Origin of the sequence: Micromonospora sp. DT228 (assembly GCF_049841595.1) — a bacterium.
Taxonomy (GTDB): Bacteria; Actinomycetota; Actinomycetes; order Mycobacteriales; family Micromonosporaceae; genus Micromonospora.
Map to the genome: position 1 here is coordinate 1 of NZ_JBNCKO010000005.1, position 111,431 is coordinate 111,431.

The 111,431-nt window shown below is 71.4% G+C and carries 105 protein-coding genes, 3 tRNA genes, 1 rRNA gene and 1 other RNA gene (1 of these 110 running past the window's edge); 60 read left to right on the plus strand and 50 right to left on the minus strand.

What is annotated here, in order from left to right:
• A 5S ribosomal RNA gene (rrf, locus tag ACLQ29_RS11755) occupies nt 1-71 on the plus strand; the annotation flags it as partial.
• 587 nt (nt 72-658) lie between these two features.
• A complete protein-coding gene (locus ACLQ29_RS11760) occupies nt 659-1,279 on the plus strand; it encodes a hypothetical protein (RefSeq protein WP_425771657.1) in 621 nt (206 codons plus the stop codon).
• Here ACLQ29_RS11760 and ACLQ29_RS11765 read toward each other — a convergent pair.
• Nucleotides 1,252-3,066: a VanW family protein gene (locus ACLQ29_RS11765; RefSeq protein ID WP_425771658.1), complete on the minus strand. Its 1,815-nt coding sequence runs from the start codon at nt 3,064-3,066 to the stop codon at nt 1,252-1,254. The two genes, ACLQ29_RS11760 and ACLQ29_RS11765, sit on opposite strands and share 28 nt — an antisense overlap.
• Nucleotides 3,067-3,235: 169 nt before the next feature.
• Here ACLQ29_RS11765 and nudC point away from each other — a divergent pair, with 169 nt between their 5' ends.
• From nudC to ACLQ29_RS11780, 3 genes are all read left to right on the plus strand, one after another.
• Nucleotides 3,236-4,153: an NAD(+) diphosphatase gene (gene nudC, locus ACLQ29_RS11770; RefSeq protein WP_425771659.1), complete on the plus strand. Its 918-nt coding sequence runs from the start codon at nt 3,236-3,238 to the stop codon at nt 4,151-4,153.
• A 333-nt stretch (nt 4,154-4,486) separates the two neighbouring features.
• Nucleotides 4,487-5,110: a DUF6230 family protein gene (locus ACLQ29_RS11775; RefSeq protein WP_425771660.1), complete on the plus strand. Its 624-nt coding sequence runs from the start codon at nt 4,487-4,489 to the stop codon at nt 5,108-5,110.
• Between the two features lie 77 nt (nt 5,111-5,187).
• Nucleotides 5,188-6,645: a DUF6114 domain-containing protein gene (locus ACLQ29_RS11780; protein WP_425771661.1), complete on the plus strand. Its 1,458-nt coding sequence runs from the start codon at nt 5,188-5,190 to the stop codon at nt 6,643-6,645.
• Nucleotides 6,646-6,764: 119 nt separating this feature from the next.
• On the opposite strand, the gene ACLQ29_RS11785 is transcribed toward ACLQ29_RS11780, so the two are convergent.
• On the minus strand, nt 6,765-8,435 hold the full coding sequence (locus tag ACLQ29_RS11785; protein ID WP_425759505.1) for a DUF885 domain-containing protein: 1,671 nt from the start codon (nt 8,433-8,435) through the stop codon (nt 6,765-6,767).
• Nucleotides 8,436-8,566: 131 nt separating this feature from the next.
• Between ACLQ29_RS11785 and ACLQ29_RS11790 the strand changes: the two genes are divergently transcribed.
• Entirely contained in the window at nt 8,567-9,571 is a 1,005-nt protein-coding gene (locus ACLQ29_RS11790) for a DMT family transporter (protein WP_425771662.1), read from the plus strand.
• 195 nt (nt 9,572-9,766) lie between these two features.
• Here the strand turns inward: ACLQ29_RS11790 and ACLQ29_RS11795 are convergent, their stop codons facing one another.
• Together ACLQ29_RS11795 and ACLQ29_RS11800 are read right to left on the minus strand one after the other, a co-directional pair.
• Entirely contained in the window at nt 9,767-10,837 is a 1,071-nt protein-coding gene (locus ACLQ29_RS11795; protein WP_425771663.1) for a PHP domain-containing protein, read from the minus strand.
• Between the two features lie 29 nt (nt 10,838-10,866).
• Nucleotides 10,867-11,631 carry a M23 family metallopeptidase gene (locus tag ACLQ29_RS11800; RefSeq protein ID WP_425771664.1) on the minus strand — a complete coding sequence of 255 codons (765 nt, stop codon included), beginning with the start codon at nt 11,629-11,631 and terminating at the stop codon, nt 10,867-10,869.
• A 70-nt stretch (nt 11,632-11,701) separates the two neighbouring features.
• Between ACLQ29_RS11800 and ACLQ29_RS11805 the strand changes: the two genes are divergently transcribed.
• The 4 genes from ACLQ29_RS11805 (at nt 11,702) to ACLQ29_RS11820 (ending at nt 13,587) form a co-directional block, all read left to right on the plus strand.
• Nucleotides 11,702-12,088 (plus strand): hypothetical protein, encoded by a 387-nt coding sequence (locus tag ACLQ29_RS11805; RefSeq protein ID WP_425772027.1) that lies wholly within the window; start codon nt 11,702-11,704, stop codon nt 12,086-12,088.
• A gap of 94 nt (nt 12,089-12,182) precedes the next feature.
• The gene (locus ACLQ29_RS11810; protein ID WP_393369162.1) at nt 12,183-12,350 is read left to right on the plus strand and encodes a hypothetical protein; all 168 of its coding nucleotides are present in this window, start codon (nt 12,183-12,185) and stop codon (nt 12,348-12,350) included.
• Between the two features lie 117 nt (nt 12,351-12,467).
• Entirely contained in the window at nt 12,468-12,995 is a 528-nt protein-coding gene (locus tag ACLQ29_RS11815) for a tRNA adenosine deaminase-associated protein (RefSeq protein WP_425771665.1), read from the plus strand.
• A 145-nt stretch (nt 12,996-13,140) separates the two neighbouring features.
• Complete coding sequence (locus tag ACLQ29_RS11820) at nt 13,141-13,587, plus strand: nucleoside deaminase (protein ID WP_425772028.1); 447 nt, start codon at nt 13,141-13,143, stop codon at nt 13,585-13,587.
• Nucleotides 13,588-13,602: 15 nt separating this feature from the next.
• Here ACLQ29_RS11820 and ACLQ29_RS11825 read toward each other — a convergent pair whose 3' ends face one another.
• Nucleotides 13,603-14,769: a sensor histidine kinase gene (locus tag ACLQ29_RS11825; protein WP_425771666.1), complete on the minus strand. Its 1,167-nt coding sequence runs from the start codon at nt 14,767-14,769 to the stop codon at nt 13,603-13,605.
• The gene (locus tag ACLQ29_RS11830) at nt 14,766-15,422 is read right to left on the minus strand and encodes a response regulator transcription factor (protein WP_425771667.1); all 657 of its coding nucleotides are present in this window, start codon (nt 15,420-15,422) and stop codon (nt 14,766-14,768) included. Before ACLQ29_RS11830 ends, ACLQ29_RS11825 begins: the two co-directional genes overlap by 4 nt.
• 131 nt (nt 15,423-15,553) lie before the next feature.
• On the opposite strand from ACLQ29_RS11830, the gene ACLQ29_RS11835 reads away from it, so the two are divergent.
• Genes ACLQ29_RS11835 through ACLQ29_RS11850 form a run of 4 tightly spaced genes read left to right on the plus strand, consistent with a single transcriptional unit; the run spans nt 15,554 to nt 19,051 of the window.
• Nucleotides 15,554-16,078 carry a hypothetical protein gene (locus ACLQ29_RS11835; RefSeq protein ID WP_425771668.1) on the plus strand — a complete coding sequence of 175 codons (525 nt, stop codon included), beginning with the start codon at nt 15,554-15,556 and terminating at the stop codon, nt 16,076-16,078.
• The gene (locus ACLQ29_RS11840) at nt 16,075-17,160 is read left to right on the plus strand and encodes a peptidoglycan-binding protein (protein ID WP_425771669.1); all 1,086 of its coding nucleotides are present in this window, start codon (nt 16,075-16,077) and stop codon (nt 17,158-17,160) included. Before ACLQ29_RS11835 ends, ACLQ29_RS11840 begins: the two co-directional genes overlap by 4 nt.
• Nucleotides 17,157-17,852: an ABC transporter ATP-binding protein gene (locus ACLQ29_RS11845; protein ID WP_425771670.1), complete on the plus strand. Its 696-nt coding sequence runs from the start codon at nt 17,157-17,159 to the stop codon at nt 17,850-17,852. The genes ACLQ29_RS11840 and ACLQ29_RS11845 overlap by 4 nt, the downstream gene beginning before the upstream one ends.
• The gene (locus ACLQ29_RS11850; RefSeq protein ID WP_425771671.1) at nt 17,852-19,051 is read left to right on the plus strand and encodes an ABC transporter permease; all 1,200 of its coding nucleotides are present in this window, start codon (nt 17,852-17,854) and stop codon (nt 19,049-19,051) included. The genes ACLQ29_RS11845 and ACLQ29_RS11850 overlap by 1 nt, the downstream gene beginning before the upstream one ends.
• Before the next feature lie 80 nt (nt 19,052-19,131).
• Here the strand turns inward: ACLQ29_RS11850 and deoD are convergent, their stop codons facing one another.
• A complete protein-coding gene (gene deoD / locus ACLQ29_RS11855; RefSeq protein ID WP_030328147.1) occupies nt 19,132-19,839 on the minus strand; it encodes a purine-nucleoside phosphorylase in 708 nt (235 codons plus the stop codon).
• Nucleotides 19,840-19,914: 75 nt separating this feature from the next.
• Here deoD and ACLQ29_RS11860 point away from each other — a divergent pair.
• Nucleotides 19,915-20,001: transfer RNA gene (locus tag ACLQ29_RS11860), tRNA-Ser, on the plus strand.
• 230 nt (nt 20,002-20,231) lie between these two features.
• The gene (locus ACLQ29_RS11865) at nt 20,232-20,855 is read left to right on the plus strand and encodes a hypothetical protein (RefSeq protein WP_425771672.1); all 624 of its coding nucleotides are present in this window, start codon (nt 20,232-20,234) and stop codon (nt 20,853-20,855) included.
• Here ACLQ29_RS11865 and ACLQ29_RS11870 read toward each other — a convergent pair.
• From ACLQ29_RS11870 to ACLQ29_RS11880, 3 genes are all read right to left on the minus strand, one after another.
• The gene (locus ACLQ29_RS11870; protein WP_425771673.1) at nt 20,822-21,949 is read right to left on the minus strand and encodes an ice-binding family protein; all 1,128 of its coding nucleotides are present in this window, start codon (nt 21,947-21,949) and stop codon (nt 20,822-20,824) included. The two genes, ACLQ29_RS11865 and ACLQ29_RS11870, sit on opposite strands and share 34 nt — an antisense overlap.
• A 134-nt stretch (nt 21,950-22,083) precedes the next feature.
• Complete coding sequence (locus tag ACLQ29_RS11875) at nt 22,084-22,662, minus strand: TetR/AcrR family transcriptional regulator C-terminal domain-containing protein (protein ID WP_425771674.1); 579 nt, start codon at nt 22,660-22,662, stop codon at nt 22,084-22,086.
• A gap of 33 nt (nt 22,663-22,695) precedes the next feature.
• A complete protein-coding gene (locus ACLQ29_RS11880) occupies nt 22,696-23,019 on the minus strand; it encodes a GntR family transcriptional regulator (protein ID WP_425771675.1) in 324 nt (107 codons plus the stop codon).
• A gap of 181 nt (nt 23,020-23,200) precedes the next feature.
• Here ACLQ29_RS11880 and ACLQ29_RS11885 point away from each other — a divergent pair, with 181 nt between their 5' ends.
• Nucleotides 23,201-24,805 (plus strand): carboxylesterase/lipase family protein, encoded by a 1,605-nt coding sequence (locus tag ACLQ29_RS11885; RefSeq protein WP_425771676.1) that lies wholly within the window; start codon nt 23,201-23,203, stop codon nt 24,803-24,805.
• 217 nt (nt 24,806-25,022) lie between these two features.
• On the opposite strand, the gene ACLQ29_RS11890 is transcribed toward ACLQ29_RS11885, so the two are convergent.
• Together ACLQ29_RS11890 and ACLQ29_RS11895 are read right to left on the minus strand one after the other, a co-directional pair.
• Nucleotides 25,023-25,670, minus strand: coding sequence for a response regulator (locus ACLQ29_RS11890; protein WP_425771677.1), 648 nt, complete (start codon nt 25,668-25,670; stop codon nt 25,023-25,025).
• Nucleotides 25,658-26,878, minus strand: a complete 1,221-nt coding sequence (locus ACLQ29_RS11895) for a sensor domain-containing protein (RefSeq protein WP_425771678.1) — start codon at nt 26,876-26,878, stop codon at nt 25,658-25,660. The genes ACLQ29_RS11890 and ACLQ29_RS11895 overlap by 13 nt, the downstream gene beginning before the upstream one ends.
• A 109-nt stretch (nt 26,879-26,987) precedes the next feature.
• Between ACLQ29_RS11895 and ACLQ29_RS11900 the strand changes: the two genes are divergently transcribed.
• Both ACLQ29_RS11900 and ACLQ29_RS11905 read left to right on the plus strand, forming a co-directional pair.
• Nucleotides 26,988-28,136, plus strand: coding sequence for a serine hydrolase domain-containing protein (locus ACLQ29_RS11900; protein ID WP_425771679.1), 1,149 nt, complete (start codon nt 26,988-26,990; stop codon nt 28,134-28,136).
• Nucleotides 28,137-28,204: 68 nt separating this feature from the next.
• On the plus strand, nt 28,205-29,761 hold the full coding sequence (locus ACLQ29_RS11905) for an alpha/beta hydrolase (protein WP_425771680.1): 1,557 nt from the start codon (nt 28,205-28,207) through the stop codon (nt 29,759-29,761).
• 14 nt (nt 29,762-29,775) lie between these two features.
• Here the strand turns inward: ACLQ29_RS11905 and ACLQ29_RS11910 are convergent, their stop codons facing one another.
• The 4 genes from ACLQ29_RS11910 to ACLQ29_RS11925 all read right to left on the minus strand — a co-directional run bounded on the left by ACLQ29_RS11910 (nt 29,776) and on the right by ACLQ29_RS11925 (nt 32,077).
• Complete coding sequence (locus ACLQ29_RS11910) at nt 29,776-30,270, minus strand: hypothetical protein (RefSeq protein ID WP_425772029.1); 495 nt, start codon at nt 30,268-30,270, stop codon at nt 29,776-29,778.
• Nucleotides 30,271-30,362: 92 nt separating this feature from the next.
• Nucleotides 30,363-30,917, minus strand: a complete 555-nt coding sequence (locus ACLQ29_RS11915; RefSeq protein WP_425771681.1) for a hypothetical protein — start codon at nt 30,915-30,917, stop codon at nt 30,363-30,365.
• Nucleotides 30,918-31,127: 210 nt separating this feature from the next.
• Nucleotides 31,128-31,319: a DUF397 domain-containing protein gene (locus ACLQ29_RS11920; protein WP_425771682.1), complete on the minus strand. Its 192-nt coding sequence runs from the start codon at nt 31,317-31,319 to the stop codon at nt 31,128-31,130.
• Nucleotides 31,310-32,077, minus strand: coding sequence for a Scr1 family TA system antitoxin-like transcriptional regulator (locus tag ACLQ29_RS11925; RefSeq protein ID WP_425771683.1), 768 nt, complete (start codon nt 32,075-32,077; stop codon nt 31,310-31,312). The genes ACLQ29_RS11920 and ACLQ29_RS11925 overlap by 10 nt, the downstream gene beginning before the upstream one ends.
• Before the next feature lie 200 nt (nt 32,078-32,277).
• Here ACLQ29_RS11925 and ACLQ29_RS11930 point away from each other — a divergent pair, with 200 nt between their 5' ends.
• A complete protein-coding gene (locus ACLQ29_RS11930; protein ID WP_425759548.1) occupies nt 32,278-32,538 on the plus strand; it encodes a flavin reductase in 261 nt (86 codons plus the stop codon).
• A 420-nt stretch (nt 32,539-32,958) separates the two neighbouring features.
• Here ACLQ29_RS11930 and ACLQ29_RS11935 read toward each other — a convergent pair whose 3' ends face one another.
• Both ACLQ29_RS11935 and ACLQ29_RS11940 read right to left on the minus strand, forming a co-directional pair.
• A complete protein-coding gene (locus ACLQ29_RS11935) occupies nt 32,959-33,795 on the minus strand; it encodes a class I SAM-dependent methyltransferase (protein WP_425771684.1) in 837 nt (278 codons plus the stop codon).
• 304 nt (nt 33,796-34,099) lie between these two features.
• A tRNA-Ser gene (locus ACLQ29_RS11940) sits at nt 34,100-34,184 on the minus strand.
• Between the two features lie 82 nt (nt 34,185-34,266).
• Between ACLQ29_RS11940 and ffs the strand changes: the two genes are divergently transcribed.
• Together ffs and ACLQ29_RS11950 are read left to right on the plus strand one after the other, a co-directional pair.
• Nucleotides 34,267-34,356: signal recognition particle sRNA small type (gene ffs, locus ACLQ29_RS11945), an RNA gene on the plus strand.
• A gap of 203 nt (nt 34,357-34,559) precedes the next feature.
• Nucleotides 34,560-37,598: a DNA polymerase III subunit gamma and tau gene (locus tag ACLQ29_RS11950; protein WP_425771685.1), complete on the plus strand. Its 3,039-nt coding sequence runs from the start codon at nt 34,560-34,562 to the stop codon at nt 37,596-37,598.
• Between the two features lie 58 nt (nt 37,599-37,656).
• Here ACLQ29_RS11950 and ACLQ29_RS11955 read toward each other — a convergent pair whose 3' ends face one another.
• A complete protein-coding gene (locus tag ACLQ29_RS11955) occupies nt 37,657-38,328 on the minus strand; it encodes a DUF998 domain-containing protein (RefSeq protein WP_425771686.1) in 672 nt (223 codons plus the stop codon).
• Between the two features lie 202 nt (nt 38,329-38,530).
• On the opposite strand from ACLQ29_RS11955, the gene ACLQ29_RS11960 reads away from it, so the two are divergent.
• From ACLQ29_RS11960 to ACLQ29_RS11990, 7 genes are all read left to right on the plus strand, one after another.
• Nucleotides 38,531-38,839, plus strand: coding sequence for a YbaB/EbfC family nucleoid-associated protein (locus ACLQ29_RS11960; protein ID WP_007466279.1), 309 nt, complete (start codon nt 38,531-38,533; stop codon nt 38,837-38,839).
• Nucleotides 38,840-38,847: 8 nt separating this feature from the next.
• The gene (gene recR, locus ACLQ29_RS11965; protein ID WP_393369223.1) at nt 38,848-39,441 is read left to right on the plus strand and encodes a recombination mediator RecR; all 594 of its coding nucleotides are present in this window, start codon (nt 38,848-38,850) and stop codon (nt 39,439-39,441) included.
• Between the two features lie 244 nt (nt 39,442-39,685).
• Nucleotides 39,686-41,356, plus strand: a complete 1,671-nt coding sequence (locus ACLQ29_RS11970; protein WP_425771687.1) for an ABC transporter substrate-binding protein — start codon at nt 39,686-39,688, stop codon at nt 41,354-41,356.
• A gap of 97 nt (nt 41,357-41,453) precedes the next feature.
• Nucleotides 41,454-42,461, plus strand: coding sequence for an ABC transporter permease (locus tag ACLQ29_RS11975; RefSeq protein ID WP_425771688.1), 1,008 nt, complete (start codon nt 41,454-41,456; stop codon nt 42,459-42,461).
• A 107-nt stretch (nt 42,462-42,568) separates the two neighbouring features.
• Entirely contained in the window at nt 42,569-43,528 is a 960-nt protein-coding gene (locus tag ACLQ29_RS11980) for an ABC transporter permease (RefSeq protein WP_425772030.1), read from the plus strand.
• Nucleotides 43,529-43,640: 112 nt separating this feature from the next.
• Nucleotides 43,641-44,627, plus strand: coding sequence for an ABC transporter ATP-binding protein (locus ACLQ29_RS11985; protein ID WP_425771689.1), 987 nt, complete (start codon nt 43,641-43,643; stop codon nt 44,625-44,627).
• Nucleotides 44,624-45,724 (plus strand): ABC transporter ATP-binding protein, encoded by a 1,101-nt coding sequence (locus ACLQ29_RS11990; protein ID WP_425771690.1) that lies wholly within the window; start codon nt 44,624-44,626, stop codon nt 45,722-45,724. The genes ACLQ29_RS11985 and ACLQ29_RS11990 overlap by 4 nt, the downstream gene beginning before the upstream one ends.
• Nucleotides 45,725-45,839: 115 nt before the next feature.
• On the opposite strand, the gene ACLQ29_RS11995 is transcribed toward ACLQ29_RS11990, so the two are convergent.
• Together ACLQ29_RS11995 and ACLQ29_RS12000 are read right to left on the minus strand one after the other, a co-directional pair.
• Nucleotides 45,840-46,229, minus strand: coding sequence for a hypothetical protein (locus tag ACLQ29_RS11995; RefSeq protein WP_425772031.1), 390 nt, complete (start codon nt 46,227-46,229; stop codon nt 45,840-45,842).
• The gene (locus ACLQ29_RS12000) at nt 46,223-46,864 is read right to left on the minus strand and encodes an HNH endonuclease family protein (protein ID WP_425771691.1); all 642 of its coding nucleotides are present in this window, start codon (nt 46,862-46,864) and stop codon (nt 46,223-46,225) included. The genes ACLQ29_RS11995 and ACLQ29_RS12000 overlap by 7 nt, the downstream gene beginning before the upstream one ends.
• A gap of 107 nt (nt 46,865-46,971) precedes the next feature.
• Here ACLQ29_RS12000 and ACLQ29_RS12005 point away from each other — a divergent pair, with 107 nt between their 5' ends.
• Nucleotides 46,972-48,465, plus strand: a complete 1,494-nt coding sequence (locus ACLQ29_RS12005; protein ID WP_425771692.1) for an MFS transporter — start codon at nt 46,972-46,974, stop codon at nt 48,463-48,465.
• 31 nt (nt 48,466-48,496) lie between these two features.
• Here the strand turns inward: ACLQ29_RS12005 and leuA are convergent, their stop codons facing one another.
• Nucleotides 48,497-50,248 carry a 2-isopropylmalate synthase gene (gene leuA / locus ACLQ29_RS12010; RefSeq protein WP_425771693.1) on the minus strand — a complete coding sequence of 584 codons (1,752 nt, stop codon included), beginning with the start codon at nt 50,246-50,248 and terminating at the stop codon, nt 48,497-48,499.
• 237 nt (nt 50,249-50,485) lie between these two features.
• Nucleotides 50,486-51,757, minus strand: coding sequence for an MFS transporter (locus ACLQ29_RS12015; protein WP_425771694.1), 1,272 nt, complete (start codon nt 51,755-51,757; stop codon nt 50,486-50,488).
• Between the two features lie 76 nt (nt 51,758-51,833).
• Here ACLQ29_RS12015 and ACLQ29_RS12020 point away from each other — a divergent pair, with 76 nt between their 5' ends.
• Nucleotides 51,834-52,823 carry a DUF5937 family protein gene (locus tag ACLQ29_RS12020; protein WP_425771695.1) on the plus strand — a complete coding sequence of 330 codons (990 nt, stop codon included), beginning with the start codon at nt 51,834-51,836 and terminating at the stop codon, nt 52,821-52,823.
• A 12-nt stretch (nt 52,824-52,835) separates the two neighbouring features.
• Here ACLQ29_RS12020 and ACLQ29_RS12025 read toward each other — a convergent pair whose 3' ends face one another.
• On the minus strand, nt 52,836-53,366 hold the full coding sequence (locus tag ACLQ29_RS12025; protein WP_425771696.1) for a nitroreductase family protein: 531 nt from the start codon (nt 53,364-53,366) through the stop codon (nt 52,836-52,838).
• Between the two features lie 84 nt (nt 53,367-53,450).
• Nucleotides 53,451-54,239: a hypothetical protein gene (locus ACLQ29_RS12030; RefSeq protein WP_425771697.1), complete on the minus strand. Its 789-nt coding sequence runs from the start codon at nt 54,237-54,239 to the stop codon at nt 53,451-53,453.
• A 255-nt stretch (nt 54,240-54,494) separates the two neighbouring features.
• On the opposite strand from ACLQ29_RS12030, the gene ACLQ29_RS12035 reads away from it, so the two are divergent.
• Nucleotides 54,495-55,760, plus strand: a complete 1,266-nt coding sequence (locus ACLQ29_RS12035; RefSeq protein ID WP_425771698.1) for an aspartate kinase — start codon at nt 54,495-54,497, stop codon at nt 55,758-55,760.
• A 5-nt stretch (nt 55,761-55,765) separates the two neighbouring features.
• Entirely contained in the window at nt 55,766-56,827 is a 1,062-nt protein-coding gene (locus tag ACLQ29_RS12040; RefSeq protein ID WP_425771699.1) for an aspartate-semialdehyde dehydrogenase, read from the plus strand.
• Between the two features lie 237 nt (nt 56,828-57,064).
• Here ACLQ29_RS12040 and ACLQ29_RS12045 read toward each other — a convergent pair whose 3' ends face one another.
• Entirely contained in the window at nt 57,065-58,429 is a 1,365-nt protein-coding gene (locus tag ACLQ29_RS12045) for a diguanylate cyclase (RefSeq protein ID WP_425772032.1), read from the minus strand.
• 250 nt (nt 58,430-58,679) lie between these two features.
• Here ACLQ29_RS12045 and ACLQ29_RS12050 point away from each other — a divergent pair, with 250 nt between their 5' ends.
• From ACLQ29_RS12050 to ACLQ29_RS12075, 6 genes are all read left to right on the plus strand, one after another.
• Complete coding sequence (locus ACLQ29_RS12050; RefSeq protein WP_425771700.1) at nt 58,680-59,021, plus strand: ArsR/SmtB family transcription factor; 342 nt, start codon at nt 58,680-58,682, stop codon at nt 59,019-59,021.
• A complete protein-coding gene (locus ACLQ29_RS12055) occupies nt 59,022-59,249 on the plus strand; it encodes a hypothetical protein (RefSeq protein ID WP_393369257.1) in 228 nt (75 codons plus the stop codon). It abuts the gene before it with no gap.
• Entirely contained in the window at nt 59,246-59,836 is a 591-nt protein-coding gene (locus ACLQ29_RS12060) for a CDP-alcohol phosphatidyltransferase family protein (protein WP_425771701.1), read from the plus strand. Before ACLQ29_RS12055 ends, ACLQ29_RS12060 begins: the two co-directional genes overlap by 4 nt.
• Nucleotides 59,836-60,333, plus strand: a complete 498-nt coding sequence (locus ACLQ29_RS12065; protein ID WP_425771702.1) for a hypothetical protein — start codon at nt 59,836-59,838, stop codon at nt 60,331-60,333. Before ACLQ29_RS12060 ends, ACLQ29_RS12065 begins: the two co-directional genes overlap by 1 nt.
• Before the next feature lie 102 nt (nt 60,334-60,435).
• Nucleotides 60,436-61,215, plus strand: a complete 780-nt coding sequence (locus ACLQ29_RS12070; protein WP_425771703.1) for a phosphodiesterase — start codon at nt 60,436-60,438, stop codon at nt 61,213-61,215.
• A gap of 11 nt (nt 61,216-61,226) precedes the next feature.
• Nucleotides 61,227-61,877: a histone deacetylase gene (locus ACLQ29_RS12075; RefSeq protein WP_425771704.1), complete on the plus strand. Its 651-nt coding sequence runs from the start codon at nt 61,227-61,229 to the stop codon at nt 61,875-61,877.
• Between the two features lie 18 nt (nt 61,878-61,895).
• On the opposite strand, the gene ACLQ29_RS12080 is transcribed toward ACLQ29_RS12075, so the two are convergent.
• Nucleotides 61,896-62,693 carry an alpha/beta fold hydrolase gene (locus tag ACLQ29_RS12080; RefSeq protein WP_425771705.1) on the minus strand — a complete coding sequence of 266 codons (798 nt, stop codon included), beginning with the start codon at nt 62,691-62,693 and terminating at the stop codon, nt 61,896-61,898.
• A 253-nt stretch (nt 62,694-62,946) separates the two neighbouring features.
• Here ACLQ29_RS12080 and ACLQ29_RS12085 point away from each other — a divergent pair, with 253 nt between their 5' ends.
• Complete coding sequence (locus ACLQ29_RS12085) at nt 62,947-64,653, plus strand: bifunctional metallophosphatase/5'-nucleotidase (RefSeq protein WP_425771706.1); 1,707 nt, start codon at nt 62,947-62,949, stop codon at nt 64,651-64,653.
• 517 nt (nt 64,654-65,170) lie between these two features.
• Here the strand turns inward: ACLQ29_RS12085 and ACLQ29_RS12090 are convergent.
• Nucleotides 65,171-66,454: an MFS transporter gene (locus ACLQ29_RS12090; protein ID WP_425771707.1), complete on the minus strand. Its 1,284-nt coding sequence runs from the start codon at nt 66,452-66,454 to the stop codon at nt 65,171-65,173.
• A gap of 151 nt (nt 66,455-66,605) precedes the next feature.
• Here ACLQ29_RS12090 and ACLQ29_RS12095 point away from each other — a divergent pair, with 151 nt between their 5' ends.
• Nucleotides 66,606-67,079 carry a hypothetical protein gene (locus tag ACLQ29_RS12095; RefSeq protein ID WP_425759567.1) on the plus strand — a complete coding sequence of 158 codons (474 nt, stop codon included), beginning with the start codon at nt 66,606-66,608 and terminating at the stop codon, nt 67,077-67,079.
• 48 nt (nt 67,080-67,127) lie between these two features.
• Here ACLQ29_RS12095 and ACLQ29_RS12100 read toward each other — a convergent pair whose 3' ends face one another.
• From ACLQ29_RS12100 to ACLQ29_RS12110, 3 genes are all read right to left on the minus strand, one after another.
• Nucleotides 67,128-69,044 carry a hypothetical protein gene (locus tag ACLQ29_RS12100; protein ID WP_425771708.1) on the minus strand — a complete coding sequence of 639 codons (1,917 nt, stop codon included), beginning with the start codon at nt 69,042-69,044 and terminating at the stop codon, nt 67,128-67,130.
• A 174-nt stretch (nt 69,045-69,218) separates the two neighbouring features.
• Entirely contained in the window at nt 69,219-70,685 is a 1,467-nt protein-coding gene (locus ACLQ29_RS12105; RefSeq protein ID WP_425771709.1) for a hypothetical protein, read from the minus strand.
• Nucleotides 70,682-71,236, minus strand: a complete 555-nt coding sequence (locus tag ACLQ29_RS12110) for a SigE family RNA polymerase sigma factor (RefSeq protein ID WP_425771710.1) — start codon at nt 71,234-71,236, stop codon at nt 70,682-70,684. Before ACLQ29_RS12110 ends, ACLQ29_RS12105 begins: the two co-directional genes overlap by 4 nt.
• Nucleotides 71,237-71,372: 136 nt before the next feature.
• Here ACLQ29_RS12110 and ACLQ29_RS12115 point away from each other — a divergent pair, with 136 nt between their 5' ends.
• Nucleotides 71,373-72,026: a class I SAM-dependent DNA methyltransferase gene (locus ACLQ29_RS12115; RefSeq protein WP_425771711.1), complete on the plus strand. Its 654-nt coding sequence runs from the start codon at nt 71,373-71,375 to the stop codon at nt 72,024-72,026.
• Nucleotides 72,023-72,454 (plus strand): hypothetical protein, encoded by a 432-nt coding sequence (locus tag ACLQ29_RS12120; RefSeq protein WP_425771712.1) that lies wholly within the window; start codon nt 72,023-72,025, stop codon nt 72,452-72,454. Before ACLQ29_RS12115 ends, ACLQ29_RS12120 begins: the two co-directional genes overlap by 4 nt.
• 84 nt (nt 72,455-72,538) lie before the next feature.
• Here the strand turns inward: ACLQ29_RS12120 and ACLQ29_RS12125 are convergent, their stop codons facing one another.
• The 4 genes from ACLQ29_RS12125 to ACLQ29_RS12140 all read right to left on the minus strand — a co-directional run bounded on the left by ACLQ29_RS12125 (nt 72,539) and on the right by ACLQ29_RS12140 (nt 75,217).
• Entirely contained in the window at nt 72,539-72,889 is a 351-nt protein-coding gene (locus ACLQ29_RS12125) for a hypothetical protein (protein WP_425771713.1), read from the minus strand.
• Nucleotides 72,890-73,253: 364 nt separating this feature from the next.
• On the minus strand, nt 73,254-73,598 hold the full coding sequence (locus tag ACLQ29_RS12130; protein ID WP_425771714.1) for a hypothetical protein: 345 nt from the start codon (nt 73,596-73,598) through the stop codon (nt 73,254-73,256).
• Between the two features lie 563 nt (nt 73,599-74,161).
• A tRNA-Pro gene (locus ACLQ29_RS12135) sits at nt 74,162-74,238 on the minus strand.
• 85 nt (nt 74,239-74,323) lie between these two features.
• Nucleotides 74,324-75,217 carry a metallophosphoesterase gene (locus ACLQ29_RS12140; protein ID WP_357075460.1) on the minus strand — a complete coding sequence of 298 codons (894 nt, stop codon included), beginning with the start codon at nt 75,215-75,217 and terminating at the stop codon, nt 74,324-74,326.
• Nucleotides 75,218-75,242: 25 nt separating this feature from the next.
• Here ACLQ29_RS12140 and ACLQ29_RS12145 point away from each other — a divergent pair, with 25 nt between their 5' ends.
• Complete coding sequence (locus tag ACLQ29_RS12145) at nt 75,243-75,698, plus strand: GatB/YqeY domain-containing protein (RefSeq protein WP_425771715.1); 456 nt, start codon at nt 75,243-75,245, stop codon at nt 75,696-75,698.
• A gap of 115 nt (nt 75,699-75,813) precedes the next feature.
• On the opposite strand, the gene ACLQ29_RS12150 is transcribed toward ACLQ29_RS12145, so the two are convergent.
• Nucleotides 75,814-78,234 (minus strand): transglycosylase domain-containing protein, encoded by a 2,421-nt coding sequence (locus tag ACLQ29_RS12150; protein WP_425771716.1) that lies wholly within the window; start codon nt 78,232-78,234, stop codon nt 75,814-75,816.
• A 407-nt stretch (nt 78,235-78,641) separates the two neighbouring features.
• On the opposite strand from ACLQ29_RS12150, the gene ACLQ29_RS12155 reads away from it, so the two are divergent.
• Nucleotides 78,642-78,962, plus strand: a complete 321-nt coding sequence (locus tag ACLQ29_RS12155; protein WP_393369305.1) for a WhiB family transcriptional regulator — start codon at nt 78,642-78,644, stop codon at nt 78,960-78,962.
• A 6-nt stretch (nt 78,963-78,968) separates the two neighbouring features.
• On the opposite strand, the gene ACLQ29_RS12160 is transcribed toward ACLQ29_RS12155, so the two are convergent.
• Genes ACLQ29_RS12160 through ACLQ29_RS12170 form a run of 3 tightly spaced genes read right to left on the minus strand, consistent with a single transcriptional unit; the run spans nt 78,969 to nt 81,768 of the window.
• Entirely contained in the window at nt 78,969-80,120 is a 1,152-nt protein-coding gene (locus ACLQ29_RS12160) for an ArsA family ATPase (protein ID WP_425771717.1), read from the minus strand.
• Between the two features lie 53 nt (nt 80,121-80,173).
• On the minus strand, nt 80,174-81,151 hold the full coding sequence (locus ACLQ29_RS12165; RefSeq protein ID WP_393369311.1) for an ArsA-related P-loop ATPase: 978 nt from the start codon (nt 81,149-81,151) through the stop codon (nt 80,174-80,176).
• 26 nt (nt 81,152-81,177) lie between these two features.
• Nucleotides 81,178-81,768 carry a hypothetical protein gene (locus ACLQ29_RS12170; RefSeq protein WP_425772033.1) on the minus strand — a complete coding sequence of 197 codons (591 nt, stop codon included), beginning with the start codon at nt 81,766-81,768 and terminating at the stop codon, nt 81,178-81,180.
• Nucleotides 81,769-82,302: 534 nt separating this feature from the next.
• Here ACLQ29_RS12170 and ACLQ29_RS12175 point away from each other — a divergent pair.
• From ACLQ29_RS12175 to ACLQ29_RS12205, 7 genes are all read left to right on the plus strand, one after another.
• Entirely contained in the window at nt 82,303-82,785 is a 483-nt protein-coding gene (locus tag ACLQ29_RS12175) for a hypothetical protein (RefSeq protein WP_425771718.1), read from the plus strand.
• Nucleotides 82,786-82,830: 45 nt separating this feature from the next.
• The gene (locus ACLQ29_RS12180; protein ID WP_007466198.1) at nt 82,831-82,986 is read left to right on the plus strand and encodes a DUF4177 domain-containing protein; all 156 of its coding nucleotides are present in this window, start codon (nt 82,831-82,833) and stop codon (nt 82,984-82,986) included.
• Entirely contained in the window at nt 82,983-83,444 is a 462-nt protein-coding gene (locus tag ACLQ29_RS12185) for a RidA family protein (protein ID WP_425771719.1), read from the plus strand. Before ACLQ29_RS12180 ends, ACLQ29_RS12185 begins: the two co-directional genes overlap by 4 nt.
• 118 nt (nt 83,445-83,562) lie before the next feature.
• A complete protein-coding gene (locus tag ACLQ29_RS12190; RefSeq protein WP_425771720.1) occupies nt 83,563-84,399 on the plus strand; it encodes an MBL fold metallo-hydrolase in 837 nt (278 codons plus the stop codon).
• Entirely contained in the window at nt 84,396-88,022 is a 3,627-nt protein-coding gene (locus ACLQ29_RS12195; RefSeq protein ID WP_425771721.1) for an adenylate/guanylate cyclase domain-containing protein, read from the plus strand. The genes ACLQ29_RS12190 and ACLQ29_RS12195 overlap by 4 nt, the downstream gene beginning before the upstream one ends.
• A gap of 206 nt (nt 88,023-88,228) precedes the next feature.
• Nucleotides 88,229-88,732 (plus strand): hypothetical protein, encoded by a 504-nt coding sequence (locus tag ACLQ29_RS12200; RefSeq protein WP_425771722.1) that lies wholly within the window; start codon nt 88,229-88,231, stop codon nt 88,730-88,732.
• A gap of 30 nt (nt 88,733-88,762) precedes the next feature.
• On the plus strand, nt 88,763-90,259 hold the full coding sequence (locus tag ACLQ29_RS12205; RefSeq protein WP_425771723.1) for a serine/threonine-protein kinase: 1,497 nt from the start codon (nt 88,763-88,765) through the stop codon (nt 90,257-90,259).
• Here the strand turns inward: ACLQ29_RS12205 and ACLQ29_RS12210 are convergent.
• On the minus strand, nt 90,246-90,587 hold the full coding sequence (locus ACLQ29_RS12210) for a hypothetical protein (RefSeq protein ID WP_425771724.1): 342 nt from the start codon (nt 90,585-90,587) through the stop codon (nt 90,246-90,248). The genes ACLQ29_RS12205 and ACLQ29_RS12210 overlap by 14 nt on opposite strands.
• Before the next feature lie 168 nt (nt 90,588-90,755).
• Here ACLQ29_RS12210 and ACLQ29_RS12215 point away from each other — a divergent pair, with 168 nt between their 5' ends.
• From ACLQ29_RS12215 to ACLQ29_RS12230, 4 genes are read left to right on the plus strand one after another with little or no spacing between them, the layout of a single operon-like run.
• Nucleotides 90,756-91,697, plus strand: a complete 942-nt coding sequence (locus ACLQ29_RS12215) for a transporter substrate-binding domain-containing protein (protein WP_425771725.1) — start codon at nt 90,756-90,758, stop codon at nt 91,695-91,697.
• A complete protein-coding gene (locus tag ACLQ29_RS12220) occupies nt 91,694-92,887 on the plus strand; it encodes a hypothetical protein (RefSeq protein WP_425771726.1) in 1,194 nt (397 codons plus the stop codon). The genes ACLQ29_RS12215 and ACLQ29_RS12220 overlap by 4 nt, the downstream gene beginning before the upstream one ends.
• Nucleotides 92,888-92,936: 49 nt before the next feature.
• A complete protein-coding gene (locus ACLQ29_RS12225) occupies nt 92,937-93,284 on the plus strand; it encodes a PadR family transcriptional regulator (protein WP_425771727.1) in 348 nt (115 codons plus the stop codon).
• Entirely contained in the window at nt 93,281-94,294 is a 1,014-nt protein-coding gene (locus tag ACLQ29_RS12230; protein WP_425771728.1) for a hypothetical protein, read from the plus strand. The genes ACLQ29_RS12225 and ACLQ29_RS12230 overlap by 4 nt, the downstream gene beginning before the upstream one ends.
• Nucleotides 94,295-94,412: 118 nt before the next feature.
• On the opposite strand, the gene ACLQ29_RS12235 is transcribed toward ACLQ29_RS12230, so the two are convergent.
• Genes ACLQ29_RS12235 through ACLQ29_RS12265 form a run of 7 tightly spaced genes read right to left on the minus strand, consistent with a single transcriptional unit; the run spans nt 94,413 to nt 103,502 of the window.
• A complete protein-coding gene (locus ACLQ29_RS12235; protein WP_425771729.1) occupies nt 94,413-95,576 on the minus strand; it encodes an acyl-CoA dehydrogenase family protein in 1,164 nt (387 codons plus the stop codon).
• A 15-nt stretch (nt 95,577-95,591) separates the two neighbouring features.
• Entirely contained in the window at nt 95,592-97,553 is a 1,962-nt protein-coding gene (locus tag ACLQ29_RS12240) for a biotin carboxylase N-terminal domain-containing protein (RefSeq protein WP_425771730.1), read from the minus strand.
• Between the two features lie 13 nt (nt 97,554-97,566).
• The gene (locus ACLQ29_RS12245; protein WP_425771731.1) at nt 97,567-99,168 is read right to left on the minus strand and encodes an acyl-CoA carboxylase subunit beta; all 1,602 of its coding nucleotides are present in this window, start codon (nt 99,166-99,168) and stop codon (nt 97,567-97,569) included.
• The gene (locus ACLQ29_RS12250; RefSeq protein WP_425771732.1) at nt 99,165-100,361 is read right to left on the minus strand and encodes an acyl-CoA dehydrogenase family protein; all 1,197 of its coding nucleotides are present in this window, start codon (nt 100,359-100,361) and stop codon (nt 99,165-99,167) included. Before ACLQ29_RS12250 ends, ACLQ29_RS12245 begins: the two co-directional genes overlap by 4 nt.
• A 37-nt stretch (nt 100,362-100,398) precedes the next feature.
• The gene (locus ACLQ29_RS12255; protein ID WP_425771733.1) at nt 100,399-102,063 is read right to left on the minus strand and encodes an acyclic terpene utilization AtuA family protein; all 1,665 of its coding nucleotides are present in this window, start codon (nt 102,061-102,063) and stop codon (nt 100,399-100,401) included.
• Nucleotides 102,060-102,857, minus strand: coding sequence for a TIGR03084 family metal-binding protein (locus tag ACLQ29_RS12260; protein ID WP_425771734.1), 798 nt, complete (start codon nt 102,855-102,857; stop codon nt 102,060-102,062). The genes ACLQ29_RS12255 and ACLQ29_RS12260 overlap by 4 nt, the downstream gene beginning before the upstream one ends.
• Nucleotides 102,858-102,896: 39 nt before the next feature.
• On the minus strand, nt 102,897-103,502 hold the full coding sequence (locus ACLQ29_RS12265; RefSeq protein ID WP_393369356.1) for a TetR/AcrR family transcriptional regulator: 606 nt from the start codon (nt 103,500-103,502) through the stop codon (nt 102,897-102,899).
• Nucleotides 103,503-103,704: 202 nt separating this feature from the next.
• On the opposite strand from ACLQ29_RS12265, the gene ACLQ29_RS12270 reads away from it, so the two are divergent.
• Nucleotides 103,705-105,417, plus strand: a complete 1,713-nt coding sequence (locus ACLQ29_RS12270; protein WP_425771735.1) for a helix-turn-helix domain-containing protein — start codon at nt 103,705-103,707, stop codon at nt 105,415-105,417.
• Between the two features lie 107 nt (nt 105,418-105,524).
• Here ACLQ29_RS12270 and ACLQ29_RS12275 read toward each other — a convergent pair whose 3' ends face one another.
• The 3 genes from ACLQ29_RS12275 to ACLQ29_RS12285 all read right to left on the minus strand — a co-directional run bounded on the left by ACLQ29_RS12275 (nt 105,525) and on the right by ACLQ29_RS12285 (nt 109,341).
• Nucleotides 105,525-107,576 (minus strand): hypothetical protein, encoded by a 2,052-nt coding sequence (locus tag ACLQ29_RS12275; protein WP_425771736.1) that lies wholly within the window; start codon nt 107,574-107,576, stop codon nt 105,525-105,527.
• A gap of 231 nt (nt 107,577-107,807) precedes the next feature.
• Complete coding sequence (locus ACLQ29_RS12280; protein WP_425771737.1) at nt 107,808-108,551, minus strand: metallophosphoesterase family protein; 744 nt, start codon at nt 108,549-108,551, stop codon at nt 107,808-107,810.
• Between the two features lie 112 nt (nt 108,552-108,663).
• Nucleotides 108,664-109,341 (minus strand): Crp/Fnr family transcriptional regulator, encoded by a 678-nt coding sequence (locus tag ACLQ29_RS12285; RefSeq protein WP_110563686.1) that lies wholly within the window; start codon nt 109,339-109,341, stop codon nt 108,664-108,666.
• A 143-nt stretch (nt 109,342-109,484) separates the two neighbouring features.
• On the opposite strand from ACLQ29_RS12285, the gene ACLQ29_RS12290 reads away from it, so the two are divergent.
• The 3 genes in view from ACLQ29_RS12290 to nth are tightly spaced (at most 56 nt apart) and all read left to right on the plus strand, a layout consistent with a single transcriptional unit that may run on beyond the window.
• Nucleotides 109,485-110,147, plus strand: a complete 663-nt coding sequence (locus ACLQ29_RS12290) for an adenosylcobinamide amidohydrolase (protein WP_425771738.1) — start codon at nt 109,485-109,487, stop codon at nt 110,145-110,147.
• 56 nt (nt 110,148-110,203) lie between these two features.
• Complete coding sequence (locus ACLQ29_RS12295) at nt 110,204-111,382, plus strand: CapA family protein (RefSeq protein WP_425771739.1); 1,179 nt, start codon at nt 110,204-110,206, stop codon at nt 111,380-111,382.
• 41 nt (nt 111,383-111,423) lie between these two features.
• Nucleotides 111,424-111,431, plus strand: partial view of an endonuclease III gene (nth, locus tag ACLQ29_RS12300; protein WP_425771740.1) — the beginning only. 781 nt of this gene lie beyond the right edge of the window; 8 of the gene's 789 nt are visible here — the first part of the coding sequence; its start codon is at nt 111,424-111,426; its stop codon lies off the right edge, out of view.

Below are 111,431 nucleotides of genomic sequence, written 5' to 3' on the forward strand. Positions count from 1 at the left end.
CGGAAGCTAAGCCCTCCAGCGCCGATGGTACTGCACTCGTGAGGGTGTGGGAGAGTAGGACGCCGCCGGACAATCTTTCAGATAGGGCCACCCCCAACGGGGTGGCCCTATCTGCGTTCCCCTCTTCTGGTTGATCGACCCGGATTCCTGACCCCGGGGCTACCCCGATGACGGTGGGCCGGGAACGGCGTGTCCAAGACGCCCAGGACCGGCAAGGTCACGCTCGATCCTGGTTGTAGTGGCCTCACCGCCGAGCGGAGACCCCTACAACCAGGATGTTGCACGGTCTGCGGATCGGCGACGCGGGGCTCGTAATCGACACGGAGCTCGTATCGGTTGCGTGTTGCGTGGCCGCACGTATCGGTTGATCGACTCGGGGTCACCGAACCGGCGGTATCCGCAGGCGCCAGACACCCCGATATCCAAGAACCCGAGTCGACCAAAAGACCCGCTGCGTTCGACCCGCGCTGTGCAGACCCGGACGATCCGGCCCGCGCCGCACGACCCGGGCAAGGCGCCAGGTCTGGGCTGGCTCGCGCCGGCACCGGGTCAGGTCTGGGCTGGCTCGCGCCGGCACCGGGTCAGGTCTGGACGGGGTCGCGCTGGCACCGGGTCAGGTCGATACTTCCGTGGTGACCTTCGGGACGTGGGAGCGCTCATGAGGCCGCCTGCCGGCGAGCCGGACGTTGCGTCGCGTACGTCGAATCAGCCCCGGCGTGGGCTGCAGGGCACGGCGCGGCTGGCAGCGGTCGCGCTGACCGTGTGGGCGGTCGTCGATGTGGTCCGCACCATCCTCATGGTGGGGCACTACGAGTCCCGCATCGAGATCGCCACCCATGGCAACGTCGACGTGGCGCCTGCCTTCTACGCGTACATGATCCTGAGCGAACCGTTCCCGTACGGATTCGTGCCGGCCGCGGCGGACTGGCTGTGGATACTCACCGCACTCGTCGCGGCGGCTGCCCTCGTCACCTGGCGGTACTACGCGCGGCGCACGGCGGAGTGGTTGGGAGATGCGGTGCGGTGGCCACCGGCCGGGACGATGTGGTCGTGGTTCGTGGCCGTTCTCGGCACCACCGTCCTCTACCTGCTCAGCTGGCTGTACCGCTGGGCAACCGCGGGTGACGGCAGGTTCCACGAGACGTCGTTGGACACCCGAACGGCGGCCTATCCGCTCTGGACCGCCGGGACGGTGCTTGTCGTGGTCACGGCGGTCCTGAGTGTTCGAGTCGTGCGGCGGACGGTCGAGGCTCAGGAGGGCTTCGGCCCGCAGACGTAGCGGGGCTCGGCGTCGTAGCGCCAGGTGAACTTCTCCCGCTTGACCACCGCGCCGCTCTTCTTGATGACCCGGAAGGCGTCCTGGGTGAAGCCGTTGATGCCGTTTGTCGCGATGCACGAGGGGCCGGGCTCCAGGTGGATCAGCTTCGGTGTGGTGATGTTGCGCCGCGGCCCGTACTCCGTCTTCACGCTGTCGTAGATCTTGGTGCTCCAGATCGACACGGTGATCGTGCTGGACGTGTACGACGTGTCGATGAGGACGCCGTACTCGGTGTTGTTGCGGAATTTGAAGTCCAGGTCCGGCCAGAAGATCGTCGACTCGATGACCGCCGGGTAGCGGTCGAACCAGTACGAGTGGGGCTTGTGCTCGACGTCCTCGAGTCCGGCGTAGTAGGTCGCGTTGAACAGCGTGGTCGTGAACTGTGAGGTGCCGCCGCCGACGCCCGGCACGAGCTTGCCGCCGAGGATGACCGGCGCGTCCCGGTAGCCCTGTGCGTAGCCGCGCTCGCCGGTGTGACCGTTCAACGAGAACGTCTTGCCGGGCAGGACGAGAGTGCCGTCCACCTCCTTCGCGATTGTCGCGATGTTCTGGCTGCGCGACGAGGCCATGCCGCCGGTGAAACGGGTGGTGAAGGTGGACACCCGCTCCTTGATGCCCAGCCCGGCCAGCTTCTCCGCGGTCAGCTCCGGTGGCGTCGGCTTCAGCTCGCCGGTCACCTCGCGGCCGTCCGCCTTCGGGAGGACCGCCAGCAGGCTCTGACCCAGGGCCGTGGTGTCCAGTTGTTGCCCGGGTCGCCCGTCCTTGGTGGTGGGTCGGCCACCGGCGATGGTCATCGTGGCGTCCTTCGGCGGCACCTCGACGGCGGCCAGGCTGTCGCCCAGCGCCGATCGCAGTCGCTTGACGTCCACCGACGGGGTCAGCTTGCCGGCCTTGTCGGCGGTGAACCGCAGGCTCTTCGCGATGGCGGCTGGCGGGACCTGCACCGACCCCTTGTCGGTGCGCAGGGTGACCGGTGCGGCGACCGCCGGCTTGGCCAGCTCGCTGACCAGCCGGTCCAGCTCCTCCGGGGTGGTCGCCGGGTGGCTCTCCACGAGTGGCACGGTGACCGGGGTGCCGGCCAGCCAGCCCGCGCGCACCACCTCGGCCGAGCGCTGCGGTTGCAGGGTCAACCCCGGCTTGGGCTGTACGACCTTCGGCGTGGTGCCCTGGTAGGTGATCGCCGGCATCGTCATTCCCTGGGCCTGGTCGCCGAGCACCTTACGGAGCGCGTCGTCCAACCGGTCCACGTCGACGGTGACCACCGGGTCGACCGTGCGGGAGCCGACCAGACGGCTGACCGGGTGCGCGTCGGCCGCAGCCGCTGCCGCGACTGTCGCCGGCACGTCGACGGCCAACCCCACCTCGGCCGGGTCGATCTCGGCGGTCCGTCCGTCGACAGTGATCTTCAACGGGCCGGCGAGAGCCGCCGCCCGCCGGCCCAGCTCTGCCCGCAACTCGCGGTCGGCGTCCGCGCGGCTCCGGCCGCCCAGCTCGGTGCCGAGCACGCTCGTGCCGCGGGGAACGTCACCGGCGTACGCCCAGGCGCCGGCACCCGCCACCGCGGCGAGGACGCCACCGCTGACGCCTGCGGCGAGCAGCATCCGTACGCGGCGGGGTCGGCTCGGGGCGCCCTCCGGCTCGCCTGGGGCGGGAGTCGTCACCGGTCCGTCGTCCGGCCAGGTGACCGCGGTGACCTGCACGGTGGGCCGGTCGTCGGCGGGGGGACTCTTTTCGCCGTACAGCGTCACTGCAACCTCGATCGCCAGGGTGCCGCGGGAGATTACGCCCTCCCGGAGGCACCTACGGTAACGAATGCCCGGCTCTGCCCATCCGGTGCTGCTACCGCGTGTCGCTCGCGTGTCGCCGGAGCACGGGGGCGGTGCCGGCGGCGGACCGGAGGCGTGGCACGGTGACCGGGTGGACACTGCGGAGCGGGTGTTGGCGTACGGCGGCGATTGGTTGGACCGGGCGGGTCTCCTGCGTACCGATCCGGCCCGGTTGAGCGCGCTGCTCGCCGAGTCGAGCACCATGGTGTTGGCGTTGTGGCGGGACCGCTGTCTCGTCGACGCGGACGGGCCGGTCCGGCTCACCGCGGAGCGGGCGTCGCTCGTCCGGTCCGCCGCGGGTGAGACGGTCTTCCTGGGGCTCGACGGTGACGTCGCCGTGTTCGCCGTGGACCTGTCCGCACTCCCCGAACGGGCCGCCGTCGAGATGGCCGGTGCGGCACGTTCGGTCGACGTGCGGGCCCTGGTCGGGCGACTCGAACCGGGTGAGGCGGCCGTCCAGGCGTACGCCCGGGGTCTGCTGCACTGGCATCGGCAGCAGCGGTACTGCGGGACGTGCGGGGCGCCGGCCGTCGCGGACGGTGGCGGGCACATGCGCACCTGCACCGGCGGTGAGTGCGGGCGTCTCCTCTTCCCCCGGATCGAACCGGCGATCATCGTGCTGGTCGAGGCACCCGGCACGCCGGATCGGTGCCTGTTGGCCCGGCACGCCGGTGCGGCCGAGGACGCGTTCTCGACGCTTGCCGGCTTCGTGGAGATCGGCGAGAGCCTGGAGGACGCGGTCCGTCGGGAGATGGCCGAGGAGGCGGGCGTGACCGTCACCGACGTGACCTACCAGGGGTCGCAGGCCTGGCCGTTCCCCGCCGGCCTCATGGTGGGCTTCCGGGCCACCGCCACGTCCGACGAGGTACGCGTCGACGGTGAGGAGTTGCTGGAGGCGCGCTGGTTCACCCGGGAGGAGTTGCGGGATCGGGTGGCTTCCGGCCGTACGCTCGGGCGCGTCGACGCGATCGACCACCGCCTTCTCGAGGACTGGCTGGCCGCGTCCTGACCGGTGGGCTGCGCGGGAAACCGCCCGCTTTACAGTCGTTACATTATTGTAATCCGACTATATGTCGTCACGCTCCGCAGTAGTTCTGGCGTATCGCGCCGACCTCCGTCGTTTTTGCCACCTTTTGCCGGTGGTTGCCGCGACCCATCGTGACCCCGCGCTGGCGCTGGCCCGAGCTCCTGTTACTGCCGAGTAAGCCGGGGGTTGTGACCTACGCCCCAACGGGTGCACCATCAACCCCGATCGTTACCCGTCGGTAACAGATGTCGGGCCCGCGCAGGGCCGCCAGACCGTCACCGGCGAGCCGCGCGCACCCACCTCGAGGAGGAACCCGTGCAGGATCGGTTGAACAATCAGGGTCGTACCCGGTGGCGGCGGTTCGCCGCCATGGCGGTGCCCGCCACCGCCGCCGCGGGCGCCATCCTGTTCGGAATGTCGACAGGCGCGATCGCGTCCGACATCACGGTCTCCGGTCAGACCTTCAAGATCGGTGCCGATCGCCTTGAGGGCGACGGCTTCAAGCAGTACGGCGGCATCGTCCGGGAAAAGGGCAAGGACGGAAAGGCCGGTCAGGTCCACCCGATCGCGCTCTCCGAGATCAGCAGCGCCGAGCTGTACAGCCTCTGCCAGTCCGTCCGCGCGGATCTACCGGGCCTGCCGGTGGTGCTCACCATCAACGCCGGTGAGGGCAAGGAGCCCGCACGGGCCAAGGACCTGCTGATCGCCATGGACTCGCTGAACGGCAACGCGACCTTCACCAACATCAAGATCGGTCGGGACGCCACCGACCTGAACCCGACGGCGCAGGCCGGCTCGTTCGGCCAGAACTCCGACCACGTGACCATCACCAACCTGCAGCAGGTGTCCCGCTACACCACGGCGGCCACGTTCAACCTGGTCGGGCTTCGGCTGAAGGTGAACGTGGGCGAGGACGCCAAGGGCAAGGAGTGCTTCTGAGGTGAGCCGAGGCCCGCGGCGCGCCACCGCCGCGGGTCCGGCCCGTGTCCCTTCCCCCGCGTGGCCAGGAGGAGTACGTGACAACCGCGAACCCGTCCCACGCCCGGCCCGGTGGTCCGGCTCAGGCGTGGCGGCTCTTCCGCCGCTGGCGGCGCAGTCGGCCGTTCGCCGGCGGCCTGCTCACCGCCCTGGCCGGGCTGGAGATGTTTGCGTCCACCCGGATGACCCTCAACGGCCTCAGCTTCCACAGTGGGGCGAGCGGCCTACTCTCGCTGCTGATCCCGGTCATCCTGGTCACCTGCGGTCTGCTGCTGTGGTTCACCCCGGCGCAGCGCCTGTTCTACTCGATCGTCGCGGCGGTCACCGCGGTCTACTCGCTGATCGGGCTCAACCTCGGCGGCTTCTTCGTCGGTCTGCTGCTCGGCATCGTCGGCAGTGCGCTCGCCTTCGCCTGGACGCCGACCACGCCGCAGGCAGGCGGTGATCCTGCTGGCGTCGAGCCGGCTGGCGGTGAGCGGTCGGGGGTCGAGTTGGCTGGTGTTGAGGGGTCGTTCGTCGAGCGGACTGGCGTCGACGGGGCCGCCTCCCCGACGGCGGCCCCGGCGGCCGACGACGGCGAGCCGCCCGCGCGGCCGGGGCGAGCCGCCGATCCGCGCCGAGCGTTCGGCATCGTTCTGCTGGTCCTCGGCCTGGCCGCCGGTGTGCTTGCCATCCAACCCCGAGTGGTGCGGGCCGCCCCGAGCCGGCTCGCCCCGACCGCCTGCCCCACCCCGTCCCGGGATGCCAGCCCGTCGCCCAGCCACAGCCCGGCCACGCCGGCCGCGAGCCCGGACCCGGACGGCAACGTGGTCACCGACATCCTGGACGGAGTCGGCGATCTGCTCAGTGGCGGACGCCGTGCGGAGACCCCGACGCCGTCGGCGAGCCCGGCCGGCACGCCCACCGCGGGACCGACCGGCACGCCGACGGACGGCAACTGCCCGCCGTCGGCCCCGGGTGGGCCGGGCACGGCGACCCCCGGCGGGCCGGGCGCACCAACCCCGGCGCGGCCGGGTACGCCGACCCCCGCCGGGCCGGGCAAGCCGCTGCCGCGCATCGCCGCCGATCCCACCCTGCCGACGGTGGCACAGACGCCGTCCAAGCTCACCGGATCATCGGTCCGGATGACCGGGCTGCGGTTCGAAGGCGTCACCGATCTGCGTACCGTGACTGGTGACCTCAAGGTGCTGAAGTTCAGCATGCGCGAGGCGGTGACCGACGACTTCCTGCTCAGCGCCGACGGCCCCGCCGGCCGCAACCAGCGGTACGCGACGGACCGGCTGACCGTCAGCGGAAACGTGGCCTTCTATGCCACCAGGTTCGTCGGCCGGCTACTCGGCATCAAGATCACCCTGACGCCGGATCTGCCACTTCCCGACGGTGTGCCGATCACCTCGCCCATCCCGATCACGTTCACCGACCCGGCCATCGACCTGGCGTACGTCACGAGTGACACGCTGACCGCCCGACCGGCGTTGGCGCTGACTCTCGGCTGAACCGCACCGCCGTACGGTCGGGAGCGCCGGCGGTTGTCGTACCGCCGGCGCTCGAAACCGTCGCTGACTCAGAGCGGTCGCTGACTCAGGGCCGTCGGTGGCTCAGGGCCGTCGGTGGCTCAGAGCCGAGCCAGCGCCTGACGCAGCGGGTCGAGGCCCAGGCTGCCCAGGTCCAGCGCCTGCCGGTGGAACTCCCGCAGGTTGAAATCCGCGCCCTTGCGGGCCTTGGCGTCCTCGCGGGCCTGGAGCCAGATCCGCTCACCCACCTTGTACGACGGCGCCTGCCCCGGCCAGCCGAGGTAGCGGTTCAGCTCGAAGCGCAGATTCTCGTCCGGCACCCGGCAGTGCGCCCGCATGAACTCCCAGCCCAGCTCGGGCGTCCACCGCTCGCCCGGGTGGAAGCCGAACGGATTGTCCTTGGGGATCTCCAGCTCCAGGTGCATCCCGATGTCGACGATCACCCGTGCGGCACGCATCGCCTGGCCGTCGAGCATGCCCAGTTTGTCGCCCGGATCATCCAGGTAGCCCAGCTCGTCCATCAGCCGCTCCGAGTAGAGCGCCCAGCCCTCGCCGTGCCCGGAGACCCAGCACAGCAGTCGCTGCCAGCGGTTGAGCAGGTCGGCCCGGACAGCGGTCTGCGCCACCTGGAGGTGATGACCGGGCACACCCTCGTGGAAGACGGTTGTCACCTCCCGCCAGGTGGAGAAGTCGGTGATGCTCTGCGGCACCGCCCACCACATCCGGCCCGGACGGGAGAAATCCTCACTGGGGCCGGTGTAGTAGATGGCGCCGTCGCTGGTCGGGGCGAGGCAGCACTCGATGCGGCGTACCTGCTCCGGGATGTCGAAGTGGGTGCCGTGCAGCTCGGCGATCGCCTTGTCGGCGAGGGCCTGCATCCAGTCCCGGAACGCCTCCTTGCCCTGGATGGTCCGGGCCGGGTCGGCGTCCAACCTGGCCACGGCCTCGTCGACGGTGGCACCGGAGCCGGCGATGCGCCCCGCGACGACGCGCATCTCCGCCTCCAGGCGGGCCAACTCCGCGAAGCCCCAGGCGTACGTCTCGTCCAGATCGATCTTGGCACCGAGGAAGTACTGCGAGGCGAGCTCGTAGCGCTCCCGGCCGGCGGCCTGCTTGTCCCGCCCGTGCGGGGCCAACTCGGTACGCAGGAACTGGCCGAACTCGGCGGTCGCCGCGGTCGCCGCCGCCGCGCCCCGCCGCAGCTCCGCGCCGAGCGAGCCCTCCGCGCCCAGCCGCTCGACCAGCCCGTGGAAGAAGTTGTCCTGGGTCGGGTCGACCCAGATGTCGCACTGCTTGGCCACCTCGACCAGCTGCACCTTCGAGCTGACCTGACCGGCGGCGAGGGCCTCCCGGAGGGTGACCTTGTAGTTCTCCAGCGCGCCGGCGAAGCCGTTGAGGCGGGCCGCGATGTTCGCCTGCTCGTCGCTGGTCGCGGTCGGCATCAGGTCGAACACCATGCGGATCTCGTGCAGCCCGCTCTCGATCACGCTGATGCCGCTCGTCGTCTCGCCAGCGTCGTACCGGGCAAGGTCCAGGCCGAGGCGTTCCTGCATGGACTCCTTGGCGATCCGCTCGGACTCGGTCTGCGGCTCGGTCACCTCAAGCTCGGCGAGCGTCCGGCGGGTGAGGTCGGCGCGCGCCTGGTAACCCTCCGGTGAGAGGTCGTCGAGCTGGTCTTCATGGCCGGCAATGCCGACGAAGGTCGCGCCGGTGGGGCTCAACGGCGCCCACTCGGCCACGTAACGGTTGGCGATTTCATCGATTCGTCCCACGCTGCGACCCTACGTGACCGCCCCGCCTCCGTGTCGACGACGTTTGTCGTGTTCAGGCCACTGACGTGACGAGCGGCGCAAGGTCCGAAAGCCGCGCGACTTTGTCGGTGGGTTCCGGCAGAGTGTCAGGGGTGACTGCCGATACCACTCCTGACAAGGCGCCGGTTCGCGCCTGGTTGCCAGGCTTCGTCGCCCTCGCCGCGATCTGGGGTTCCAGCTTCCTGTTCATCAAGGTCGGGGTGGCCGAGCTGCACCCGGTCCAGCTCACCCTCTACCGGGTCGTAGCCGGCGCGTTGACCCTGCTCGTCGTCCTCGCCGTGCTGCGCGACCGGCTGCCCCGCGAGCCCCGGATCTGGGCGCACCTGACCGTCGTCGCCGCGTTCGGCGTGGCCGTGCCGTTCACGCTGTTCGGCTACGGCGAGCAGCGGGTCGAGTCGATGCTCGCCGGCATCTGGAACGCCACCACGCCCCTGATCGTGCTGCCGCTGGCGGTGCTGGTCTTCCGCACCGAGCGACTGACCGTGCGGCGCGCGATCGGGCTCGGGCTGGGCTTCCTCGGGGTGCTTGTGGTGCTGGGGGTCTGGGAGGGCATCGGCGGAGCGCACTTCACCGGGCAGTTGATGTGCTTCGGCGCGGCCGCCTGCTACGGCGTCGCCATCCCGTACCAGAAGCGGTTCATCGCCGGTAGCACGCACTCCGGCCTGTCGCTCTCCGCCGCCCAACTGCTGCTCGCCGCCGCGCAACTGGCAGTCGTCACCCCGTTCGTCGCCGGCCTGCCGCCGCTGCCCACCGAGTTGTCGGCGGGGGTGGTCGCCAGCGTGCTGACCCTCGGCGCGCTCGGCACGGGGCTCGCCTTCGTCATCAACATGCGAAACATCCGGGTGGCCGGCGCGAGCACCGCGTCCACAGTCACGTACCTGATCCCGATCTTCGCGGTGCTGATCGGTGCCGTCGCGCTCGACGAGCGGCTCAACTGGCACCAGCCGGTCGGCGCGCTCATCGTGCTGCTGGGGGTCGCGGTAGCGCAGGGTGTGTTCGGGCGCCGGAAGGCCCGCCCGGCGGTCGGCGTCGCCGCCCCCGCCGCCCCCGCCGCTCCCGCTCCCGCCGCTCCCGTCGCCGAGCCCGCCCACCACTGAGGGGCGCCGGCCCGGCCTGGTCCGGTCCGTGATCGACTCGGCTTCATTGAAGTCGGGGTGTCCAGGGCAGCAGGACAGACCGAATTCCTTGAAATCGAGTTGATCAAGGCTGAGCGGCCGGATCGTCGGTCGATCAAGGGCGAACGGCCCGCGGCGCCGGCTCGATCAGCGCTGAGTGGTCGGGAGCGACGCCGGTCAGGACTTTTCGCGCGTCCAGGCGACCAACTGGTCCGCCGGCCAGGTGTTGACCACCGAGTCGACGGGGACGCCGCAGAGGGCGGCCCGCTCGCAGCCGAACCGCTGCCAGTCGAGTTGGCCGGGCGCGTGCGCGTCGGTGTTGATGGCGAACCGGCAGCCAGCCTCCAGCGCACGACGGATCAGGCGCTTCGGCGGATCCTGCCGCTCCGGCCGCGAGTTGATCTCGACGGCGGTGTCGTGCTCGGCGCAGGCGGCGAAGACGGCATCCGCGTCGAAGTCACTCTCCGCCCTGGTCCGGGCGCGGTGCCCCCGGTCGCCCGGACCGGTCACCCCGGCCGGGCGGGACGACACCATCCGGCCGGTGACGTGACCGAGGATGTCCAGGTGCGGGTTGGCGACCGCGGCCAGCATGCGCCGGGTCATCTTCGACCGCTCGTCCCTGAGGCCGCTGTGCACCGAGCCGACCACCACGTCCAGCCGCGCCAGCAGCTCGTCGTCCTGGTCGAGGGAGCCGTCGGCGAGGATGTCCACCTCGATACCGGTGAGGATCCGGAACCCCTCCGGCAGTGCCGCGTTGACCTGCGCCACGTGGTCGAGTTGCCGACGCAGGCGCTCGGCGGTCAGCCCCCGGGCCACCGTCAGCCGCGGCGAGTGGTCGGTCAGCACCAGATATTCGTGGCCCAACTCGACCGCGGCCAGCGCCATCTCCTCGATCGGCGAGCCGCCGTCGGACCAGTCCGAATGGGTGTGGCAGTCGCCCTTCAGGGCGGCGCGCAGCGCCGTGGCCTCGGCATCCAGGTCGCTGCCCTCGGTCGCCACCAGCCGGCGCAGGTAGACCGGCTCCTCCCCGGCCAGCGACTCCGCCACGCAGCGGGCCGTCACGTCGCCGACACCTGCCAACTCGGTGAGCGTGCCGTTGCCGGCCCGCGCGGCCACCTCGGTCGCCGGCAGGCCCGCCAACGCCGTCGCCGCCGACCGGAACGCCCGTACCCGGTAGGTCGCCTCGTTGGCCCGCTCCAGCAGGAACGCGATGCGGCGCAGGTCGGCGATGGGGTCCCGGGCCTTCATCCCACCGAACCTAGTCGCTGCGGAACCGGTCAGGGAGCCTTCGGGCAGCCGTTTTTGCGCTGCCACGCGACGACCTCGGCGGCGGGGTCCCGATTGCCGCCACCGCGCCAGGAATCCAGGTACCGCGCCGGCCAGAGCACGCCGCGTCGGATCCACCAGCCGTCCTTGCCTTTACACGGTGGCGAGATGCCGAAGTGCACGTGGCAGACGTTGTTGGCGTTGCCGGTGCGCCCCACCTTGCCGAGCTGCTGCCCGGCGCGGACCCGCACTCCGGCGTCGACGCCGCTGGACACGACGCTCAGGTGCGAGCCGTAGTAGCGCACCCCGTCGTCGCCGAGCAGGGAGACCGACAGGCCGCCGTTGTCCGGGCCCTGCGGTCCACCCTTGGTGTACCTGTCGACGCGGCTGACCTCGAGCACCGTCCCGTCGGTCACCGCGACGAACGGTTCGCCGCAGTCGGCGAAGAGATCCGTGGCGGGGTACGCGCCGTGGGTCGGGTGGTAGTCCACGTTGCCGGCGCGTACCGGAAAGACATGCCGCACCCCGGCGCGCGGTGCCGTCGCCGACGGGCTGGCCGGCGACGGCTTCGGGCGGGCCGGGACGGTCGCCGACGGCGCGGCCGACGGCGACGCCTGCTGGTCGCCGGTCTCCCACACCGCCGACGGCGTCTGCGGGGCGCCGTCCGACGGCACCCCCGGCCGGGTGGTCGCGCAGCCGGCGGCCAGCACCGGGGCGAGAAGCAGCAGGATCGGGTACGCCGAACGCGCGCGGCGGCTGATCGTCGGCGAGGGCATCCGGTCATCCTGGCAGAACCGGTACCGTGAGCACGAGCGGCGCACGTGAGGGAGGGCAGCGACGGTGACCATCGCCCGACCCGATCCTGGCCCGGACCCCGGTGTCGCCGCACCGCAGGTGGCGCGTATCCCGTCGGGGCTCTTCCCCGCCGGGCCCCCGTCCCGCCCCACCTACCGCGAACCGCACCCGGTCACCGGTGGCGGCGTCGCGGCCGGCGGTGGTGCGGCGGCCACCTGGCTGCTGCTGTTCGGCCTGCTCGGCACCGATGTCACGAGCTACGCGTGGTGGACGGTGCTGGCGGGCCTGCTGGCGTGGCTGACCGCGTTGGTGCTGGTCCGCTTCGGCGACCGCGGGGTCGCCACCGGGGTGGCCATCGTCACGGCGGGTGGCTGGAGCATCGCCGCCGCCGTGGTGGCGGTCCGCTGGGCCACCAGTGGTGACTGGCCGCTGTGGTGATCGAACGGTTGTCGACGACTGCGGCGTGTGCCCGGTTGGCTGCGTAGCGAACGCCGTCTTGACGTAGCCGCCGAGACTCGGCACGCTCGGGACCATGGCCTGGACCACCCCGCGACAGGACCCCGATCGCAGTCGACGCCGCCTGCAGTTGCTTGCCGAGTTGGCGGGCGCCCGCGCGGTCCGTCAGCGCAGCCGACCCCAGCGGCAGCGCACCGAGCATCTGCGCCAGCTCATCGCTACCCGCCGTCGAGTAACCGGCTGATCCGACTTTGTCACGAATGACCGGCCCTTCGGGGCGTTGACGAGTCGCCTGCCGACCCGACCGGCTAACGTGCACGCGTAACGAGTCGACGCTGTGTCGAGGGCTATTGGGGGGACCGTGTCGTACTTCGCTGCGGCCGTGGTGCGCGACGACAGTGGCTGGACCGCCGCCGAGGTCAGCCTGCGTGGCGCCACCGACATCGACGAGGTCGCCGAGCGGCTTCGTGACGTCGACCAGGAGGCCGACGTGTCGCTGCTCTTCGTCGAGGCCGATGACGCGTACCTGGTGATCCTGCGTCTCGACGAGGGCGAGGACCTGCGGGTGTTCGGTTCGGATTCCGCGTACGCCGAGGAGTCCCCGCTGGGCGCGCTGCTGGTCGGCGACCTGAAGACGTCGGTGACCGGGCTCGACGGCGACGAGGAGCCACGCCCGGTGACCACCGGTGACGAGGAGAGCGAGCAGCCCGCCGTCGATCCGGAGGCCGATCCGGTGGGTGAGGCCGATCTGCTGGCCAACCTGGGCATCTCCGCGCAGAAGCTGCTGACCCTGTGCACGCACGAGGGGATGCTGCCGGCGGATGTCACCGCCGAGATCTGCCAGGTGCTCGGCTGTGTCGACGAGGTCGAGGAGCTGCGTGAGGTCTGAGCCGGCCGACGCCACGGACCCGGCACTGGAAACGATCCGGCCGGGGCAGCCGACTCCCGGTGCGGTGGTGCGTGCCGGACCGGGCGCGCACGAGGGCCTGGCCGACCCGGGTGAGGTCGGCCGTCGGCAGCGACACGAGCTGTGGATGCGTCGTGCCCTGGAGGTCGCCGTCACCGGCGTCGCCGACGCTGCCACAGGTGCCACGGATGTCGACGACGTGCCGGTGGGCGCGGTGCTCTACGCACCGGACGGGACCGAGCTGGCCATCGGGCGCAACGAGCGGGAGCTGACCGGCGACCCCACCGCGCACGCCGAGGTGCTGGCCCTGCGCCGGGGCGCCGAGCGGGCCGGCCAGTGGCGGCTGGACGGCTGCACCCTGGTGGTCACCCTGGAACCGTGCACCATGTGCGCGGGGGCGTTGGTGCTGGCCCGGGTCTCCACAGTCGTCTTCGGCGCGTGGGAGCCCAAGACCGGCGCGGCCGGTTCGCTCTGGGACGTGCTCCGCGACCGCCGGCTCAACCATCGACCCGAGGTCTACGGCGGCGTCCTGGAGGTCGAGACCGCCGCCGTCCTACGCGCCTTCTTCCGCTGAGGACTCCCCGCCCGATCACTCCGGCGGTCCGGCCACGGGCAGCGTGACCGTGACGATCAGACCGCCCGCCGGGCGAGGTTGCGCGTCGGCTGTGCCACCGTGTGCGCGGGCCACCGCGCGGACGATGGACAACCCCAACCCGAAGCCCCGCGTACCGGCGACCCGCTCCCGCGACAGCCGGCGAAACGGCTGGAACATCGTCTCGATGTCGTAGCCGGCGATCGCGGGACCGGTGTTCGTCACCGTCAGGGTGGCCTGGCCGTCGATCAGGGCGGTACGCACCTCGACCCAACCGTCGGTGGGCAGGTTGTGCCGCACCGCGTTCTCCACCAGGTTGACGGTGAGCCGTTCCACGAGCACCGGGTCACCGCTGACCGGGGCCGGTGCCAGCGACCGGCGCACCGGGACGTCCGGCGCCTGCCTCCCCACCTGATCGATGACGTGCGCGCAGACCTCGGCCAGGTCGACAGGCGTACGCTCGGTCAGCTCGTTCTCCGAGTCGGCCAGGGTCAGCAGGCCGTCGATGAGCCGCTCGTGCCGCTCGTTGATCGCCAGCAACGACTCACCCAACCGGCGCGTCTCCGCCGACGCCTCCGGCCGGCTGACCGCCAGCTCCACCAGGGCACGGTTGAGCGCCAGCGGGGTACGCAGCTCGTGCGAGGCGTTCGCCACGAACCGGCGCTGCCCGTCGAAGGAGCGGTCCAACCGTTCCAGCATCTCGTCGAACGTGTCGGCGAGTTCGCGTACCTCGTCGGGCGGGCCGGTGAGCGCGATCCGCTCGTGCAGGCCCCGGCCGGCGGTGTCCGCGCCGGCGATCCGCCGGGCCGTCCCGGTGATCTGATGCAGTGGCTGCAACGCCCGGCCGGCGAGCAACCAGCCGAAGGCGATCGCCACCGCCGACACCACGATCAACGCGATGCCGCCCTGGGTGAGCAGCGACTCCAACGCGTTGCGCTTCGCCTCGTCCTGCACCTCCTGCAACAGGGCGCGCACACGGTCGATGTCCTGCCCGCTGGGCGTCGTGGTGGTGGTCTTCGGCAGGTCGCTCAGTTTCACCCCGAACGGCTGCGGCATCCGCTGATCCACGAGCACGTACGTGACGGCCAGCAGGACCACGCCGGCCAGCAGGAAGAGGCCGCCGTAGATCAGGGTGAGTCGGGCGCGGATGGTCAGGCGCTTCATCGGATCTGGTACCCCGCTCCGGGCACCGTCTCGATCACCGGCGGGTCGCCGAGCTTGCGGCGCAGCTTCATCACGGTGACCCGGACGACATTCGTGAACGGGTCGATGTTCTCGTCCCAGGCACGTTCCAGCAGATCCTCGGCGGAGACCACCGCGCCGTCGGCGCGCAGCAACTCGACGAGCACCGCGAACTCCTTGCGGGACAGCGCCACGTGCCGGTCGTCCCGGCGTACCTCGTGCCGGGCCGGGTCGAGCTGGATACCGGCGCGGCGCAGCGTCGGCGGGGCCGCCGGGCGGGCTCGCCGGGTCAGCGCGTGCACCCGCGCGGACAGCTCGACCAGGGCGAACGGCTTGGTCAGATAGTCGTCGGCGCCGAGCGCCAACCCCGCCACCCGCTCCCGGACCGCTGCCGCCGCGGTCAGCATCAGGACCCGGGTCTCCCCGCCCGCGTCCACGATCGCCCGGCACACGTCGTCGCCGTGCACCACCGGCAGGTCCCGGTCCAGGACCACCACGGCGTAGTCGTTGACGCCGAGCCGCTCCAGCGCGGCGTCACCGTCGTACACCACGTCGACCGCGAACGACTCCCGACGCAGCCACTCCGCGATGGCGTCCGCCAGCACGGTCTCGTCCTCGACAACCAGCACTCTCACCCCTCCATGGTCCTCGGGGTGCGGTAACGGCGGCATAACCGCCGACGGTAACGCCGGGGATACGCCCGCTGCCGTGCACTGGGTGCCGACGTCCGACGAGTCGCGTCGGACCCACAGCGGAGGTGGACACCGTGCGGCGACAGATGCTCGCGATACCCGTCCTGCTCGCCCTGGCGTTGGCCGGGTGCGGCGGGGGAGGCGACGACGGCGGCGGGGTGGCGACCGCCGGTGGGGCGACGACAAGCGCCACGGCGACCGGCGCGCCGGTCAGCGATTCGGACAAACAGCTCGCCTTTGCCAGGTGCATGCGGGAGAACGGGGTGGACATGCCCGACCCGGAGGCGGGCGGCCGTCCCGGCTTCCGGTTCGGCGCGGACGTGGATCGGCAGAAGGTCCAGGCGGCCATGGAGAAGTGCCAGGACAAGCTGCCCAACGGTGGGCAGGGACCGCAGCTCAACCCCGAGCAGGCCGAGCAGATGCGCGCGCTTGCCAAGTGCATGCGGGAGAACGGGGTGCCGGACTTTCCGGACCCGGACGCCGACGGCAGGGTCCGCATCGGGCAGGGGGGCAACGCGATCGACATCGGCGACCCGGCCATGAAGGCCGCGATGGAGAAGTGCCGGCAGAACGCGCCACAGTTCGGGGGCGGCCGGTGACCGGCGTTTCCCGACGTGTACGGCTGCGCGCCGCCGTCATCGGCGGCATCGTCCTGCTGGTCGCCGCCGTGGGCGTGAGCGCCGCGGTGGGCTTCGGCGGCGGCGGAGACCGTGCCGAGGCCGGCGGCGCACCACCGGCCACCGCGACCGTCACCCGGCAGACCCTCGCCGACTCGGAGACCGCCGAGGGCGAGTTGGGGTACGGGGCGACGCGTACCGCCACGGCGAGGCTCAGCGGCACCATCACCGCGTTGCCGCCGACCGGGTCGACGGTACGGCGGGGCGGGGCGCTCTACTCGGTCGACAACGAGGAGGTGGTGCTCCTCTACGGCGGGTTGCCCGCGTACCGGACCCTCGCCCCCGGGGTGGAGGGTGCCGACGTCGCGCAGTTCGAGCGGAACCTCAGGGCGTTGGGTCACACCGGCTTCACTGTCGACGACGAGTACACCGGCGCCACCGCCGACGCCGTCCGCGAGTGGCAGGAGGACCTTGGTCTGGCCGAGACCGGTCGGGTCGAGCCGGGGCGGATCGTGTACGCCGACCGGGAGGTGCGGGTGGAGAGCCACCAGGCGGACGTCGGCGATCTCACCCAACCCGGCCAGGCGGTGCTCGCCTACACCGGCACCAGCCGGGTGGTGAGCGTCGAGTTGGACGTGGACGACAAGCGGTTGGCCAAGCGCGACGCGACTGTCGGCGTGCGGCTGCCGGACGGCCGGACGGTGGCGGGCACGGTCAGCACTGTCGAAACCGTCATCCAGGCCGGCGCCGCCGGCGCGGACGGGCAGTCCGGCGACGCCGAGACGAAGATCGAGGTGACGGTCGCGGTCACCGACCCGAAGGCCCTCGCCGGCTTCGACCAGGCCAGCGCCGACGTCGTGTTCACCGCGGCCGAGCGTCCGGGCGTCCTCACCGTGCCGGTGTCGGCGCTGCTCGCGCTCGCCGAGGGCGGGTACGGCGTCCAGCTCGCCGAAGGGGAGGCGAGCCGCGTCGTCGCCGTGACCACGGGGCTGTTCGCCGACGGCCGGGTGGAGGTCACCGGCGCGGACCTCACCGAGGGGACGACTGTGGTGGTGCCGAGATGACCGGCGAGGTGATCGTGCTCGACCGGGTCAGCAAACGGTACGCGGGAGACGTCGTCGCGTTGGACGACGTGTCGCTGCGGATCGGCCATGGCGAGCTGGTGGCGATCGTCGGCCCGTCCGGGTCGGGCAAGTCGACGATGCTGCACCTGATCGGCACCCTGGACCGGCCGTCGTCGGGAAGCGTGCTCATCGACGGGTACGACGCGGCGAAACTGACCGACCGGGAGTTGTCCGCCCTGCGGGCCACCCGGATCGGCTTCGTCTTCCAGCAGTTCCACCTGGCCCCCGGCGTCCCGATCGTGGACAACGTGGCCGACGGGTTGCTCTACTCCGGCGTACCCCTGCGTCGGCGGCGCGCACGCGCGGAGGCCGCGCTGGTCCGGGTTGGCCTGGGCCACCGACTCGGGCACCGGCCGCACGAGCTTTCCGGCGGGGAACGGCAGCGGGTGGCCGTGGCGCGGGCGGTGGTCGGCGAGCCGACGGTGCTGCTCGCCGACGAGCCGACCGGCAACCTGGACTCCGCGTCCGGCGCCGGGGTGCTGGAGTTGCTGCACGAGCTGCACCGGTCCGGCACCACAGTCGTGGTGATCACCCACGACCGGGAGATCGCGGAGGGGCTGCCCCGGCAGGTGCGAATGCGCGACGGCGCGGTGCGGCACGACTCGGCCGGTACGCCCGGAGGGGTCCGCTGATGGCGACGTTGACCCCGGCCCGGCTGGGACCGGCGGACATCCTGCGGGTCGGCGGGGTGGGGCTGCGAACCCGTCCGCTGCGGGCGTTCCTCTCCGCGCTGGGCATCGCCATCGGGATCGCCGCGATGATCGCGGTCGTCGGGATCTCGTCGTCGTCCCGGGCGGAGCTGGACCGCGCGCTCGACGCGCTCGGCACCAACCTGCTCACCGTCGAACCGGGCAACACCCTGTTCGGGGCGGACGCCCAACTGCCCGACGAGTCGATCGCCATGATCGGACGGATCGGCCCGGTGACCGAGGTGTCCGCGACCGGGCAGGTCTCCGACGCCAAGGTCTACCGGTCGGATCGGATCCCGGCCGCGGAGACCGGTGGCATCGCCACCCGGGCCGCCCGGCTGGACCTGCTCGGCACCGTCGGGGCCGAGCTGACGAGCGGCACCTGGCTCAACGAGGCGACCGCCCACTATCCGGCGGTGGTGCTCGGCGCCACCGCGGCGCAACGGCTCGGGATCATCGCGGCCGACCCGCAGGTGCAGGTGTGGCTTGGTGGGCGGGCGTTCACGGTGGTCGGCATCCTCGCCGCCGCGCCACTCGCTCCGGAGCTGGACACCACGGCGTTGGTCGGCTGGCCGGCGGCGACCGACTACCTGGGCTTCGACGGGCACCCCACGACGATCTACACCCGGGCGCGGGAGGCGCAGGTCGAGGCGGTCCGCTCGGTGCTCGGCGCGACAGCCAACCCGGAGGCGCCGAACGAGGTCGAGGTGTCCCGTCCCTCGGACGCGCTCGCCGCCGCCGAGGCGACCGACGACGCGTTCACCGGGCTGCTGCTGGGCCTGGGCGCGGTCGCCCTGCTGGTCGGCGGGGTCGGCGTGGCGAACACCATGGTGATCTCGGTGCTGGAACGGCGGGCCGAGATCGGCCTGCGCCGCTCGCTCGGCGCGACCCGTGGCCAGGTACGGACCCAGTTCCTCGCCGAATCGCTGCTGCTCTCCGCGCTCGGCGGGGTCGGCGGGGTGTTGCTGGGAATCCTGGTCACCTCGGGGTACGCGTTCTCCCAGGGCTGGCCGACGGTGGTGCCAGCCTGGGCGATGCTCGGCGGAGTGGGCGCGACAGTGGTGATCGGCGGGTTCGCGGGCCTCTACCCGGCGGTACGCGCCGCCCGCCTCGCGCCGACGGAGGCGCTGGCCGCCGTCTGACCGGCGCGCCTCGATGCGAAAGAGCGGGATGACGGGTCGCGCCCGTCATCCCGCTCTTCGGGGTCCTGCCGTTCGAGCGGTCAGGCGATGATGGTGTCGAGGGCGATCTCGACCATCTGGCTGAAGGTCTGCTCCCGCTCCTCGGAGGTGGTCTTCTCGCCGGTCTTGATGTGGTCGCTGACGGTCAGCACGGTCAGCGCGCGGGCCTTGAACCGCGCGGCGATCGTGTAGAGCGCCGCCGACTCCATCTCCACCGCCAGCACGCCGTAGTCGGCGAGGGTGTCGTAGAGGTCCGGCCGGTCCGTGTAGAAGGCGTCCGCCGCCAGGATCGGCCCGACGTGCATGCTGATGCCGCGCCGCTCGGCCACCTCGACCGAGGTACGCAGCAGCCCGAAATCGGCCACCGGCGCGTAGTCGATCAAGCCGTCGAAGCGCATCCGGTTCATGTTCGAGTCGGTGGACGACCCGATCGCGGCCACCACGTCGCGCAACTGGAGGTCGGTGCTGAGAGCACCGCAGGAGCCGACCCGGATCAGCGTCTTCACGCCGTACTCGTTGATCAACTCGTGGGCGTAGATGGAGGCCGACGGCATGCCCATGCCGGAGCCCTGGACGGAAACCTCGACGCCGTTCCAGCGGCCGGTGAAGCCCAGCATGCCCCGAACCGTCGAATAGCAGGTCGCGCCCTCGAGGTAGGTCTCCGCGATCCACTTGGCCCGCAGGGGGTCGCCCGGCATCAGGACCCGCTCGGCGATCTCGCCCGGCTTCGCGCCGATGTGCGTACTCATGACAAAGATCCTGCCAGGCCGGCGCGGGCGATACCGGTTCGGCGTCCGAACCGGCGGTCCTGTACCCTCGTCGGCGGTGGCGTGTCCGAGCGGCCTAAGGAGCACGCCTCGAAAGCGTGTGAGGGTTAACGCCCTCCGAGGGTTCAAATCCCTCCGCCACCGCTCTGTAGTGCAGAAACGCCCGGTTGATCCGCGAGGATCGGCCGGGCGTTTTTTCGTGGGTCGCCCGGTCGGCGACCCGTACCGCGCCCGTGCCTGGATCGCGCCGACAGCCGCACGGAGATCAACTCCGGCCCGCCGCGTACCGGCTCCCTTGCTGAGGGGACGCGACTGGCTCGCCTGAGGGATTCGGCCGCGTCGACGTGTGGTGATGCTGGACGCGTCAACGACCGATGGTTGGGAAGGAGCGGCATGTTCAGTTCTGGACGGTGTGTGACGGTGGGGCGCCGGCCGGCGACGGGCCGTCCCGGCAGACTCTGCTGCGGTGGGGAAGGTGGGCCGTCGTGGTCGCCTGCCTCGCCCCGCTGCCCTACGAGATCACCAGGATCGCCTGGGCTCTCGGTTTCCCACTCGGCGTGACCTCGGACTTCCTGCGGATGATGCAGGAAACGCCGGCGATGCTCGCGGTCGGGCTCGGCTGGGCGGTGGCGTCGGCGGTGGGTGGCGTACTCACCCATGGCCTGGTGGGACGGTGGGGCGAGGTGTATCCCCGCTGGATCTGGTTCCGGGCCGGCAGACGCGTCCCACCCGCCCTCGCCGTCATTCCCGCGTCGATCGTCGCGGTAACGATCATCCCGGCTGGACTGATGTTCCTCTGGACGCCCGAGGTCCGGGGCACCTGGGCCGTGCACGTCCCGAGCATCTTCTGGATCGCCTGGGGGGTCGGGCTCGGTGCCGCCACCATCGCCTACCACCTGCGCCGACGCGGAGCCTGTCGCCGCTGCGGCCTGGGGATTGAGCACGCCTCGTCTGTGGTGCCCGTTCAGGCGACCGAGAAGGTGATGGTGCCGGAGTAGGCGCCCGCGACGGCGGTCGGCGGGATCTGGACCGAGACGACGGGATCCCAGGTCGCTGAGTTGTTGCCGATGCCGTTGGTGAGGGTGAACGCCGTCCGTTCGACATTGATGACCTCCGCGTCTCCGGCGGTGGGTTGGCCCGAGGTGAAGGTGCCGATACCGCTGGTCGAGGTGGCTGGTCCCGACCAGCAGGAGACGTTGGCGTTGGAGATCGTGTGCACCGGGATGCCGCTGGTGACGAAGTCCGTCGCGACGACTGTCGCGGTCCAGGTCGGCGCGGACAGCAGCCGCTCGTCCGTCACCGTGACCGGGCCCAGGTTTCCGGACACGACTCCGCCCAGGCTGGCGCTGCCCAGGTCGGCTGTCGTCGGTGCGCTGATCGACAGATCCCCGGGTACGGCGCAGGTCGATCGGGTGATCGTGGCGGTGTCCATGGTGACCGCGCCGTTGATCGCCAGGGTTCGGCCGTCGACCTCGAGCGCCGCGCCCACGGTGATCGAGGTGAACGCCAGCAGGTTGCCGCGAAGTGTGGAGTTGGCGCCCAGCGTGGCAGAGCTACCGACCTGCCAGAAGACGTTGCACGCCTGGGCGCCGTTGGCCAGGTTCACCATGCTCGACGCGCCCGTGATGAGCGTGGTGGTGGTCTTGAAGATGAAGACCGCGTTCGGGTCACCCTCCGCGTCGAGGGTCAGGTCACCGGTGATGTTGAAGGTGCCGGCGACGGATTCGTACACGCCTGTGGTCTTGGTGGTCCCGCCGAGCTGGTCCGAGACGACGTCGGTGGTCGTTCGTCCGACGGCGTCGTTGTAGGCGATGGCCAGATCGCTCTGACCCGCCACGGCGGCGGCGTCGTTGGAGTGCAGTGACCCGTTCAGCTGCCCGGGAGGAAAACCTGTCACGGCGGTACCCGGGCTCACGCCGATGTCACCATTGACCTCGCTGAGCCCGGTGCTGGTGATCGTGGTGCCCGCGAGGACCGCGAAATTGGCGGCGGCGCCCAGCGGCACCGGCAGCTCGGCAGCGCTCGCGCTGCGGGGGACGGCCAGCACGGCCAGGGCGGCGATCGCGCCGACCAGGGTCAGGGCAGTAGCCATCCTGGACATCCCGGTGATCTTTCGGGACGTGCCCGTGCTGCCAGAGATCGCCATGTTTCCTCAGGACACTCGACGGTGGAAAGCCTCTTCGCGCCCCATATTGGCACGAAACTCCACAAAGTGGACAAGATCCGTCAATGTTCGAGAAGGTCCGCCACCCCGGCAAGCAGACGTTGCAGGCCGAACTCGAAGAGACTGTCGACGTTGAGATCGATCTCCGACCGGGACAGTCGCGCCAGGTGCGGAAACTCGCCGGCGGTGAGCAGGCCGGCGAGAACATCGGCCTGCGTCACCATCCACTCGTCGTCGGTCAGGCCGGTGTCCTGCTCCGCCTCGGCCCCCTGTTGCAGGTTCACCGCCGTGCCGCGTACGTGATTGGCCAGGGCGGCCACCAGATGCAGCTGGGTGTGCTGGTCCACGCCGTGCCCGGCGAGGGCGCGCAGAGCCCATTCGGTGTGCGCGACGGCGTGCGGCGCCATCAGCGGACGGGTCACCGAGATCACCTGGGCCAGCCAGGGATGCCGGCGGTAGATCGACCACTGAAGCCGGCAGAGCAACTCCAACTGGGCACGCCACCCGACCGGGAGCGTGCGGGGCAGCCGGTGGGCGGCGAACGCGGCGTCCGCCATCAGCAGCAGAAGTTGCTCCTTGCCCCGCACCTGCCGGTACAGCGACATGGTCGGCACATCCAGCTCGGTGGCGATGCGCCGCATGCTCAACCCCGCCAACCCCTCGGCGTCGGCGATCTAGGTGGCGGTGCGTACCACCTGGTCCCGGGTCACCCCTCTGCTCGGACGCTGACCTGCGTCGCCCCGTGCGGCCCGACCGGCCGGCGTCGACTCGGGACCGGTCACCACCATGCCGACGCCGGGCACCGCCCGGACCAGTTCCTCCTGTCGGAGCAGGGTGAGCGCCCGACTGGCGGTCGCCATGGCGACCCCCCACTCCCGGACGATCTGGCGGGTCGACGGCACCCGGTCACCGGGGCTCAACTCGCCCGCGGTGATGCGCCGCCGCAACTCCCCGACGATGCGCAGATAGGGCGGAGTGGACTCGTCGAACTCGGTCACGGTGCGCCTCCCGACGGTCGCCAGTGACCGTAGCGCACTAGAGCACCGACGGCCGCCCCGTCGATGCTCGCCGGTCGTACGGCTCGGCGTACTAGAGCTCTCTGGGCGAACGATCGATGGATCGGCATGCTCACCGCAACACGGCTCGTACGCCGTACCGGCTTCGACCAGGAGGAGAGTCATGACCAGGATCCCGTACCCCAGGTGGGCCGTCGTGATGGGCGCCGTCGCGCTCCTCGCGCCGGCGCTGGCTGTCGGCCCGGCCGCGGCGACCGACCGCCGGAGCGCGGCCGTCGTCCGAACCGACCAGGGCGCGGTACGCGGCACCGTCTCGGCCGACCACCTGTCGTTCCAGGGCATCCCGTACGCCCGTCCGCCGCTGGGCCCGCTGCGGTGGGCCCCACCGCAGCCGGGTCCGGTCTGGACCGGCGTCCGCGACGCGACGAGGCCGGGCGCCGCCTGCGCCCAACTGCAGGGGCTGCCGATGGACAGTGCCTCGGCGGCCGAGGATTGCCTCCACCTGAACGTCACGACCCCGCGTAGCGCCGCGCGGACGCCCCGACCGGTGATGGTGTGGCTGCACGGCGGGGACTTCCGGTTCGGCAGGGGCGACGTGTACGACGGGCAGCGACTGGCCGTCGACGGTGACGTCGTCGTGGTCACGGTGAACTACCGGCTCGGCGCGCTCGGGTTCCTGGCGCATCCGGTCCTTGCCGGTCCCGGTGGGGTCACCGGCAACTTCGGCTTGCAGGATCAGCAGGCCGCGCTGCGGTGGGTGCGGCACAACGCGGCGGCCTTCGGCGGCGACCCGCGCAATGTCACCCTGTTCGGCCAGTCCGCCGGGGCGACAAGCGTCTGCGCGCACCTCGCCGCACCCGGCTCCGCCGGCCTGTTCCACCGCGCGATCCTGCAGAGCAACTCGTGCGCCAACCCGGTCCAGACCCGGGTCGAGGCCGCCCGGGCGGCCGAGGAGTTCGCCCGGAACATCGGCTGCACCGACCCGGGTACGGTCGCCGCCTGCCTGCGCGGACGTGACCCCGCCCGGTTGGTCGAAACGGCCGGCTACCCGGGTGCCGGTGTCGACCTCGGCCCGGTCGTCGACGGCCGCACGTTGCCGGTGGACCCGGCCGCAGCGCTGGCTGCCGGGAGGCTGCATCCGGTGCCGGTGCTGACCGGCACGAACCGCGACGAGTCCCGCCTCGTGGTGTGGGCCATGGAGCACAGCGGCCTGAACTGCCCGGAGCCGCAGCCGGGAGACGAGGCCGAGTCGTGCCCCCTCACCGACGACCAGTACCGGGACCAGGTACGCGGCATGTTCGGTGACCGGGCCGAGGACGTGCTGGCCCGCTATCCCCGCGATGACAAGCAGGTCGCCAGCGAGACGCTGGGTGCCGTGCTGACCGATCACGACTACGCCGAGCCGATCTACTCCGCGGCGCTGGCCTTCGCCCGACGGGTGCCCACCTACCTCTACGAGTTCGCCGACGACGACGCGCCGTTCTTCACCAAGGGGCCCGAACCGACCTTCCCCGCCGGGGCGTACCACTGCGCCGAACTGCCGTACCTGTTCAATGTCGACTACGCCGAGGCGTTCACGCCCGCCCAGCAGCGGCTCTCCGACGAGATGGTCCGGGTCTGGAGCGACTTCGCCCGGACGGGCCGGGCCGGTTGGCCCCGACTGCACGGTGCCAGCCCGTACGCGCGGGTGTTCGCGAATGGCACGGCATCGGGCACGACGACCTTCGCCGCAGACCACTCGTACGACTTCTGGCGGCCGTTGCGCTGATGTCGTCGCCGGACCAGGTGTGACGGGCGGGCCGGTCCCCAGCGGACCGGCCCGCTCACCGGTCTGGGGTCGTCGCTCACCGATCGGGTCTGTTGCTCACCGGTCGGGGGTCGTTGCTCACCGGTCGGGGACGTCGTCTATCGGTCCGGGCGGTTGCTCACCTGCCCGGGTCGTTGCTCACCTGCCCGGGTCGTTGCTCACCTGCCCGGGTCGATGCTCACCTGCCCGGGTCGTTGAGGAAGGTGAGCACGGCGGCGACGCGGCGGTGCACGTCGGTGTCGGGCGGCAGGTCGAGTTTGGTGAAGATGTTGCCGATGTGCTTGCTCACCGCCCGCTCGGTGACCACGAGCTGGGTGGCGATGCCGGTGTTGGTGCTGCCTCCCGCCATCAACGCGAGCACCTGGCGCTCGCGTGGGGTGAGGCCGGCGAGCGGGCTACGCCGGGCGGCGACGAGTTGCGCCACGACCTGGGGATCCAGCACGGTGCCGCCAGCGGCGACCCGGCGCAGCGCGTCGAGGAACTGCTCGACCCGGGACACCCGGTCCTTGAGGAGGTAACCGACGGCGCCCTGCCCGTCGGCGAGCAACTCGGTCGCGTAGGCGCGCTCCACGTACTGGGACAGCAGCAGCACCGGCAGCCCCGGGTGCTGCCGGCGGGCGGTCAAGGCGGTCCGGAGCCCTTCGTCGCGGAACGTGGGTGGCAGTCGGATGTCCACGATGGCGACGTCGGGCCGCTGCCGGTCGATCGCCGCGAGGATGTCGGCAGGTGAATCCACCGCGGCCGTCACCTCGAAGCCGGCGGTGCTGAGTAGCAGGTTGAGCCCCTCCTGGAGGAGGATGTTGTCTTCGGCGATCAGGACGCGCACGGCAACTCCACGCGCAGCACCGTCGGCCCACCGACGGGGCTGCTCAGCTCGACCCTGCCGTCCAACGCCGCGACCCGACGGCGGATGCCGGTCAGGCCGGTGCCTGTCGATGTCCGTGCGCCGCCGATGCCGTCGTCGCTCACGTTGACCACGAGGCGGCCCGCCCGGTGTTCGACCCGCAGGTCGCCGCCTGTCGCCCGGCTGTGTCGGGCGATGTTGGCCAGCGCCTCCGCGACGACGAAGTAGGCGGCGCTCTCCAGCGCCGCCGGTAGTCGTTGCAGCGGGGTGACCCGGACGGTGAGCGGCACCGGACAGTCGGCGGCGAGCGCGTGCACCGCACCGGGCAACCCCCGGTCGGCGAGAATCGGCGGATAGATACCTCGCACCACGGCCCGCAGCTCGGTCAGCGCGGCCTCGACGTTCGTCCGGGCGCGGTCGATCAGTTGGTCGGCGAGCGCCGGGTCGGCGGCGCGTTGACCCTGCGCGACACCGAGGTGGATGGCGATCGCCACCAGCCGGGCCTGGGTGCCGTCGTGCAGGTCACGCTCGATCCGTCGTAGCTCCGCCGCGTGCGCGTCGAGCGCGCCGGACCGGGTGGCGGTCAGTTCCGTGACCCGGCGCTCCAACCGGCTCCGCGACGACGGCGCGAGCGCCGTCCGGGCGGCCCGCGCGTACGCCACTCCGAAGGCCGGAACGGCCGACCGCAGGAGCGTCAACGCGGCGAGCGCGAGTAGGGGTGGCACCAGCAGTGCGTCGCCCCAGCTCGTGATCGGCACGACGAATGTGAGTGGTGCCTCGACCGGCGCGACCCACCACGTGAGCGGGACGATCACCCCGCCCAGCGCGAACACCCAGAGCAGCAGCACGCCGGCCGTGAGCGGCACTCCGACGATGGCATGCGCGGCCAGCCAGGCCACGTTTCGGTAGGTGGCCACGTCACCCGCGGCGGCGCGCAGCCGATCGACAGTTGTCGGCTCGGGCTCCCTCGGATCGGCCCCGGCGAGCGCGACAAGCAGTCGGTGCGCGCGGCGTCGTTCCAGGCCGGCGAGCCATCCGAGGAAGCGCACGGCCGGGGCCAGCAGCGGGAGGCCGACCAGGACGAGGCTCAACCCGAGTGCCCCGGCCAGCGCGCCGATCGAGACCACCGCGACGAGCGCGGTGGAGCCGCCCGTCACCAGGTGAGTCGTTGCGAACCATGCCCGCCGCATCCTCATATTCTGCGTCCACAACGGAGGACAGGCAGTGTAGCCAGCTACACCATTGGTTCGGGTCCCTGCTCCCTCGTCGGCGCATCCGGTCGTCCCTAGCGTCGATGACATGAGAAAACCGCAACGTCTCGGCGTGCTCGCCGGGGTCGTCCTGCTCGCCGTTGGTGCTGCGAGCGTGCCGGCTGCGGCCCACCGACCAGGGCGGGGATGTTCCAGCCGGCCGGCGACGACGGCCGCGCTGCACGACCTGACCACCACCCACCGGCTGGCCGGCGCGGCCATCGAGGTGCACGGGCCTGGGTGCGGCCGGTGGTCCGCCGCCGAGGGCCGGGCCGACCTGCGAACGGGCCGGCCGATGCAGGTCGACGAGCGGATCAGGATCGGCAGCTCCACCAAGACGTTCACCGCGACAGTGGTGCTGCAACTCGTCGCCGAGGGCCGTCTGGGGCTGGACGTCCCCATCGAGGCGTACCTGCCCGGCCTGATCCGGGGCATCGGGCACGACGGTCGACGGATCAGCGTGCGTGATCTGCTGCGGCACACAAGCGGCCTGCCCGACCATGTCGACGCGCTGGACTGGGACCGGGTGGACCAATGGCGGTACCGGCACTATTCGTCGGCGGAGTTGGTCGCGATGGCACTGGCCCAGCCGTCGCCCGGTGCGGGCTGGCACTACTCGACCACCAACTACGTCCTTGCCGGCCTGATCGTGGAGCAGGTCACCGGCCGCGACATCGGCGAGGAGATCGGCCGGCGGATCATTGGTCCGCTGGGCCTGAGTGATACCTACTGGCCCGGCGACTCGGTGCGGATCCGGGGGGCGCATCCGCGCGGCTACGCGTTGGCCGCTGCCGAGCGACGGCGAGACGTCACCGAGTTCAATATGTCGTACGGCGGGGCCGGCGGGGCGCTGGTCTCGACCCTCGCCGACCAGAATCGCTTCTTCGCCGCGCTGCTCGGCGGTCAGCTGCTCGACCCCATCCGCCTCGCCGCGCTGACCCAGACCGTGCCGGCCGATCCGGACCGACTGTGGCCCGCCGCCCGATACGGGCTCGGGATCATCTCGACGCCGCTGGCCGACTGTGGCGGAACCCTGTACTGGGGTCACGGCGGGACGACGCCGGGCTTCCGCACCCTGGGCGGCGTCACCGCCGACGGTCGACGGGCGCAGCTCGTCGTGAACGACGAACCGGCGTCGTACGAGAGCTGGCAGGCGCTGCGGACGGCCCTTCACGCCGCTCTCTGCGAGGCCCGGTGACCCGCCGCCGGCCGGACTCCCCGACGACGAATCCGACGACACATCCGACGATGAGGGAGACGAGAGCGATGACCTGGAATGCTGTGCTCACCAGCGCGACGCGAACGGTAGCGGTGCTGGCCGCCATCACCGTCACCATCACCGTCACGGCCGTGGCCGGCCCGGTTCGGGCCGATGCCAATGATCTGGGCGGCTACGAGCGACAACGACTGTTCTGGCACACCTGCCAGCGGGATTCGGCCGACCAGGCCGGTGCGGAGTTGGATCAGGCGGGCGCGAGCTGCACCGAGTTGACCGTGCCACTGGACTACGCCCGCCCGCGCGGCACCACCATCACCCTCGCGTTGTCCCGGCTCGCGGCAACCGACACCGCGCGTCGGGTCGGCGTCCTGCTGCTGAACACCGGCGGTCCGGGGGCACCGGGGATGTCGGATGTCCTGCCGATCCGGCAGTGGCTGGGTGACGTCGGGGCGACGTTCGACCTGATCGGATTGGATCCCCGGTTCGTCGGTCGCAGCACCCCACTGGACTGCGGCTGGCCGACCGGCACCTTGAGCCGCTCGGCGGGGCCGGACCGCGCGTCATTCGACCGGCTGATCGCCTTCGAGCGCGATCTCGCTGCCCGGTGCGCTCGTCGCGGCCGTGACCTGCTGCCGCACGTGACCACCCGCAACACGGCCCGCGACATGGATCTCCTGCGGGCCGTGCTCGGCGAGTCGAAGCTGTCCTACCTCGGCTACTCCTACGGCACGTACCTCGGCGCGGTCTACCTGCAGATGTTCCCCGAGCGTGCGGACCGGGTCGTCCTGGACAGCGCCGTCGATCCGGCGGGCTACGGCGCGCGGGTGCTGCGCGAGGCCGGGCCCGCCAACGAGGTCGCACTAAGCGACTGGGCTGGCTGGGTGGCACGCCACCATGACCGGTACGGCCTGGGCGGCACGGGCCAGCAGGTGCTGGCCGTCCTGGACGGGATCTGGGCCGCCGCGACCCGCCGTCCGCTGCGGGTGGGCGAATACCGGGTCGACCGACAGTCGCTGCCGTTCCTGCTGCTCAACCGGCTCAGCGACGACCGGGACGAGACCCATGCCGACCTCGCCCAGACGGTCCAGGTGCTTCGGCAGGCCGCGACGACGGGATCGGCGACGCCCACCGCGTCGTTGGCGGACACGCTGTCGTTCCTGCTGACCGGCGCCGAGTCGGCAACGGGTAGCGCGCAGGCCGCGATCCTCTGCGGGGACGTGCCGGTGTCCCGCGATCCGGGTGACTACTGGCGGGACATCCGTCAGCATCGCGGCAGCGAGCCACGGTTCGGGGAGCTGACCAGGGCGATCAATCCGTGTGTCTTTTGGCCGCAGGGGCCACGGGAGCGGCCGACCGTGGTGGGGAACGCGGTGCCCGCTCTGATCGTGCAGTCCACCGGCGACACTCGGACGATCTACCGGCACGGTCAGGCGATGCACCGGGCACTGACCGGCTCCCGGCTGCTCACCCTGCGCGACGCGCGGATCCACGGAGTCTTCGGTAATTACGGCAACGCCTGCGTGGACGGGGCTGTCATCGCCTATCTCGCCGACGGGGGGCTGCCCGCCACCGACCTCGAGTGCGTCGGCAGCGCGTCCCGCTGATCCGTCTGCGCCGGTCAGCACGGGCCCGCACCCTCCTCGAAGAGGCGGCGGGCCCAGTCGGCGTACCCGGCGATGGTTTTTCGGACCGTGTGTCCGTCGTGCAGGAAGAGGTACGCGCGGTCGCCGCTGCGCGCGAGCAGCCCGTCGAGACGGTATGTCCCCTGTGGAGCGTGAAGGCGGCTGACCTGCGGGTAGCGGGCCCAGACCTCGTCGATGGGCGAGCCCGCGGTGATGCCCTCCGGTGTCCGCATCGGGTCGCCGACCCAGAGCAGCACCAGTTTGTCCTCCACGAAGACCGGGCTGACGGTGTCGTGGCCGGCGAGCGTCGGCCCGCAGGCGTCCAAATTGGTCAGCAGGATGCCGCGTCGGGCCAGCTCCTGCTCCGTGTCACCGAACTCGATGTTGCGCAGGCCGTTCAGGTCGATGATCTCCACGCTGCCGGCGGGCCGGCCGTCCGGGATCGGCCCGGTCGGCGGCACTCCGCTGCCAGCAATCCAGGCAGCCGTCATCAGCGTGGCAATAAACGCGAATTGTCGCAATTTCATGGAATCCCCCAGTCCCCAACGGGACGGGAGCGTTCAGGTTGCTGCCGATCGCCGGATTACTGATTTTCCCACTGTTCGACCAGCTCGTCCCAGTAGTCGGCGCTGAGCCGACGCCGTCCGTGCGCCAGCCAGCCGTCGGTGTTCCGTTCCAGGTGCAACCCCAGTTCGGCGAACGGGTCGATCCACGCACCCGGCTCCGCGCCGAGCCGCGTCAGCGCCGAGTTGATCGGCCACTGCTCGCGTGGGGCGTCGAAGACGTCGGCGAAATGGGGGCCCCACGACAGTGTCCCGCCCAGCCACACCGCCGCCGACTGGTAGCCGTCACCGCCGAAGAACTCCGCCTCCAGGTACGCCACCGGCCCCGACGTGGACCAGCCCGCCAGCAACTCGACCAGCGGCGGCGACAGCACCAGCCCGAACGGCTGCTCGGCGCTGGGATCGTCCGCCGCGTAATCCGGCAGTGATCCGGTCAGCTCGACAATCAACTGCGGGGTGATCGGCAGCAGCGCGAAGTCCTGGCGTAACTCGCCGAGGACCGCGTGATCCAGCTCGGTGGTCTGCTCCCTGAGCAACTCGGCGTCCGCGACCACCGCGCTGAGCTGGTAACCCATCGCCCTCTCCGTCGTCCACAGCCTGTGGATAGAACATGTGTACGACGAGATTGCCCGTCCGTCGACCCCTGGAACGGTACCGGTGCGACGGGCACCGCACGCCGACGCTTCCCGCAGTGGGGCCGGCCCAGATCTCGGACAGTTTCCGTACCGGCGCGGAACGGAAACTGTCCAAGATCTCGCTGGGGCGTGCCGAGTCGTCGGGGCCGGTCAGGCTCGCCGGGAGAGCTGGCTGACGAACGCGCGCCAGGCCGTCGGCGCGAAGGCGAGCGCCGGGCCGCTCGGGTCCTTGGAATCCCGTACGCCGACCACGTCGGCCAGGTTGTCGGCGACCTCCACACACGCGCCGCCGTTGCCGCTGCTGCGGCTGCTCTTGCGCCACCGGGCGCCGTTCAGCTCCATGACTCCGCCACTTCCCTGATGAGATCGACCGACTGCCAGTGGGACAGCGCCTCTCCGCGCACGTTCTCCCATGCCGCCATCATGGCCGCGATGTCCTCGGGGTCGCTAGCGACTTGGCCCTGCAGTTGGTTGTCGAGGTAGCCGGCGACCCGGTGGTCAGGACTGTGCGCGATCACGAACGGCCCGTTGAGGCCGGCGTATGCGCCGACCGTGCTGGGCACGAGATGCACCCGGATGTGCGGTTCGGCACAGGCCGCCGCCACGGCCAGCAGTTGTTCGCGCATCGTCGACCGGCCACCCACCGGACGGCGGAGGATCGCCTCGTCGATGACCGCCGTGAACTGCGGCGGGTCGTCGCGCTTGAGCACTCCCTGTCGGCCGAGTCGGACCGTGAGGTGCCGCTCGATCTCGCCCCGGGGGATCAGGCCCGCGCCGCTCAGCACGGCTCGGGCGTACGCCTCGGTCTGGAGCAACCCCGGCAGAACCGTCGACTCGAACCAGCGCAGCGACACCGCCTCTCGCTCGATCTCCTGCCACGAACGAAACCAAATGGGATCACGACGTCTTGAAGTGTCCGGCCAGATGTCCGACACGTCCCTACGGAGGGCCTCGGCCGCCGCCAGGCGGTGCCCAGGATGCGGGATGCGGCCCTCGGTCAACCACCGCCCCACGGTCTTCGGATCGACGCCGACGGTCTCGGCGAGAGATTCGGTGGTGTGCCCGGTGTCGCTGAGCGCTACCCGCAACGCGTCGTTCACGGCCCCTCCATCGAGATGTCTCAAATATCTGAGGACCATATCGCTACGCGGTGTATCTGTCTGGTGACGCGCCCGAGGGTGGTCCATAGAAGACGGCGCGGCCGGTGGAGGCGCAGCAGCCCGGCGGCCGGCGTCAGTCAGAGGGTCGCCCTGGCGGGGAGGGCGGGGTGACCCTCTTCCACCGCGAAGGAGGATCGCCCATGCCCCGCCGGCCGCCCATGCCCCGCCGCCGCCACCGGGATCACGTACCGACTCGTCCCACCTGGCGCTGCGCGGCATGCGGCATCGCCTGGCCCTGTTCGGCGGCGAAGCTGCGGTTGCTCGGCGAGTATCGACACGACCGGCTGGCGTTGACCGTCTACCTGGCGACGCTCCAGGCCGAGGCCGGCGAACAGTTGGCCGAGCTGGACCCCACCCGGCTGAGGGAACGCTTCCTCTCCTGGGCCCGCGCCCGTGCCTGACGGTGCTGCCGCGCCCGCGCCCGCGCCCGTGCCCGTGCCCGTGCCCGTGCCCGTGCCCGTGCGCGCTGCCGCGCCCGTGCCTGACGGGCTGCCGCGCCCGCGCCTGACGGACTGCTTCCGCCTGGTCGGATCGGGCTGCCTCACCGGGTCCGCCTACCTGTAGAGCTGCCCCACAAATGGGGCAGCTCTACAGGCACGCACTTGGGCACGCGCGGCCGCGGCGACTGCGGCGCGACGGCGGCGACTGCGGCGCGACGGCGGCGACTGCGGCGCGACGGCGGCGACTGCGGCGCGACGGCGGCGACCCCGGCACGACGGCGGCGACCCCGGCACGACCGCGGCGACTGCGGCGCGACCGCGGCGACCCCGGCACGACCGCGACTGCGGCGCGACCGCGGCGACCGGCGGCGACCGCGGATGTCAGGGGCGCCAGATCGCCACCTCGATGTCGCGTCGCCTCTCGGCGAAGCGGCCGTCTCGTGCGGCAGTCGTCAAGAGCTGGCGCAGATCCGCCTCGAAGTCCGGGAGCCGGTCGCCGAACAGGTGCGGTGCCGAACTGGACAGCGAGAACACCGCCGAGGTGACCTCGTCCACGGTGCGTTCCACGACGATCCCCTGTTCGACGGTGATCCGGGTGGGGTCGGTGAAGCCCGCCTCGCGCATGATCTCGGCCTCGCCGGAGGGGGTGCCCGCTGGCAACAACGCCTGGCCGGCCCGACGGATCGGCCCCAGGTAACTCGCGACCAGCTCGTCGATCCGCGGCCAGGGTGCTCGGGGGTACGGCAGCGGTTCGTCCCCGGCCACGCCCTGATGCGTGTTCGCGCCCACGTGGACCCAGGCCCCGTCGGGCGTGAGCATGTCGCGGACGCGACGAGCCACGAGTGGGCGGTCCATCCAGTGGAACGACTGGGCGAACGTGGCCACCCGGAAGGCGCCCAGGTCGGCCGGCAGGGCTTCGGCGCGTAGGTGTCGCCACCCGACGTTGCGTACCCCGACACCGTCAGCTCTGCGCCGTCCCTCCGCGAGCATGTCCTGGTCGGCGTCGACGCCCACCGCCGCCTCGAACAGGGGCGCGAGCAGCAGCGTCAACGATCCGGGCCCGCAGCCCACGTCCAGGAGTCGACCGGTGCCGTCGAGGTCGAGCGCGGTACGGATGGCGTCGGCGAGACCGGCTGGGTAGGGCAGCCGTCCGACGCTGTAGTGGCGGGCGCTGCCCGCGTACAAAGTCTCGTCCCACTGCCACGTCGTCTCGGTCACGACGTCGATGAGACCACGGGGCGGGTGGTGGCGTCTCGCGCGGCACGGTTGCGGACGCCGGCTCATGTTGATGTCCCCCAGCTCGCATGATCACCTTGAGTGACCGAGGGGACACATGACTGCCGAGGCTCGATCTGCGGGCGGGCAGTCGCCGAGCAAGTCGGGCAGCAGCTACGCGACGCCAAGCCCGTGGCGGACGGCCCGGACGACAAGCACGGCCGGTGGTGGGCTGACGCCACCGCGGAGACGACTCAGGGCCGGTCCCCGTGGGGGCCGGCCCTGTCGTTCGTGCAGCTCAGGCGAGCGGAGGATACGAGATTCGAACTCGTGAGGGTGTAAACCCAACACGCTTTCCAAGCGTGCGCCCTAGGCCTCTAGGCGAATCCTCCGCGAGCCAGGATACAGGCCCCCGCCGGCCGGGCCACCCCACCACCCCCTGAAGATCGACGGGCGGTCGGGTAGGCTTGGTGGCACCTCCCGTGCGGCGGTATCTCGTGAACCTCCCCAGGGCCGGAAGGCAGCAAGGATAAGCGAGCTCTGCCGGGTGCACGGGAGGCCTTTTCGTCTGTGGGCCGGTTGATCCACTCGACATCCGTGATGTCGGGGCATCCCGGGCATGCGGACACCCCGATTTCCCGGAAGCCGAGTCGATCAAGGCCGGAAGCCGAGTCGGTCAACGCGCGCCGACCATGCTGCCCGGCGGGGTGGGTGGTCACCCGCGCCCGACCGGCGCAGAATGGCTCGGTCGAGAGGAGGCGGGACGAGTGACGCTGGCGCTCTACCGCAAGTACCGGCCGCGTACCTTCGCTGAGGTCATCGGTCAGGAGCACGTGACCGAACCGCTGTCGCAGGCGCTGCGCAGCGGACGGCTCAACCACGCCTACCTCTTCTCCGGCCCCCGTGGCTGCGGCAAGACGACCAGCGCCCGGATCATGGCCCGCTCGCTCAACTGTGAGCAGGGCCCCACTCCCGAGCCGTGCGGCAAATGTGCCTCCTGCCGCTCGCTGGCCGCCGACGGTGCCGGCTCCATCGACGTGATCGAGATCGACGCGGCCAGCCACGGCGGTGTCGACGACGCCCGCGAGCTGCGCGAGCGCGCCTTCTTCGCGCCGGCCAGCAGCCGCTTCAAGATCTACATCATCGACGAGGCGCACATGGTCTCGACCCAGGGCTTCAACGCCCTGCTCAAACTGGTCGAGGAGCCCCCGGAGTACGTCAAGTTCATCTTCGCCACCACCGAGCCGGAGAAGGTCCTCGGCACAATCCGGTCGCGGACCCACCACTACCCGTTCCGGCTGTTTCCGCCGAAGGTGGTCCGCCCGTACCTGGAACAACTCACCCAGGCCGAGGGCGTCGCCGTCGAGCCGGCGGTCTTTCCGCTTGTGGTCCGCGCCGGTGGCGGCAGCATGCGGGACAGCCTCTCGGTGCTCGACCAGCTCATCGCCGGCGCCGGCGCGGAGGGGGTCAGCTACGCCCGGGCCGTCGCGCTGCTCGGAGTCACCGACTCGGCGCTGATCGACGAGATGTGCGACGCGCTGGCCGCCGGTGACGGCGCCGCCGCGTACGCCACCGTCGACCGGGTCGCCGAGGCCGGCCACGACATGCGCCGGTTCGCCTCCGACCTACTGGAACGGCTCCGCGACCTGATCGTCATCCAGCAGGTGCCGGACGCCGCCGCCAAGGGTCTGATCGACGGCCCGGGCGACCAGATCGAGCGGATGGCCGCCCAGGCTTCGCAGCTCGGCTCGGCCACGCTGTCGCGCTGCGCCGACATTGTGCACAACGGGCTGGTCGAGATGCGCGGCACCACCGCGCCCCGCCTGCTACTGGAGCTGATCTGCGCCCGGATGCTGCTGCCCGGCGCGGACGACTCCACAGGTGGCCTGCTCCAACGCCTCGAACGGATGGAACGCCGGCTCACCCTGAGCGGCACCGACGCGCCGCCGGCCGCCGCCGGCTCCGCGCCAGCCAACCACCCGGGAGTACGCCCACAGCACGCCGCGCCGGTCCCGGCTGCCGCGAACCCAGCACCCGTCAACGCCCCGACCTCCGCACCGCCGTGGGCTGTCGACCCGGCCACGTCCCCGACCCGGAGCGCCGCGACCTCGGGCGCTCCCGCCCCGGCTGCCTCGGTCTCCGGCGTACCCGCCTCGCCCGGCCCGGTGCCGGGCGCACCGGCTCCAACCTCCGGCGCGCCTGCCTCGCACGGTCCGGCCTCCGGCGCGCCTGCCTCGCACGCTCCGGCCTCCGGCGCGCCTGCCTCGCACGCTCCGACCTCGGGCGCGCCTGCGTCATACGGTGCGTCTGCCTCGCACGGTCCGAACTCGGGCGCACCTGCCTCACACGTCTCGGCCGCCGACTCGCCGATCCCGGCGTCACCCGGTGCGTCGGCCGTCGCCGGGCCGGCACCCGTTTCGCCCGCCGGGTCGGCCCCCCGTCGTGTGGTGCCACCGTCGGCGGTGCTGCCCGACCCGGCCACGCCCCAGCCGCCCCGACCGGGTGCGCCGGCCGCGGCGTTGGACGCCGTCGCGGTCCGCCGGGTCTGGCCCGACGTGGTCGGCAAGGTCAACCGGACCAACAAGCGGATCGCCGCGCTGATGCGCGACGCCGTGGTGCGTGAACTCGACGGTGACACGCTGGTGCTGACGGTCAAGTCCACAGTGCTGGCCAAGATGATGGCCGACCACGCGGCGGTGCTCACCGACGCGCTCTACGAGGAGTTGGGCGGGCGCTGGCAGATCCGCTGCGAGGTGGCCGGCGAGCGCGGAGGCGTGTCGCTGTCCAGCCCACCGCGCTCGCAACCCGCCGCCCCGGCCCGACCAGCCGCACCGGACACGCCGCCCGCCCCGACGAGCGCCGCGACCCCGACTGCCGCCGGCCCGACGAGCGCGCCGCCAGCCGTGCCAAGCCCGAACCCCGCTCCAAGCACGAACCCCGGGTCCGGCTCGAACCTCGGGTCCGGTTCGAATGCAGCGCCTGGCTCGAATGCCGCGCCGGGTGCGAACGCCGCACCAAGCTCGAACGCCGTGCCTGGCGTTAGCGCCGCGTCTGGCTCGAACCCCACGTCTGGTTCGAACCCCACGTCTGGTGCTGGTGGGCAGGGCGCGGTTCCGTCCGCCCCGGCGGCGGACGACGACTGGCCGGAGGCGGCCCGCCCCGGCGGCGGCGCTCCCGTAGCCGAGGCGACGGATGACGAGGACTGGCCGGAGGCGGCCCGCCCCGGCGGTGCGGCGGCCGGAAACGAGTCGAGTTCCCACTCCGCACCGACCTCGACCGGCGCGAACGGCAGCGCCGGGAACGGGAACGCCGGAAACGGTAGCGGCACCAACGGCGGTAACCCCACCAGCGGCGGTAACCCCAACGGCGGCGGCGCGAACGGCACCGGACCGGGTGGTTCGGGTGGGGCAGCAGGTGGCGGTAAGCCGGGCGGGCGGGGTAACCCGACCCCGGCGGCCCGGCAGCCGGCGACAGCCGGTGGTGCGCCGGTGAGCAGCGCCATCGCCGCGGCTCGCGCGGCGGCGGCGGGGCGCGGTGCGCGTACCGGAGCGGCAGCCCGGCCTGTCGCGGACGCCGAGTGGGCCGGCGAGCCGCCCTACGACCCGGACTTCGACGGCCCCGTGCGGGGCGGCCGGCCGGGTGGCGCGGCACCGGCCCCGGCCTTTGAGGGGTTCGACCCGGGCGACGAGCCGCTGGACGAGATCATCGACGAGAAGACCGCGCGGGAGTCCAGCGAGGAGCAGGCGGTACGCCTACTCCGGGAAACGTTCGGCGCGGAGAAGATCGACGAAGTGGACGCTCGCTAGGCACGCCCCGGCTCGGCGATCTTGCACTTTCGGTTGCCGTTTTGTGGAAAATGCCCTCTTATTTCTGGGCAGAAAGTGCAAGATCGCGCACGGGGTGGGTCTCGGCTAGGAGGACGCCTAGGCAGCAGGCCCAGAGGGGGAAGGGGAGGACGGCTACTCGTTCCATGCCGCCCACTCCGATTCCCAGGCCCTGCTGGGCGAAGAACAGCACCGACCCGACCAGCGCGACGAGCCCGGCGGCGAGGGTGAGCCGTCGCCACCGGCCGAGCGTCGTGGTGTCCGGTGCGAAGCCGGCGAGCAGCAGACCGACGTTGCCGATTCCCATGATCAGAAATGCGCCGAGGACGTGCAGGTTCTCGTCGATGTCGGCCGGGTAGAGGGCCGCCAGAGCGTAGCCGCCGCTGGCCAGCAGCAGGAGGACCTGCGCCGAGCGCACCACGCCGCCGCGACCGAGGAGCCGCCAGGTCAGCAGGAGCCCGGCGGCGAGCAGGACGGCGGTGGCAAGCGTCGCGGCGTTCATCAGTGGGTGCCAGGGCGAGCAGACGTAGCGGGGTCTGGTGGTGTCCCAGATGCCGCAGTGGGCGTTGCCGAGATCGCTGATGTTGTGGGTGGCCCAACTGTAGGCCGGCTGCCGCCAGCGCAGTCCGGTGACCAGATTGGCGACGAGGAAGACCGGTGCGGCTGCCGCCCAGCACAGCGCGCCGGCCCGGGCGGTGCGGTTGAGGTTCATGCCGTCGAGCACACCAGCGCGACGGGTCCCGGCGCACTACTGGCAGATGGCCGGTTCGGGGTAGTGATAGCCGTACCCGGAGGGCTCGGCGTGGGGCACGCACCGGACGGGGGCGTGGTCGGTCCCAGCGGATAGGCTGGGCGGCGGCCGAGCAGACGAGTGCGAGAAGGAGCCATCCGTGCGCCCAGGTGGACAGCCGAACATGCAGCAGATGCTGAAGCAGGCGCAGAAGATGCAGCAGCAGATCGCCGCCGCCCAGGCCGAGCTGGCCGAGGCCGAGCTGACCGGCACGGCCGGCGGAGGGCTGGTCACCGCGACCGTCTCCGGCTCCGGTGAGCTGAAGGCCATCAAGATCGACCCGAAGGCCGTCGACCCGGACGACGTGGAGACGCTTGAGGACCTGGTGGTCGCGGCCGTGCACAACGCCGCCGAGGCCGCCCGCGAGCTGACCGAGCGCAAGATGGGTCCGGTCGCCGGCGGCATGGGCGGCCTCGGCCTGCCCGGTTTCTGAGCCGGCAGATGTACGAAGGTGCCATCCAGGACCTGATCGACGAGCTGGGGCGGCTGCCGGGCGTGGGCCCGAAGAGCGCCCAGCGGATCGCCTTCCACGTCCTGTCGGCCGACCCGGCCGACGTCAACCGCCTGGCCGGCGCACTGCGCAAGGTCAAGGAGCTGGTGCGCTTCTGTACGACCTGTTACAACGTGGCCGAGTCCGAGCAGTGCAGGATCTGCCGCGACCCGCGCCGCACCGACGAGGTGCTGTGCGTGGTGGAGGAGCCCAAGGACGTGGTGGCCATCGAGCGGACCGGTGAGTTCCGCGGTCGCTACCACGTGCTGGGCGGCGCGATCAATCCGCTGGAGGGGATCGGCCCGGACAATCTGCGCATCCGGGAGCTGCTGATCCGGCTCGGTGGTGGCGGCATCCGGGAGTTGATCCTGGCCACCGACCCGAACACCGAGGGCGAGGCGACCGCCACCTATCTGGCGCTGATGGTGAAGCCGATGGGGATCTCGGTGACCCGGCTGGCCAGCGGGCTGCCGGTCGGCGGCGACCTGGAGTACGCCGACGAGATCACCCTCGGCCGGGCCTTCGAGGGGCGCCGGGCCGTCTGAGTCGTACCGCGCGGGGTGGTGCCGTCGTCGACGGCGCCGCCCCCGTTTCGGTGTGCGGTCCGGCACGGATCGATGTGTCGCTCCCTGTCTGCGCCGTGCCGTCGACTGTCAGACCTCGGCGCAAGGTGTCGGCTTGGTAGCGATTGCCTAACGCCCGTTCCGCTTGACGTGTGACATGTCATAGCCTCCCGCACACGGACCGAGCCACAGCTCGGCGTGGTCATGCGCATGACAGAGGTGAGAGATGCAGGCGAGAAGGCTAAAAACGGCCGTGGCCATCGCGGCCGTTGCCGCTCTGGCGGTCGGCGCGGCCGGCTGCGCGGAGAGCGAGCGCGGCGACAGTGGCGAGGCCAAGACTGGCGGCACCTTCATCTTCGCGGGTGCCGGTGACCCGAAGAACTTCGACCCGATCTTCAACGATGACGGTGAGTCGTTCCGGCCGGTCCGGCAGATGTTCGACACCCTGGTGAGCCACAAGCCGGGCACGGCGGAGCTTCAGGGCGGTCTGGCGGAGAGCTGGGAGCACGACCCGGAGGGCAAGGTCTGGACGTTCAAGCTCCGTCAGGGCGTGAAGTTCCACGACGGTACGCCGTTCAACGCCGCCGCGGTCTGCTTCAACTTCGACCGCTGGTACAACATGAAGGGCGCTGCCGCCCAGTCCCAGATGATCTACTACATGGACGTCTTCGGGGGCTTCGCCAAGAACGAGAGCGAGTCCGCCGGCAAGCCGGTCTACAACAAGTGTGAGGCGCAGGGCGACGGCACCGCGGTCGTCACGCTGAACCAGTACAAGGGCGCCTTCCCGGGGGCCTTCGCGCTGACCTCGCTGTCGATCGCGAGCCCGGAGGCGTTGAAGAAGTACGACGCCAACACGGTGAAGCAGAACGGCGACTCGTTCGAGTACAGCGCCTTCGCCACCACCAACCCGGTCGGCACCGGCCCGTTCACCTTCGGTGGCTGGGACAAGGCCAAGAACGAGATCACCCTGAACCGCAACCCGGACTACTTTGGCGACAAGGCCAAGGTGGACAAGATGATCATCAAGATCATCAAGGACGAGAGCACCCGCAAGCAGGAGCTTCGTGCCGGCACCGTCCAGGGCATCGACTTCCCGGCCCCGGCCGACCGCAAGGCGCTCGAGGGTGAGGGCTTCCAGGTCATCAACCGCCCGGCGTTCAACATCCTCTACCTCGGCCTCAACCAGAAGAACCCGAAGCTGAAGGACCTGCGGGTGCGCCAGGCGATCGCCTACGCCCTCAACCGCCAGCAGCTGGTGCAGACCAAGGGCCCGGGTGGCGCGAAGGTCGCCGACGAGTTCCTGCCGGACACCGTGCTCGGCTACGCCCCGGACGTGCAGAAGTACGACTACAACCCGGAGAAGGCCAAGCAGCTCCTCAAGGACGCTGGCGCCGAGGGTCTGACGCTCAACTTCTACTACCCGCCGGACGTCACCCGGCCGTACATGCCGAACCCGCAGGAGATCTTCACCGTCCTCGCCAACGACCTGCAGGCCGTCGGCATCAAGGTCAACGGTGTGCCTCGCCCGTGGAACGGTGGCTTCAAGGACGACGTGCAGCAGTTCGGCAAGCAGGACCTGCACATCCTCGGCTGGACGGGTGACTACAACGACCCGGGCAACTTCGTCGGGACGTTCTTCGGCCGGGCCAAGGTCGAGTTCGGCGACCAGTCGATGACCGAGATGTTCGACGCCATCGCCAAGGCCGACGGCATCGTCGACGAGGCGGGCAAGAAGGCGGCCTGGGAGCAGGTCAACCGGGACATCGCCGCCAAGTGGCTGCCGGCCGTTCCGGTCTGGCACGCCCCGCCGGCCATCGTCGTCACCAAGGATGTCAAGGGCCTGGTGGCCAGCCCGTTGACCGACGAGCGATTCAACACGGTCAGCATCAGCAAGTGACGTCCCTCGGCTGAGGCCGTAGGCGTGATCGGCCCGGGTCCGGGGTTCCTCCCGGCCCGGGCCGATCCGCGATCTTTGAGAGTCTGGTGTGTGAGAGATGTTGCGAGTCATAATCCGCCGCCTGTTGCAGCTGGTGGTGACCCTCATAGCGCTGTCGGCGCTGATCTTCGTCTGGCTGCGGAACCTGCCCGGTGGCCCGATCGAGGCACTGCTCGGCGAGCGGGCCACGCCCGAGCGTCGCGAGCTGCTGACCAAGGCGCTCGGCTACGACCAGCCGATCCTGGTGCAGTACGGCAAGTTCATGCAGCGGGTGGTCACCGGCGACTTCGGCAACTCGATCCGGACCGGTGACCCGGTCACCGAGGTCATCAGCCGCGCCTTCCCGGCCACCATCGAGCTGGCCGTCGCCGCGATGATCATCGCCGTCGGACTCGGTGTGCCGCTCGGCTACCTCGCCGCCCGCTGGCGCGGACGGTGGCCGGACAACCTCACCATCGCCGGCACCCTGCTCGGCATCTCCATCCCGATCTTCTTCCTGGGCTACCTGCTCAAGGACGTCTTCACCCAGAACATCCACTGGTTCCCGCCGTCCGGGCGGCTCACCACCGGACTGGACAACACGAACGTCACCGGGTTCTTCGTGCTCGACGGCCTGTTGACCCGGGAGTTCGACGCCAGCGCGGACGCCTTGTGGCACCTGATCCTGCCGGCGATCACGCTCGCCACCATTCCATTGGCGGTGATCGTGCGGATCACCCGCGCCAGCGTGCTCGACGTCCTGGACGAGGACTACGTACGGACCGCCGAGGCGAAGGGCCTGCGCCACCGTACGATCCGCGGCCGGCACATCCTGCGTAACGCGCTCCTGCCCGTGGTCACGACCATCGGCCTGCAGACCGGCGCGCTGCTCTCCGGTGCGGTGCTCACCGAGAAGGTCTACAACTGGGGCGGCATCGGCACGCTGATCACCGACTCGATCAGCGGTGGCCGGGACTACCCGGTGCTCCAGGCGATCATCCTGCTGGCCGCGCTGGTCTTCGTGGTGGTCAACCTGCTCGTCGACCTCTCCTACGCCTTCATCGACCCGAGGGTGCGTGTGCGATGAGTGACCCGATCACCCAGGCCGGCACGCCGGCCCCCCGCCCCGGGGACGACAAGCCCCGCACCGGGGACGACAAGCCCCGCACCGGGGACGACAAGCCCCGTCCCGGCATGAGCGAGCGCAGCATCGGCCTGCTCGGCGACCGCAAGAAGGCACGACTCGACGAACTGGCCCAGGCGAGCGCCTCCGACCGGGGCGGGATCAGCCTCGTCCGCGACGCCCTGCGCCGGCTGCGGCGCAACCCGGTCGCCGTCGTCGGAGCCGTGATCGTGGGGCTGTTCGTCCTGGTGGCGATCTTCGCTCCGCTGATCGCACCGCACGACCCGGTGCAGCGCTTCGACGAGCTGACCAAGGGCCTCACCGTGGACACCATCCCGGGGGCCAGCAGTGGGTTCCCGTTCGGCTCCGACCCGCTCGGCCGGGACTTCCTGTCCCGCATGATCTACGGCGCCCGGCAGACGCTCTTCGTGGGCGTGCTCGCGACTCTCATCGGTCTCGCGCTCGGAGTGCTGATCGGCGCGATCGCCGGCGCGTTCGGCGGTTGGGTCGACGTGGTCCTGATGCGGCTCACCGACGTGATGCTGGCCCTGCCGAGCCTGCTGCTCGCGATCACCCTTGTCGCGATGGCCAGCCGGTCGAGCCAGTGGACTGTCATCTTCGCGGTGGCCATCGTGAGCGTGCCGATCTTCGCCCGGCTGCTGCGCGGCTCGATGCTGGCCCAGCGCGAGAGCGACCACGTGTTGGCCGCCCGCGCGCTCGGCGTCAAGGAGCGCAACGTCGTGCTGCGGCACATGTTGCCCAACTCGTTGACCGCGGTGATCGTGCAGGCGACCCTGACCTTCGCGGTGGCCATTCTGGACGCCGCGGCGCTGTCCTTCCTGGGCCTCGGCGACCCGGACATCAACCGCGCCGAGTGGGGTCTGATGCTCGGCGTGGACGGCCAGCGCTACTTCGAGGTCCGCCCGGAGTTGGCCTACTACCCCGCGCTCGCGATCATCGTGGTCGCGCTCGGCTTCACCCTGCTGGGTGAGGCGATGCGCGACGCGATCGACCCGAAGAACCGGCGGTGACCACGGTGAGCGCTGTCAGCGTGCCCGGACCCCGCCTCGGGCGAGCGCGAGGAGTGAGCTTGCGAGCCCCGCAGTCGCGAGCGAAGGACCACAGCAGTGAGGAAGTGACTCGATGAGCCTGCTCGACGTCCGTGACCTGAGCGTCGTGTTCCAGCGGCGCGGCGAGCGGCCCTTCACCGCCGTGGACAAGGTCAGCTTCACGGTGGAGCCGGGGCAGACGGTCGGCCTGGTCGGCGAGTCCGGCTGCGGCAAGAGCGTGACCAGCCTGGCGATCATGGGCCTGCTGCCCAAGCGCGGTAACAAGGTCACCGGTGAGGTGCTCTTCGACGGCACCGACCTGCTGAAACTGCGACCGGACGACATGCGCGACCGACGCGGCCGGGAGATCAGCATGATCTTCCAGGACCCGCTCTCCTCGCTGAATCCCGTCATCCCGATCGGGGTCCAGGTGGCCGAGGTGTTGGAGCGCCACCAGGGCCGGGATCGCAAGCAGGCGCTGCGCGAATCGCGGGACCTGCTGGACGCGGTCGGCATCCCCGACCCGCAGCGGCGGCTCAGCGAGTATCCGCACCAGATCTCCGGTGGGATGCGCCAGCGCGCGCTGATCGCCATCGCGCTGGCCTGCAAGCCTCGGCTGCTGATCGCCGACGAGCCGACCACCGCGCTCGACGTGACCATCCAGGCGCAGATCCTCACCCTGCTCAAGCAGTTGGTCGACGAGACCGGCACGGCGCTCGTCATGATCACGCACGATCTGGGCGTGGTGGCCGGGCTCTGTGACACCGTGAACGTCCTCTACGGCGGCAAGGTGGTCGAGCGGGAACGGCGGCACGAGCTGTTCGCGCACGCCCGGCACCCGTACACCCACGGGCTGCTCAGTTCGGTGCCCCGGCTGGACTCTCCGCGCGGTGAGCGACTGCACGCGATCCGCGGGTCGGTCGCCGACAACATTCCGTGGGTCGAGGGGTGCGCCTTCGCGCCGCGCTGCGACAACGTTGTGGATGCGTGTCTCGAAGGACCGCCGCCGCTCGAACCCACCGCCACCGGCGGCGACCTCCGCTGCAACAACCCCGTCTCCGAGGAGGTGGCGGTCCGATGACCGAACAGACCGAACCCCTGATCGAGCTGCGCGACGTCAAGGTCCACTTCCCGATCAAGAGCGGCCTGCTCTTCGACCGCACCATCGGGTACGTCTACGCGGTGGACGGGGTGTCGCTGAGCATCCGCAAGGGCGAGACGTACGGCCTGGTCGGCGAGTCGGGCTGCGGCAAGTCGACGTTGGGTCGTGGCCTGCTGCGGCTCGTCGAGCCGACCGAGGGCGAGATCGTCTTCGACGGCGTCGACGTGCGCTCGCTGAAGGGCGAGGCCATGCGGCAGGCCCGCCGCCGGATGCAGATGATCTTCCAGGATCCGCTCTCCAGCCTCGACCCCCGACAGTCGGTGGAGTCGCTGCTGGTGGAGGGGCTCAAGGCGCACGGGTTGGCCGGCGACAAGGTCGAGACGAACCGGCGGCTGCGCGAGACGCTGGAGGCGGTTGGCCTGCCCGCGTCGGCCCTCGGCAAATACCCGCACGAGTTCTCCGGTGGCCAGCGCCAGCGGATCGGCATCGCCCGCGCGCTGGTGCTCAACCCGGAACTGATCGTCGCCGACGAGCCGGTCTCCGCGCTTGACGTGTCGATCCAGGCCCAGGTGCTCAACCTGCTGGAGGACCTGCAGAACGAGCGTGGCCTGACGTACCTGATCATCGCGCACGACCTGGCGGTGGTGCGGCACATCGCCGACACGGTGGGCGTCATGTACCTCGGCGGGCTGGTGGAGGAGGCGTCCAGCGACGACCTCTACCGCGAGCCGATGCACCCGTACACCCGGGCGCTGATGTCCGCGGTGCCGGTGCCCGACCCGCTCGTCGAGGATCGCCGGGAGCGGATCCTGCTCGCCGGTGACCTGCCGTCGCCGACCAACCCGCCGTCCGGCTGCCGATTCCACACCCGGTGCCCGTGGGCGCAACCCACCCGGTGCTCCGACGAGCGGCCGGAACTGCGCGACGTCGTCGGCGGCCACCGCGTCGCCTGCCACTTCGCCGAGGACATCGCTGCCGGCCGGATCCGGCCGCACGAGGTCGAGGTGGAGCTGGTCCGCCCGATCGAGGGCACCGGCCCCGTCGACCCGCCGGGCGAGCTGATCCCCACCCCGTGACGCCGCCAGGGGCCGTCCGGTGACGGACGGCCCCTGGACGGGAACGTGGCTCGGGCGGCTCAGCCGACGGTACGTGGCTCGGGCGGCTCAGCCGACGGTACGTGGCGCGGGCGGCTCAGCCCTCGGGGCGGTGCAGCAGTCCCACCGCGACGCCGTGTACCGCGTCCAGCCCCGCCGGGTCGGCCAACGCGACAGACGCGCCGGTCACCGCGTACCACTCGTCGGCGTCCTTGTACTGCACCCGCAGGGTGACCTTGCCGTCCGCGTACTCGGTGCGCAGCGTCAGGTCGCCGGTGACGACGCCGACCTCGTCGGTCATCACGCCGCCGGGGCCGGGCACGATGTCGCTGGTACGGCTCTGCGGGCCGGCCGCGCCGCCCGAATCCGCGACCATGCCGGCGCCCGGCACGGCGGCGGGCGTCTCGGCGGCGCCGTCCGCGGTCATGCCGGCGGCGGCCGGGCCGCCCTCCCCGGCGGCGGTCACGAGTCGCTCCCCACTCAACAGCCCTCCAACATGTCGGTCAGGGCGGCCTTCTCGGCGCTTGTCACCGTCAGCCTCCAGTGGTGCTTGACCGTCACCCAGTCCTGGGCGTACTTGCACCAGTACGATCGGTTTGCCGGCTTCCACTGGGACGGGTCCTGGTCACCCTTTGCCCGATTGGAGGACGCGGAAACCGCGAAGAGCTGCGGACGGGTGGTGTCGTTGGCGAAATCACCGCGCTTCGCGTCGTCCCACTCGTCGGCGCCCGAGCGCCACGCGTTGGCCAACGGCACCATGTGGTCGATGTCCACGTCGGAGGGATCGGAGAAGCTGCGGCCGTCGTACACGCTCTCCCAGCGCCCACCGACCACGTTGCAGCCGGAGAGCTTCACGTCCTTGCCGTCGCGCTGGAGGATGCTGTCCCGCACGTCGCAGTTCTTGCCGGTGTCCCGCCAGTGCGGGAAGTGGTCCCGGCTGTAGCCCTTCATCGAGCCGGCGGTGGCCACGGTGAGCTGGCTCAGCTGCTCTGCCGCGTTGCCGCCGTCGCTCGACGGCGGTGGCGTGACCGGCTCGTCCTGCGGGACACAACCGGCCACGCCGAGTGTCAGCGCCGCGGCGAGCGCGGTCACCGCCGCTCGCGGTCCTGATCTGGTACGCACAGACGACACCTCTCCAGCTTGCGGTCTCCCGGCGATTGCGCACAGTACCCGGGAATGGTTTCGGCGTTTCGTGGCGTCTCCCACATGATGCAGGGCAGATTGGTGGGATGACCGCACCCGTACCGGCGCCCGCCCTCCGGATGGGCACCACCGCCGGCCGGGGCACGCTGCTCGCCGCCGTACTCGCCTCTGGCATGGTCTTCCTCGACAGCACCGTCGTCAACGTGGCGCTGCCGAAGCTCGGGCAGGACCTCGGCGCGAACGTGGCCGATCTGCAGTGGACGATCAATGGCTACCTGCTGATGCTGGCGGCGTTCGTGCTGCTCGGCGGCTCACTCGGGGACCGCTTCGGTCGTCGGCGGATCTTCCTCATCGGGGTGGTCTGGTTCACCGCCGCCTCGGTGCTGTGCGGGCTGGCCCAGGACACCGGAATGCTGATCGCGGCCCGGTTCCTCCAGGGCGCCGGCGGCGCACTGCTCACCCCCGGGTCGCTCTCCGTGCTCCAGGCCAGCTTCCATCCGGACGACCGGGGTCGGGCGATCGGCGCCTGGGCCGGGCTGTCCGGGGTGTCCACCGCGCTGGGCCCGTTCATCGGCGGCTGGCTCATCGACGCGCTGTCCTGGCGCTGGATCTTCTTCCTCAACCTGCCGATCGCCGTGCTCGTGGTGTTGGCCGCGCTGCGCTGGGTGCCGGAGAGCCGGGACGAGAGCGCCTCCCGGACACAGGGGCCGGGTCGGACCCGACGGCGGTTCGACGTCTCCGGCGCGCTGCTCGGCGCGCTCGCGCTGGCCGGCGTCACGTACGCCCTGGTCGACGCTCCGGCACGTGGCTTCGACTCGGCCCCGGTGCTGATCGCGGCGCTCGTCGGGGTGCTGTCCGCGGTGACCTTCGTGCTGCTGGAACGGCGGCGTGGCGACGCCGCGATGCTGCCCACCGGGCTGTTCGGCAGCCGGCTCTTCTCGGTGCTGAACATCTTCACGGTGGTCGTCTACGCGGCGCTCGGCGGCTTCACCTTCTTCTTCGCCGTCTACCTGCAGAACGTGGTGGGGTGGTCGGCCTTCCGCACCGGCATCGCGTTGCTGCCGATGACCCTGCTGCTGTTGGCCGGGTCGGCCCGTGCCGGAGCGCTGTCGGCGCGGATCGGCCCGCGCCTGCCGCTGACCATCGGGCCGGTGGTGGCCGCGGTCGGCCTGCTGCTGCTGCGCGGCGTCGACCCGGGCGCGTCGTACTGGACCGACGTGCTGCCCGGGGTGCTGCTCTTCGGCATCGGGCTGACCCTTGTGGTGGCACCGCTCACCGCCTCGGTGCTGGCCGCCGTGCAGGACCGGTTCTCCGGGGTGGCCAGCGGCTTCAACAACGCCGCGTCCCGGGCCGGCGGCCTGCTCGCGGTGGCGGCGCTGCCGCTGCTCGTCGGCCTCTCCGGCAGCGGTTACGCGCAGAAGGCCGAGCTGACCGACGCGTTCCGGGGCGCCCTGCTCTGGTGTGCGGGGTTGTTGCTGGCCGGGGCGGTGCTGGCCCTCGTGTTCGTGCACCGGCCGCCCCGCCCGGCCCCACCGTCGCAGCCCTGTCACTCGCTGCCCGCGGCCACGCCCCCGAGGTAGGAAACCACCCTCGGGGGCGCGGCGCGTGCGGTCAGCCGCGGGCGCGGTTGACCGCGCTGGTGACCGCCTTGATCGAGGCGGTGACGATGTTGGCGTCGGTGCCGACACCCCAGACCGTCCGACCGTCGACCTCGCACTCCACGTACGCGGCGGCCTGTGCGTCCCCACCGGAGGAGAGCGCGTGCTCGTGGTAGTCGAGCACCCGTACGCCCACCCCGACCGACTGGAGCGCGTTGACGTACGCGTCGATCGGGCCGTTGCCGACCGCGGCGAGCGAGTGCCGCTCGGTGCCCGTGACGACCTGAGCCTCGATCTCGACCTTGCCGTCGGCGGTGCCGATCGTGTAGCCGCTCAGCCGGACCGCCGGGTCGGGCTGGTGGTCCAGCAGGTAGTGCGTCGCGAAGATCTCCCACATGGCGGCCGGGTCGACCTCGCCGCCGTCGTGATCGGTGACGTGCTGCACCACCCCGGAGAACTCGATCTGGAGCCGGCGCGGCAGGTCCAGTTGGTGCTCGCTCTTCATGATGTACGCGATGCCGCCCTTGCCGGACTGCGAGTTGACCCGGATGACCGCCTCGTAGGTGCGGCCCAGGTCCTTCGGGTCGATCGGCAGGTACGGCACGGCCCAGGTGTGCTCGTCCATCGGCACCCCGGCGGCCTTGGCGTCGGCGGCGAGGGCGTCGAAGCCCTTCTTGATCGCGTCCTGGTGGGAGCCGGAGAAGGCGGTGTAGACCAGGTCGCCCGCGTACGGGTGGCGCTCGTGCACCGGCAGTTGGTTGCAGTATTCGACGGCGCGCCGGATCTCGTCGATGTTCGAGAAGTCGATCATCGGGTCGAGGCCCTGGGAGAACAGGTTGAGCCCCAGGGTCACCAGGTCGACGTTGCCGGTGCGCTCGCCGTTGCCGAACAGGCAGCCCTCGATGCGGTCCGCGCCGGCCAGCAGGCCCAGCTCGGCGGCGGCCACCCCGGTGCCCCGGTCGTTGTGCGGGTGCAGGCTCAGCACCACGCTGTCCCGGCGCGGCAGGTGCCTGTGCATCCACTCGATCGAGTCGGCGTAGACGTTGGGGGTGGCCATCTCGACGGTGGCCGGCAGGTTGATGATCAGCGGCCGGTCCGGCGTCGGGTCGATCACGTCGATCACCCGGGAGCAGACCTCCAGCGCGTACTCCAGCTCAGTGCCCGTGTACGACTCCGGCGAGTACTCGTAGAAGATGTCGGTGTCCGGAGTGTGGATCTCCGCGTACTTCTGGCAGAGTCGCGCGCCGGTCGTGGCGATGTCGGCGATGCCGTCCCGGTCCAGCCCGAAGACCACCCGCCGCTGGAGGGTGGAGGTCGAGTTGTAGAAGTGCACGATGGCCCGCTTCGCGCCGCGCAGCGACTCGAACGTCCGCTCGATGAGGTGCTCCCGGCACTGCGTGAGCACCTGGATCGTCACGTCGTCCGGGATCATGTCCTGCTCGATGAGCTGCCGAACGAAGTCGAAGTCGGTCTGGCTGGCCGACGGGAAGCCGACCTCGATCTCCTTGTAGCCCATCTGGACCAGCAGCTGGAACATCCGCCGCTTGCGCTCGGGCGACATCGGGTCGATGAGTGCCTGGTTGCCGTCGCGGAGATCCACGGCGCACCAGCGGGGAGCGGCCTCGACGGTGCGGGTGGGCCAGGTGCGATCCGGCAGGTCGATCCGGAACTGCTCCCGGTACGGCTGGTAGCGGTGGTACGGCATCCGACTCGGGCGTTGCCGGGCGATCGGATCGGACTCGGCGTCGGTGACAGGTTGAGCCATCTCAGAGTGCTCCCTGGAACATGTGGCGTCAGCAGATCGGAAGGTGTCGGCGAGCTGCCGGGCGACGATGCGCGGCGGTGCCGAGAAGAAGATCGGATGTGCTGGACGGCGCGATGCGACTCCGCGACGAGGTGCCGGCCGGTCAGGCCTCGTCGCGGCGGCTAAGGAGGAGAAGCGCCCGCCACATGACCACGTCACCCTACGTGATGGAACGGAGGGTGGAAAGGCAGGTCCGGACTATGGGACCGGTGTCCGGGCCGGCTCGGGGACCTCGGCGCCCAGCCGTGGCGTCCGTACGGCCCAGGTCACGACGGGTACGACAGCCAGCCCGACCAGCACGAAGATCGCTGCCGCCGGCAACCAGCCCCACCCGCCGGTGCTCACCCCGAGCGCGGTCAGCCCGGCCGGGGCGAGGAGATACTGCAACTGCTTGCCGAGCCGGAACGCCCCCACGTACGCGCCGCGCTGGGCGGCCGGCGGCAGGGTGGCGGTGAGCCCCCAGGACCCCGCCGACTCGATCAGCTCGGCCAGGATCAGCAACGTCGCGGCGGCCACCAGCACCACCACCGTGAGCAGGCCCCGGGTGACCCCGGAGATCGGCAGGACCAGACAGAACAGGGCGATCAGCAGGGCGCCCCGGCGCGAGGCCCGCGCCGCGCCCGGCGCGGTGTCGGCGCCCCGGCTCACGCGTACCTGGAGCAGCACGATCAGGACCGTGTTGAGCAGCACCAGCCCGGCGATCACGGTTTTCGGGGCATCGGTGTGGCTGAGGATCCAGAGCGGCAGCACCGTCAGGTAGAGCGTCTGGTGCGCGGTGAGCAACCCGGACAGCAGGGTGACGGCCAGGAACGGGCGGTCGCGGAGCACGGCGAGCCGACTCATCGGCTCCGTTGGCCGGGTCACCTGCGGCAGTCGGGGCAGTCGCCGTACGAAGAGCGCCGTCACCAGGAAGACCGTCGAGATGAACCAGACCATCCCCTGGTACGCCTCGATCGTGTCCACTGCCAGCACCAGGCCACTGATCACCGCGCCCAGCCCGAACCCGACGTTGAGTGACGAACGCTGGTACGCCATCGCCGTGACCCGCTCGGCCGGGGGCAGTGCGTTGATCGAGTAGACCTGCTGGGCCACGCCGGTCGAGGCGTCCACGGCGGCCAGTGCCACCACCACGGCGAGGAATCCGGCGAAGCCGCCCACGAACGGGTAGGTCGCGAAGAGTGCCGCGTCCAGCACCAGCCCCACCACCCAGACCCGTTGTGGTCCGTACCTGTCGGTGAGCCCGCCCAACGGCACGGTGCCCAGCAGCGACACTCCCGCCGCGATGGACAGCCCCAGCCCGACCTGGGCGGCGCTGAGCCCGAGCGCCCGGGTGAAGAAGACGGCGCTGCCGGCGTGGAACAGGCCACTGCCGACGGCGTAGACCATCGCCTGCACGGCCAGGGCGCGGGTCAACCCGGCCGGCGGCACGACGTTTCGGACAGCGGTGCGGATGGTTTCTCTGGCCCCCATGGCCGGAGTGAATCGTGCCCCCACGACCTCGGTCGAGCGTTTTAGGCTGGACCAAATCCTGCCCCCGGGGGTGGCCATGTCCGAGTTGCGGTTCAGCCTGGCCGACGTGGCGGGTGTGCGGCTCGCCGTGTCGCCGGTCAACGAGACGGTCATGAGCATGTGGGCGGTCGGCAGCCCGGTGCACCACCCGGTTCACCTGCCCTGGATCGACCGCGCCCGGGTGGCCCTGCGTCGTCCGGAGGTGGCCGACCGGGTCCGACCGCTTGTGGAGCTGGCCCGGCCGCGTTCCTGGCTGCCCGACTTCCTCACCCCGGCGCCCCGGCCGAACGTGGAGATGGTCGAGCAGCTCGACCAGATCGCGACGACGTCGCCGGACGTGGTGGTCCGGGATCTGCTGGCGACCACCCCGCGCCGGCCGTTGGGCGCGTTCGGGCGGTCGCTGCTCACCGACCCCCGCAGGCTGCTGCCGCAGCTCGTCGACGCGGTGCGGGTCTGGCACGAGGAGGCGATCGCCCCGGACTGGCCACGGATGCGCGCGCTGCTCGACGCCGACGTGGCGTACCGAGCCGCCCAGCTCGCCGGGGGTGGTGCCGGCGGGCTCCTCGAGCAGCTCCACCCGACTCTGCGCTGGCTCGGCGACCGGGTGGTCACCGACGACCCGTTCGGGCGGGACTTCGACCTGCGCGGGCGCGGGCTGGCGCTGAATCCGACCGTGTTCTCCAACCGGCGGGTGCTGTGGAATCTGCTGGAGGACTCGTTGCCGGTCGGGGCGTACCCGGTCCGTGCGGTCGGAACGCTCTGGGAGGCGACGGGGCCGCCGCCCGGCGACCCGCTGGCCCGGGTGATCGGCCCCGGCCGGGCCGCGCTGCTACACCTGCTCGACACGGCGACGACCACCACCGACCTCGCCCGACTCGCCGGGATGTCCGCCGGAAACGTCTCCCAGCACCTGGCCGCCTTGCACGCCGCCGGCCTGGTCTCCCGGTCCCGGCAGGGTCGGCACGTGCTCTACCGCAACACCGACGCCGCGCGGGTCCTGCTCCGGGCCAGTGGTGGCGGCGGGTGAGCCGCCGACCGATCAGCGCAGCAGCAGGTCGGCGACCGGGCGGCGGTGCCGCAGGCCGGTCTCCCGGGCGCGCAGGTCGGCCGGCAGGGTGAACGGGTCGCCGAGCCGGCCGACGGCGGCGACCACAAGCGGGCGAACGCCGCCGGGCAGGTCGAGTTCGGTGGCGAGGCCGGTCTGGTCGAAGCGGGTCAGTTGACGCACGTGCAGGCCGAGCGCGGTGGCCTGGAGGGTCAGGTGGGCCACGGCCTGACCGAGGTCGTACGCGGCCCGCTCGGCGTCGCCGCCGGTGTGCGCGCCGACCACAAGGGTCGACGCGAGTCGGACCCAGCCCTGGTCGCCCCCCGGCAGGTTGATCAGGATCCGCTTCCAGGTGTCGTCGTCGCGGTGCCCGACAGCGAACCGCCAGGGCTGGCGGTTGTCGGCCGACGGCGCCCAGCGTGCGGCCTCCAGCAGCGAGGCCGCCTCGTCCGGAGTCAACTCGGCGCTCGGGTCGAAGGCCCGGGGGCTCCAGCGGAAGGCGAGCAGCGACGTCAGATCGGCCATGGGGTTAATTGTGCCCGAAGGGCGATTCGTCCCCTTGTTCGGGTTCGTCAAATGTGGTCAAGAGCACCCGTAACGGGACGAAGATCAGGGCGTTGCCGTGCTGGTGCTGCCCGACGGATCGGGGGTCGGCGGCGCGGCGGTGTCGAGCGGGTCCCGGTCCACCACCACCGGGCCGGCCAACTGCACGGTGGCCGGCGCCGGGCCCGGCGGTGCGGCCAGCCGCAGTGTCCCCGCCCCGGTCCGCACCCCGGTCGGCGTGCCGTCCCCCTCGTAGCAGTAGATGCCCACCTCCACCGGAGCGTTGAGCGACGCCGAGGTGGAGTCCACCGAGTAGCAGGCGCCGGTGAGGCCCTCGGGTCGGCTGGCGGGGGCCACCGCCAGCGCTGCGCGCCGGTCGGTGAGCACGTCCAGCCAGTCGGTGAGCGGATGCTGGACCCGGGGGTCCGACCTGCGTGGGATCGCGTCGTCGCGCTCGCCGAGGCGTACGCAGCTCGCCGACTCGGGTCGCCCGGCCGACGGCAGGGCGCACTGGAACAGCCCGTCGTTCGTGGCGGCTATCGAGATGTCGGCGGCGCCACCCAGCGCGCCGCCCGGCACGTCGACCCGCCAGCTCCCGTCGTTCGCGCTCGTGAACGTGATGGTGCGAGCCGGTTGACCGGTCTGGCTGTAGACGTACTGCGCCACCAGGTGGCGATCCTGGGCAGCCGCGGCGAGAGCGGCCAGCTCGTCCCGCGCGGCGTCCACCGCCACCGGTCCCGGATCGGCGGGCGGCGGGGCCGGAGGCTGCGCGTCGGTGCAGGCGACCAGAAGAGCTGGCAGGGCGATCACGAATGGCCCGAGCACGCGGACGGCCGAGCGGGTGAGGACGGGCACCGGCCCATTCTGGTGGGTCCGGACTGTTGGTGGGCGCCAGCGGGTGAAGGCTCGTTCCGGCGTGTCGGAGGAGTCGTCGCCGCGTACCGCCGGAGCTGGTGGGACCGGCCCGGCGGGCCGCGCGGGCCGGATGGTGGGATCACCTGACCCGGCGTCGTTACCCGCCGGATACCCTCAAGGGGACTGACACGCGCCGCCGGCCCCGGTTCCGGCGGCGTCGGCACGCTCAGGGTCGCTGGGAGGGAGTGCACCGTCGTGGCACTCGTGGTGCAGAAGTACGGCGGGTCCTCCGTCGCCAACGCCGAGCGGATCAAGCGGGTGGCCGAGCGCATCGTCGCCGCCCGCAAGGCCGGCGACGACGTGGTGGTGGTGGTCTCCGCGATGGGGGACACCACCGACGAGCTGCTGGACCTGGCCAACCAGGTCAGCCCGCTGCCGCCGGGCCGCGAGTTGGACATGCTGCTCACCGCCGGGGAGCGGATCTCCATGGCGTTGCTCGCCATGGCCATCCACAACCTGGGGTACGAAGCCCGCTCGTTCACCGGCTCGCAGGCCGGCGTGATCACCACCTCGGTGCACGGCCGCGCGCGGATCATCGACGTCACCCCGGGGCGGCTCAAGGGCGCGCTCGACGAGGGGTCGGTGGTCATCGTCGCCGGCTTCCAGGGCGTCTCGCAGGACACCAAGGACGTCACGACGCTGGGCCGGGGTGGTTCGGACACCACCGCCGTGGCGCTCGCCGCCGCCCTGCACGCCGACGTCTGCGAGATCTACACCGACGTGGACGGCATCTTCACCGCCGACCCGCGGATCGTGCCCAACGCCCGGCACATCCGGCACATCACCTACGAGGAGACGCTGGAGCTGGCCGCGTGCGGCGCGAAGGTACTGCACCTGCGTAGCGTGGAATACGCCCGTCGGGCGGGGTTGCCGATCCACGTCCGTTCGTCATACTCGACCAACACCGGCACGATGGTCACCGGATCGATGGAGGACCTTTCCGTGGAGCAGGCACTGATCACCGGGGTCGCGCACGACCGCAGCGAGGCCAAGATCACGATCGTCGGGGTGCCCGACGAGCCGGGTGCCGCCGCGCGGATCTTCGACACCGTCGCCGGCGCCGAGATCAACATTGACATGATCGTGCAGAACGTCTCCACCGAGGGCACCGGCCGGACGGACATCTCGTTCACCCTGCCCAAGGCCGACGGCCCCACCGCGATGGCCGCGCTCAGCAAGATCCAGGAGCCGGTCAAGTTCAAGGGCCTGCTCTACGACGACCACGTCGGCAAGGTCTCGCTGATCGGTGCCGGCATGCGCTCGCACCCCGGTGTGGCCGCCGGCTTCTTCGCCGCGCTCGGCGCTGCCGGGGTCAACATCGAGATGATCTCCACCTCCGAGATCCGGGTCTCCGTGGTCTGCCGGGACACCGACCTCGACGCCGCCGTCCGCGCCATCCACGACGCGTTCGAGCTGGGCGGCGATACCGAAGCCGTGGTCTACGCGGGGACGGGTAGGTAGCGCCGATGACGGCGCTGCCCACCCTCGCCGTGGTCGGAGCGACAGGTGCTGTCGGCACCGTGATGTGTGAGCTGCTCACGGGGCGCCGCAACGTCTGGGGTGAGATCCGGCTGCTCGCCTCCGAGCGCTCGGTCGGCAAGCGGGTGCGCTGCCGAGGTGAGGACGTCGTCGTCCAGGCGCTGACCCCGGAGGCGTTCGACGGGGTCGACGTGGCGATGTTCGACGTGCCCGACCAGGTCTCCGCCGAGTGGGCGCCGATCGCCGTCGCCCGCGGCGCGATCGCCGTCGACAACTCCGGCGCGTTCCGGATGGAAAGGGACGTCCCGCTCGTCGTTCCGGAGATCAACCCCGAGCAGGTCCGCAACCGCCCCCGGGGCATCATCGCGAACGCCAACTGCACCACCCTCGCGATGATCGTCGCGGTGGCGCCCCTGCACCGCGAGTACGGCCTGCGGGAGCTGGTGCTCGCCTCCTACCAGGCGGTCTCCGGCGCCGGCCAGGCCGGCGTGGACATCCTGCACGACCAGCTCACAAAGGTCGCCGGGGATCGCGCGCTCGGCTCGCGCACCGGCGACGTCCGCCAGGCGGTCGGCGACGACCTGGGCCCGTTCCCGGCCCCGCTGGCGCTCAACGTGGTGCCCTGGGCCGGCTCGTCGGCCGACGGCGGCTGGTCGTCGGAGGAAATGAAGATCCGCAACGAGTCGCGGAAGATCCTCGGCCTGCCCGACCTCAAGGTGTCCGCCACCTGCGTCCGGGTGCCGGTGGTCACCGCCCACTCGGTGGCCGTGCACGCGGTCTTCGGCACCGAGGTCGATGCCGAGGGCGCCCGCGAGGCGCTGCGCAACGCGCCCGGGGTGATCCTGGTCGACGACCCCGAGGCGGGGGAGTTCCCGATGCCGATCGACGCGGTCGGCACCGACCCGTCCTGGGTCGGCCGGATCCGCCGCTCCCTGGACGACCCCCGGGCTCTGGACTTCTTCGTCACCGGCGACAACCTCCGCAAGGGCGCCGCCCTCAACACCGCCCAAATCGCCGAACTCCTAGCAAAAGAACTCCGCACCCCCTAACCCGCGCCCCGCCCCGCCCCGGCCCGTGCCCGCGCGCCCCGCCCCGTGCCCGCGCGCCCTGCCCCACCCCGCCCTGCCCCACCCCGCCCTGCCCCGCCCCGCCCCGCCCTGCCCCGCCCTGCCCCGCGATCTTGCACTTTCTGTCGCGGCAAAAGGGGCGAAAGTATACGAAACGGCGACAGGAAGTGCAAGATCGCGGGCGTGTGGGGTGGGGTGGGGTGGGGTGGGGTGTGGGGGTTAGGCGGCGGAGAGTCGGACTCCGTCTCGGCCTTGGCGTTTTACCGCATAGAGGGCCTGGTCGGCTCTGTGCAGGGTGCGGTCAGGGGTTTCGCCGGGGCGGGGGAGCGCGACGCCCACGCTGATCGTGCGGCCGACGCGCCGGGCCGCCTCGGTCAGCCGTTCGGCGATCCGGACCGCCTCCTCGGGGCGACTCACCTCGATCACCGCGACGAACTCGTCGCCGCCGATCCGGTACAGCTCGTCGCCGTGCCGAAGCGCCTCCTCCAGAGCACGGGCCAACCCGACGAGCACCCGGTCGCCGGCCTGGTGGCCGTACGTGTCGTTGACGGTCTTGAAGCCGTCCACGTCGATCGCCAGCAGGGCCGTACGCCCGGGGGTGGCCGCCGCGATCCGCTGCCCGAACGGGCCGGTGTGCCGCAATCCGGTCAGCGGGTCGGAGCTGGCCTGCTCGCGTAGTCGGGCCAGCGTGCGGAGCCGGTCCAGGTTGGTCCAGGCCTGCCCGGCGAGCAGTTCCATCAGGCTGACGGTGGTCGGGTCCGGGCGCAGGGCGCGTTCGTCGGCGACCAGCAGCACGCCGTCGGCCTCCGGTGGCCCGACCGGTACGGCGACCAACGTCTGCGCCCCCGCCCGGGTCAGCGGTCGGTAGTCCTCGGTCGGGGGGTGCCCCGCCTCCCCGAGCGTGTACCCGGCGCCGTAGCGGTGTGCCCGGTCGACCATCCGGGCCAGGGCCGCCGGGCCAGCCTCGGTCAGCTCGGCACGGATCCGGGTCTCCAGGTCGCTCGCCGTCGCCGGAGGCGGACCGAGCTGGCCGGCGACCAGGAGGACCGCGGTGGAGAGGGTGGAGACCTCCCGGGCAGCGCGGGCCGCCGCGTCCATCAGCTCTGCCTCGGTGAGCGCGGAGGAGAGCGCGGCGGTGTGCCGGAGCAGCTTCTCGCCGCGGCTCTCCTCGGGTGGGCCGCCGAGCGCGGTGATCCGCGCGCCGAGTCGGTCGGCCAGCCGCTGTGCCGTCTCCCGCCACAGCTCCAGGTCGGCTGGCTCGCTCCACTGGAGGTCGAGCACGCCGATGGCCCGGCCCGTCGGGTCCAGCACCGGTACGCACAGCTCGGCGGTCACGTCGGGGCGTACCGGAAGGTAGTCGGGGTCGGCGGCGACGTCCGGGACGACGGCGGGGGTGCCGGTGGCGTACACCCGCCCGACGATGCCGGTGCGCGCCGGCACGGTCGCGAAGACCTGCCAGGCCCCGGTCGCCGCGACGCAGCGCAGACGGTCGTGGGCCGCGAGCAGCACGGAGATCGTCGCGGTCGTGTGGCGGGCCAGCGCGGTGACCGTCCATCGACAGGCCTCCGGCACGCTCGACGCCATCGGGAGGCGGACGATGACGTCACGGCTGACTCGCTGATGATCCACTCGCACGTCGTTCCAGGTAGGGGAGGGGCCCGGCCGGCGCCGAGCCGCACGATCAAGCGTACTCACGACGGCGCAACGGCCGGGCTTCGTACACACGTGCTATCCACAGGCTGTGGACACAGCCTGTGGGCGGTGCCACCGGGCATCGGAGTTGACGATCGCGTTTGCGCCTGCCAATAATAGTTGGCATGAGCCAAGGTGAGCTATGGGAGAGCTGAGCGGCGACCGGCTGGTCGAGGTCCTTGCCACGCTGGCCAGCCCGCACCGACTGCGGGTGCTCGCCGCGCTGACCGGCGGACGCGTGTACGTCTCACAGCTCGCCCGCGATCTGGGCATCAGCCGTGCGCTGCTGCAGGTGCACCTCAAGAAGTTGGAAAAAGCCGGGCTGGTCACCGCGCATCTGGAGTTGTCCGAGGACGGCAAGGCACTCAAGTACTACGAGACCGCGCCTTTCTCGTTGCACCTCACGCCTGACGTGGTGGCGGCCGCCGTCACCACCCTGAGCAACGCCGGAGACGGCAATGCCGTACCGAAAGGAACAAGTTAGATGGACGTCACCGCCTCGGTCTTCCTCGTCGTCGTCGCCGCCCTGCTCATCTCGGGTGTCTGGTACGCGGGCGTCCGCACGCGGACCGCGCTGGCGGGCGAACTGCAGCGGCAGTACGCCGAGCAGGCCGCCGAGACCCAGCGCCTACTCGCCGACGTGAGCGCGCAGTTGGCCGACCTGAACCGGCGCACCGCCGACATGCAACGCATCCTCAAGGACGCCGAATGACAGCCGTCGGCCTCAGCCCGCCGGTCACGCTGCTCAACGTCCCCAACGCCATCACCGCCGTACGCACGGCCGGTGCCGTGGGGCTCGCCGTGACGGCGCTGACCCAGCGCAGCGCGCATCTGCTGGTCGCCGCCTACCTGCTCTACTGGATCGGCGACATCCTCGACGGTGCCGCCGCCCGGAGCCTGGGGCAGGAGACGCGTACCGGCGCGGTCTTCGACATCGTCGCGGACCGTGCCTGCACGTCGGCCTGCGCCGCCGCGCTGATCGTGCTGCGGCCCGCCACGGCCCTGCCGATCGCGGTGTTCCTGGTCCAGTTCATGGTCGTCGACCAGTTGCTGAGCCTGATGTTCCTGCGCTGGCCGCTGCTCAGCCCGAACTACTTCGCCCGCGTCGACAGGCGCATCTACCTGTGGAACTGGTCCCCGCCGGCCAAGGCGCTGAACACCGCAGCGGTGGTGCTGCTGGCGATCTTCGCGCCGATGGCCGTGGCCGTCACGTTCGCCCTCGCGGTCGCCGCGGTGAAGGTCGTCTCGTTGGTCTGCGCCGCCAAGCTGCCGGCGGGCCTCCCGCGTACCCGACCATGATGGCCGTCCTGGTGGCCGCAGCCGTCGGGCTGCTGTCGGCCTTCCTGCCGTTCACCCCGGCCGAGCCGTACCTGATCGCTACCGTGGCGACGACAAGCGCGCCGCCGGTGGCGCTCGGCGTGGCCGCCGCTGCCGGTCAGACCGTCGGCAAGGTCCTGATCTTCCTCGGTGCGCGCGGCGCGATCCGCTCGACGTGGCTGCAACGGCGGCTGCGCAGAGACGCGCCCGCCGCGCCGACGCGACCGGGTCGACTGGGCACGATGCTGGCGCGTCCGAAGGCGGCCGGCGCGCGACTCGTCGAGGTGCTGGAACGCCCCCACCAGTCGACCGGGATGCTGCTGGTCAGCGCCGTCACCGGCCTGCCACCGCTGCTGGCCGCCAGTGTCTACCTGGGACGCACACCCATGCGCCCGGCCGCCTTCGCGGTGACGTGCCTGCTGGGCCGGGCGATCCGCTTCGTGACTGTCGCGCTGGCCCCACAGCTCGCCGGTTACTGAGACGGTGCCGGGCCGAGCGCGGAGTGCCGCGTCCGGTCACACCCCCGCAACCGCGCGCCCGGCGATAGCGTGAAGCCTCGACACCGAGGAGGCGAGCCGCCCATGCTCATCGCTCAGCTCAGTGATCCGCACCTGACCACCGGTCTGCTCGCCGCCGCACCGGCCGCCGGACTGCACCGCGCGCTCGGCCGGGTGCTGGCGTTGCGGCCACGGCCGGACTGCGTGGTGATCACCGGTGACCTGGTCGACCACGGCCGGCCGGACGAGTACGAGGCGCTGCGCGAGCTGATCGGCCGGTTCCCGCTGCCGGTGTACCTGGCCCCCGGCAACCACGACGACCGCGAGGCGCTGCTCGACGCCTTCGGCGGCACACCGTGGCTCGGCGGCGGCTTCTCGACCCACTACCACGTCGACCACGAGGCGGCGACGATCGTGGTGCTCGACTCGCTCGTCGCCGGCAGCGACGGCGGCCAACTCGGCGAGGAGCAGCTCGGCTGGCTCGACGGGGTGCTGGCCGGGCGACCCGAGGTGCCTGCCGTGCTCTGCCTGCACCATCCGCCAGTGGCGGTCGGCATCCCCGCGGCCGACTCCATCCGGCTCGCCGACGGCGCCGCGCTCGCCGAGGTGGTCGGGCGGCACCGGCACGTCGTCCGGGTCGCCGCCGGCCACCTGCACCGCCCGGTCACCACTGGGTACGCGGGCACGGTGCTCACCGTGGCGCCCAGCACGTGGAGGCAGGCCACGCTCACCATGAGCGCCGACGACCGGATCGGCTGGGTCGACGAGCCGACCGCCTTCCTGCTGCACCTGGTCGAGGCGGGTGGCTGCGTGACACACACCGTGCAGGTGAGCCACTCGGCCGGTCAGACCTGTAGCTCCTGAGGGAGCCCGTCGTGGTGCTCTGGTACGTCGCGTACGGCTCGAACATGCACGCCGCCCGCCTGGCGTGGTACATCGGTGGCGGCTGCCCGCCGGGCGGGAGGCGGACGTACCCGGGCTGCCGGGATCGGCGCCCACCGAGCCGGTCGGTCCCGGTGTCGCTGCCCGGCGGGATCTACTTCGCCGGTGAGTCCCGGGCCTGGACCGGGGGCATGGCCTTCTACGACCCGCAGTTGCCGGGCGAGGCCGCGGCCCGCGCCTACCTGGTCACCGAGGAGCAGTTCGCCGACATCGCCGCCCAGGAGATGTATCGCCCGGCCGGTGCCGACGCCGACCTGGTCCCCGCCACCGGAGCGGCGATCGAGGCGGCCATCGCCGCTGGACGGGCGACGCTCGGCCCCGGCCGGTACGAGACGTTGATCTGCCCCGGCAACCACAGCGGCGTGCCCCTGCTCACCTTCACCGCGCCCGAGGGGGCGTCGACCGCCCGGTGCCGGCCGCCCGCGCCGATCTACCTCGGCATGATCGCCCACGGCCTGCGGGAGGCACACGACTGGCCGACCGAGCGGATCACCAGCTATCTGGCCGCCCGACCCGGCGTGGCCGACGGGTGGCGCCCCGACGCCGTCGCCGCCCTGGTCACCGAGGCGCTGGCCGCCGGGTGACCCGCCGCGCCGGCGCCGTCAACCGAGCAGGAACTCGCGCAGCGCGGGAGCCAGCGTCGCCGGCGGCACGTCGTGGTAACCACCGTCGAGGCTGATGGACCGGCCGCCCGGGACCGCCTCGGCCGCGGCCCCACTCGCGTCCCGCAACCACTGTGGACTGCCGGTGCTGTGCACCGCGAGAGTCGGCGCGGTGATGGCCGCCAGCCGGTCGGCGGGCAGTCGCCCGCCGGCGGTGACGATCGAGTCGTACACCAGGGTGTGCGCGATCGCCGTGAGCCCGCCCCACATCGGTTGCGACCGCATCCTGGTGATCTCCTCCGCCGGCAGCCCCACCGAGTCGCTGAGGAAGAGCCGCACCGCGCCGTCCCTGTCGTCGGCAGCGATCAGCTCGATGAGGCGCGCGGTGAGATCCCGCCAAACGCCCACGTGCGGACCGACCTGGAACGGTGGCTCGAACAGCGCCAACCTGGTCACCGGAAGGCCCTGCGCGGTGGCGAGGGCGGACAGGACCGCGCCGGAGGAGATCCCGTAGACGGCGGCGGACCCACCTGCCGCCGTGATCAGGGCGGCCAGGTCGTCGATCTCGCGACCGATCTCGTAGGGCGCGGTGTCGCCGCTGAAGCCCCGCCCCCGCCGGTCATAGCCCAGAACTGTGAAATCCGGTGCCAACGCCTCGGCCAGCGCACGGGTCGCGGTGCGATCGCTGAACGCCCCGCCGACCAGGACGATCGCCGGCCCGGCGCCGGACCGCTCGAACGCGATGGGTGTGCCGTCCGCCGATCGCACCTGCTCCACCTGCGGTGTCGTCTCGCTCACGATGCTGCCTCCGTCCGCGCCGGCCGTCAGGTCCTTTCTAGACCCTGGGTACGACGATGTCTGGCAAACGCTCCTCCGAGGTGCGGGCGTACCCGCAGCTCCGGGTCGCCCCGGCGGCGTCCGGATGAGAGGCTGTCGGTGCAGGCGGCCATCCCCAACCGCCGCCAACCGCGACCCTGACGACGGCGTCGTTCGGCGGCCCGGTCGACCCAGAGGCCGGGCCCCGCGGGCGCCGATTCTTCCGAGGAGATCCATGTCCATAACCGGGATGCGACGGGCCGCTGTCGGCCTGACCGCGCTCGCGGTGGCCGCGTTCGGCGCGGTCGCCACCAGCCCAGAACAGGCCGACGCGCGACCGAAGCCGGTCGACGTCACCCTGCTGGCGCTCAACGACTTCCACGGCAACCTCGAACCGCCGAGCGGGTCCAGCGGCACCATCGCCGGGCAGACCGCGGGTGGCGTCGAATACCTGGCGACCCACCTGGCCGAGCTGCGCGCCGCCGCCAAGAAGAAGAACACGATCACGGTGGCCGCCGGTGACCTGATCGGCGCGTCCCCGCTGCTCTCCGCCGCGTTCCACGACGAGCCGACGATCGAGGCGCTGAGCATGGCGGGGCTGGACTACGCCAGCGTCGGCAACCACGAGTTCGACGAGGGCGCCGCCGAGCTGCTGCGGATCCAGAACGGCGGCTGCCACCCGGTGGACGGCTGCGCCGACGGCACCCCGTTCCGGGGCGCCGACTTCACGTACCTGTCCGCGAACGCCTTCAAGACCGCCACCGGCAAGCCGCTGCTGGCACCGTACGCGATCCACAAGGTGCAGGGCGTCAAGGTCGGCTTCATCGGCATGACCCTGGAGGGCACCCCGCAGATCGTCAGCCAGCAGGGCGTCGCCGGCCTCACCTTCGCCGACGAGGCGGACACCGCCAACCGGTACGCCCGCGAGCTGCGCCGCAAGGGCGTACAGGCCATCGTCGTGCTGTTGCACGAGGGCGGCACCCAGGCGGCGACCGGTGGCATCAACGACTGCGTCGGCATGACCGGGCCCATCGTGGACATCGCCAACCGGATGGACCCGTCGATCGACGTGGTGGTCAGCGGGCACACCCACCAGGCGTACAACTGCGACATCAACGGCAAGCTGGTCACCAGTGCCAGCTCGTTCGGACGCCTGGTCACCGACATCGACCTGAAGATCGACCGCCGGAGCGGGGACGTCATCTCCGCCGCCGCGAACAACGTCGTGGTCACCCGTGACGTGGCCAAGGACCCGAGGCAGACCGCCCTGATCGACAGGTACAAGACGGTGCTCGGCCCGGTCGCCGGCCGCCAGGTCGGCGTGACCAGCCAGGCGATCACCCGGAGCCAGGAAACCCTCTTCGGTACGAGTCTCGGTGAGTCCCCGCTGGGCAACCTGATCGCCGACGCCCAGCTCGCCGCCACCGACGACGAAGAGGGCGCGGTCGCCGCCTTCATGAACCCGGGCGGAGTACGGGCCGATCTCGACGCCGGCCCGGTCACCTACGAGGAGGCGTTCACGGTGCAGCCGTTCGCCAACAACCTGGTGACGCTCGACCTGACCGGCGCCCAGCTCTACTGCGTGCTGGAGCAACAGTTCGTCACCAACCGGACGCTGTACCCGTCGGCGACCGTGGGCTACGTCGTCGACCCGAACGGCACCACCGGTACGGTGGCCGACCCGTGCGCCGGCACCCGGGTGGTCCGGGGCAGCCTCACCCTCGGCGGGACCGCCGTCGACACCGCCGCCACCTACCGGGTGACGGTGAACAACTTCCTGGCCGGCGGCGGCGACGGCTTCAGCGCCCTCACCGGCGGGACCAACCAGGTCACCGGCCAGATCGACCTGGACGCGTTCGTGGCGTACCTGACCGCGCAGTCGCCGGTCTCCGCCCCGACGCTGGACCGCATCCGCACCACCGCCGAGGTTCCCGCCGCCTGACGGCCGACCCCGCGACATCGGGCCCCGGAGCACCCGCTCCGGGGCCCGACCCGTTCCCACATCCTTGCGCGCGTCCGTGCTCCCGTGCTCGCTCGCGTCCGTGCCCGACGTTGCCTGCGCGTGCCCGTCCCAGAGCCCGTGCCTGCTCGCGCCTGGGCCCACCTGCGCCCGCGCGGACAAGATCCCGCTCGAACATGGACGTAGTGGCATCGGCGTTCGAGGACGCCACTACGTCCTGGGTCCAGCACGATCTCGGTCTGCGTCGAGATCAAGGCGGGCTCAACCTCGACGCCATCGCCACCCCAACGAAGACCACGGAAGGGTGTTGCAACCACCGGCTGAGCCTGCCCAATGGGGGAATCCCCCGCAACATCAGGGATGGTGCTGCCTCCCGCGTGCCCGAGGCAGCACCATCCCTGATGTTGCGCACATCTTGGCGCGGGGCGCGGGGCGCGGGGCGCGGGGGTAGGGGACAGGGGGAGGCGGGGCGCGGGGCGCCTGGGGCGGGTGTTCGAGGTCAGGCGGGGGTGGGGGTCGGGGCGGGAGACGTCGCGACGGCCGTGGTGCGGCCGTCCTGCTCGGCGCTGAGCAGCCGGCGCAGCGAGAGCGCGATCAACGACGCGACCAGGCAACCGCCGACCACCGTCGCCACCCAGACTCGGCCGTCGGCGGCGCCGATGAGCGGTCCCGCGGTCACCGGGCCGATCACACCGCTGATTCCGAAGATCATCGAACTCATCGCGTTGTACCGGCCGCGAAGCTCGTCAGTGGCCAGGGCGTTGGTCAGCGCGGGCATCACCGGCGACAGCATCGTCTCGCCGAAGCCGAAGATCGCCGAGCAGGCCACCACGCACAGGGCAGCCAGCACCGCGCTCTCCCCGGTGACCAGGCCGGCCGCGCCGAGGACCAACCAGGCGGCGGCGAACACCGCCCCCACCACCGCCAGTGCCCGAGTGCGGCTGCGGCCCTCGATCCGCCGGATCACCAGCAGTTGCGCGAGCACGATCATCACGGTGTTGGCCGCGAGCGCCCAGGCCACCACCCGGGGGTTCACCTCGACCACCCGCACCGCGTACGCGGCGAAGCCCACCTCGATCTGCGCGTACCCGCAGGTGGTGAGAACCAGCCCGAAGATCACCAGCCGTCGGAACGGGCGGTCCCGCAGCACGGTCAGGTAGCCGCCGGGCGACGGCTCATCGACACCTCGACGGTTGCCGAGTCGGTGACCCACGCCGGGCAGGGAGAGCAGGATCAGCGCCGGCAGCAGGTACGTCAGCGCGTCCAGCAGGTAGATCGTCTGGAAGGTGCCGGGCCGGGCGGTGTCGACGATCGCGCCGGAGGTCATGCCGCCGATGCCGATACCGAGATTGAGCAGGGCGAAGTTCAGCCCGAACACGCGTTGCCGCTCGTCGTCGTCGGTCAACGACGCGAGGATCGTGTTCTGCCCGGACCAGATCGCCGAGCTGCCGATGGCGATCACCGTCATCACCACCAGTGCCGAACCGGTCGAGTGGACCAGCGCGAGCGAGCCCGTGCCGATCGCCTCGATCACCAGGCAGGTCACCACCACCCAGCGGGCGCCGATCCGGTCGATGAGCGTCCCGCCCAGCGGCGACAGCGCCAGGGTGACCGCGCCGTACCAGCCGATCACGAGGCCGGCGCGGGCGTCGGTGAGCCCGCGTACGTCGGTCAGGTAGATGAACAGGAACGGCAGGGTCAGACCGCGCCCGATCGCCGACAGCAAAGTGCCGAGCATGATCCGGCGGGCGTCCGATCGGCGGGGCAGGGCGCGACGCAGCATGTCCGGCATTCTGTTCGTCAGGTGTGACACCGCGCGAACCGTTTTGGCCGCGCCCCGCCGTCGCCGGGGCCATCGGGTGACCAATCCCACGATGATCCACTCGGCTCGGTGGTGGTCGGTGGGTGTCCGCCGGGTCTGCGATGCTGGCCCGATGACCGGCACCTGGCGACATCTGCCCGCTACCGCCCGCGCCATCGCGGTGACCGCCACCGCGGCCGTCGCCGCCGCCCAGGCACGCGACGGTCAGGCGTACGACGAGGCGGTCGGTGGCCTCGCCGCCGACGAGCGATCCGGCCTGGTGCTCGGCGCGGTGGTCCGGCTGCTGCTGGAGGAGGGGCATCCGGAGGGGCTGGCCGGCGACGACATCCGTCAGGTGTTGACCCGTTGCGTGCAGAGCGCGACGCGGTGGCGGTCGGACGTGGACCCGCACGTGGTGCTCGTCCTGCTGGCGGGCGCGCTCGGCGTGTACGACCCCGACGGCGACGAGTCGCCCCCGGACGCGTCGGCGCTGGCCCGGCATGCCCCGCTCCTGGTGGCCGACCTGTTGGCGACGACAGGCGTGTCGTTCGACGACTACCTCGCCGCCGCGTTCGCCGAGATCGAGCGCACCGAGCGACAGGACTGACCGGCGGGGGCGGCCACCTCCAGGTGGTGGCGGCCCCCGCCGCTCAGGTCAGGCGGCGGGGGCCGCCACCTCGAACGAGTACCAGTTGGCGTCGTATCCGACCGAGCCGTCGGCGTGGACGCCGTAGACGGTAAGCGTCACGTACCCGCTGGCAGTCGGCGTCCAGGTGATCGTGGCGCGACCGTTCTCGTCGGCCGCCACCTCGGTCGGCTCGGCGTCGTCGAAGCTGTAGCGGAAGGCCTTGGTGTCCGTCCAACCAACCGGCGGGGAGAAGGTGAAGGTGCCCTCGACTCCCACCCCGCCGACCGGCGAGCCGTCACGCGAGTAGTAGACGTCGGACCTCACCCCGGGGCCGGGGCTGTAGTACCCGGACCAGGAGGCCGCCTGTGACACAAACCCGTTGTCGCTGTGGCTGCGTACCGTGATCTGGGGTCCGTCCGGCTTGGTGGAGACGAAGCGGAAGTAGGCCGTCCCGTCCTCCTCCGCGGACCTGATCTCGGGGTCTCGCCCGTCCAGGGTGATCTCGTACTCGCGGACGCCTGTGACACCGGGCGCCGGGACGAACCTCAGCAGCACTTCCTGCCCCCACTGCGGCGGACCGTTCTCCTCCCGCACCTCGGGGGCGGTCCACGGCACGAGGGTGCGGTACTCGACGGTCCCGGAGACGTTGCCGGCGAGGTCGATGGAGCGGACGGTAAGCGTCTGCGTTCCGAAGTCGGTCGGATTGATCGTCACGGTCGCCGAACCGCCCGGCTTGTCCGCCCGGACCGATCCCGGCTGGTCGAGCGGGTTCGTGCACTCCAGCTGACCGTAGTCACCGCTGGTCGAGCAGCTGCGGACGCCCAGACCGCGCCAGGAGTACTCGAAGCCGGCGACGTCCTTGTTGCCGTTGCCGGAGAAGGTGAAGGTCCCGGGCACACCTGCCGGTGCCCACTCGCCGGTGCTGTCCGCCGGGTAGTTGGCCGAGGTGACGGTGGGCGCGCCGGGCGCGGTGCCGTCGTGGGTGAAGAAGCACTTCTTCGACCACGCCGAGGCGTCGGTGCCGTCGGTCACCCGGGCCTGCCAGACGTACGACTCGCCGTCGGCGAGGAAACCGTCGGGCAGGTTGACGGTGTTGGCCCGACCGGAGATGCCGTGCTCGCCGGTGAACACCTGCCGGGCGTCCGGCGTGGCCTTCGGCCAGATGGCGACCTCGGTCCGGACGGCCCACTCGTCGTTGCCGTCCGCGTCGGAGCCGACCGCCTGCAGCACGTTGGCGAACCCGCCGATGCGCGGGTACGGCTTCAGTTGGGTGCAGGGGAGGCCACCGTTGTACAGGTGGGCGTTGTCGATCTGCGGCACCGAGTTGTACTCGGTGCTCATCCGGACGCCCTGGTAGGCGTCGAGTCGTCGACCGTAGGAGGCGTCGCTCTCGAACTGCTCCGGCACCCGGATCTCGAAGGTGACGTGGCGCTGCCGGTGTGCCACCGCGTCCTGCACCGCCGTCGTCACGTCCAGGGCGATGCCACGGGGGCAGTACTGCGTGGGCGTCACGTCCTCGGCGACCTTGACGATGGGCGCTGGCGACCGGTTCCAGGTGGGCGTCGTTGTCACCGGCTTCGTACGCCAGATCTCGACGGCACGCTTACCGCAGTCGGCGACGCTGTCCTCGTCGACGAACACCTTGCCGGAGTAGACCTTCTTGCCCTCGTACGCGGCGAGGTCGAAGGTGACGTACACCCGCGAGGTGTGGCTCTTGCCCGCGTCGTCCTGCCAGGTGCCGAGCGGAAGAGGGGTGCCGGCTTCCGACGGGTACGCCTTCTTCGGCGTCGCCGAGTCGGTCCAGCCCACCGCGACGGTCGGCGTGCGCTCGGGCTGCGGTGCCGCGAGGGCCGCGCTCGTGGTGGACATGAGACTGAGCCCGCTGACGCCCATCGTCAGCGCGAGGGCGCCGAGGGCAGCGCGGCGCGGCCTGGATCTGATCACAGTGGATGTTCCTCCCCGTGTGCCATCCGCCTACTGAACGGATGATCAGGCGCATCAAATCCTGGCTGGCGTCTGGCGGCAACCGCCTTTCGGCCGGCTTGGTAGCCGGCCGAAAGGATCGATGATCTTTTGAGCCATGTGACGGGACGGCGGACCGGGACCAGGTCGGCGCGTTCAGTCCTGGTTCCAGGTGTCCGTCTCGAATATCGACTGCGCACCCTCCCCGGCCACCTGACCGCTGGCGAGCGTCCGGCCGGACGCGTCGAGCGCCTCGACGACGAGGCCCGTCATGGAGTCGGGCACGGGCACCACCGCCCCGGAGCCGCTGACCGCAGCCGTCGCCACCTCGCGCCCGTCCTTCACCACACGCACCTGGGTGGCTGCCGCCGGCGTCACCACGAGCAGGGCCCTCGGGGCCTCGTCTCCGATGATGTCACTGTCGATCGACACAGCCAGGACGCCTGCGGGGTCGGTCGGGTCCGTCGCGACGGTGAAGGAGGCGCCGGTGCCGATCACGCCGTTGGCCCTCGGTTGGTCGAGGTCGATCGTCACCTCGCCGACCCAACCGCCGCCGCCGGCCGCGGGAGCGGCCAGGATCGTCGTCCTGCCGCTCTCCGTCGACCCGCCGGCGGCCGGTGATCCGTCGGCGGAGCGGGCGGGGAGGCCGGTGACGTGCCCGCCCCACACCACGCTCGGCAGGGCGGTCAGTTGGTATCCCGCCGACTTGGCGTACTCCGACACCAACAGTCGGGCACGCTGCTCCTGAACACTGCCGCGTACGCGGGACATCGCGGTCGCGAGCTGCGCGTCGGTGAGCGGTCCCGGCAACAGCGACCCCGGGCCCGGTGTCATCTTGCGCGTCACAGTGCCGCAGTCGACCCGCCACCACTCGGGCCGCTGGGTCTTCGGGGTACGGATCAGGTAGGAGCCGGTCGGCTCCGGGGTCCACTGGAACGCTGTGCCGGTGGGCAACGGTGAGGTGAGGAAGACGCACCCGGCGGGTGCGACAGCCACGTGGATGGTCTTGCCCGGCCCGGACGGGTCGCCCAGGGCGAGGCTCTCGTAGGGTTCCAGGCCGTCGCCGACGCCCCGGCCGGCGTTGGTGCTGGCCAGCTTCTCGGCGCTGGCCCCCTCGTCGGCGGACAGCCACATCGCGGCGCTCGGCCAGCCGGTGGTCGGATCGGGCTGGTCGCGGACGAAGGCGGCGAGCGCGATCCGCTGGCCGCCGACATCGTCGACGAACAACACCTTCACCGTGTTTACCGGCACCGCCACCGCCAACCGGGGGATGTCTCCCCGGCGCTGCGCGGCCAGCAGGAGTTCGGAAAGCTGGCGGACATAGCCGCTGTCCTGGCCGACGACGCCGCGTGGTGGTGACTGGAGGAGTTTGTCCGACCAGGCCAGCACGGGCGCGGTGGACTCGGTCGAGTCTGCCGGTGGTGGTGGGGTGGTCCGGCCGGGGTCGGCGATCGCGAAGGCCGCTCCGCCCACCGAGACCACCAGGGCCAGCGCCAACCCGCCGAGCCGGCGCTGCCGGCTCCGTCGATAACGCGCCCTGGCTCGACCGTACGGATCCGGCTGTGGGGTGAGGTTCCCACTCAGCTCGGCCAGGGCCCGGCTCAGTTCCTCGTCGACAGTCATGGTGTTGCCCCCGTCATCGTCGTCGTCCCGGTCGGTGCTGGACTGGCTGCCGCTGGGGCCGGAACCGGTGGCGGCGCGTCCGACGCCAGTGCGAGACGCAGGCGTGCCAGACCTCTCGACGCACGGCTCTTGACCGACCCCACGGAGCAGCCCAGGGCGGCCGCGACCGCCACCTCCGGCAGATCGACCACGTACCGGAGCACGATCACGGCCCGGGTGCGAGGCGTCAGCTCCCGCATCGCCTCGTACAGGGCGTGCCGTTCCGTCACCGCCTCTGTCATGTCCCGACCGGACCGGTCCGGCAGGATCGACGTCACCACCTCGTGCACGCGGTGGCGACGCCAACTGCTGATGTGCTGATTGATCATGACCCGTCGCAGGTACGCCATCGGATCGTCGACCCGACGCCACCTGCGCATCACCTTCACCAGCGCCGTCTGGACCAGATCCTCGGCATCCTGGGCTGACCCGGTGAGGTGGTACGCCACGCGCAGAAGATCCATGTAGCGCGTCTCGACGAACTCTCGAAAATGCTCGTCGTCCACTGCCATAAGCCCCCGCCTCGGTTGGTTACCCATCACGACTCCGTCGGGGGCCAATAGGTTGAAGCCGTGCAGTTCCTGATCGACCTCCCGGCGCGTCCGCGGCGGGCGGCGCGCTGTCGACCGCTGCACTACTGTGCCCGGGATGAGCGCCGACGGCTGGCTGGCCGACACCCGGACGTCCTACGACACGGTGGCCGCGAGTTACGCCGAGATGCTGCGCGACGCACTCGTCGCCGCGCCGTACGAACGGGCGGTCCTGGCGTTGTTCGCCGAGCTGACCCGCGGCGGCGGCGAGGGACCCGTGGCAGACATCGGCTGTGGGCCGGGACGGATCACCGCCCACCTGCACGGCCTCGGTGTCGACGCCTTCGGCATCGACCTCTCGCCCGCGATGATCGACATCGCCCGACGCGACAACCCTGACCTGCGGTTCGCTGTGGGTTCCATGACCGACCTCGACCTCGCCGACTCCTGCGTCGCCGGCATCCTGGCCTGGTTCTCACTCATCCACGTCCCGGACGACGAGGTGCCCACCGTGCTGGCCCACTTCCACCGGGTGCTGCGTCCCGGTGGCACCCTGCTGCTCGCCTTCCACGTCGGTGACGGGCATCGGCTGAAGACCGAGGGCTACGGCGGTCACCCGATGAACGTGTACGTGCACCGCCGCCCACCCGACCGGGTCGCCGCCTGGCTCGGCGACGCCGGGTTCACTGTCGAGGCCCAACTGCTGTACCGCCCCGACGAGAGCAGGCACGGAGCGTTTCTCTTCGCACGCCGGAGGTCTGACGAGGAATGACAGTGTTCGCGTGCCTTCGCTGCGGAACCGCACTCACCGACGACCTGCACGAGGTGCAGTTCGCGGAGTTGCCGGACCCGGTCTCACCTTATGAACTCGAACCCGGCGAGGCGTGCCCGGCCTGGGTGTCCGCAGGGAGGTTCGCTGTTGACCCCCACCCCTTTGGGCCGCCCTATGTGGCGATTGACACGGACGGTCGGAATCTGGTTTCCGCCGGGCCTCGCAACACCATCATGATCAATCCTGCCGGCCTGCTGGTGCGGCACCTGCATCCGGATCGCGGTCGCCGCAACGGCTGCTGCGGCCTCGATGGCACTGACGGCCCCAACCTGGTGTGCGGCTGCGGGGCGGAGATCGCTACCGAATCGTCGGACTGTTGGACGCCGCAGGTCATCCGGTTGCAGCCGCACGCCGTGGTGCGGAGGTAGGAGCTGTCTCCACCGGGAACGGACGTTGCTGAACTGGCTGAGTTGTCCGCTTCCCCTGCTCGAACGGCCCGCCGCCGACCCTGCTCAGGCTTCGCTGACCAGCTCTCGGATGCGCTGCAAGATCTCCCTGGGGTTGTCCTCTGCGAGGTTGCGGAGTGTCTTGTCACCCGCCTCCGACGGATAGAGGATCGCGGTCACTACGGATGCGATTGGGCTACCGAGTCGGTAGATGCGTGCCTCTCCCCACTGGCCGGTGGGGAGATCCGGAGGGAGATGCCCCAGTCCGTGCGAGGCAAGGTCATCGCTGATCGCTGCGCAGATGCCAACTGAGAGCCGCCCGGCACCGCGAATATCTCGCAGCTCCGCCATGTGCGTCACGTACAAGCCGCCAGAGTCCTCGACGGCGTCCCTAAGTTCGCCATATGTGCTCGCCACAGGAGAAGCTTAGGGACAAAGAAATATCTAAGTCAAGAAATTTCTTCGTTACTAAGTGCCGCACCCAATGTCCGGCCACTGCGAGAGCTTCGCGCTCAGAGCTTCGACCGTTGACTGGTCGACAAGGTCACCGCTCAGTACCCGCACCCTTCGCGATCTCTGGAAGTGCCTCAACCGCTCGGTAGAACCTGCCGTGCAAGCACTCGGGCAGGTCAGTGACGGAGCAGATCTGTCGGCATCAACTACGACCCGGGTTCTTGGATGGGGCAAGGGGCCCGGACCGGATCTTTGCAAAATCCGACGGGCCCTAGGGTCGGTGCCCTACCCCGCCGCACACAGGGCAGGGCACCTCGCGCCCCGTGTCCTACCGCAGGAGCTTGTGGAGGGTTTTCGCTACGGCCAAGCTGGCCATGGTCATGGTCACCAGACCACTGACGATGCCCAGCAAGACGCAAGGTCCGGTGCCCAGTGATGTCTGTGCCTGCACGGCGACGCTGACCCCGGCGGCCACACCGGCCAGGAGTCCAACCACGAACGCGATCACAAGGATCAACAGGTGGCGTTCGGTCAGGAGGTAGCTGTGCTCGCCGAGCGCTGTTCGGTGTTCACCACCGATCGGATCCTGTGAACGCCGTGGCTGAGGCACCACGGTCGAGTGCTCCTGGCTGGCATTGAGGTCGCGGTTACTTCTGGCGGTGCTGTTGGACACGCTCGTCTCCATGGATGTGACGACTACCTCGGACGTGTCGCCTCACGTCGCGTGTGGGCGTCTGCCGGTTACCGCCAGCAAGACGCACGACGTGGGGGCGCTCTCCTCGGGGAAACGATCGACAGTGGGGCAGCGTCACGGTGTTTGAGAGGTTGTCACGTCGATTGAGTAGGCACGGGCGTAGAGCCGGAAATCACCGCCATGCGCCGTTCCGTCGGTCCCGTTGACGAGACTTTCTGCCTAATGGGCCGAAGCGTGCCTGAGCTGTGAGAACACGCCAGATGTATTGACTAGTATGGATTGCTACTTTACTCAATCCATAACCTTACTTACTCAACCTCATTGTTACTTGCGAGTATCTTGGGCCTCGCTGCTCACGAGAGCAGGTCCAGTCTCGTTACGAGAACGAGATGTGAGCCATGAGTAGTGAGGCGCGCACCTCGGACAGGACGGCCCTCTGTTACCGCAGGGGGCCGTTCGCTGTGGGTGAGACCCGCCGAAGGCCTCGTCACTCAGAAAGCACCAGAGGGCACATCCATGGATCGGATGTGCCCTCTGACCTCTGGTCGGGGTGGCCGGATTCGAACCGACGACCTCTTCGTCCCGAACGAAGCGCGCTACCAAGCTGCGCCACACCCCGAGGCGTGCCGACAAATAGTAGCCCACCCGCCCGGATGGTCAAACTCGGTACCCCCGCCGCCCTGGCCAGCGGGCGGCGGGGTTCGTCAGCGGGGGATGAGGGTGAGGATGCTGGCCTCCGGGGGGCAGGCGAAGCGGATCGGGGCGGTCGGGTGGGTGCCGAGGCCGGCGGAGACGTGCAGCCAGGAGTCCGAACCAGGCCAGCGGTGCAGGCCACGCGCCATCGACCGGGGCAGTCCGCAGTTGGTCACCAGGGCTCCGTAGCCCGGTACGCAGACCTGACCGCCGTGGGTGTGCCCGGCGAGCAGCAGCCCGAAGCCGTCCGCGGCCATCTGGTCGAGCACCCGCGGCTCCGGGGAGTGCGTCAGCGCGATGGACAGATCCGCGGAGGACGAGACCGCCCCGGCCACGGTGGGGTAGTCGTCCCGGTCGATGTGGGGGTCGTCCACGCCGACCAGGTCGAGCTGCCGACCGCCGGCCTTCAGTGTGGTCCGGGCGTTGTTGAGGTCCGCCCAGCCGGCGCCCGTGAACACCTGGCGCAACTCCTCGTAGGGCAGCTCGACGCCCTCGGTGTACTCCCGGTCGGGTAGGAAGTAGGTGAAGGGGTTCTTCAACACCGGGCCGGTGTAGTCGTTGGAGCCGAACACGAACGCCCCGGGATAGTCCAGCAGCGGCTGGAGGGCCCGCAGCACTCCGGGCACCGCTCCCGGGTGGGCCATGTTGTCGCCGGTCACCACCACCAGGTCGGGGTCGAGGGCGGCCAGCGACGCCACCCAGCGCTGCTTGCGCGCCTGGTCGGGCATCATGTGCAGGTCCGACAGGTGCAGCACGCGCAGCGGCTCCGCGTCGGCCGGCAGCACCGGCACGTCGTACCGCCGCAGGGTGAACATGTTGCGCTCGATGAGCGACGCGTACGCGAGGGTGGCCGCGCCGACCGTGGCGGTTCCGGCGGCAAGCCGGAATAGTGTGCGCTTTCGCATGGCGTTCAGGGTAGTTTGACCGTCCATGAGCACGCTGAAGGACCGCCTCACCGCCGACATGCGTTCCGCGCTCAAGGCGCGCGACGAGCTGACCACCTCCACGCTGCGGATGGCCCTGGCCGCCGTCGGCACCGCCGAGGTCGCCGGCAAGGCCAAGCGCGAGCTCACCGATGACGAGGTGCTCGCCGTGTTGACCAAGGAGGCCAAGAAGCGCCGGGAGGCGGCCACCGCCTTCGCCGACGCCGGCCGCGCCGAGCAGTCCGCGAAGGAGACCGCCGAGGGCGAGGTGCTGGACCGCTACCTGCCCAAGCAGCTCTCCGACGCCGAGTTGGCCGAGCTGGTGTCGGGGGCGCTCGCCGCGGGCGGCTTCACCGGGAAGACCCAGATGGGCCCGGCCATGAAGGCGGCCCAGGCCGCGGTGGCGGGCCAGGCCGAGGGTGGTCGGGTGGCCGCCGAGGTACGGCGACAGCTCGGCCTCTGACCCACGGGCGGCATCCCGGTCGGCGGCGTCCCCGCGCGGGCGGCCGTGGTCTGGACAAACGGAAACGGGCGGGCACCCGGTGTGGGTGCCCGCCCGTCGTGTCCTGATCGTCGACTCAGCCGCCGGGACGACCACCGGGTCGACCGGTGTTGCCGGGTTGCCCGCCGCCGTTGTTGCCCGGCGTGGCGCCGCCGCCACCGTTACTGACCTGGATGGTGACCACACCACCCTTGATGGTGCGTCCGTCCGGGCTGGTGCCGTGGGCGCTGCCCGGCGGGCAGGACGACTTCACCTTGGCCTCGGAGACCACCGGCTCGAAGCCCGCGTCCTTGAGCCGGGACTTCGCCTGCTCCACCGGAATGCAGCTCACGCCGGGGATGCTGCGCTGGTCACCCTCGGAGATCTTCTGGCCCGGTGGCTCGAACTGGACGCGATCCTTGCCCTTCATGGCATCCCGCAGCGTCTCGTACACCGGCGGGTTGATGCCGTTCTTCTGCTCGTGCTTCATCGTGACGTTCGTCTGCGGCCAGTCCGGGTCGGCCATGATGCCGGCCACCGCGTACTGCCTGGTCATCGCGACCAGCGCGGCGGTCTTCTCCGAGTCGGTGGTGCCGGACTTGCCGGCCACCGGCGCGTCGACGACGCCCTTCACGGCGGCGGCGGTGCGGCTGCTGCCGCACTTGCTGGTGCTGGAGTTGTCGCCGACCGGGCAGCGGGCGGCGTCCACGGCGGCTCGGGCCACCTCGGTGCTGAACCGCTTCTCACAGCGCGGGTTGGCGATGTCCAGCTTGTTGCCGTCCGGGTCGCGGATCTCCTGCACCGGGATCGGCTCGCAGTACTTGCCGTCCGCCGCCAGGGTCGCGTACGCGTTGGCCAGGTCGAGCGGGGTGGTCTGCGAGACACCGAGGGTGAAGGCGCCCCACTGGTGCGCCCCCTTCTCCAGGGTCAGATCCTCCTCGGTGCGGAACTGGATGCCGGCCCGCTTGGCGGCGCTGACCACGTTTTCCGCGCCGACCTGCTGCTGGAGCGGGACGAAGAAGGTGTTCACCGACTGGGCGAAGGCGGTCCACATGTTCTGGACGCCACCGGGCTTCAGACCGGAGTTGGTCGGGCAGTACAGGTTGGTGCCGGGGCAGGCGGCGGGGCCGGGCCGGATCTTGTATTCCGACCGGAACTGCTGCGGCGCGTTCATGCTGAAGCTGAGCGGGATGCCCTTCTCCAGCGCCGCCACGATGGTGAAGATCTTGAAGGTCGAGCCGGCCTGGTAGCCGGTGATGCCGTCGCCACCGGTCAGCAGCGGGTTGACCGTCGCCGGATAGTTGCCCCGGATGCCCTTCCTGCTCTTCGCCGGATCGCTGGAGATCTTGTTCCTGGGCTTCTTCGGGTCGTCCAGCTTGAACTGCCTGTTGACCGCAAGGGCCCGGACCCGGCCGGAGCCGGGCTCGACCACCGCGACCATGGCGGCTTCCTTGCTGTTCTCGCTCTTGGCCTTACGGACCGCCTTGTCCGCGCCGCGCTGCGCCTGGACGTCGATCGAGGTCACCACTGTGTAGCCGCCGCTCTTCAGCCGCCGCTCCCGGTCGTACGTGGTGGAACCGAACGTCTCCTGCTGCATCCACCAGCGGTAGAAGTAGTCGCAGAAGAAGCCCCAGCTGTTGACGTTCGCGGCGACGCAGCCGTTCGGGGTGCGCTTGTCCAGCACCTTGAGCTCGACGGCCTTGGCGGCGTCGGCCTCCTGCTGGGTGATGGCCTTGATCTCGACCATGTTGTTGATGACGTAGTCACGTCGTTGCAGCGCGGCCGGGTAGCCCGACTCGGTGGTCGGGTCGTTCGTGGTGGGCGCCTTGACCATGCCGGCCAGCAGCGCCGCCTCCTCGATCTTGAGCTTGCTCGGCGGCTTACCGAAGTAGACCTGGCTGGCGGCGTAGATGCCGTACGCGCCGTTGCCGAACGCGGCGAGGTTGAGGTAGCGGGTGAGGATCTCGTCCTTGGAGAATTCCTTGTCGACCTGGAGGGCCAGCCGCATCTCGCGAAGCTTGCGGGCGCTGGTGTCCTCGGTGGCCGCGACCACGTCGGCCGGGTGGGTGGCCGAGTAGGCGATGGCCAGCCGGACGTACTGCATGGTCAGCGTCGAGGCGCCCTGCCGGCCGCCGTCGCTCTGGTTGTTGACGAACGCGCGGGCGACACCGTTGATGTCGACGCCGTTGTGCTTGTAGAACTCATGGTCCTCGGCCGCGATGATGGCCTTCTGCATCCACGGCGAGATGTCGGCGAGCTTCACGTCGCGCCGGTTCTCGTCGTACATGGTCGCGAGCGGTGTCTTGCCGTCCGAGGCCAGCAGGTAACTGATCTGTGGCGCGCGGGCCACCGTCAGCTCCGTGGGCAGGGCGCCGAATGTCTCGGCGCCGGCCTTCGCGGCCAGGCCGGACATCGCCACCGCGGGGAAGGCCGCCGCAGCGACCACCACGCCAGCCAGCAGGCCGCACACCAGCAGCGATGCGGCGTTGGTCAGCACATTGTGGTCACGTTTCCGCATCCAGGTCACCTCGGCATGGTACGCGAGTAGGGAACGAGGGGCGCCTGGGAGTTCTTTCCCCATTTCCTGCGCGCGCTGCCCTCGTTGTGCTAAACGCACGACCCCCGGTGCTTGGTTGCGTGTGACCCGGCGTGAGTCTCCTCCGATTCAGGGAGGCGGCGCAGCGTTATCGCCGACCTCAGCGGGGTAACCGGCGGTCGAAGGCCCGGGAAGCCGGGAAAGTCCGGAATGATGGATTTCGTCGACAACGTTGCGTAATCAGTCGACTACAGAGCATGATGGGGGCGGCGACAGCGCCACATGTCGTCCGTGCCGCCTTGGGGAAGGCGAGCCGGGCGATCGGGGGGAATTGCCGGCTGGCGTGCATCGACGAGGTCGGTAGGTACTGCAAGGGGGGACGTGTACACATGGGCATGATCACTGACTGGCCGTCGCTGGCGGCGTGTCAGAACGGGGACCCGGACGCGTTGTTCGTACAGGGTGCCGAACAGAACGTGGCGAAGCGGATCTGCCGAAGCTGCCCAGTTCGGTACGAGTGCCTGGCCGACGCGCTCGACAACCGGATCGAGTTCGGTGTGTGGGGCGGCATGACCGAACGCGAACGGCGGGCGCTGCTGCGTCGACACCCGCAGGTGACGAGCTGGCGCAAGATGTTCGAGGCCGCGATGAAGAAGAACAGCAAGGAAAAGGCCGAAAAGGACAAGATCCTCGTCAGTGCGGCCAACTGACGACGGTCACGGCCGGCTGATCGCCGCGCCGATCGTCCGTAGCCCGTCGACGTCGTGGACGTCGGCGGGCTGCGCCGTCACCGACACCGCCGGCACCGCCGGGAACGCCTCGGTGAACCGCGCGGCGACCTGCTGCTCGCGTACCGCCTGACGGGCCAGCGCCGCGTGCGCCCGCAGCACATCGGCGGTGGCCTCGTGCCCACCCAGCTCGGTCAACCGCTCGGCGGCGACCCGACTCTGCTCGGCGTCCAGCTCCGGCACCGCGAGTCGGTGCACCCGGTTGAGCACCAGGCCGGCCAGCGGCATCCGCTCCTCCCGCAGGCGGCCCGCGAAGTAGGCGGCCTCCCGGACCGCGTCCGGCTCCGGTGTCGCGATCAGGAGGAAGGCCGTCTCCCGTGCCTGGAGGATCCGGTACGTCTGCTCGGCGCGCTGCCGGAAACCACCGAACATCGAGTCCAGTGCGGCCACGAAGCCGGACAGGTCGGTGAGCAGTTGTGCGCCGAGGACCTTCTGCACCACCTTCGAGAACATCCCGAACGAGGCGGTGACCAGGCTGAACATGCTCCGCCCGCCGCTGCGCGCCGGGGCCAGCAACAGGCGCAGCATCCGGCCGTCGAGGAAGCGGGAGAGCCGGGCCGGGGCGTCCAGGAAATCAAGTGCCGAGCGGGACGGTGGGGTGTCCACCACGATCAGGTCCCATTCGCCGCGGGCGTGCAGTTGGCCGAGCTTCTCCATGGCCATGTATTCCTGCGTGCCCGCGAATGTCGAACTCATCGCCTGGTAGAACGGGTTCGAGAAGATCTCGGCGGCCTTCGTCGGATCGGTGTGCTGCAGCACCACGTCGTCGAAGGTGCGCTTCATGTCCAGCATCATGGCGTGCAGCTCGCCGCCGCTGCTCTCGACGTCGATCCCCTTGACCTGCCGGGGTGTGTTGTCCAGCTCGGTCAGGCCCAGTGACTGGGCCAGCCGGCGGGCCGGGTCGATGGTGAGCACCACCGTGCGCCGGCCATGGTGCTCGGCGGCCCGCAGCGCCAGCGCCGCGGCCGTTGTCGTCTTTCCCACCCCGCCGGCACCGCAGCACACGACGATCCGTACGCCGGGGTCGGCGAGGATCTGGTCGACGTCCAGCTGCGGCGCCGCGTCTTCGGAAGGCACCAATCGAGCGTATCGGGCCGCGTGGTCAACGCGCCCGTGCTGCGCTCAGGTGTGAGTCAATCGGCGCGGACGAGGGCCTGGGCCAGTGCCGCCAACCCCGCCCGGTCCACCCCGTCCGGCAGCAACGGCAGCTCGACCATCGGCAGCCCCAACTCCACCAGGTCGGCGCGGAGCGAATCCTCCAGTTCGCGCCGGATGAGCTGGTCACGCGCCTCGTCGTGCAAACCGGCCACGGTGTCCCGATCGGCCGGCAACCCGGCGGCGACCAGCCCCCGCCGCAGCTCCGCGGCGGTGACCGCCGAGCCGGCGGGCAGTGGCGGCCGGGTGCCGTTGACGATCACCTTTCCGGTGCCGAAGCCGAGCGCGGTCAGGTCGGCGATCGCGTCCACCGTCTCCTGCACCGGCATCTCCTCCAGCAGCGTGACCACGTGGACCGCGGTCATCGGGGAGCGCAACAGCGCGGCGACCCCCTCGCTCTGGGTTTTGATCGGGCCCACCTTCGCCAGCCGGGCCGTCTCCGCCGTGACGTTGAGGAACCGACCGATCCGCCCGGTCGGTGGGGCGTCCAACACCACCGCGTCGTACGCCCGCCGCTGCCCGGAGGTGCGGGTGGTGGCCTCCTTCACCTTGCCGGTGAGCAGCACGTCCCGCAGACCCGGCGCGATCGTGGTGGCGAAGTCGATGGCACCGAGCTTGCGCAGCGCCCGGCCCGCCGCGCCCAGCTTGTAGAACATGTCCAGGTATTCGAGCAGCGCCTCCTCGGCGTCCACCGCGAGCGCGCGCACCTCACCGCCGTCCGGCGCGTCGGCGAGGTGTCGCTCCTCGTACGGCAGCGGGTCGATGCCGAAGAGTTGGGCGATGCCCTGCCGCCCCTCGACCTCGACCAGCAGGGTGCGCCGGCCACCGGCGGCGAGCGCGAGGGCCAGGGCCGCCGCCACGCTGGTCTTGCCGGTGCCACCCTTGCCGGTCACCACGTGGAGGCGGGCCGACCATCCGGTACCGGCCGAGTCGAACGGCCGCTCAGCTGCACACACCCGACGAGCCTATCCACGCCCGGCGCTCAGGCGACCTCGCAGACCCACCAACCCGTCTTCTGCACCACTGTGAAGCGCAGGTCCTGGTCGGCGACCTTCTCGTCGGCGGTGGTCATGGTGACCCGGGTGGAGACGGTGGCCCGGTCGCCGGTCTGGTTGTCCACCTTCGGGGTGGTCCACCGAAACCGGGGGTTCTGGTACTCGGACGCGTACTTCTGCACCTCGGCCACCTTCGCGGCGATCTTCTTGTCGTCGCGGGAGGCGGCGCACACCCGGTTGGTCGCCTTTGTCGCGTCGCGATCCTTGTAGACCGCGGTGAGGAACTCGTCGACGGCGACGGCCGGTTCCTTGGCGCCCTCGCCGGTCTCGGCGTTGCGCAGGGTCAGGAACGCCAGCACGCCACCGCCCACGCAGAGCACCATGATCACGACGAGCGCGATCGCCGCGATCAGCAGGCCGCGCTTCTTCTTCGGCTCGGCCGTCCCGGGATACAGCGGGTACGCCGGTGGGGGTGGCGGGATGGCCGCGGAGCCCGGCGTGCCGGGTGCTGTCGGGGCCGGCGTGCCGGCCGCCTCAGCCCCACCGGTCGGCGCGGGGAAGGCCTGCTGGCTGGGGATCTTCGGTGGGGCGGGGAGCGCCGCCGGTGCGGGCGGCGCGGGGAGCGCGAGCTGCCCGGACGGCGCGGCGGGGGCCGATTGGGCGGGGGCGGCCGCGACGCCGGGCTGATCGTTGGGTTCCGGCTGGGCCGGCGGGAGGGCGGGTGGCCCGGCCTGGTCGCCGCTGGGCGGTTGGGTCATCGTCTTCCCCCGGGGGTCCGGCGCCCGCCGCCACCCCTGGCGTCGAGCGTGATCGAGCGGGCTGCCGGGCGCTGCGCGACCGCCCGACCGGAAGGGTAGCGGTCGATGACGCGAGCGGTGTCGCCCGTGCCGCGCGGCTGCCCACCGATCCGGCCGGCGGGACCGCGCGCCGGGAGCGCCATCGGGCTTCTTACCTGCCATGTGTCGCATATGTGACTGTAGGTGGCCATTCGGGCGCGTCTTGCTGGCGGGACTGCGGCCCCGGACCTACCTTTCGTCCCGGCGCGGGGGCCGGAACGGACGAATGGGTCCGGACCGGAAGAGCGATCCGAGCGGTACGACCGGAGGCAGTGCATGCGCGACGTGGACAACATCCCTCGCACCCAGTTCCCGACCAACGAGCGGCCGCACCGGTCCGGGTCCATGTTCACGGCCGGGGGACAGATCGGCGGCCAGCCGATCAACGAACGGTCGTACCGCCGGATGCCGGAGCAGACGGAGGTGGGCCAGGCGCCGGGCCACGCCGCCGAGCGAGCCCGCGACGACGACGAGCCGGGCTTCGTCATCCACCTGCCGATCCGGGTGCCGAGTCTGGCGGCGGCGACAGTGCTGGCCGGCCGTGTCGCCGTGTCGCTGGGCTTCCTGCCCGAGCTGGACGCGGGCGAGACCACCGTGTCAAACGCCGACGACCAGAACAACCGGCACCGGGTCTTCTGCGACCTGCTGCTGCCCGACCGGTCCCGCTGCCCCCAGGGGTACGAGCACGAAGGGCTCTGCGGGGAGCTGCCGGCCGCGCCCGAGCAGCGTCCCGCGCCTCGTCCGGCCAGCGGAACGTAGGCTGTCCCTCGAACAAATTCCGCACCGAGAGGGAGCCCTTCAGCGATGCAGAAGTGGGAATACTCCACGGTCCCGCTGCTGGTCCACGCGACCAAGCAGATCCTCGACAACTGGGGCGAGGACGGGTGGGAGCTCGTCGCCGTGGTCCCCGGGCCGAACCCCGACCAGCTGGTCGCCTACCTGAAGCGACCGAAGGCGTGAGCAACGGTCCGCACGCGAAGCTCGCCGAGCTGGGGCTCGACCTGCCCGAGGTCGTACCGCCGGTGGCCAGTTACGTGCCAGCGGTGCAGTCCGGGCAGCACGTGTACGTCTCCGGCCAGTTGCCGATCGCCGAGGGCAAGCTGCTCGCGACCGGCAAGGTCGGCGCGGGGATCTCCGCCGAGCAGGCGAAGGACCTGGCTCAGCAATGCGCGCTCAACGCGCTGGCCGCGGTCGACTCGCTTGTCGGCCTGGAAAATGTGGTCAAGGTGGTCAAGGTGACCGGTTTCGTGGCCTCCGCGCCCGGCTTCACCGGTCAACCGGCAGTGATCAACGGTGCCTCCGATCTCTTCGGCACCGTCTTCGGCGAGGCGGGCCGCCATGCCCGCAGCGCCGTGGGGGTGGCCGAGCTGCCCCTCGACGCCCCGGTGGAGGTCGAGCTGATCGTCGAGGTCGCCTGACCCATCCCTCTCGCGATCTTGCACTCTCCGCCCGGACGAAAGCCCTGAACAGGGACGAACCAGGGGAGGAAAGTGCAAGATCGCGGAGGGTGGCGAGCGGGGTCGTACGATCGCAGCCATGAGCGGGCACGTGACGGGGGCGGTGGCGGCGCTTGCCGACGAACTGCCCCGCTGGGTGACACTTCTGCGCGCACCGAACCCGGGGCCGATGACCCTCGACGGCACCAACACCTGGGTGCTGCGGGCCCCGGCAGCCGAGTTCGCCATCGTGGTCGACCCCGGGCCGGCCGACGAGGGGCACCTGACCCGGATCGCCGCGCACGGCCCGATCGGGCTGATCCTGATCACCCACGGCCACCCCGACCACACCGAGGGCGCGGCCCGGCTGAGTGAGCTGCTCGACGGTGTCCACGTCCTCGCCGTCGACCCGGCGCACACCATCGGCGGCGAACCGCTGACCGAGCCGGGTGAGCACCTCGGCGGCTTCGGCCTGGAGGTCCGCCTGCTGAACACCCCGGGGCACACCGCCGACTCGGTCTGCTTCCTGGTCGAGCACGGCGACGAGCGGGTGGTGCTCACCGGTGACACCATCCTCGGCCGGGGCACCACCGTCGTCGCCCACCCGGACGGGCACCTCGGTGACTACCTGACAAGCCTGGAGTTGCTGTCCGCGTACCGGGGGATTCCGGCGCTGCCCGGGCACGGCCCGGCGCTTGCCGACTGCGCCGCCGCCGCCGACTTCTACCTCGCGCACCGCCGGGCCCGCCTCGACCAGGTCCGGGCCGCGGTCGCGGCCGGCGCCGCCACGCCCGCCGACGTGGTCGCTGCGGTCTACGCGGGCGTGGACCGCTCGCTCTGGTGGGCCGCTGAGTGGTCGGTCCGCGCGCAGTTGGAGTATCTGGGTGTCGGCACCGGGGAATCCGCGCCCGGGGTCAGTGGGTTGGAGCACATGTGACCTGCCCCGTGTGCGGAACCGTAGCCGTTCCCGGCGCGCGGTTCTGCCACAACTGCGGTGCCGCGTTGCCGGCCGCCGCCACGTTGCCGGCGGCCGAGCGCCGGGTGGTCACCGTGCTCTTCGGTGACCTCTCCGAGTTCACCTCCTGGTCGGAGGATCTCGACCCGGAACGCGTCGGCGCGGTCACCGACCGGGTGCTGGCCGCCCTCGCCGGTGCCGTGAAGACCTTCGGTGGGCACGTCGACAAGTTGACCGGCGACGGGATCATGGCGGTCTTCGGTGCGCCGGTGGCCCACGAGGACGACGCCGAACGCGCGGTCCGGGCCGCCCTGTCCATGCAGCGGGCCGTCCGCCGGGTGCTCGACGACGAGCGGGGTGGCGGCGCGCCGCTCGGGCTGCGGGTCGGGTTGAACACCGGCGACGTCATCGCCGGCATCCAGGCCGCCATCGAATACACGGTCATCGGCGACACCGTGAACACCGCCGCCCGGCTGGCCGACGCCGCCGCGGTCGGCGCGGTCTACGCCGGCGGGCGGACCGCCGCCGCCACCCGGCACGTGTCCTCCTGGCGGGCACTGCGCCCGCTGCGGCTCAAGGGCAAGCGTGAGCCGGTCGAGGCGTACGAGCTGCTGGGTCTGCTGGACGCGCCGGGCACCCGCTCGGGGCTCGGCGACGAGGCGCCGTACGTGGGCCGGGAGACGGAGATCGGCCGGGTCGCCGGGCGGCTCGCCGAGGTGATCGACCAGGGTGACCCGCGGGTGCTGCTGATGACCGCCGAGGCGGGCATCGGCAAGTCCCGCTTCGCCGCGGAGGTGGAGCGTCTCGCCGCCGGATACGACGTGGGCGCCGGCCGGTACGCGGCGCACACCGGCGCCCGGGTGCTCTCGGTGCGCTGTGCCGCGTTCGGTGAACGACGCCGGCTCGCTCCCCTCGCCGACCTGGTGCGGGCCGCCGTCGGCCTGCCCAGTGACGCGTCCACCGCGCTGACCCGACCGGCGGTGGAGGAGCGGCTGCGGCGACTCGGGCAGCGGCTCGCCCGGTCCGCTGGGGAGACCCCGCCGATCGCCACCGAGCAGCTGCTCGCCCTGCTCGGCTACGCCGAGCTGTCCGCCCACGGCGGCACCGACGCCGGCGAGTGGGGCGGCTCGGGCACGCCGACCGCGGATGCCGAGGTGCTGCCGAACGCGGTCGCCGACCTGCTCAGTGGGCTCGCCTCGGAGGCGCCGCTGGTGATCGTGGTGGACGACCTGCACGACGCCACCGCCGAGACCATCGGTGCCCTCGGGCTGACCCTGTCCAGGCTCACCGGCCCGGTGCTGGTGCTGCTGCTCGGCCGCCCCGAGTTGGTGCGTACCGCCGGCGCACTGACCCGGGTCGCGGACGCCGAGGTGCACTCCCTGCCCCCGCTGCGGGGTGCCGACGCGGCGCGGCTGCTCACCAGCTACCTCGGCGGCGGCAAGTTGCCACCGGCCGACGCGGACCGGCTGCTCGCCACCGCCCAGGGCAACCCCTTCTACCTGGCCGAGTTGGTCACCCTGCTCATCGAGCGCGGTGCGCTCACCACGGAGACCGCGCGCGGTGTCCGCGCCGCGAAGGAACGGCCCGGTTCCGGCGAGCGGGACCAGAGCACCTCGGCCGGCTGGCGGTTGGTGCCCGGTTCGCTGGGCAGCCGGCTGCTCTCCCGTGACCTCGCCGCCGTCCTCGCCGCCCGGATCGACGCGCTGCCGCCGGACGCCCGCTCGGTGCTGCGCGACGCCGCGGTGATCGGTGACACGGTGCCGACCGGCGCGTTGGAGGCGATGCGTGAGCAGCGCGCCGGTCGCGACGGTCGGCCGTCGGCGGTGGTCGCCGTGGAACTCGACCGAGCTGTCGAGGAGCTGCTGCAACGTCGGATGCTGCACCGCTCCCGGGTCGGCTACGCGTTCGCGACCCCGCTGATGCGGGAGGCCGCGTACGCCGGGGTGAGCAAGGCGGAGCTGGCCGAGCGGCACGCCGCGTTGGCCCGCTGGGCGGCGCCGGCGGACGGGACCGCGGCCTCGGCGCCGGGCGGGTTCACCGACGAGGCCCGCGACGACTTCGTGGCGACGCACGTCGAGCGGGCCGCCACGCTCGCCGACGCGGTGAAGCTGCGCCCGGACGCGCCGGCCCGGGCGGTGGTGCCGCTCGGCATCGCCGCGCTCGGCCGGGCCGCCCGCCGGTCACTGGCCGCCGGTGAGCCGGTGCTGGCCATCGAGTACGCCGAACGCGCCACCGAGTTGGCCCGCGACGGGCTGTCGGCGGCCGATCGGGTGGTGCACGCGCGGGCGCTGCTCCAGGTCGGCCGCGTCGCCGACGCGCTGGCGTACGCGGAGAAGATCGCCGCGAACGCGGGGGACGAGGCCACCCGGGTCGCTGCCCTGCTGCTCGCGGGGCAGGCCCAGGAGACCCTCGGTGACCAGGGCCGGGCGATGACCGCCTGGCACGAGGCGTTGCAGGTCGCCACGGCCGGCGGGTTGCCGGTGCAGCGGGCGACGGCGATGCGCCGGCTCGGCATGGCCGACTTCGTGGCCGGGCGGCTGAGCCAGGCGAGCAGCCGGTTGGCTGCCGCGTACCAGGTCAGCCTCGGTGCGCAGGACCGGCGGGGGCAGGCCTGGTCGCTACAGAACCTGGCCTGGGTGACCACCACCCGGGGTGACTTCGCCGGCACCGACGCGGTCCTCGGCCGGGCCGCCCGGCTCTTCGCCGAGCTGAAGGACCCGTACGGGCGGGCCTGGCTGCGCGGCACCACGGCGTTCGCCCGGCTGCTCGCCGGCCGACTGCGCGAGGCGTGTCGGATGGCCCAGGTGTTCCTGCCCTTCGGCGAGCGGGTCGGCGAGGCGTGGGCGGTCGGCACGCTGCGCGCGGTGGCGGCGTTCGCCACCGCCGAGTTGGGTGACCTGGCCGAGGCGGACCGGGAGGCCCGGCGGGCGTACCGGGAGTTCGCCGCCGCCTCCGACGACTGGGGGCGCGGCTTCGCGCTCGTGGTCCGGGCGGTGGTGGCGCGCGGGCTGGGAGAGCCGGAGCACGCGGCGGACCTGCTCACCGACGCCCTGGCGTACGCCGAGCGCACCTCGCACCCGCTGCTCACCGGGATGGCCGGCACGCTGCGCGGCTTCGTGGCGTTGGACATGGGCGACTGCGAGACCGCCGAGCGGGTGGCCCGCTCGGTGCTGACGGCCGTGGAGCCGCACAACCCGCAGGCCCCGGCCCAGGTGGCACCCCGGGTGCTGCTGGCGACGGCGCGGCTGGCAGCCGGTGACTCGGCGACCGCCGTCGGGCTGCTCGCCCCGGTGGCGACGGCCGCCGCGAACGCGCCCTCGCTGCTCTTCTCCCGCCGCCAGACGATGGCCCAGTACGCGGCGGCGCTGCTCGCGCACGGTCAGCGGGAGCAGGCGTTGGACTGGGCCCGGCGGGCGGTCACCGCGCCGGCCGAGGACGTGCGCAGTCAGGTGATCGCGGCCAGCGTGCTGGCCGAGGCGCTGGCCGCCTGCGGCCAGCCGACGGAGGCCCTGGCCAGCGCGGACGAGGCGGTCCGCCTGGCGTACGCGACCGAGCAGCGCAGCGAACGCGCCGCCGCCAACGCCCTGCGCGCCCGCCTGGCCTGATCCCCACTCCACCCCCGTTGATCATGAGGTTATTGCCCCGACACGCCGACGCGCAGGGCAATAACCTCATGATCAGCGCGACCCCCGGGGTGGGTGGAGGGTTTTTGCCGGTTCTGGGGATGTGGCGGTCGGGGTGAGGGGCTAGCGTGTCAGCACCGTGTGCCGGTCCACAGTGGTGACCGTCGCCGTGCCTGGGGAGGCCCTTCATGAAGCTGCCGCGTTCCATCGCGGGCTGGACCATCGCGGTCTTCGGCGTGTTGGCGCTGGTGATGGGCGCGGTCGGGCTGGTCTGGCCGGAGGCGCAGTTGCGCCTGCTCGGGTTCGAGGTGCCCCAGACACGTGCCGTCGGTGACCACACCGGCACGTTCCTGCTGGCGTCCTCGATGGCGGCGTTCAACATGGGCGTCTACTACCTGCTCGCCACGATCACCGAGTGGCGGGTGTTCTACCGGTTCACTGTCGTCTTCCGACTTGTCACGTTCACCGTGTTCACCATCGCCGTGCTCTCCGACATCGCTCCGGACCGGTTCTTCGGCGTGGCGGCCTGGGAGGGTCTGGGGGCCGTGGCCACCGCCATCGGCCTGCGCCTGGATGCCCGCCGGGGCGCCCCGGCCGGTGCAGTCGCCTCGTCCGAGGGTGTCGGGACGGCCGCGGTCGCCGAGGAGGGTACCGGTCCCGCCGGTGCGACTCCGGCGGACACGGCGCGCTGAGCCATCGGTCGGGTTGGGTATTTTCGAGCGGTGACCGACACCCCGACCGGCGGCGTGCCGGTGCCGATCGTGCCTGGTCTGACCGATTTGCGGGTTTTTGCCCGAGGTGGGTACGCGACCGTCTACCAGGCCACCCAGATCTCGGTGGGTCGCGAGGTCGCCGTCAAGGTGGAGAACCGGACGCTCGACAGCGAGCGCGACCAGGCCCGTTTCCTGCGCGAGGCGCGGGCGGCCGGCCGGATGTCCTCACACCCGCACGTGGTGGACCTCTTCGACGTCGGGGTCACCGTCGACCAGCACCCCTACCTGATCATGGAGCTCTGCGACGGCTCGTACGCCGAGCGGATGCGGACCTCGCCGCTGGACCCGGTGGAGGCCCGCGACCTCGGCATCAAGATCGCCGACGCGCTGGCCCACTCGCACGCGGCAGGGGTGCTGCACCGGGACGTGAAACCGGCGAACATCCTCCACTCGGCCTTCAACTCGGCGGTGCTCGCCGACTTCGGGCTGGCCGTGCTCGCCGAGCACCGGGACGCCTCGGTCACCCTCGAGGTGCTCACCCCGGCGTACGCGCCGCCGGAGATGTTCAGCCACAGCCCGCCGTCGCCGGCCGTCGACGTCTACGCGCTCTGCGCCACCCTCTACGCGGTGATGCACGGTCGGCCGCCCCGCTGGCAGTCCGAGCGCAACCCCAGCCTGATCACCGTCCTGGAGATGTTCAACCAGCCGCTCCCCGCCCTGCCCGGCGTCCCGGACGAGCTTATCGACGTGCTGCGCGCCGGCATGGCAAACGACCCGGCCGAGCGCCCCTCCGCCCTCGAACTGCACGATCTGCTCGCCAACCTGCCGATCGGGCCACCGTCCGCCCCGGTCAGCGGCGCCCCGATCAGCGGTGGCGCGCCCCGACCCGGCCCGTACGCGCCCAGCCAACCGGCGCCCCGGCCGCCCATCGAGGACACCCAGCGGGTGGTCCCCGGCGTCCGACGGTGGCGGCGCTGGTTCCTCGGCGGTGCCGGCGTCCTCGCGCTCGCCGGCTCCGCGACCGCCGGGGCGTGGTTCGCCGACCGAGCCGGGCCGCCGACCCCGAACCCGACGGTCACCCAGGTCGCCGCGCCGGCGACCGGGCCGCTGCCCGGCTGTACGACCGGCACCGGCACGCCCACCGTCCTGCCCGAGGGTGCCCGGTGCCTGCCCGAGCTGGAGTGCTTCGGCCCGATGCGGATCCGCGGCGACCGCGCCGAGGCGGCTCGGCTGTCCTGCACCGGTCGGCACACCTGGGAGACGTACGCCGAGGGCATCCTGCCGGTGTCCCTGCTCGGCGCCGGCTACGACGACGTGATCGCCGCCGGGCCGGTGCGACAGGTGTGCAGCGCCACGACGTTCCGGTTGACCACCGGGATCACCGAGCCGCGCGGCTGGCACCTCGAGGTGCTTCCCCCGGTCGATGGCAGCATCGACCGGACCTACCGGTGCCTGGCCGGGCGGGGCGTGGACGCGCTCGCCGCCCCCACCCTCACCGGCCGCTGATCCCGTCCGACCCGCGTCGCCGATCCCGCACCGCCCGCAGGGCATCCCGACTGTCCAGGGCGTCGAGGGTGTCCGCGTCGATCCCGTACGGCATCAGCTCGGGCGGCCCGGTGGTCGCCGGCCGGTCCGCCGGCTCCGGGTCGTCGGCCTGACGGGCGGCGGAGAAGGCGACCCCGGCGACCATTGTCAGCAGGACGCAGAGCAGGGCGAGAACCACGCCGACAAGGTCCTGTCGACGCCAGAGGACGAGCAGTGCCAGTGGTACGAGGGCTCCCAGTGCCGCGAGCACCGCCACCGTCCGCGCATCGGGCCGGGACAATCGACTCATTCGTTCAGCATGTCGTGACATTGGCGGCTGTCAACCGGAGAGCCTGTCGCCGCGCCGGTCGGCACGGCCGACCGGGCCGGCGGGCGTGTCCGGTTGGTGTCGCTACGGAAGGGCCCACGGTCGCTACCCTGAGTGTTCCGCAGGCTGGTCCGTCAGCGAGGTCACCGAATGAACGTACGCAGTTCCCGGTCCCGGCTCCGTTCGGTCGCGACGACACTTGCGGCCGCCCTCACCCTCACCCTGGCCGCCGCCGCCGGCTGCGACAGCCGGAAGGAGCCGGAGCTGCCGTCCGTGCAGCAGAAGATCCGTGAGTCGCACATCTACCGGCAGGCACAGCTACGCATCGGCGTGGCCACCAAGGAGCCGCTGATGGGCGACCTGCGCAACGGCCAGCACGTCGGCTTCGACGTCGAGATCGGCAGGTACATCGCCGCCTCCCTGGGCTACGAGGGCGAGCAGCGGTTGGAGTTCGTGTCGGTGGCCACCGAAAATCGCATCCCGGCGTTGCAGGGCGGCACCGTCGACCTCGTGGTGTCCAGTTTCTCGATGACCGAGGAGCGCGAGAAGCTTGTCAGCTTCGCCGGGCCGTACTTCGTCACCACCCAGGAGGTGCTGGTGCCGGCCCGCCTCAAGGACCGGATCCGCACCATCGAGGACCTGCGCGACCCGGCCTACAAGGTCTGCACCAGCGGCGGGTCCACGACCGAGGCCGAGCTGGAGAAACACGGGGTCCGGACGTTCGTGGTGAAGGACGTCGGGGACTGCGTCGACGGCATCCGGGGCGGCCGGTACGACGCGGTCAGCTCGGACGAGACGATCCTCGCCGGGTTCCTGGCCACCTACCCCAGGGAGTTCGAGGTCGTGGACATGCCCTTCGGCACCAGCGAGCTGCTGGGCATCGGCGTGCCGATCGGCGACCCCGCGCTGCGCGACCTGGTCGCGTTCTTCCTGCAGAAGAGCTACGAGCAGGGCCGCAACGGGCAGGTGAGCCCCTGGCAGAGCGCCTACAACCGCACCCTGGGCCCGTGGCTGAAGGTCGAGAAGCGCCAGCCCCAGCCGCTGCGGGTGCCGAAGCTCGTCGACTTCGACGACAAGGCGCCCTCGACGTGAGCACGGCGCCGACCGCGACCGGCGCCGACGGCCCGGTGCCGCCACCTCGTACGTCCGTGCCGGGTGCCGCCGCCTCGCCGGCCACCGACGGTACGGCCGCAGCCGTACCGTCGTCTGCTGTGGTGGACCGCGCTGGCTGGCCGGTCGGCGTGCCGGTCGCCGAGCCGGCCGACCCGGTCGTCGCCGACGCCGATCCCGGGCGGATCCGTTGGGACCCGGCGGAGCGGCGCGCCCGCGCCAGCCAGTCCTTCTGGACGGCGCTTGTGGGCGTACCGGCGATCTTCTCGGTGCTCCGCCTCGGGGTGGAGGCGGGCGGCGAACTGCAGACCACGCTGCTGCTGGTGGCGAACGTCGGGCCGGTCAACCTGCTCGCCGGCTTCCTGACCACCGCGGCCCGGCTGCTCTCCACCGGAATGGTCGCCGTCTTCGCGCTCGGGGCGGTGCTGGCCGTCAGCGCGGATCGACTTCCGTCGGGCGCCCGTCGCCGCCCACTCTTCGCCCGCTGGGCCGACCTCACCCCGGCCTGGGTGGTGCTTGCCGCTTTCCTGCTCGCTCTGATCACCTGGCCCCTGCTCTACCTACCGCTGCTGCTGCCGGCGTTCGCGGCCGCGTTCCAGCTTCGCCCCGGGCGGCTGCACGAACGGGTGGTGCCACGACTGGTCATGATCGCCGCGCTGCTCGCCGGGTACGGCTGGCTGCTGCTGCCCACCCTGCGCGACGCCGGGAGGCAGGGTGATCTGTTGGCGTTGGCGCTGCTCGCGGTGCCGCCGCTGTTGGCTCTCTTCATCGCGGGGCCGTTGCCCGGCGTGGTGATCCGGCCGCTGGCGTCGGTGACCGAGGTGGCGATGCTCGCCACGCTGGTCTGGGCCGCGGTGCCGGTGATCAGCACACCTGTGCTGCCGCTGACCGTCACGACTGTGGGCGCCGAGAACGGACCCACCGAGGACGTACGCGGGCACGTGATCACCACCGACGACGTCAACATGGTGCTCCTTCAGGAGCGGGGTGGCGTGCGGTACGTGCCCGTTGATCTGGTCCGCGCGCAGGTCCTCTGCCCGAGTGAGGAGGAGTTGCCCCGCTACCAGCTGCGCATCCGCGACTTCCACGTCGAGGACTCGCTGCTGGAGGGCATGGGCCGCCGCGTTCGCCCGGTCCACCGCATCGACGCCGCCTGCCGGATTCCCGGCTGATGTCGTCCAGGGTCCCCGCATATACATTCCGACTGTATATACTTCGGCAATGGCGAAGGCTTCCCTACACGAATCGACATATCTGATCCTCACCGCGCTCGTCGAGGCCCCACGGCACGGATACGCCGTCCTCGACGAGGTCCGCCGGATCTCCGACGGGCGCGTCGACCTGCGCGCCGGCACCCTCTACGCGGCGCTGGACCGGCTGCGCACCGAGGGCCTCGTCGACATCGAGCGCGAGGAGCAGGTGCAGTCCCGGTTGCGCCGCTACTACCGACTCACCGCCGCCGGAGTGCAACGCCTGGCCGAGGAGTCGGTCCGCCTGCGGAGCAACGCCGACGCGGCGAGCGTGCGGCTGCGCCGTGCCGGCCTCCTGGTCGAAGGCGGTGCGGCGTGACGTTGCACCAGGTCTACCGGTCGCTGCTGGCCTGCTACCCCCGCGCGTACCGACGGCAGTACGAGGACGAGCTGATCGGGGTGTTGCTTGACGACGCCGCGCCGGGCCAGCGCAAGCCCCTGGCACGAGACGTGTCCGCCCTGCTCGGTGGAGCGGTTCGGGCGCACGTCCGGCAGGTCGGCACCCGGTTCTCGGTCGATAGGTGGCGGGACGCGGCGCAGGTGCTGGGCCTGGTCGCCGCGCTGCTGCTGTCCGTGCGCTCCGCGCGCGTGCCGGTGCTGCACCTCAGCATGTACGCGCAGAGCTATCCCGAGGGGATCGGCGAACCGTTCGTCCTCTGGCCGCATGGTCCCATGGCGGCGCTCTGGCTCGTCGTGGCGGTGTTCGCCGCACTCGGGTGGGGGCGGGCGGGGGCGGCTGTCGCCGTCGGCGGCGTGGCGTTCGAGGTGGTTCGGGTCGCCGAGGCCTACGGATGGAGTACGACGGTCTTCGACATCTGGCCCGTCGTACTCGCCGCGATGGTCCCGTTGGCACTCGCCCTCCGCGCTCCCCGGTCCGGCGCGGCTGTCCTCGGGCGTTGGCGGCTCGGCACACTGGCGGCGGCGACGCTTGTCAGCGTCGGTGCTCCGAGCGTCGCCCTGGTGACCGGCGCTGACGTCTCGACGTGGCCCATCTACGGCACGTGGATATTCACTTCTGGTGTCGGTCGGGTCGAGGCGATCCTGTTGATCGCGGGATACCTGCTCTTCGCCCTTGCCGTCCTGTCGACGCCGACGGCGCTCCGACTGCGCCTGCTCGCGCTCGTCGTCCCGGTGGGTGTCACGCTGCTGCTCACCCGGGTGGGGCTCGGGACCACGGGGACGTACCTGGAACGGTCCAGCCACGACGGTGTGCCCGAGGCGCTCACCTGGGCGCAGTGGTCGACGTTGGTGCTGGCACCCGTGTTGCTCTTCGCGGTGGCCGTGGCGATCCTGCACCGCCGCGAGCGTTCGGGTCCGCAACAGGCGTAGGCAGGGAACGGTCCGCCTGGGTGATCGACTCGGTCTTTTTGATATCGGGGCATCGATGGGCCTCAGACACCCCGGGATCAAAGAAGCCGAGTCGATCACCCGTCCGGAACAGGCCGGCTCAGTAGGACTTGTCCTGGCCGAGGACGTGCTGGGCCACGAAGTTGAGGATCATCTCCCGACTGACCGGGGCGATCCGGCCGGCCCGCACCGCGCCGAGCAGGGTCGCCACCCCGTACTCGGTGGTCATGCCGGCCCCGCCGAGCACCTGCACGGCGGTGTCGACGGCGAGCGCGGCTGCCTCCCCGGCCGCGTACTTGGCCATGTTGCCGGCCACCCCGGCCTCCAGGTCGCGGCCGGCGTCGTACCGGGTGGCGGCCTTCTGGATCATGAGGCGGGCCAGCTCCACCTGCACGGCCGCGTGCGCCAGCGGATGGGACACGCCCTGGTGCGAGCCGATGCTCCGGCCACCCCAGACCTTGCGGGTGGCGGTGTACTCGCTGGCCCGCTCGATGGCGTACCGGCCGGTGCCGGCACCCATCGCGGCCACCGTGATCCGCTCCGGGTTGAGCCCGGCGAAGAGCGCCGGTAGCCCGGCGTCCAGCGACTCGCCGAGCAGCGCGTCGGCGGGGAGCCGGACGTCGTCCAGGTAGAGCAGGAACTGGTTCTCCGGGGACACGATCTCCATGTCCAGTTTGGAGCGGGTCAGGCCGGCGGCGTCGGTCGGCACGAGGAACAGCGCCGGCTTCAGCTTGCCGGTGGATGAATCCTCGGTACGCGCCACCACCAGCACGTGACCGGCTTCGTCGACACCGGAGATGTAGCACTTGCGGCCGTTGAGCAGCCACCCGTCGCCGTCCCGGCGAGCCACCGTGCCGAGCCGGTGGAAGTTCGAACCGGCCTCCGGCTCGGTGATCGCGAAGACGATTTTCTGGGAGCCGTCGGCGAGGCCGGGCAGGTGCCGCTTGCGCTGCTCCTCGGTGCCGTGCCGGCTGAGCACGGTGGCGGCGATCGCGGGGGAGACCACCAACAGCAGCAGCGGGCAGCCGGCGGCGGCCAACTCCTCGCAGACGATGGCCAGCTCGGTGATGCCGCCGCCACCGCCGCCGTACTCGGTGGGGATGTTGACCCCCAGGTAACCGAGCCGTCCCGCCTCCGCCCACAGCTCGGTGGTGTGTTCGCCGGCCTTCGCCTTCTCGACGAAGTAGCCGTGGCCGTAGCGGCGACCCAACGCCCGGACGGCGTCGCGAAGCTGGTCCTGCTCAGGGGTGAGGTCGAAGGTCATCAGGGGTCCTCCTCGTCAGTTTTCGATGACGGCCAGCACCGCGCCGGTGCGCACCTGACCGCCGACCGGCACCGGCAACTCGGTGACCACGCCGTCGCTCGGGGCGAGCACCTGATGTTCCAGCTTCATCGCTTCCAGCGTGAGCAGCGGATCGCCGGCGACGACCCGCTGGCCGACGTCGACGTGCACCCGGGTCACCGCACCGGGCAGCGGCGCGAGCAACGACCCGGCGGCCACCTGCGCCGTGGGAAGCGGGAGACGCGGCAGCTCGGTCAGGCTCGCCGCCCCCGCCGGGCCGTCCACGAAGACCGCCGACCCCACCCGGTGTACGCGCAACTGCCAGCGGCTCTCCAACACGGTGAGCACCACCCGGTCCGGGGTGGCCTCCTCCAGCCGGGCCGGGATCTCGCCGGCCGGATCCGTCGACCACTCGGCGAGGCGGCCGTCCCGGCCCAGCCGGTAGCGGACCTCGATCTCCTGCCCGGCCCGATCGGCGTACCGAGACACCTGCGGGAACGCCGGCACGTTGCGCCAACCCGAGGGGAGCCCGGCGAGCACCGGGGCGGTCGCCCGACGTGTGGCGGCCGAGGCCAGCGCGGCGGCCAGCGCCATCACCGGCAACAGATCCGCGGACAGCAGCGGGGCGATCACCTCCGCGTGCCGGTCGAGGAAGCCGGTGTCGACCGCCATCGCGCCGAACTCCGGGCTGCGCAGCACCCGCACCAGCAGGTCCCGGTTGGTGGCCACGCCGTGCAGTTCGGCCCGCGCGAGCGCGCCGGCCAACGCCCGGGCCGCCTCGGCGCGGGTCGGCGCCCACGCGACCACCTTCGCCACCATCGAGTCGTAGTGCACGCTCACGGTCGAGCCGTCCACGACCCCGGAATCCAGGCGCAGCCCGCGCGTCGGAGCGAACTCGGCGACCACCCCGGGAATCGCGAACCGGTGCAGCGTCCCGGTAGCAGGACGGAAGTTCAAGACCGGGTCCTCGGCGCACAGGCGCACCTCGATCGCGTGGCCGTCGGTCGGCGGGGCCACCGCGAATGGCAGCGGCTCGCCCTCGGCGACCAGCAGTTGCAGCCGGACCAGGTCCAAACCGGTGACCGCCTCGGTGACCGGGTGCTCGACCTGGAGGCGGGTGTTCATCTCCAGGAAGAAGAACTCCCCGCTCGGTGCGAGCAGGAACTCCACGGTGCCCGCGCCGACGTAGTCGACGGCGCGGCCGGCCACCACCGCCGCCTCGTGCAGCCGGGCCCGTAACCCCGGATCGACGACCGCCGGGGCCTCCTCGATGATCTTCTGGTGCCGTCGCTGGATCGAGCAGTCCCGCTCGCCGAGCGCCACAATCGTCCCGTGGGTGTCGCCGAAGATCTGCACTTCGACGTGCCGGCCGCGCTCGACGTACCGCTCGACGAAGACCGTGCCGTCGCCGAACGCCGCGGCCGCCTCGCGGCGCGCGGAGGCGATGGCCTCGGCGAGCCCGTCCGGGTCACGGACCACGCGCATCCCCCGGCCGCCGCCCCCCGCGGCGGCCTTGACCAGCACGGGGTAGTCGGTAACCTGCTCGGCGTCGGTCCAGGTGGGCAGCATCGGCACGCCCGCGTCGGAGAGCAGCGCCTTCGCGGCCAGCTTGTCGCCCATCGCGGCGATCACCTTGGCCGGCGGGCCGACCCAGGTCAGCCCGGCGTGGTCGGCGACCCGCGTCGCGAACTCGGCGTTCTCGGCGAGGAAGCCGTAGCCGGGGTGCACGGCGTCCGCGCCGGACCGCCGGGCCGCCCGCAGGATCTGCACCATGTCCAGGTACGTCTCGGCGGCCGTGTGCCCGGGCAGGCGTACGGCCAGGTCGGCCTCGGCGACGAACGGCGCGTCGGCGTCCGCGTCGGAGTACACCGCGATGGTGGTGATGCCGAGCTTGCGACAGGTGGCGAAGATCCGGCGGGCGATCTCGCCCCGGTTGGCGACCAGCAGTCGAGTGATCACGGTTTTCAACCCCTCACATCCGGAAGACGCCGAAACCGTCGGCGCCCTCCACCGGTCCGCTGTGGATCGCCGAGAGGCAGAGCCCGAGAACGGTACGCGTGTCCCGAGGGTCGATCACCCCGTCGTCGTAGAGCCGGCCGGAGAGGAACAGCGCGCCGGACTGCGACTCGATCTGTTGCTCGACCATCATCCGCATCGCGGTGTCGGACTCCTCGTCGAAGGAGCGTCCCCGGGCGGCGGCGGCCTGCCGGGCCACGATGGACAGCACCCCGGCGAGCTGTGCCGGGCCCATCACCGCCGACTTCGCGTTCGGCCAGGTGAACAGGAACCTCGGCTCGTACGCCCGACCGCACATCCCGTAGTTGCCGGCCCCGTACGAGGCGCCCAGGTTCACCGTCAGGTGCGGCACCGTCGAGTTCGACACGGCGTTGATCATCAGGGCGCCGTGCTTGATGATGCCGCGCTGCTCGTACTCGGTGCCGACCATGTAACCGGTGGTGTTCTGCAGGAAGATCAACGGTGTGTCGGACGCGTTCGCGAGCTGGATGAACTGGGCGGCCTTCTGCGCCTCCGCGCTGAACAGCACGCCCCGGGCGTTGGCCAGCACGCCCACCGGATATCCGTGCAGTTCGCCCCAGCCGGTGACAAGCGCGTCCCCGTACGCCGGCTTGAACTCGTCGAAGTCGCTGCCGTCCAGGATCCGCGCCAACACCTCACGGGGATCGAACGGCACCTTCAGGTCGGCGCTCGTGATGCCGAGCAGCTCCTCCGGGTCGTACTTCGGCGGCTGCGGCGTCGCCGTACGCGGCGACGGGCCGTGCTTGCGCCAGTTCAGCCGGCGTACGCACTGCCGGGCCAGCCGGATGCCGTCGGACTCGTCGGCGGCCAGGTAGTCGGCGAGCCCGGACGTGGCGGCGTGCATCGCCGCCCCGCCCAGCGACTCGTCGTCGGTCACCTCGCCGGTCGCCATCTTCACCAGCGGTGGCCCGGCCAGGTAGACCTGCGACCGGTCCCGGATCATGATCACGTGGTCGGACATCCCCGGCACGTACGCGCCACCGGCCGTGGCGTTGCCGAAGACCACGCTCACCGTGGGGATGCCCGCCGCCGAGAGTCGGGTCAGGTCCCGGAACACCCGACCGCCCGGGATGAAGATCTCCGCCTGGGTGGGCAGGTCCGCCCCGGCCGACTCGACCAGATTGATCATCGGCAGCCGGTTGGCCAGGGCGATCTCACCGGCCCGCCGGGTCTTGGCGAGGGACCACGGGTTGACCGCGCCACCGCGTACCGTCGGGTCGTTGGCGACGATCAGGCACTCCACACCCTCGACCACCCCGATGCCGGTGACCACGCTGGCCCCGACCGGGAAGTCCGTGCCGTACGCGGCGACAGGCGACAGCTCCAGGAACGGGCTGTCCGCGTCCACCAGCAGCTCGATCCGCTCCCGGGGGAGCAGCTTGCCGCGCCCGTGGTGCCGGGACACGTACTTCTCGCCGCCGCCCGCCCGTGCCTGGTCCAGCGCGGCGTCCAGCTCGGCCAGCCGCTCCAACAGTGCGGACCGGTTCGCCGCGTACCCGGGCGCGGCCGGGTCGACCGCGCTGTCCAGGATGCTCATAGGCCCATGCCCTTCGCGATGATCTCGTTCATGATCTCGGTGGTGCCGCCGCCGATGCCGAGGATCCGGGCGTCGCGGTAGTGCCGCTCCACCTCGGCGTCGCGCAGGTAACCGAAGCCGCCGTGCAGCTGTAACGCCTGGTCGACGACCTGGTCGCAGGCGGCCACCGCCACGTTCTTCGCCATCGCCACCTCGGTCACCACCGGCTCGCCCGCGGCCACCCGGGCGGCCACCTCGTGCACGTACGACCGGGCCGCCTCGGCCCGGGTGTGCATCTCGGCCAACCGGTGCCGGATCACCTGCCGGCTGGCCAGCGGACGCCCGAAGGTCTCCCGGTCCCGGCACCAGCGCGTCGCCAGCTCGACGCAGCGCTGCGCGGTCGCGTACGCCTGGGTCGCCAACGAGAGCCGCTCGGTGGCGAAGTGCTGCATGATCGCCAGGAAGCCGGTGTTCTCGGCGCCGATCCGGTTGGCGACCGGCACCCGCACGTCGACGAACGACAGCTCGGCGGTGTCCGAGCAGTGCCAGCCCAACTTCTCCAGCCGGCGTCCCACGGTGAAGCCGGGCAACCCCTTGTCGATGACCAGCAGGGTGAGTTCGCCGCTGCCGGAAAGGTCGGTACACACCGCCGTGGTGACGAAGTCCGCCCGGTGCCCGCTCGTGATGTACGTCTTCGACCCGTTCACCACGTAGTGGTCGCCGTCCCGGCGGGCGGTCGTGCGGATGCCCGCCACGTCCGAACCACTGTCCGGCTCGGTGATGGCCAACGCGCCGATCATCGTGCCGGCCAGGGTGGGCCGGATGTAGCGCTCGACCAGGCTGTCGTCGCCCGGGGACGCGGTCCCACCGAGCCGGCCGCCCAGCGAGCCACCGGAGTGCGCTCCGGCCGCCGCCACCATGTGCGGCAACGCGATGCCGTGCGTGAACAGGGCCGCCACCAGGCCGGACGAGCCGCCGGAGCGGATCAGCTCCTCGGTCACGATGATCGAGTCGAGCAGGTCGCCGCCGCTGCCACCTACCGACTCCGGGAAGCCGATGCCGAGCAGGCCGAGCTTCGCGGCGCTCGCGTGCAGCGCCCGGGGCACCTCGCCGGCCCGCTCCCAGTCGTCCAGGTGCGGCAGCACCTCCCGGGTCACGAAGGCCCGGGTCAGCTCGCGCAGTTGCCGCCGCTCCGGGGTGTCCACGATGCTCACGCGAGCGCCTCCGGTGCCGACCGCGCGCTCCTCGCGCTCACGGCGTCACCTCGGCCGGCAGGTCGACGATCCGGGCGCGCAGCAGCTCACCGAGCGCCTTGGCCTGCGGGTCGAACCGGGTGGACGCGGCCACCCCGGCCCCGAGCAGGCCCTCGATCACGAAGTTGACCGCACGCAGGTTGGGCAGCTCGTAACGCCGGACCGACAGCGGCGCGGTCTCCGGCAACAGCTCGGCCAGCCGCTCGACTGTCAGCCAGGCGCGCAGCCACGCGTACCCGGTCTCGGTCCGTGCCCAGACGCCGAGGTTGGCATCCCCACCCTTGTCCCCGGAGCGTGCGCCGACCAGCTCGCCGAGCGCCCCGCGCCGCGTCGGGCCGCCCACGGCCGCGCCGCCGCCGGGGGCCGTCTCGTCGGCGGGGAGCGGGGCGGTGCGGATCGGCGGGGCGATCGGCACCCGCTCACCACCGGGCAGCACCGCGACGTGCGCCACCGCGTCCTGCGGCACCGCGTCGGCGGTGAAGACGCCGTACGGTGTCGCGTCACCCGGCAGGGTGGTCAGTGTGCAGCCCGGGTACGAGGCCAGCGCCAGCTCCACCGCGGCGGCCGAGAAGGCCCGCCCGGCCCGCGCCCGGTCCCCGTCCCGCAGGTGTACGTGCAGCAGGGCGCTCGAGGTCTCGGTGTCGGCGGCGTCCGCGTGGTCGGTACGAGCCAGCGTGAACTCCAGCCCGTCCTTTCCCACCGCCTCCTCGACCTGCCCCCGGACCAGCGCTGCCTTCGCCTCGATGTCGAGCCCGCAGAGAACGAACGTCATCGAGTTGCGGAAACCGCCGAGGTTGTTGACGCCCACCTTGAGCGTTCTCGGCGGCGGCGTACCCCGTACACCGGAGACCCGGACCCGATCCGGCCCGTCCTGGTGCACCCGCACCGTGTCCAGTCGGGTCACCACGTCCGGCCCCAGGTACGCCGGCCCACCGATCTCGTAGAGCAGCTGGGCGGTGACCGTCTCCACGGTGACCGCGCCACCGGTGCCCGCGTGTTTGGTGAGCACCGTCGAGCCGTCGGCGTGCACCTCGGCGATCGGAAACCCGGGCCGGTGTCCGCCGTCGGGCAGTTCGGTGAAGAAGCTGAAGTTGCCGCCGGTGACCTGCGCGCCGCACTCGACGAGGTGCCCCGCGACCGTCGCCCCGGCCAGCTCGTCGAGGTCGTCGTGACCCCAGCCGTACCGCGCGATGGCCGGGCCGACGACAAGCGACGCGTCGGTGACCCGGCCGGTGACCACCACGTCCGCACCGCCGTCGAGGCAGGCCGCGATGCCGAACGCGCCGAGGTAGGCGTTCGCGCTCAACGCGTCCGGCCGCTGGACGGCGTCGCCCTCGACGTACCCGACCCGGGCCGGCAGGCCCAGCCGGGCGGCGAGTGCGGTGATGGCGGCGGCCAGGCCGGCCGGGTTCAACCCGCCGGCGTTTGTCACGATCCGCACCCCCCGTTCCAGGGCGGTGCCGAGGCACGTCTCGAGTTGACGCAGGAACGTCTTCGCGTAGCCCAGGTCGGGGTCGCGCAGCCGATCCCGGGCGAGGATCAGCATGGTCAGCTCGGCCAGGTAGTCACCGGTCAGCACGTCCAGCTCGCCCCCGTCGAGCATCTCCTGCCAGGCGCTGAACCGGTCACCGTAGAAGCCGGAGGCGTTGCCGATCCGGATCATGCCGGCGTTCCGATCCCGCTGGCCGGCTTCCGGCCGTCGCCCGGCGGCCCAGCAAACGCCTGCGCCACGTCGAGCCACTCGTCGGCCACCGGCCCGGTGGCGACAAGGGCGAGGTCCGCGCGGTGTCGGCGCTGGGTGACGAGCAGGCAGAAGTCCAGGGCGGGCCCACTCAGCCGGTCGGCGGCGTCCGCCGGACCCCAGGCCCAGGTGTCGCCGCCGGGCCCGACCAGCTCGACCCGGACCGGCGTCGTCGGGATGTCCCGGCCGTGGGCCGCGAACCCGTGCCCGAGGGTACGCACACCGAGGTGCGCGACGTGCCGGAGCCGGTCGCTGGCGGGTCGGACGACGCCGAGCGTGTCGGCCACGTCCTCGCCGTGCGCCCAGGTCTCCATGATCCGGGCGGTCGCCATCGAGGTGGCCGACATCCGGGTGCCGAACCACTCCAGTTTCTCGCCGGCCGGGACGGCGGCCAACGCGTCGGCGAGCGCCGCCCGACCGGCCCGCCAGCGGGCGAGCAGCTCCGCCGGCGGGGCGAGGAACTCCTCCGCGCCGTCGTCGACCATCCGGGTCGGGTCCGGCGCGGCGGTCACCGCCGCGAAGAACGCCTCGGCATCGGTGGCCGCCAGCAACGACACGTGGTCGGTCCAGGCGAGGTGGGCGATCTGGTGCCCGATGCTCCAACCCGGCGCGGGGGTCGGTCGGGCCCAGCCGGCCGCCGGTAGGGGTGCCACCAGGCTGTCCAGGTGGGCGGACTCGGCGGCCAGGTCCGCGAGCAGGTCGGCGTGGTCGACCATGGGGTGCCTCCGGTCGGTCGTGGCCGGCGCGGCCAGTGGTCAGGGTGTGAGCAGGGTGGCGAGTTGGCGCTTCCAGGTGCTCAGCAGGGCAGCGCGGCGGGCCGAGTCGTCGCTGAGCAGGTTTGCCACCCCGAGCCCGCGGAGCAGGTCGAGAGTGGCCTGGACCGCCTCGCGGACGCCGGGTCGGCGCTCGTCGACACCGAGGAGTGCCACGGTGAGGCGGTGCATCTCCCGGCCGACAGTCGCTTCCAGCGGCACCAGGGCGTCGCGGAGTTCCTGGTCGGTGCGGGCGGCGACCCAGAGTTCGAGAGCGGCCACGAACAGCGGCCCGGTGAACGCCACGCCGAGCAGGTCGATCACCCGGTCCAGCCGCTGCGGGCCGGCCGGCAACGCCTCGGCCTCGGTGCGCAACTCGACGGCCCGTCGCTCGGCGAGATGGGCCACGGCAGCCGTCACCAGCGCCGCCTTCGTCGGGTAGTGGTGCAGTTGGGCGCCGCGCGAGACACCGGCCCGCGCGGCGACGACTGTGGTCGTGGTGCCGGACCAGCCGTGCTCGATCAGGCAGTCGACGGTCGCCTCCAGCAGGCGGGCCTGGGTGGCGCGGCTGCGCTCCTGTTGAGGGACGCGCGTCGATGCGGTGGACACCGGTACAGCCTGCGGCCTGGAAAACAAACAGTCAAGACTGACTTTTTCTGCTCGTCGTTCCGCCCGGTGTCGGGGCGTCGCCCTGGTTGTGGGAGTTGTTCGGGTTTGCTCCGCACGAGGTGGCGTCACGCCGAACGATCGGCTTGAATCGGTCCCGCATGGCTGTGAGCGCGCTGGCTGAGACGCGGGGGACGAACGGTCGATGGCGAACGAGCAGTACAACGACGGCTCAGCACCTGACCCGGCGACCGCCGGTTCGGCTGCCGAGTTCGTGGCCCAGATGCGCGCGTTACGGCAGTGGTCCGGGCTGACCATTCGGCAGGTGTCGAAGAGGGCGCGGGATGCCGGTGACGTGCTCCCACACAGCACCCTGAACACCGCCCTGGGCCGGGCCAACCTGCCGAGGGAGACGCTTGTCGCGGCGTTCGTCCGCGCCTGCGGGGGCGATCCGGACACGGTGGACCGCTGGCTCGCCGCGCGCAGGGCGCTGGCCGCGGCCACCGCCGGTCAGCCCGAGCCGGTCGCCGTCGCCGTCGCCGTCGCCGCCGACCCGGGCATGGTCGCAGCCGACTCGTTCGTCGACGAACCGAGGGTCCGCCCGCCGTGGGGGCTGCTCGACGCGGCACCACCCCTGCCGGCCGAGCTGGCATCGGAACCCGGCTGGGGGCTCGACGGCCCGACGCCGCTGGCGGCCGAGACCGACGACGATCCTGATCCCACCGGCGACTCGGTGGCCGGTGGCGACCAGCCCGCCCTCGGCACGGCGGGCAGCGGTGGGCCGCACACGTCGGTTGCGACCGGGCCGAGTCCGGTCGTCGAGGGCACCCGCGAGCCGGGTGACGAGTCCGGCCTCAGCCGCGAACCCGGCCCCGAGGGCGTGCGGCCCGACCCGGAGGGTGCGCGGCCCGACCCGGAGGGTGCGCGGCCGGAGGCCGGCGAGTCGACGGTGGACCTGCCGGCTCGTCCCCTTCTCTACGCCGACGGGCCGCTGGCCACGGCCGTGAAGGACCGGCGCGGCAGTGCCTGGGCGGGGCTGCACCGCAAACGGGCCCCGGGTGCGGATGCTCCCGCCGCGCCACTTCGACCGCGGGACTTCGTACCGCCGCTGGCCTTCCGGTTCGGCCGGCCGACACGCGTACTCCTCGGTGCGCTGGTGCTGTTGCTGATCGTGGTGGCCGGTGGCCTGGTCGTCCGGACCCTCCGCGATCCCGACGCTAAGGACGAAGCCCCGCCGGTGCTCGCCGAGCCGACGGCCAGCGTCGACGTCGACGTGCCCCTGCCACCGGCGGCCGGCGGGGCGCGGACCTCCGACCCGAGCCCCAGCCTGGCACCGGCCAGCGCCGCACCGGCGGTCCCGAGCCCCGCGCAGAGTGCGCCCAAGGCGAGTGCGTCCAGGTCGAGTGCACCCCAGGTGGCGCCGACGAAGGCGGCCACCACCCTGCCCGCCGCAGGGCAGTACCGCATGATGCCGGCAGCCACCGTCGGGCAGTCGTACTGCGTGGGCGTGGGCCCGGAGCCGGGAAACGCCCGCCCGGAGGTGGCGACGCTCGTTCCCTGCGCCCAGGCCGAGCCGGCCACCAGCGAGCTGCGGAAGGTCGGCTCGAACACGTACCAGATCTACTGGGCGGACCCGTCCGGGGACGGTGGTTGCCTGCAGGTCGACCCCGACCCGAACGGCGAACCGTCGACGGTTGACGGGCAACTGGTGGCCCCACGCTACTACTGCAACCGCCCGGATCAACGATTCGTCCTCGAACCGGTGCAGAGCAGCGCGGGTCAGGGTTACCGGCTGCACGCCACGACCGCACCGAACAGGTGCATCGGCACGATCGGCGGTAGCCGGACCGTGGGTACGGCGATCGCCCAGGTGTCGTGCGTCAACGACAACGTGCAGGTGTTCCTCTTCCAGCGGTGATGCTCGCCGGCCAGCCACTCGGACGTCCTGGGTGGTGATCGTGACCGGTCGAGGTGCTGCCTCGCCGAGTATGACCATGGGCTGCTCCTGACCGCCTGTTCCCGTCCCTACTTGCCGCCGCTCTTCTTCCCGCCCTTGCCACCCGTCTTCTTGGCGCCCTTGTCGGTGTCCGCGTTCTTCTTGGTGGTGGTCGTGGTCTTGGCGTCGCGGGCGTTCTGTTCGCGGAGCTTGCGGGTGCGTTCGGTGACGCAGGTGTCGTAGCCGCCGCACTCCTTGCGGGCCTGGAGGTAGGCGGGGTCGTTGTTGGACTGGTTGGCGCGTTTGGTGGTGGTCTTCTTGGTGTCGGTTTTCGTGGTGGTGGTGGTCTTCTTGGGCGTGGTCCTGGTGCTGGTCGTGGTCTTCTTGGTGGTGGGTTGGGTCGTGGTGTTGCGGGCGTTCTGTTGGCGCAGTTTGCGGGTGCGTTCGGTGACGCAGGTGTCGTAGCCGCCGCATTCCTTGCGGGCCTGTCGGTAAGCGGCGTCGTTGTTGGAGCGGTCGGCCTGCTTCTTGAGCTTGGTGTCGAGTTCGCGGAGCTTGCGGGTGCGCTCGGTGACGCAGGTGTCATACCCCCCGCAGTCCTGGCGGGCTCGCTGGTAGTTGGGATCGTTGTTGGACCGGTCGGCCTGCTTCTTCACCCTGGTGTTCAGTTCGCGGAGCTTGCGGGTGCGTTCGGTGACGCAGGTGTCGTAGCCGCCGCACTCGACGCGGGCCTGTCGGTACGCGGCGTCGTTGTTGGAGCGGTCGGCCTGCCTCTTGAGCTTGGTGTCGAGTTCACGAAGCTTGCGGGTGCGATCCGTGACGCAGGTGTCGTAGCCGCCGCAGTCCCGGTGCGCCTGGAGGTAGTTGCGGTCGTTCCTGGACCGCTCCGCGATGGTCTCGGCCTCCTGGTACTTGATCAGCGGCAGACCGATCCGCAGGGCCTCGGTCTGCCGGAAGCCCTTCGACGTGTCGAAGTCTCGCAGCGTCTTCTCCCACGGGCTGCGCTCGGCGTACTCCTTGTAGTCGTCGATGATGAGCCGGCGCAGCGCCGGATCCTCCATCGCACGGTGCAGCAGCTTCTCGTCGTTCACCCGGCCGTGCTCGCGGATCTCCTCGGCGATGCCCTGGCCGATCAGCTCGCTGGCCCCGCTGTCGACCCGCGGGCCGCGCGCCCGGAACACCGAGGGCAGGCGACGCGTGATCTTCGGGCCGACGGACCCCGAACGCTTCGGCTCGGTCCTGGTCGCGCCGGTCGGTGGCTTCTTCGGCCCCTTCGGTTCCTTGGGGCCACGGGCGGTGGTGCCGGAGGTGTCGCCGTCGTCGCCCCTGCGGCGGTCCCGGTCGGCCTTGTCCGCCTCGGCCTCGTCCAGTTCCGCCTGGGCGGCGTCGCGCTTCTTCGCCAGCTCCTTCTTCGCGCCCGGCAGCGCACCCCTCCGCTCGGCCTTGGCCAGGTCACGGTCCAGAGCCTTGACCGTGTTCCGCAGCCGCTTGATCTCGGCGTCGTGGTTGGGCTCGCCGGGCTTCGCCTTGAGGTAGTTCCGGCGAGCCTCCTCGAAGTTCTTCCGCTTCTGCGGCAGCTCGGCCGCGGCCCTGGCCCGCTCCTTCGCCGAGCGGGTCTTGTCGTTGGCGATCTTCGTCGCCTTCTGTAGCGCACGTTCGGCCTGTGTGAACGTCTTCTTCAAGCCCTTGAGGCTCTTCTGCGACTTACGGTGAACCTCTTCGAGGTCCTGGACCAGGGGGTAGACGTCCTTCCAACTGAAGCTGGTCTTGCCCTCCGCCACCCATCCCTGGATCCTCTTGATGGCCTGGTTCGCGATGATCTTCTTCGTGTAGTTCGGGTCGTCCGGAGCCGGCGAGCCCAGGGTCGAGACGTCGTAACCGAGTTGCGCGAGCATCCGCCGAGCGCGCGACATCGGGTCCCGGGAGTCGGCCGGGTCCGGCGTCGGGCTGGCCGCCGCCGGGCGCTCGTCCGGGTCTCCGGGGGCGGCCGACGCTGCCGAGGCCGGGGCGACGAGCATGAGGCTCGCCGCGACGGCCACCACCGCGACAAGTGGCACCAGCCACCCGCGCACCACCACCGCCCACCGCGCCAACAGCCATCCGGTCCGCGTGGAACGGCTTTCCGCACGCCTGGTACCCATCACTGTCCTCCACCTTTCGCCTGCCACGGTCACCCGCCGCCCAGTGGCGGCCGGCCCGGATCACCGGGCCGGTGGGCGTCGACATCGCGGCCGACGCTCACCCGTTCCATGACAGCCGTCCCCACCTCGTCCGAGAAGGGCAGCCGCGGGTCGGGACAGTCCCGGACAGCCCTGGACCGGGTACGCGGCAAGCGGGGGACAGGTAACGACGTGACCGGGTCAGACCCGGCGTCAGCGACCGTCGCGAGGGGCGAAGGCGGCGAGCGCCTCGGCGTCGCTGTGCTGGGACCGCACGTACTCCTCGGCCCACTCGGCGGCGGCCGGGAAGGTCGATCCGGCGGCCACCCGGGCGCACGCGGCGTCGACATCGAAGCGGGTACGACGAAGCTGCACGCCGGGACCGAGCAGAGCCCAGTACGCCCCCGCGCCGCCGTACGGCATGCCGATGCTGCCCGGGTTGACCACCAGACGTCGATCGACGAGCCGGGTGAAGGGCATGTGGGTGTGGCCGCAGACCACTGTCGTCACCTCGGCCGGCACCTCGGCGAACACCTCCGCCCAGCGCTCCATCCGGGAGTCGACGAGAACGACCTCCTCGTCGTCGCGCGGAGTGGCGTGACAGAACAGCGTCGGCCCGAGGCCGTCGATCTCGAACGTCGCCGCCGCCGGCAGCGCCGCCAGACGGGCCACCTGGTCGTCGCGGAGCTGCCCGGCGGCCCAGTTCGACACCTCGATCGAGGCGGGCTTTCCGGCCCGCGCCTCGACCATCTCGCGGTCGCAGTTGCCGCCGACCCAGCAGACCCGGTCGCCGAGATCGGCGAGCAGGTCCAGCACCTCGACCGGTTGTGGGCCGGCCGCGATGTCCCCGGTGAGCACGATCAGATCGGCGGTGGCGACGTCCGGCTCGGCCAGCACCGCCTCCAGCGCGGGCAGTACGCCATGGATGTCAGACAGCACAGCAACGCGGTTCGCCATGGCCCCACCCTCACCGCTGGCGTTGCGCCGGGTCCAGGAAATCCGCCCTCGGCAGACAAGAACGTCCCCGCCTACCGTCGGTGACGGAAGGCGGGGACGGAGTGCTGTGCGGTCAGACGCGGGCGCGACGAGCCAGGCGCTCCGGGTCCAGGATGATGATGCTCTTGCCGTCCAGTCGCAGCCAGCCACGCGAGGCGAAGTCAGCCAGCGCCTTGTTGACCGTCTCCCGGGAGGCGCCGACGAGCTGCGCGATCTCCTCCTGGGTGAGGTCGTGCGTCACCCGCAGGACGCCACCGTCGCGGGTGCCGAACCGACCAGCCATCTGGAGCAGGTTCTTCGCGACCCGACCCGGCACGTCCGTGAAGATCAGGTCGGCGAGCGAGTCGTTCGTCCGTCGCAGCCGTCGGGCGAGCACCCGAAGCAGTTGCTCGGCGATCTCCGGGCGGTTGGCCAGCCACGGCCGCAGCGCCTGCTTGCGCAGTCGTACGAGCCGGGTGTCCGTTACCGCGGTGGCGGTCGCCGTACGCGGACCCGGGTCGAAGAGCGACAGCTCACCGACCATGTCCGACGGCCCCATCACCGCGATCAGGTTCTGTCGGCCGTCCGCTGCGCGGCGACCAACCTTGATCTTCCCGGACAGCAGGATATAGAGGCTGTCACCGGGCTCGCCCTCATTGAAAACGATCTCGCCCTTGCGGACCTCGATCGTCTCCATCTCCTTGGCAAGCGCCTCGGCAGCTTCCGGGTCGACACCCTGGAAGATCCCGCTGCGGGCCAGTACCTCGTCCATCGCGCACCTCCGGTTGCGCGTGCCGTCCGTCGGCCGGGGCCGCCGTCCGCTGATCCCCTCGCGCGCCGCCAAGTCTAGGCGCACGTGAGCTTGAATCAGAGGTCGGCCCTGGAATCTTGATCGTTGGGCGTAACCTGCCCGACGTGCTAAGCGAGCCAACTCTGACCAGTCGCCCCGAGGGTGGGTGGGATATTCCGCTGCTCGTCTGGCACGCCGACGGACCCCTGCGAGCGGTCAGCAGCGGCCCACTGGGGGGCGGAATCGGCGTCCGGCACTGGGTGTTGAACGCGACCGTACCGATGTCGTACGACCGGGACGACCCGGCCGCCCACCTGGCCGCGCTCGCCGCGGACCTCGCTCTCGACGGACCCGGCGTTGGTCTGCTGACCGGCGTCGACGTGGCCGAGGTGGTCGCGCGGACCGACACCGGGGTGCGGGCCTGGGCGACGGTCGGGCTCGGCACGCCCGTGCTCGCGGCCGCGCCGGCGCCGGCCGGGCTCGTCCAGCGGGTCGGCACCGTCAACATCGTGGTGTACGTGCCGGCCCGACTCGCCGACTCGGCGCTGGTCAACGCGGTGGCCACGGCTACCGAGGCGAAGACCCAGGCGATCACCGAACTCGGACTGCCCGGCACCGGCACCCCGACCGACGCGGTCACCGTGCTCTGCCCGGTCGACGGGCCGGAGGCCGCCTACGGCGGGCCCCGCTCCACCTGGGGCGCGCCGCTCGCCCGAGCGGTGCACGCCGCGGTGCTCAGCGGGGGCGCGCGGGCCGTCGTGCCCTGGTCAGAGCAGCTTCCCGACTGAACTTCCGACCGATCGGCTGTCGTCGGCGCGTTGACGGCCCGGTAGGGTCGCCAGCGATGTATGCTCCCGCCCCTCTCGCGTCCCGCCCGCGCCGCCGCGTCGTCCTCGGCCTCGCCGCGCTGCTTGCCGCCCTGCTCGTCGCGGGCTGCGGCGACCCCGGCGGCGAGGCCCCCGTGTGGCAGCCCGGCGCCGGCGGCGGTGGCACCGGCGCACCGGTGACCACTGCCGGACCGGAGGCCACCGGGTCGGCGGCCTCCGCCGAGGGCGGCGCGATCTCGCTCTCCGCCACCGGCGACATCATCATGGGCAACGCGCCGAGCCGGCTGCCCGCCGCTGGCGGCAAGGGCTTCTTCACCTCGGTCACCGAGGCGCTCAAGGCCGACCTGGTGATGGGCAACCTGGAAGAGCCGCTGACGGTGGACACCGGCACCGGCAAGTGCGGTGCCAACTCCACCCGCTGTTTCCAGTTCCGGGCCCCACCGGAGTACGCGGCACACCTGCGCGACGCCGGCTTCGACGTGCTCAACCAGGCCAACAACCACGGCTACGACTACGGGCCGAAGGGCTACGAGAACACCCAGCGGGCGCTGGAGAAGTACGACCTGGAGCACACCGGCGCGCCGGACCAGATCACCGTTGTCGACGTCAAGGGCGTCAAGGTCGCGGTGGCCGGCTTCTCGTCGTACGTCTGGTCCAACAGCCTTGTCGACATCGCCAGGGCGAAGACCGTGGTCGCCAAGGCCGCCACCATGGCCGACCTGGTCGTGGTGCAGGTGCACATGGGCGGCGAGGGGGCGGAAAAGACGCGGGTCAAGCCGGGCACCGAGATGTTCCTGGGCGAAAACCGGGGCGACCCGGTCAAGTTCTCGCACGCCATGATCGACGCGGGCGCCGACCTGATCGTCGGGCACGGGCCGCACGTGCTGCGCGGCATGGAGTTCTACCAGGGCCGGCTGATCGCGTACAGCCTCGGCAACTTCGCCGGCGGTGGCAACTCGCTGAGCAACGACGGCCGCCTCGGCTGGGGCGGGGTGCTGAAGGTGTCGCTGAAGCCGGACGGCACTTGGGCCGGTGGCTCGTTCACCTCGACGTACATGAACGACGCCGGTAAGCCGACGATGGACCCGAACGGCCGGGGCCTGGGCCTGATCGGTGACCTGAGCCGCAGCGACTTCCCGAAGAGCGGCGCCCGGTTCGACGGGCAGGGCACGATCTCCCCGCCGACGGGCGGCTGACCCGAGGAGGAACGTCCGGGGCGCGACGTAGGCTGACCGTCGTGACAAG

Bases quoted from the DNA above. Each gene is read 5' to 3' on its own strand.
- ACLQ29_RS12275 (WP_425771736.1), bottom strand. From the start codon at position 107,576: ATGGGTACCAGGCGTGCGGAAAGCCGTTCCACGCGGACCGGATGGCTG.
- ACLQ29_RS11875 (WP_425771674.1), bottom strand. From the start codon at position 22,662: ATGCGGCGCATCGCCACCGAGCTGGATGTGCCGACCATGTCGCTGTAC.
- ACLQ29_RS11795 (WP_425771663.1), bottom strand. From the start codon at position 10,837: ATGAAGGCCCGGGACCCCATCGCCGACCTGCGCCGCATCGCGTTCCTG.
- leuA (WP_425771693.1), bottom strand. From the start codon at position 50,248: ATGGCTCAACCTGTCACCGACGCCGAGTCCGATCCGATCGCCCGGCAA.
- ACLQ29_RS12150 (WP_425771716.1), bottom strand. From the start codon at position 78,234: ATGCGGAAACGTGACCACAATGTGCTGACCAACGCCGCATCGCTGCTG.
- ACLQ29_RS11975 (WP_425771688.1), top strand. From the start codon at position 41,454: ATGTTGCGAGTCATAATCCGCCGCCTGTTGCAGCTGGTGGTGACCCTC.
- ACLQ29_RS12285 (WP_110563686.1), bottom strand. From the start codon at position 109,341: ATGGACGAGGTACTGGCCCGCAGCGGGATCTTCCAGGGTGTCGACCCG.
- ACLQ29_RS12020 (WP_425771695.1), top strand. From the start codon at position 51,834: ATGTCCGAGTTGCGGTTCAGCCTGGCCGACGTGGCGGGTGTGCGGCTC.
- ACLQ29_RS12050 (WP_425771700.1), top strand. From the start codon at position 58,680: ATGGGAGAGCTGAGCGGCGACCGGCTGGTCGAGGTCCTTGCCACGCTG.
- ACLQ29_RS12115 (WP_425771711.1), top strand. From the start codon at position 71,373: ATGAGCGCCGACGGCTGGCTGGCCGACACCCGGACGTCCTACGACACG.
- ACLQ29_RS11990 (WP_425771690.1), top strand. From the start codon at position 44,624: ATGACCGAACAGACCGAACCCCTGATCGAGCTGCGCGACGTCAAGGTC.
- ACLQ29_RS12260 (WP_425771734.1), bottom strand. From the start codon at position 102,857: ATGGTCGACCACGCCGACCTGCTCGCGGACCTGGCCGCCGAGTCCGCC.
- ACLQ29_RS12110 (WP_425771710.1), bottom strand. From the start codon at position 71,236: ATGGCAGTGGACGACGAGCATTTTCGAGAGTTCGTCGAGACGCGCTAC.
- ACLQ29_RS12280 (WP_425771737.1), bottom strand. From the start codon at position 108,551: ATGGCGAACCGCGTTGCTGTGCTGTCTGACATCCATGGCGTACTGCCC.
- ACLQ29_RS12055 (WP_393369257.1), top strand. From the start codon at position 59,022: ATGGACGTCACCGCCTCGGTCTTCCTCGTCGTCGTCGCCGCCCTGCTC.
- ACLQ29_RS12200 (WP_425771722.1), top strand. From the start codon at position 88,229: ATGAAGCTGCCGCGTTCCATCGCGGGCTGGACCATCGCGGTCTTCGGC.
- ACLQ29_RS11955 (WP_425771686.1), bottom strand. From the start codon at position 38,328: ATGAACCTCAACCGCACCGCCCGGGCCGGCGCGCTGTGCTGGGCGGCA.
- ACLQ29_RS11760 (WP_425771657.1), top strand. From the start codon at position 659: ATGAGGCCGCCTGCCGGCGAGCCGGACGTTGCGTCGCGTACGTCGAAT.
- ACLQ29_RS11915 (WP_425771681.1), bottom strand. From the start codon at position 30,917: ATGGGTTACCAGCTCAGCGCGGTGGTCGCGGACGCCGAGTTGCTCAGG.
- ACLQ29_RS12245 (WP_425771731.1), bottom strand. From the start codon at position 99,168: ATGAGCATCCTGGACAGCGCGGTCGACCCGGCCGCGCCCGGGTACGCG.
- ACLQ29_RS11980 (WP_425772030.1), top strand. From the start codon at position 42,569: ATGAGCGAGCGCAGCATCGGCCTGCTCGGCGACCGCAAGAAGGCACGA.
- ACLQ29_RS11870 (WP_425771673.1), bottom strand. From the start codon at position 21,949: ATGGCTACTGCCCTGACCCTGGTCGGCGCGATCGCCGCCCTGGCCGTG.
- ACLQ29_RS12060 (WP_425771701.1), top strand. From the start codon at position 59,246: ATGACAGCCGTCGGCCTCAGCCCGCCGGTCACGCTGCTCAACGTCCCC.
- ACLQ29_RS12190 (WP_425771720.1), top strand. From the start codon at position 83,563: ATGAGCGGGCACGTGACGGGGGCGGTGGCGGCGCTTGCCGACGAACTG.
- ACLQ29_RS11825 (WP_425771666.1), bottom strand. From the start codon at position 14,769: ATGAAGCGCCTGACCATCCGCGCCCGACTCACCCTGATCTACGGCGGC.
- ACLQ29_RS11920 (WP_425771682.1), bottom strand. From the start codon at position 31,319: ATGGAGCTGAACGGCGCCCGGTGGCGCAAGAGCAGCCGCAGCAGCGGC.
- ACLQ29_RS11895 (WP_425771678.1), bottom strand. From the start codon at position 26,878: ATGCGGCGGGCATGGTTCGCAACGACTCACCTGGTGACGGGCGGCTCC.
- ACLQ29_RS12015 (WP_425771694.1), bottom strand. From the start codon at position 51,757: ATGGGGGCCAGAGAAACCATCCGCACCGCTGTCCGAAACGTCGTGCCG.
- ACLQ29_RS12095 (WP_425759567.1), top strand. From the start codon at position 66,606: ATGACCGGCACCTGGCGACATCTGCCCGCTACCGCCCGCGCCATCGCG.
- ACLQ29_RS11885 (WP_425771676.1), top strand. From the start codon at position 23,201: ATGACCAGGATCCCGTACCCCAGGTGGGCCGTCGTGATGGGCGCCGTC.
- ACLQ29_RS12180 (WP_007466198.1), top strand. From the start codon at position 82,831: ATGCAGAAGTGGGAATACTCCACGGTCCCGCTGCTGGTCCACGCGACC.
- recR (WP_393369223.1), top strand. From the start codon at position 38,848: ATGTACGAAGGTGCCATCCAGGACCTGATCGACGAGCTGGGGCGGCTG.
- ACLQ29_RS11910 (WP_425772029.1), bottom strand. From the start codon at position 30,270: ATGACGGCTGCCTGGATTGCTGGCAGCGGAGTGCCGCCGACCGGGCCG.
- ACLQ29_RS12225 (WP_425771727.1), top strand. From the start codon at position 92,937: ATGGCGAAGGCTTCCCTACACGAATCGACATATCTGATCCTCACCGCG.
- ACLQ29_RS12085 (WP_425771706.1), top strand. From the start codon at position 62,947: ATGTCCATAACCGGGATGCGACGGGCCGCTGTCGGCCTGACCGCGCTC.
- ACLQ29_RS11985 (WP_425771689.1), top strand. From the start codon at position 43,641: ATGAGCCTGCTCGACGTCCGTGACCTGAGCGTCGTGTTCCAGCGGCGC.
- ACLQ29_RS12295 (WP_425771739.1), top strand. From the start codon at position 110,204: ATGTATGCTCCCGCCCCTCTCGCGTCCCGCCCGCGCCGCCGCGTCGTC.
- ACLQ29_RS12040 (WP_425771699.1), top strand. From the start codon at position 55,766: ATGACGGCGCTGCCCACCCTCGCCGTGGTCGGAGCGACAGGTGCTGTC.
- ACLQ29_RS11820 (WP_425772028.1), top strand. From the start codon at position 13,141: ATGCGTCGTGCCCTGGAGGTCGCCGTCACCGGCGTCGCCGACGCTGCC.
- ACLQ29_RS12210 (WP_425771724.1), bottom strand. From the start codon at position 90,587: ATGAGTCGATTGTCCCGGCCCGATGCGCGGACGGTGGCGGTGCTCGCG.
- ACLQ29_RS12105 (WP_425771709.1), bottom strand. From the start codon at position 70,685: ATGACTGTCGACGAGGAACTGAGCCGGGCCCTGGCCGAGCTGAGTGGG.
- ACLQ29_RS11930 (WP_425759548.1), top strand. From the start codon at position 32,278: ATGCCCCGCCGGCCGCCCATGCCCCGCCGCCGCCACCGGGATCACGTA.
- ACLQ29_RS12045 (WP_425772032.1), bottom strand. From the start codon at position 58,429: ATGGCGTCGAGCGTGCCGGAGGCCTGTCGATGGACGGTCACCGCGCTG.
- ACLQ29_RS11900 (WP_425771679.1), top strand. From the start codon at position 26,988: ATGAGAAAACCGCAACGTCTCGGCGTGCTCGCCGGGGTCGTCCTGCTC.
- ACLQ29_RS12120 (WP_425771712.1), top strand. From the start codon at position 72,023: ATGACAGTGTTCGCGTGCCTTCGCTGCGGAACCGCACTCACCGACGAC.
- ACLQ29_RS12270 (WP_425771735.1), top strand. From the start codon at position 103,705: ATGGCGAACGAGCAGTACAACGACGGCTCAGCACCTGACCCGGCGACC.
- ACLQ29_RS12090 (WP_425771707.1), bottom strand. From the start codon at position 66,454: ATGCTGCGTCGCGCCCTGCCCCGCCGATCGGACGCCCGCCGGATCATG.
- ACLQ29_RS12025 (WP_425771696.1), bottom strand. From the start codon at position 53,366: ATGGCCGATCTGACGTCGCTGCTCGCCTTCCGCTGGAGCCCCCGGGCC.
- deoD (WP_030328147.1), bottom strand. From the start codon at position 19,839: ATGAGTACGCACATCGGCGCGAAGCCGGGCGAGATCGCCGAGCGGGTC.
- ACLQ29_RS12155 (WP_393369305.1), top strand. From the start codon at position 78,642: ATGGGCATGATCACTGACTGGCCGTCGCTGGCGGCGTGTCAGAACGGG.
- ACLQ29_RS12175 (WP_425771718.1), top strand. From the start codon at position 82,303: ATGCGCGACGTGGACAACATCCCTCGCACCCAGTTCCCGACCAACGAG.
- ACLQ29_RS12140 (WP_357075460.1), bottom strand. From the start codon at position 75,217: ATGCGAAAGCGCACACTATTCCGGCTTGCCGCCGGAACCGCCACGGTC.
- ACLQ29_RS11960 (WP_007466279.1), top strand. From the start codon at position 38,531: ATGCAGCAGATGCTGAAGCAGGCGCAGAAGATGCAGCAGCAGATCGCC.
- ACLQ29_RS11970 (WP_425771687.1), top strand. From the start codon at position 39,686: ATGCAGGCGAGAAGGCTAAAAACGGCCGTGGCCATCGCGGCCGTTGCC.
- ACLQ29_RS12005 (WP_425771692.1), top strand. From the start codon at position 46,972: ATGACCGCACCCGTACCGGCGCCCGCCCTCCGGATGGGCACCACCGCC.
- ACLQ29_RS11845 (WP_425771670.1), top strand. From the start codon at position 17,157: ATGACCGGCGAGGTGATCGTGCTCGACCGGGTCAGCAAACGGTACGCG.
- ACLQ29_RS11800 (WP_425771664.1), bottom strand. From the start codon at position 11,631: ATGCCCTCGCCGACGATCAGCCGCCGCGCGCGTTCGGCGTACCCGATC.
- ACLQ29_RS11905 (WP_425771680.1), top strand. From the start codon at position 28,205: ATGACCTGGAATGCTGTGCTCACCAGCGCGACGCGAACGGTAGCGGTG.
- ACLQ29_RS12065 (WP_425771702.1), top strand. From the start codon at position 59,836: ATGGCCGTCCTGGTGGCCGCAGCCGTCGGGCTGCTGTCGGCCTTCCTG.
- ACLQ29_RS12235 (WP_425771729.1), bottom strand. From the start codon at position 95,576: ATGACCTTCGACCTCACCCCTGAGCAGGACCAGCTTCGCGACGCCGTC.
- ACLQ29_RS11850 (WP_425771671.1), top strand. From the start codon at position 17,852: ATGGCGACGTTGACCCCGGCCCGGCTGGGACCGGCGGACATCCTGCGG.
- ACLQ29_RS11810 (WP_393369162.1), top strand. From the start codon at position 12,183: ATGGCCTGGACCACCCCGCGACAGGACCCCGATCGCAGTCGACGCCGC.
- ACLQ29_RS11865 (WP_425771672.1), top strand. From the start codon at position 20,232: ATGGTTGGGAAGGAGCGGCATGTTCAGTTCTGGACGGTGTGTGACGGT.
- ACLQ29_RS12215 (WP_425771725.1), top strand. From the start codon at position 90,756: ATGAACGTACGCAGTTCCCGGTCCCGGCTCCGTTCGGTCGCGACGACA.
- ACLQ29_RS12070 (WP_425771703.1), top strand. From the start codon at position 60,436: ATGCTCATCGCTCAGCTCAGTGATCCGCACCTGACCACCGGTCTGCTC.
- ACLQ29_RS12145 (WP_425771715.1), top strand. From the start codon at position 75,243: ATGAGCACGCTGAAGGACCGCCTCACCGCCGACATGCGTTCCGCGCTC.
- ACLQ29_RS12255 (WP_425771733.1), bottom strand. From the start codon at position 102,063: ATGATCCGGATCGGCAACGCCTCCGGCTTCTACGGTGACCGGTTCAGC.